Annotated in this window: 98 protein-coding genes, 1 other RNA gene and 2 riboswitches (1 of these 101 cut by a window edge); of the genes, 37 read left to right on the top strand and 62 right to left on the bottom strand. The window is 39.4% G+C overall.

Annotated elements, in window-relative coordinates:
• Window positions 1–636, top strand: a 636-nt coding sequence (locus BM266_RS04515; RefSeq protein WP_139220593.1) for an IS256 family transposase, incomplete at its 5' end; no start/stop codon positions are given.
• A 105-nt stretch (window positions 637–741) separates the two neighbouring features.
• Here BM266_RS04515 and BM266_RS04510 read toward each other — a convergent pair.
• Window positions 742–1227, bottom strand: coding sequence for a hypothetical protein (locus BM266_RS04510; RefSeq protein ID WP_093406391.1), 486 nt, complete (start codon window positions 1225–1227; stop codon window positions 742–744).
• Window positions 1228–1540: 313 nt separating this feature from the next.
• Here BM266_RS04510 and pdxH point away from each other — a divergent pair, with 313 nt between their 5' ends.
• From pdxH to BM266_RS04490, 4 genes are read left to right on the top strand one after another with little or no spacing between them, the layout of a single operon-like run.
• Window positions 1541–2188 carry a pyridoxamine 5'-phosphate oxidase gene (pdxH, locus tag BM266_RS04505; RefSeq protein ID WP_093406388.1) on the top strand — a complete coding sequence of 216 codons (648 nt, stop codon included), beginning with the start codon at window positions 1541–1543 and terminating at the stop codon, window positions 2186–2188.
• A 2-nt stretch (window positions 2189–2190) separates the two neighbouring features.
• Window positions 2191–2676 (top strand): SixA phosphatase family protein, encoded by a 486-nt coding sequence (locus BM266_RS04500; protein WP_093406386.1) that lies wholly within the window; start codon window positions 2191–2193, stop codon window positions 2674–2676.
• Between the two features lie 3 nt (window positions 2677–2679).
• Entirely contained in the window at window positions 2680–4782 is a 2103-nt protein-coding gene (gene ppk1, locus BM266_RS04495; RefSeq protein WP_093406383.1) for a polyphosphate kinase 1, read from the top strand.
• Window positions 4779–5675: a Ppx/GppA phosphatase family protein gene (locus BM266_RS04490; RefSeq protein ID WP_093406381.1), complete on the top strand. Its 897-nt coding sequence runs from the start codon at window positions 4779–4781 to the stop codon at window positions 5673–5675. The genes ppk1 and BM266_RS04490 overlap by 4 nt, the downstream gene beginning before the upstream one ends.
• Here the strand turns inward: BM266_RS04490 and miaE are convergent.
• Window positions 5672–6256: a MiaE family protein gene (gene miaE, locus BM266_RS04485; protein ID WP_093406378.1), complete on the bottom strand. Its 585-nt coding sequence runs from the start codon at window positions 6254–6256 to the stop codon at window positions 5672–5674. The two genes, BM266_RS04490 and miaE, sit on opposite strands and share 4 nt — an antisense overlap.
• A 2-nt stretch (window positions 6257–6258) precedes the next feature.
• The gene (locus BM266_RS04480; protein WP_093406448.1) at window positions 6259–8145 is read right to left on the bottom strand and encodes a DNA polymerase III subunit gamma/tau; all 1887 of its coding nucleotides are present in this window, start codon (window positions 8143–8145) and stop codon (window positions 6259–6261) included.
• A gap of 141 nt (window positions 8146–8286) precedes the next feature.
• On the opposite strand from BM266_RS04480, the gene rnpB reads away from it, so the two are divergent.
• An RNA gene (gene rnpB / locus BM266_RS04475) (RNase P RNA component class A) lies at window positions 8287–8624 on the top strand.
• Here rnpB and BM266_RS04470 read toward each other — a convergent pair.
• Genes BM266_RS04470 through BM266_RS04455 form a run of 4 tightly spaced genes read right to left on the bottom strand, consistent with a single transcriptional unit; the run spans window position 8619 to window position 10997 of the window.
• Window positions 8619–8999: a SpoIIAA family protein gene (locus BM266_RS04470; RefSeq protein WP_093406375.1), complete on the bottom strand. Its 381-nt coding sequence runs from the start codon at window positions 8997–8999 to the stop codon at window positions 8619–8621. The two genes, rnpB and BM266_RS04470, sit on opposite strands and share 6 nt — an antisense overlap.
• A 12-nt stretch (window positions 9000–9011) precedes the next feature.
• Window positions 9012–9545 carry an RsmD family RNA methyltransferase gene (locus BM266_RS04465; RefSeq protein WP_093406373.1) on the bottom strand — a complete coding sequence of 178 codons (534 nt, stop codon included), beginning with the start codon at window positions 9543–9545 and terminating at the stop codon, window positions 9012–9014.
• The gene (locus tag BM266_RS04460; RefSeq protein WP_093406370.1) at window positions 9545–10360 is read right to left on the bottom strand and encodes a DUF3822 family protein; all 816 of its coding nucleotides are present in this window, start codon (window positions 10358–10360) and stop codon (window positions 9545–9547) included. Before BM266_RS04460 ends, BM266_RS04465 begins: the two co-directional genes overlap by 1 nt.
• The gene (locus BM266_RS04455; RefSeq protein WP_093406368.1) at window positions 10347–10997 is read right to left on the bottom strand and encodes a hypothetical protein; all 651 of its coding nucleotides are present in this window, start codon (window positions 10995–10997) and stop codon (window positions 10347–10349) included. The genes BM266_RS04460 and BM266_RS04455 overlap by 14 nt, the downstream gene beginning before the upstream one ends.
• Before the next feature lie 117 nt (window positions 10998–11114).
• Here BM266_RS04455 and BM266_RS04450 point away from each other — a divergent pair, with 117 nt between their 5' ends.
• Both BM266_RS04450 and kdsB read left to right on the top strand, forming a co-directional pair.
• Window positions 11115–12551 (top strand): ATP-dependent DNA helicase, encoded by a 1437-nt coding sequence (locus BM266_RS04450; protein ID WP_093406365.1) that lies wholly within the window; start codon window positions 11115–11117, stop codon window positions 12549–12551.
• A gap of 39 nt (window positions 12552–12590) precedes the next feature.
• A complete protein-coding gene (kdsB, locus tag BM266_RS04445) occupies window positions 12591–13307 on the top strand; it encodes a 3-deoxy-manno-octulosonate cytidylyltransferase (RefSeq protein WP_093406363.1) in 717 nt (238 codons plus the stop codon).
• Here kdsB and BM266_RS04440 read toward each other — a convergent pair.
• The 3 genes from BM266_RS04440 to BM266_RS04430 are packed head-to-tail and all read right to left on the bottom strand — an operon-like array spanning window position 13304 to window position 15829.
• The gene (locus tag BM266_RS04440) at window positions 13304–14611 is read right to left on the bottom strand and encodes a cryptochrome/photolyase family protein (RefSeq protein ID WP_093406360.1); all 1308 of its coding nucleotides are present in this window, start codon (window positions 14609–14611) and stop codon (window positions 13304–13306) included. The two genes, kdsB and BM266_RS04440, sit on opposite strands and share 4 nt — an antisense overlap.
• Complete coding sequence (locus BM266_RS04435; protein WP_093406358.1) at window positions 14612–15307, bottom strand: SDR family NAD(P)-dependent oxidoreductase; 696 nt, start codon at window positions 15305–15307, stop codon at window positions 14612–14614.
• 12 nt (window positions 15308–15319) lie between these two features.
• Window positions 15320–15829 carry an SRPBCC family protein gene (locus tag BM266_RS04430; RefSeq protein WP_093406355.1) on the bottom strand — a complete coding sequence of 170 codons (510 nt, stop codon included), beginning with the start codon at window positions 15827–15829 and terminating at the stop codon, window positions 15320–15322.
• Window positions 15830–15975: 146 nt separating this feature from the next.
• Here BM266_RS04430 and BM266_RS04425 point away from each other — a divergent pair, with 146 nt between their 5' ends.
• The gene (locus tag BM266_RS04425; protein WP_093406353.1) at window positions 15976–16818 is read left to right on the top strand and encodes a DUF2911 domain-containing protein; all 843 of its coding nucleotides are present in this window, start codon (window positions 15976–15978) and stop codon (window positions 16816–16818) included.
• A 102-nt stretch (window positions 16819–16920) separates the two neighbouring features.
• On the opposite strand, the gene BM266_RS04420 is transcribed toward BM266_RS04425, so the two are convergent.
• From BM266_RS04420 to BM266_RS04405, 4 genes are all read right to left on the bottom strand, one after another.
• Complete coding sequence (locus BM266_RS04420; protein WP_093406350.1) at window positions 16921–18597, bottom strand: ribonucleoside-diphosphate reductase subunit alpha; 1677 nt, start codon at window positions 18595–18597, stop codon at window positions 16921–16923.
• Window positions 18598–18638: 41 nt separating this feature from the next.
• Window positions 18639–19613, bottom strand: a complete 975-nt coding sequence (locus BM266_RS04415) for a ribonucleotide-diphosphate reductase subunit beta (protein ID WP_093406446.1) — start codon at window positions 19611–19613, stop codon at window positions 18639–18641.
• A 116-nt stretch (window positions 19614–19729) separates the two neighbouring features.
• A riboswitch (cobalamin riboswitch) is annotated at window positions 19730–19863 on the bottom strand.
• A 228-nt stretch (window positions 19864–20091) separates the two neighbouring features.
• On the bottom strand, window positions 20092–20730 hold the full coding sequence (locus BM266_RS04410) for a hypothetical protein (protein ID WP_093406348.1): 639 nt from the start codon (window positions 20728–20730) through the stop codon (window positions 20092–20094).
• 6 nt (window positions 20731–20736) lie between these two features.
• A complete protein-coding gene (locus tag BM266_RS04405) occupies window positions 20737–21231 on the bottom strand; it encodes an RNA polymerase sigma factor (protein ID WP_093406345.1) in 495 nt (164 codons plus the stop codon).
• Window positions 21232–21362: 131 nt separating this feature from the next.
• Here BM266_RS04405 and BM266_RS04400 point away from each other — a divergent pair, with 131 nt between their 5' ends.
• Window positions 21363–22670 carry an NAD(P)/FAD-dependent oxidoreductase gene (locus tag BM266_RS04400; protein ID WP_093406343.1) on the top strand — a complete coding sequence of 436 codons (1308 nt, stop codon included), beginning with the start codon at window positions 21363–21365 and terminating at the stop codon, window positions 22668–22670.
• A gap of 52 nt (window positions 22671–22722) precedes the next feature.
• Here the strand turns inward: BM266_RS04400 and BM266_RS04395 are convergent, their stop codons facing one another.
• From BM266_RS04395 to BM266_RS04360, 8 genes are all read right to left on the bottom strand, one after another.
• Window positions 22723–23157 carry a hemerythrin domain-containing protein gene (locus BM266_RS04395; RefSeq protein ID WP_093406340.1) on the bottom strand — a complete coding sequence of 145 codons (435 nt, stop codon included), beginning with the start codon at window positions 23155–23157 and terminating at the stop codon, window positions 22723–22725.
• 67 nt (window positions 23158–23224) lie between these two features.
• On the bottom strand, window positions 23225–23818 hold the full coding sequence (locus BM266_RS04390) for a superoxide dismutase family protein (protein WP_093406338.1): 594 nt from the start codon (window positions 23816–23818) through the stop codon (window positions 23225–23227).
• Between the two features lie 126 nt (window positions 23819–23944).
• The gene (locus tag BM266_RS04385; protein WP_093406336.1) at window positions 23945–25156 is read right to left on the bottom strand and encodes a bifunctional alpha/beta hydrolase/OsmC family protein; all 1212 of its coding nucleotides are present in this window, start codon (window positions 25154–25156) and stop codon (window positions 23945–23947) included.
• A 102-nt stretch (window positions 25157–25258) separates the two neighbouring features.
• Entirely contained in the window at window positions 25259–26005 is a 747-nt protein-coding gene (locus BM266_RS04380) for a DUF1080 domain-containing protein (RefSeq protein WP_093406333.1), read from the bottom strand.
• Window positions 26006–26015: 10 nt separating this feature from the next.
• The gene (locus tag BM266_RS04375; RefSeq protein ID WP_093406443.1) at window positions 26016–27071 is read right to left on the bottom strand and encodes a sugar phosphate isomerase/epimerase family protein; all 1056 of its coding nucleotides are present in this window, start codon (window positions 27069–27071) and stop codon (window positions 26016–26018) included.
• 49 nt (window positions 27072–27120) lie between these two features.
• Window positions 27121–28260, bottom strand: coding sequence for a Gfo/Idh/MocA family protein (locus BM266_RS04370; protein ID WP_093406441.1), 1140 nt, complete (start codon window positions 28258–28260; stop codon window positions 27121–27123).
• Window positions 28261–28273: 13 nt separating this feature from the next.
• Entirely contained in the window at window positions 28274–29506 is a 1233-nt protein-coding gene (locus BM266_RS04365; RefSeq protein ID WP_093406331.1) for a nucleoside permease, read from the bottom strand.
• Window positions 29507–29525: 19 nt separating this feature from the next.
• Entirely contained in the window at window positions 29526–30533 is a 1008-nt protein-coding gene (locus tag BM266_RS04360; protein ID WP_093406328.1) for a sugar phosphate isomerase/epimerase family protein, read from the bottom strand.
• Between the two features lie 152 nt (window positions 30534–30685).
• Here BM266_RS04360 and BM266_RS04355 point away from each other — a divergent pair, with 152 nt between their 5' ends.
• Together BM266_RS04355 and BM266_RS04350 are read left to right on the top strand one after the other, a co-directional pair.
• Complete coding sequence (locus BM266_RS04355; protein ID WP_093406438.1) at window positions 30686–32389, top strand: GMC oxidoreductase; 1704 nt, start codon at window positions 30686–30688, stop codon at window positions 32387–32389.
• Window positions 32390–32398: 9 nt separating this feature from the next.
• Complete coding sequence (locus tag BM266_RS04350; protein ID WP_093406326.1) at window positions 32399–33043, top strand: gluconate 2-dehydrogenase subunit 3 family protein; 645 nt, start codon at window positions 32399–32401, stop codon at window positions 33041–33043.
• Between the two features lie 130 nt (window positions 33044–33173).
• On the opposite strand, the gene BM266_RS04345 is transcribed toward BM266_RS04350, so the two are convergent.
• Window positions 33174–34058 carry a diacylglycerol/lipid kinase family protein gene (locus tag BM266_RS04345; RefSeq protein ID WP_093406323.1) on the bottom strand — a complete coding sequence of 295 codons (885 nt, stop codon included), beginning with the start codon at window positions 34056–34058 and terminating at the stop codon, window positions 33174–33176.
• 67 nt (window positions 34059–34125) lie between these two features.
• Here BM266_RS04345 and BM266_RS04340 point away from each other — a divergent pair, with 67 nt between their 5' ends.
• Window positions 34126–35091 (top strand): App1 family protein, encoded by a 966-nt coding sequence (locus tag BM266_RS04340; RefSeq protein ID WP_093406321.1) that lies wholly within the window; start codon window positions 34126–34128, stop codon window positions 35089–35091.
• A 35-nt stretch (window positions 35092–35126) separates the two neighbouring features.
• Window positions 35127–37256 (top strand): Tex family protein, encoded by a 2130-nt coding sequence (locus BM266_RS04335; RefSeq protein ID WP_093406318.1) that lies wholly within the window; start codon window positions 35127–35129, stop codon window positions 37254–37256.
• Window positions 37257–37329: 73 nt separating this feature from the next.
• Here BM266_RS04335 and BM266_RS04330 read toward each other — a convergent pair whose 3' ends face one another.
• The 5 genes from BM266_RS04330 to BM266_RS04310 form a co-directional block, all read right to left on the bottom strand.
• Window positions 37330–37974, bottom strand: coding sequence for a PRC-barrel domain-containing protein (locus BM266_RS04330; protein WP_139220592.1), 645 nt, complete (start codon window positions 37972–37974; stop codon window positions 37330–37332).
• A 19-nt stretch (window positions 37975–37993) separates the two neighbouring features.
• Complete coding sequence (locus BM266_RS04325) at window positions 37994–38215, bottom strand: hypothetical protein (protein ID WP_093406315.1); 222 nt, start codon at window positions 38213–38215, stop codon at window positions 37994–37996.
• A 155-nt stretch (window positions 38216–38370) separates the two neighbouring features.
• A complete protein-coding gene (locus BM266_RS04320) occupies window positions 38371–39726 on the bottom strand; it encodes a M28 family metallopeptidase (protein WP_093406313.1) in 1356 nt (451 codons plus the stop codon).
• A gap of 120 nt (window positions 39727–39846) precedes the next feature.
• The gene (locus BM266_RS04315) at window positions 39847–40134 is read right to left on the bottom strand and encodes a YtxH domain-containing protein (protein ID WP_093406310.1); all 288 of its coding nucleotides are present in this window, start codon (window positions 40132–40134) and stop codon (window positions 39847–39849) included.
• Window positions 40135–40271: 137 nt separating this feature from the next.
• A complete protein-coding gene (locus BM266_RS04310) occupies window positions 40272–42485 on the bottom strand; it encodes a bifunctional alpha,alpha-trehalose-phosphate synthase (UDP-forming)/trehalose-phosphatase (RefSeq protein ID WP_093406308.1) in 2214 nt (737 codons plus the stop codon).
• Between the two features lie 96 nt (window positions 42486–42581).
• Here BM266_RS04310 and BM266_RS04305 point away from each other — a divergent pair, with 96 nt between their 5' ends.
• Window positions 42582–44381 carry a glycoside hydrolase family 15 protein gene (locus tag BM266_RS04305; RefSeq protein ID WP_093406305.1) on the top strand — a complete coding sequence of 600 codons (1800 nt, stop codon included), beginning with the start codon at window positions 42582–42584 and terminating at the stop codon, window positions 44379–44381.
• Window positions 44382–44491: 110 nt separating this feature from the next.
• Here the strand turns inward: BM266_RS04305 and BM266_RS04300 are convergent, their stop codons facing one another.
• The 9 genes from BM266_RS04300 to BM266_RS04255 all read right to left on the bottom strand — a co-directional run bounded on the left by BM266_RS04300 (window position 44492) and on the right by BM266_RS04255 (window position 58932).
• Window positions 44492–44674 carry a hypothetical protein gene (locus BM266_RS04300; RefSeq protein ID WP_093406303.1) on the bottom strand — a complete coding sequence of 61 codons (183 nt, stop codon included), beginning with the start codon at window positions 44672–44674 and terminating at the stop codon, window positions 44492–44494.
• A 111-nt stretch (window positions 44675–44785) separates the two neighbouring features.
• On the bottom strand, window positions 44786–46600 hold the full coding sequence (locus BM266_RS04295; protein ID WP_093406301.1) for an acyl-CoA dehydrogenase family protein: 1815 nt from the start codon (window positions 46598–46600) through the stop codon (window positions 44786–44788).
• Window positions 46601–46732: 132 nt separating this feature from the next.
• On the bottom strand, window positions 46733–47923 hold the full coding sequence (locus BM266_RS04290) for an acetyl-CoA C-acyltransferase (protein ID WP_093406298.1): 1191 nt from the start codon (window positions 47921–47923) through the stop codon (window positions 46733–46735).
• A gap of 101 nt (window positions 47924–48024) precedes the next feature.
• Complete coding sequence (locus tag BM266_RS04285; protein ID WP_093406296.1) at window positions 48025–50430, bottom strand: 3-hydroxyacyl-CoA dehydrogenase/enoyl-CoA hydratase family protein; 2406 nt, start codon at window positions 50428–50430, stop codon at window positions 48025–48027.
• 78 nt (window positions 50431–50508) lie between these two features.
• On the bottom strand, window positions 50509–50964 hold the full coding sequence (locus BM266_RS04280) for a MarR family winged helix-turn-helix transcriptional regulator (protein ID WP_093406293.1): 456 nt from the start codon (window positions 50962–50964) through the stop codon (window positions 50509–50511).
• A 164-nt stretch (window positions 50965–51128) separates the two neighbouring features.
• Complete coding sequence (locus BM266_RS04275) at window positions 51129–52910, bottom strand: AMP-dependent synthetase/ligase (protein WP_093406290.1); 1782 nt, start codon at window positions 52908–52910, stop codon at window positions 51129–51131.
• 257 nt (window positions 52911–53167) lie between these two features.
• Entirely contained in the window at window positions 53168–56824 is a 3657-nt protein-coding gene (gene purL / locus BM266_RS04270; protein ID WP_093406288.1) for a phosphoribosylformylglycinamidine synthase, read from the bottom strand.
• Between the two features lie 113 nt (window positions 56825–56937).
• Window positions 56938–57504 (bottom strand): hypothetical protein, encoded by a 567-nt coding sequence (locus tag BM266_RS04265; protein ID WP_093406285.1) that lies wholly within the window; start codon window positions 57502–57504, stop codon window positions 56938–56940.
• Between the two features lie 213 nt (window positions 57505–57717).
• Entirely contained in the window at window positions 57718–58932 is a 1215-nt protein-coding gene (locus tag BM266_RS04255; protein ID WP_093406280.1) for an RsmB/NOP family class I SAM-dependent RNA methyltransferase, read from the bottom strand.
• Window positions 58933–59130: 198 nt separating this feature from the next.
• On the opposite strand from BM266_RS04255, the gene BM266_RS04250 reads away from it, so the two are divergent.
• Window positions 59131–60186, top strand: a complete 1056-nt coding sequence (locus BM266_RS04250; RefSeq protein ID WP_093406436.1) for a WD40/YVTN/BNR-like repeat-containing protein — start codon at window positions 59131–59133, stop codon at window positions 60184–60186.
• Between the two features lie 66 nt (window positions 60187–60252).
• Here BM266_RS04250 and BM266_RS04245 read toward each other — a convergent pair whose 3' ends face one another.
• The 7 genes from BM266_RS04245 to BM266_RS04215 form a co-directional block, all read right to left on the bottom strand.
• Window positions 60253–60711, bottom strand: a complete 459-nt coding sequence (locus tag BM266_RS04245) for a hypothetical protein (RefSeq protein ID WP_093406433.1) — start codon at window positions 60709–60711, stop codon at window positions 60253–60255.
• A gap of 7 nt (window positions 60712–60718) precedes the next feature.
• On the bottom strand, window positions 60719–61240 hold the full coding sequence (locus BM266_RS04240; protein ID WP_093406277.1) for a hypothetical protein: 522 nt from the start codon (window positions 61238–61240) through the stop codon (window positions 60719–60721).
• A 32-nt stretch (window positions 61241–61272) separates the two neighbouring features.
• The gene (locus tag BM266_RS04235; RefSeq protein ID WP_093406275.1) at window positions 61273–61818 is read right to left on the bottom strand and encodes an RNA polymerase sigma factor; all 546 of its coding nucleotides are present in this window, start codon (window positions 61816–61818) and stop codon (window positions 61273–61275) included.
• Window positions 61819–62195: 377 nt separating this feature from the next.
• Window positions 62196–64019 (bottom strand): ABC transporter ATP-binding protein, encoded by a 1824-nt coding sequence (locus tag BM266_RS04230; protein WP_093406272.1) that lies wholly within the window; start codon window positions 64017–64019, stop codon window positions 62196–62198.
• A 12-nt stretch (window positions 64020–64031) separates the two neighbouring features.
• Window positions 64032–65762, bottom strand: coding sequence for a phospho-sugar mutase (locus tag BM266_RS04225; protein WP_093406270.1), 1731 nt, complete (start codon window positions 65760–65762; stop codon window positions 64032–64034).
• 48 nt (window positions 65763–65810) lie between these two features.
• A complete protein-coding gene (locus BM266_RS04220) occupies window positions 65811–66770 on the bottom strand; it encodes a glycosyltransferase family 2 protein (protein WP_093406268.1) in 960 nt (319 codons plus the stop codon).
• 3 nt (window positions 66771–66773) lie between these two features.
• On the bottom strand, window positions 66774–67304 hold the full coding sequence (locus BM266_RS04215) for a DUF4199 domain-containing protein (protein ID WP_093406266.1): 531 nt from the start codon (window positions 67302–67304) through the stop codon (window positions 66774–66776).
• A 152-nt stretch (window positions 67305–67456) separates the two neighbouring features.
• On the opposite strand from BM266_RS04215, the gene BM266_RS04210 reads away from it, so the two are divergent.
• The 3 genes from BM266_RS04210 (at window position 67457) to mtaB (ending at window position 70504) form a co-directional block, all read left to right on the top strand.
• On the top strand, window positions 67457–67708 hold the full coding sequence (locus BM266_RS04210; RefSeq protein ID WP_093406431.1) for a type B 50S ribosomal protein L31: 252 nt from the start codon (window positions 67457–67459) through the stop codon (window positions 67706–67708).
• Window positions 67709–67865: 157 nt separating this feature from the next.
• Window positions 67866–69038 carry a GlmU family protein gene (locus tag BM266_RS04205; RefSeq protein ID WP_093406263.1) on the top strand — a complete coding sequence of 391 codons (1173 nt, stop codon included), beginning with the start codon at window positions 67866–67868 and terminating at the stop codon, window positions 69036–69038.
• A gap of 134 nt (window positions 69039–69172) precedes the next feature.
• Window positions 69173–70504, top strand: coding sequence for a tRNA (N(6)-L-threonylcarbamoyladenosine(37)-C(2))-methylthiotransferase MtaB (gene mtaB / locus BM266_RS04200; RefSeq protein WP_093406261.1), 1332 nt, complete (start codon window positions 69173–69175; stop codon window positions 70502–70504).
• On the opposite strand, the gene BM266_RS04195 is transcribed toward mtaB, so the two are convergent.
• Window positions 70501–70803 (bottom strand): GNAT family N-acetyltransferase, encoded by a 303-nt coding sequence (locus tag BM266_RS04195; protein ID WP_093406258.1) that lies wholly within the window; start codon window positions 70801–70803, stop codon window positions 70501–70503. The two genes, mtaB and BM266_RS04195, sit on opposite strands and share 4 nt — an antisense overlap.
• 294 nt (window positions 70804–71097) lie before the next feature.
• Here BM266_RS04195 and BM266_RS04185 point away from each other — a divergent pair, with 294 nt between their 5' ends.
• Genes BM266_RS04185 through cls form a run of 3 tightly spaced genes read left to right on the top strand, consistent with a single transcriptional unit; the run spans window position 71098 to window position 74290 of the window.
• Window positions 71098–71805, top strand: coding sequence for an alpha/beta hydrolase (locus BM266_RS04185; protein WP_093406252.1), 708 nt, complete (start codon window positions 71098–71100; stop codon window positions 71803–71805).
• A 55-nt stretch (window positions 71806–71860) separates the two neighbouring features.
• Window positions 71861–72826: a lytic transglycosylase domain-containing protein gene (locus BM266_RS04180; RefSeq protein ID WP_093406249.1), complete on the top strand. Its 966-nt coding sequence runs from the start codon at window positions 71861–71863 to the stop codon at window positions 72824–72826.
• Window positions 72827–74290, top strand: coding sequence for a cardiolipin synthase (gene cls / locus BM266_RS04175; protein ID WP_093406247.1), 1464 nt, complete (start codon window positions 72827–72829; stop codon window positions 74288–74290).
• On the opposite strand, the gene BM266_RS04170 is transcribed toward cls, so the two are convergent.
• Both BM266_RS04170 and BM266_RS04165 read right to left on the bottom strand, forming a co-directional pair.
• A complete protein-coding gene (locus BM266_RS04170; protein ID WP_093406244.1) occupies window positions 74291–74995 on the bottom strand; it encodes a TlpA family protein disulfide reductase in 705 nt (234 codons plus the stop codon). It abuts the gene before it with no gap.
• Window positions 74996–75138: 143 nt separating this feature from the next.
• Complete coding sequence (locus BM266_RS04165) at window positions 75139–75654, bottom strand: hypothetical protein (protein ID WP_093406242.1); 516 nt, start codon at window positions 75652–75654, stop codon at window positions 75139–75141.
• A gap of 153 nt (window positions 75655–75807) precedes the next feature.
• On the opposite strand from BM266_RS04165, the gene rpmH reads away from it, so the two are divergent.
• From rpmH to BM266_RS04150, 3 genes are all read left to right on the top strand, one after another.
• The gene (gene rpmH, locus BM266_RS04160; RefSeq protein ID WP_011708966.1) at window positions 75808–75966 is read left to right on the top strand and encodes a 50S ribosomal protein L34; all 159 of its coding nucleotides are present in this window, start codon (window positions 75808–75810) and stop codon (window positions 75964–75966) included.
• 102 nt (window positions 75967–76068) lie between these two features.
• Window positions 76069–78921, top strand: a complete 2853-nt coding sequence (gene carB, locus BM266_RS04155; protein ID WP_093406239.1) for a carbamoyl-phosphate synthase large subunit — start codon at window positions 76069–76071, stop codon at window positions 78919–78921.
• Between the two features lie 163 nt (window positions 78922–79084).
• Window positions 79085–79477 (top strand): DUF423 domain-containing protein, encoded by a 393-nt coding sequence (locus tag BM266_RS04150; protein ID WP_093406236.1) that lies wholly within the window; start codon window positions 79085–79087, stop codon window positions 79475–79477.
• Here the strand turns inward: BM266_RS04150 and BM266_RS04145 are convergent.
• The 7 genes from BM266_RS04145 to BM266_RS04115 all read right to left on the bottom strand — a co-directional run bounded on the left by BM266_RS04145 (window position 79472) and on the right by BM266_RS04115 (window position 86687).
• Window positions 79472–80449, bottom strand: coding sequence for a bile acid:sodium symporter family protein (locus BM266_RS04145; protein ID WP_317040946.1), 978 nt, complete (start codon window positions 80447–80449; stop codon window positions 79472–79474). The genes BM266_RS04150 and BM266_RS04145 overlap by 6 nt on opposite strands.
• Window positions 80446–80991 carry an acyl-CoA thioesterase gene (locus BM266_RS04140; protein ID WP_093406426.1) on the bottom strand — a complete coding sequence of 182 codons (546 nt, stop codon included), beginning with the start codon at window positions 80989–80991 and terminating at the stop codon, window positions 80446–80448. Before BM266_RS04140 ends, BM266_RS04145 begins: the two co-directional genes overlap by 4 nt.
• Window positions 80981–82138 (bottom strand): serine hydrolase domain-containing protein, encoded by a 1158-nt coding sequence (locus BM266_RS04135; protein ID WP_093406234.1) that lies wholly within the window; start codon window positions 82136–82138, stop codon window positions 80981–80983. Before BM266_RS04135 ends, BM266_RS04140 begins: the two co-directional genes overlap by 11 nt.
• 1 nt (window position 82139) lies before the next feature.
• A complete protein-coding gene (locus BM266_RS04130; protein ID WP_093406231.1) occupies window positions 82140–83561 on the bottom strand; it encodes a DNA recombination protein RmuC in 1422 nt (473 codons plus the stop codon).
• Between the two features lie 84 nt (window positions 83562–83645).
• Entirely contained in the window at window positions 83646–84440 is a 795-nt protein-coding gene (locus tag BM266_RS04125; RefSeq protein ID WP_093406229.1) for an ABC transporter ATP-binding protein, read from the bottom strand.
• 1 nt (window position 84441) lies between these two features.
• A complete protein-coding gene (locus BM266_RS04120) occupies window positions 84442–85473 on the bottom strand; it encodes an iron ABC transporter permease (protein ID WP_093406226.1) in 1032 nt (343 codons plus the stop codon).
• Window positions 85470–86687 carry an ABC transporter substrate-binding protein gene (locus BM266_RS04115; RefSeq protein WP_317040945.1) on the bottom strand — a complete coding sequence of 406 codons (1218 nt, stop codon included), beginning with the start codon at window positions 86685–86687 and terminating at the stop codon, window positions 85470–85472. The genes BM266_RS04120 and BM266_RS04115 overlap by 4 nt, the downstream gene beginning before the upstream one ends.
• Window positions 86679–86904: riboswitch (cobalamin riboswitch) on the top strand. It overlaps the preceding gene by 9 nt.
• 35 nt (window positions 86905–86939) lie before the next feature.
• Here BM266_RS04115 and BM266_RS04110 point away from each other — a divergent pair.
• The gene (locus BM266_RS04110; RefSeq protein ID WP_093406222.1) at window positions 86940–88769 is read left to right on the top strand and encodes a TonB-dependent receptor plug domain-containing protein; all 1830 of its coding nucleotides are present in this window, start codon (window positions 86940–86942) and stop codon (window positions 88767–88769) included.
• 3 nt (window positions 88770–88772) lie between these two features.
• On the top strand, window positions 88773–89849 hold the full coding sequence (locus BM266_RS04105; protein ID WP_093406220.1) for a YncE family protein: 1077 nt from the start codon (window positions 88773–88775) through the stop codon (window positions 89847–89849).
• 58 nt (window positions 89850–89907) lie between these two features.
• Here BM266_RS04105 and BM266_RS04100 read toward each other — a convergent pair whose 3' ends face one another.
• Window positions 89908–91392: a S41 family peptidase gene (locus tag BM266_RS04100; protein ID WP_093406217.1), complete on the bottom strand. Its 1485-nt coding sequence runs from the start codon at window positions 91390–91392 to the stop codon at window positions 89908–89910.
• A gap of 240 nt (window positions 91393–91632) precedes the next feature.
• Here BM266_RS04100 and BM266_RS04090 point away from each other — a divergent pair, with 240 nt between their 5' ends.
• The 3 genes from BM266_RS04090 to BM266_RS04080 are packed head-to-tail and all read left to right on the top strand — an operon-like array spanning window position 91633 to window position 93173.
• On the top strand, window positions 91633–92073 hold the full coding sequence (locus BM266_RS04090; RefSeq protein WP_093406211.1) for a hypothetical protein: 441 nt from the start codon (window positions 91633–91635) through the stop codon (window positions 92071–92073).
• 4 nt (window positions 92074–92077) lie between these two features.
• Window positions 92078–92605 carry a DUF4252 domain-containing protein gene (locus BM266_RS04085; protein WP_093406209.1) on the top strand — a complete coding sequence of 176 codons (528 nt, stop codon included), beginning with the start codon at window positions 92078–92080 and terminating at the stop codon, window positions 92603–92605.
• A 1-nt stretch (window position 92606) separates the two neighbouring features.
• Window positions 92607–93173 (top strand): DUF4252 domain-containing protein, encoded by a 567-nt coding sequence (locus tag BM266_RS04080; RefSeq protein WP_093406207.1) that lies wholly within the window; start codon window positions 92607–92609, stop codon window positions 93171–93173.
• 61 nt (window positions 93174–93234) lie between these two features.
• Here the strand turns inward: BM266_RS04080 and purB are convergent, their stop codons facing one another.
• A complete protein-coding gene (purB, locus tag BM266_RS04075) occupies window positions 93235–94572 on the bottom strand; it encodes an adenylosuccinate lyase (RefSeq protein ID WP_093406204.1) in 1338 nt (445 codons plus the stop codon).
• An 87-nt stretch (window positions 94573–94659) separates the two neighbouring features.
• Window positions 94660–95346, bottom strand: coding sequence for an SIR2 family NAD-dependent protein deacylase (locus tag BM266_RS04070; RefSeq protein WP_093406202.1), 687 nt, complete (start codon window positions 95344–95346; stop codon window positions 94660–94662).
• A gap of 121 nt (window positions 95347–95467) precedes the next feature.
• Here BM266_RS04070 and BM266_RS04065 point away from each other — a divergent pair, with 121 nt between their 5' ends.
• The gene (locus BM266_RS04065) at window positions 95468–96124 is read left to right on the top strand and encodes a TrmH family RNA methyltransferase (protein ID WP_093406199.1); all 657 of its coding nucleotides are present in this window, start codon (window positions 95468–95470) and stop codon (window positions 96122–96124) included.
• Between the two features lie 33 nt (window positions 96125–96157).
• Window positions 96158–96691, top strand: a complete 534-nt coding sequence (locus BM266_RS04060) for an SRPBCC family protein (protein ID WP_093406197.1) — start codon at window positions 96158–96160, stop codon at window positions 96689–96691.
• Here the strand turns inward: BM266_RS04060 and BM266_RS04055 are convergent.
• The 4 genes from BM266_RS04055 to rlmH form a co-directional block, all read right to left on the bottom strand.
• Complete coding sequence (locus BM266_RS04055; RefSeq protein WP_093406194.1) at window positions 96688–97443, bottom strand: carboxypeptidase-like regulatory domain-containing protein; 756 nt, start codon at window positions 97441–97443, stop codon at window positions 96688–96690. The genes BM266_RS04060 and BM266_RS04055 overlap by 4 nt on opposite strands.
• A 76-nt stretch (window positions 97444–97519) precedes the next feature.
• Window positions 97520–99295 (bottom strand): DEAD/DEAH box helicase, encoded by a 1776-nt coding sequence (locus BM266_RS04050; RefSeq protein WP_093406190.1) that lies wholly within the window; start codon window positions 99293–99295, stop codon window positions 97520–97522.
• A 63-nt stretch (window positions 99296–99358) separates the two neighbouring features.
• A complete protein-coding gene (locus tag BM266_RS04045) occupies window positions 99359–99931 on the bottom strand; it encodes a non-canonical purine NTP diphosphatase (protein ID WP_093406188.1) in 573 nt (190 codons plus the stop codon).
• 6 nt (window positions 99932–99937) lie between these two features.
• Window positions 99938–100411 (bottom strand): 23S rRNA (pseudouridine(1915)-N(3))-methyltransferase RlmH, encoded by a 474-nt coding sequence (gene rlmH, locus BM266_RS04040; RefSeq protein WP_093406185.1) that lies wholly within the window; start codon window positions 100409–100411, stop codon window positions 99938–99940.
• A 51-nt stretch (window positions 100412–100462) separates the two neighbouring features.
• Here rlmH and nadC point away from each other — a divergent pair, with 51 nt between their 5' ends.
• The 5 genes from nadC (at window position 100463) to priA (ending at window position 105833) form a co-directional block, all read left to right on the top strand.
• Window positions 100463–101320 (top strand): carboxylating nicotinate-nucleotide diphosphorylase, encoded by an 858-nt coding sequence (gene nadC / locus BM266_RS04035; protein ID WP_093406183.1) that lies wholly within the window; start codon window positions 100463–100465, stop codon window positions 101318–101320.
• Between the two features lies 1 nt (window position 101321).
• Window positions 101322–102245: a YihY/virulence factor BrkB family protein gene (locus BM266_RS04030; protein ID WP_093406180.1), complete on the top strand. Its 924-nt coding sequence runs from the start codon at window positions 101322–101324 to the stop codon at window positions 102243–102245.
• Between the two features lie 23 nt (window positions 102246–102268).
• Entirely contained in the window at window positions 102269–102829 is a 561-nt protein-coding gene (locus tag BM266_RS04025; RefSeq protein ID WP_093406177.1) for a chalcone isomerase family protein, read from the top strand.
• A gap of 24 nt (window positions 102830–102853) precedes the next feature.
• On the top strand, window positions 102854–103288 hold the full coding sequence (locus BM266_RS04020) for a DUF2147 domain-containing protein (RefSeq protein WP_093406175.1): 435 nt from the start codon (window positions 102854–102856) through the stop codon (window positions 103286–103288).
• A 91-nt stretch (window positions 103289–103379) separates the two neighbouring features.
• Window positions 103380–105833 carry a replication restart helicase PriA gene (gene priA / locus BM266_RS04015; RefSeq protein WP_093406172.1) on the top strand — a complete coding sequence of 818 codons (2454 nt, stop codon included), beginning with the start codon at window positions 103380–103382 and terminating at the stop codon, window positions 105831–105833.
• A gap of 62 nt (window positions 105834–105895) precedes the next feature.
• On the opposite strand, the gene BM266_RS04010 is transcribed toward priA, so the two are convergent.
• Window positions 105896–105939, bottom strand: partial view of a LytR/AlgR family response regulator transcription factor gene (locus tag BM266_RS04010; protein WP_093406421.1) — the 3' end only. Its footprint extends 661 nt past the window's final position; 44 of the gene's 705 nt are visible here — the last part of the coding sequence; its start codon lies beyond the right edge, outside the window; its stop codon occupies window positions 105896–105898.

Below are 105939 nucleotides of genomic sequence, written 5' to 3'. Positions count from 1 at the left end.
GGGATGTATATCTCGGAGAGTGAAGGTGCCAACTTCTGGCTTCAGGTCCTGACCCATTTAAATAACCGTGGCTTAAAAGACATCCTGATTGCCTGTACAGACAATCTCACAGGCTTTAGCGAGGCTATTCATTCCGTTTATCCCAAGACCGATATTCAGCTATGTATTGTTCACCAAATCCGCAATAGCATGAAGTACGTTGCCAGTAAGGATCAAAAAGATTTTATGAAAGACCTTAAACTAGTGTACAAGGCAGATACCAAAGATCAGGCTGAAACGGCTTTACTGGATCTGGAAGAAAAATGGGGCAAGAAATATCCCATAGTGATCCGCTCCTGGAATGATAACTGGGACCGATTGAGTGCCTATTTTGAGTATACGGCGCCCATTAGGAAGCTCATATATACTACTAATGCCGTAGAGGGTTTTCACCGGCAGGTAAGAAAAGTAACCAAGACCAAAGGAGCTTTCACTAATGATATGGCGTTATTGAAGCTGGTTTATCTGGCTACCCAAAGAATTGAAAAGAAATGGAACGCTCCACTGCAGAATTGGGGCTTGGTAGTTCAACAATTAGCCATTAAATTTGAAGGCCGACTGGAGTTGGATTTAGCAACCAATAAAATGAAAAGCTAAATTTTCCTCCTCCGGGGGTACCCCCGGAGGAGGAAGGAGACAGAGTTGAGCTAACACTCCCGAGCCATCCGGTAGATGGCTCTTAAAATGGTATTTCAATTATAATTATTTCCGTTCATACATCAATAATCTGTGGTCTTCGGTATTTACCAAAGGATGTTTTTTAAGATCGATCTCGTAGATCCAACCTTCTTCTACGGTTTCAAAAATATCATATTTATCGTTTTGATCGTAACCGAATTGCTCCCTTGCATAATCCAACCAGGTCTTGTAGGATGGTACGTCCATAGGATTTTTATTAGTGGTTACTATTAGATAGTCTCCTTTTATCTCTACGTTATAACGGGCATTCGGACTGTTTTTAAAGCTACCTATCTCTACCCAGTTGCCTTCGTCCATTTTCGCAATGCTTAACTGGCTTAGATCATCAGGATTAAAATCTACAGCATAGACTTCATGAGATCGCCCATAATTATCTGCATTTGTAAGCGCGGGGACTGAACAGCTACCTAAACTTAAAAGGATTACAAGAAGTACAAGGTTTGTAAGAAAAGTTTTTTGAATTGACGTGACAATTGTAGGGTATGCCATTTTTGTAGGGATTTAAGAATATTTTTGTTAGTTAATGTCTTTTATAATTTTGCACAAAATTACGTGATAGCTTCCTTTCGTTGAATAAAAATCAATTATTTTAGTCATAAGGAGTATTTATTAGATAAAACTCAATGAACTCTTATAATTTGTGTTTTTTATCCGGGTAATGTGCATTTTGTAGATTAGAAAAATTCCACTGGATGTTTATTGTCAAAAATGTGGGATGATTTTTATAAGATTATCATAAGATCAGCTAAATTATCCTTCCTGCTTCTTGCTAAAACTTGTAAATTGCAGCAAAGCTTTTATTATGCAAAAGGACCTTAAACATTATCGCCAGTCTTATGAAAAGGATGAACTGGCTCATGACAATTTACCATCTGAACCTTTAGCTTTGTTTTCCGCCTGGTTTAAAGATGCAGAAGATCATCCTGAAATCGCAGAGCCCAATGCGATGAGCCTGGCCACAGTAGGGGAGGACATGGTTCCTAAATCCCGCGTAGTTCTTCTGAAATCCTTTAGTCTGGAAGGTTTTACCTTCTATACAAATTATAATTCTGAAAAAGGAAAAGATCTGGCCGCAAATCCAAAATTATGTGTGAGCTTTTTTTGGCCGGCACTGGAGCGTCAGGTGATTATTCGGGGTACAGCCACTAAAACCTCGGCTGAAAATTCTGATGAATATTTTAATGTACGGCCTCGCGGAAGCCAGTTAGGAGCCTGGGCTTCTCAGCAGAGCCAGGAAATCCCTTCTCATCAGTATCTAATCGATGAACTAAAGAAACTGGAAGAGAAATTTGGGGGTGGTGAAATCCCAAGGCCTGGCCATTGGGGTGGGTATCTGGTAGAGCCGTTTCATTTTGAATTCTGGCAAGGACGAAGAAATCGCCTTCATGACCGGGTTCAATATGAAAAAACTATTAATGGAGATTGGAAAATTAAACGCGTAGCACCATAATTATGAAAAGACTAACATTAGTTCGGCATGGGAAATCATCCTGGAAACACGATCTTCCGGATGATGAAAGACCTTTAAAAAAACGTGCTTATCGCGATGGTGATATTGTGAGTAGAACCTATAAAGAATTCTATACCCCGGATGCCCTGTTTTGGAGTAGCCCGGCAGTAAGAGCTTTGGAAACCGCAAAGATGTTTAAGGAACAACTCGGAGTGCCTGATGAAAATTTCAAAATAAAGGAGTCTCTGTATACATTTGATCAAGAAGATTTGCTGAAGATTATTAAATCCTGCGATGATAGTATAAAAAAACTGGTTGTCTTTGGCCACAACCCGGCAATGACTGGCCTTGTAAACCGACTTGGCGATAAAGGTCTTGACAATTTACCTACTACCGGCCTATGCGTTATAGATTTTGAAGTTGATTCCTGGAAAGACATTAAAAAAGGTAAAACCTTATTAACTTTAATTCCAAAGGAATTACGCTAATTTATGCCACAATACAAATATATAAACCGGGAACTTAGCTGGCTTCAATTTAATGCAAGGGTCCTCCAGGAAGCTGAAGATGAAACAGTCCCCTTGATTGAGCGTTTGCGTTTCCTCGGGATATTTTCTAATAATCTGGATGAATTCTTTAAGGTTAGATATGCTACTGTTAAGAGAATTGATCTTGCAGGCAAAGCCGGAAAAAGTGTTTTAGGGGGCATTAAGGCCAGTAAACTTCTGGAAAAAATCACGCAGATTGTTATTAAACAACAGGCTGAAAGTCTGGAGATCCTTGCCGATATCCAGCACCAGTTAAAAGCTCGTAATATTTACATCATTAATGAGAAACAGGTCTCACAGTCTCAGCAGAAGTTTCTCAAGGATTTTTTTCTTTCCAAAGTAAGTCCGGCCCTGGTTACTATTATTCTAAATGACCTTCCCGAAATTCCCAGTCTTAAAGATAGCGCTGCCTATCTTGCCGTGAAGATGGTGATGAAGGAAGAGAAATCGAATCAGAAAATATCGCAGTTGCTTGATCAACCGGTTCAGGAGAAAAAATATGTGCTCATCGAAATTCCAAGGAGTATAGAACGCTTCGTTGTGCTCCCGGAAGAAAATGGTAAACAGTATATCATTTTGTTGGATGATCTTATAAGGTTCAATTTGAATACTATATTCAACATTTTTGATTACGAGAGCATCTCAGCCCATATGATCAAAATTACCCGCGATGCTGAGCTTGATATTGACAGCGACCTTAGTAAGAGTTTTATAGAAAAGATTTCCAATAGCGTTAAGGATCGTATTAAAGGAGATCCCGTGCGTTTTGTGTATGATATGAATATTGCTGAAGATACGCTCACCTATCTTCTGAATAAAATGGGAATAGATTCTTCAGACAGTATAATTCCCGGTGGCCGATATCACAATCGGCGGGATTATATGAATTTCCCCAGCCTTGGAAGAAATGATCTTTTATATGAAATAATAGAAGCTTTACCTATTCCTGGTCTCCTCCTGCAAACAAGTCTATTTAGCGGAATTGCCAAAAAAGATTTTCTTCTATATACACCTTATCAAAGCTTTGCCTATACGGTAAAATTTCTTCGGGAAGCCGCACTGGATCCAAAGGTGAAAACCATTAAGATCACTATTTACCGACTGGCGAAGATCTCGCATATTGCCAGCTCTCTTATTAATGCCGTTAAAAATGGGAAGAAGGTCACCGTTCAAATTGAACTTAGGGCGAGATTTGATGAAGTTGCGAACATTCGCTATGCCGAACAAATGCAACAGGAAGGTGTGAATTTAATCTTTGGTGTTCCCGGCTTAAAAGTACACTGTAAAACCTGTGTAATAGAGCGGGAAGAAGAAGGAAAATTAAAAAGATACGGATTTATAAGCACCGGAAATTTCAATGAATCTACTTCCAGGCTGTACACCGATTATACATTATTTACCGCTCACCCCGAAATCCTGAAGGAAGTCAATAAGGTTTTCGAATTTTTTGAGATCAACTATAAGGTAAGTAAATACAGGCACCTGATTATATCACCACATTACACCCGAACTGCTTTGGTTAAATTGATTGATACCGAAATCGAAAATGCCCGGAACGGTAAAAATGCAGAGATAAAACTGAAGCTAAACAGCCTCTCAGATTACCCTATGATTAACAAGCTATACGATGCGAGCCAGGCAGGGGTAAAGATTAAACTGATAGTAAGGGGGATTTGCTGCCTTATCCCAGGAATTAAAGGTTTGAGTGAGAATATTGAAGCGATTAGCATTGTAGATAAATTTCTGGAGCATCCGCGTATTTTTATTTTTGAAAATGATGGAGACCCCAGGGTGTACCTTTCTTCAGCCGATCTTATGACCCGAAACCTGGACAACCGGGTTGAGATTTCCTGTCCGGTCTATGATCAAGATATCAGGAAGGAGATTATGGAAACCTTCGATATTAGCTGGCAGGATAATGTTAAGGCCCGGGTACATTCCGAAAATCAGGATAACGCCTATCGCAAAAATGAGAAACCGCGCCTGAGATCTCAATTTGCTTTATATGATTATTATTTTAAAAAAACACAAAACCCAGAGTCATGATAACCCAGAAAAATTATGCCGCTATAGATATTGGTTCCAATGCTGTGAGGTTATTGGTTTCTACTATTACTGAAAAAAAAGGAAAGGAAACCAGTTTCAGGAAAACTTCACTGGTAAGGGTGCCAATACGTCTTGGGGGCGATGTATTTGTTAGCCAAAAGATTTCTGATTCCAATATCAATAGGATGGAAGATACTATGCAGGCATTTAAACTGTTGATGAAATCCCACGGGGTAGAGAAGTATAAAGCCTTTGCGACTTCGGCGATGAGGGAGGCCAAGAATGGGAATGAAGTTGTAGAAAAGATAAAAGAGAGATCGGGGCTGGACATCGAGATCATTGACGGGAATCACGAAGCAGCGATTATTGCGGCAACCGATCTTCATAACCTTATTCAAAACAATAAGAATTACCTCTATGTAGACGTGGGTGGGGGGAGTACAGAGTATACTTTATATAGTAACGGGAAAAGCATCGCTGCAAAGTCCTTTAAAGTAGGGACGGTCCGTTTACTCAAAGACCTGGTGGAACATCAAACCTGGAATGAAATGGAAAATTGGGTAAAGGAAATCACTGCTAATTATGATGACATAGACCTTATTGGTTCCGGGGGAAACATCAACAATATTTTTAAGACCAGCGGAAAGAAAGAAGGTAAGCCATTAAGTCTTTCTTATTTGAAAAAATATAATGAGTTGCTTAATTCTTATACTTACGAGGAACGCATTACCGAACTAGACCTTAAAAATGATAGGGCCGATGTGATTATTCCTGCAGCCAGAATATATTTAAACGCTATGAAGTGGGCTCGCGCAAACCAAATATATGTGCCGAAAATAGGTTTGGCCGATGGCATTATAAAATCTCTGTACAATGAAGAGAAACGAAATTAACCGTGGATAGTCTCATCTTTGCCCAGGTCTTTCATTATCTGCGCTTCATATTCCAGTAATTCCTGCCATTTTCGATCTACTTCATTTCTATCTTCTCCGTATTGCCGGGCGAATTTGAGAAACATAGTATAATGATTGGCTTCGCTAACCATTAAATTCCGGTAAAATTCTGCTAGTTCTTTATCTTCCAGTTTTTCTGAAAGTAACCTGAACCGCTCGCAGCTTCGGGCCTCAATAAGGCCAGCGATGAGTAGCCGGTGTACCAGTTGGGTACTTCGGCTACCGCCTTTTGGAAAGAAACTACGCAATTTAATAACGTATTCATCTTTGCGTTCCCAACCAAGTTTCAGTCCGCGTTGCTGAAGTTTATCGTGAACCATCTTAAAATGCCCCATTTCTTCCCGGGCCAGCGCTGTCATTTCGTTTACAAGTTCCGGATGTTCTGGAAAAGTTACGATAAGGGAAATTGCCGTAGAAGCCGCTTTTTGTTCGCAATAGGCGTGATCTACAAGGATTTCCTCGATATTCTTTTCGGCGATATTTGCCCAGCGTGGGTCTGTGGGTAGTTTTAATCCTAACATAGCTATACGTCTAAATCAAATGTGCTTCTTAATTTATCGAGCAGTGGGTTTTTTTCTTTCAGCTTGTTGTATTTCTCCATCGGGGTAAAGGCAAAGGTTTTGGCCTTTGTTTCATTAACCTTAACGACCAGGCTAATTTCAGTGTTTTGAAGTTTCTTTTTCAAAAAACCCATTAATTTGTTTTTCTCTTTCTCAAGGTCAATCTTCATACCTTCATTAGGCATTTCCAGAACAATGTCTAGCCCTTCTAAACTCGGAAGGTCGGTTTCAAGGATGGAAGCCAGTATTTTTTCTCCGCGTTGCTTTAAGCGATGAACATACTCATCCCAGGCCGCGTGTAACTGCGTCTCGTTGAATTCCTGGGTTAGCTTTTCGGGTTCTTTAGGTGCATTTTCCTGTTGCTTGGCTTCCAGTTCTTTTTTCTTCCGAATACTTTTAAGAGAAAGTCCCGAAACCTTTTCTTTCTGTAAGCCATCATTATTTAGACCGGACTTAGGTTGAGCCGAAGTTTCGCCAGAACTGTCAGGTTCCTGGTTATTTCGCCCTGGGGAAGCTTCTTCAGAATTACTGAATTCTGGATTTTCTTCTGAAACGCCAGCTGCAGGGACATCCTCGGAATAATACTTTTTATTGTTGTCGCTCACACAATGCCCATCTATTCCATCGGTGTTTGCCTGGGGAGAGGGTAGTTGAGATTCCTGCGGCGCGGCCGGAGCTTCTTCCTGATGTTCATTTTCCCGAACCAGCTCTTTTTCTTCCGAAGAAAGCTTTACAGAGGCTTCTTCATAGTAAGTCGCCGGAATTATTGGCTGTTCAAACTTTTTTTTTTCTCCATCAAAAGTGATGGAGGCGAGCTGCATAAGACAAAGTTCCACCAGCAATCGCTGGTTCTGACTGTTCTTGTACTTTAAATCACAATCATTGGCAAGATCAATGGCCTTAATAAGAAAGGGATGACTGGTTTTATTAGCCTGTTCGAAATAACGGGATTTGGTTTGTTCTCCAACTTCCAGCAGTTGTATGGTTTTTTGATCTTTACAAACCAGTAAATTTCTGAAATGGGAAGCAAGGCCCATTATAAAATGATGACCGTCAAAGCCACTGGATAAGATCTCGTTGTAAGTTACCAACAGACCTGGAATATCGTTTTCCAGAATAAGATCGGTAACTTTCATATAGGTATCGTAATCTAAAACGTTCAGGTTTTCGGTTACGGCCTGCCGGGTAAGATCTTTCCCGCTAAAACTTACTACACGATCATAGATGGAAAGTGCATCCCGCATTGCGCCATCGGCTTTTTGTGCGATGATGTGAAGCGCATCCTCTTCGGCATTTACCCCTTCCTGTTCTGCGATATAGGCCAGGTAATTTTTAGCATCTGTAACGGTGATCCGTTTAAAATCGAAGATCTGGCAACGCGAAAGTATGGTGGGTATTATTTTATGCTTTTCGGTGGTGGCAAGAATAAATATGGCGTGTTTTGGTGGCTCCTCCAGGGTTTTTAAAAAAGCATTGAAGGCCGATTGAGAGAGCATGTGCACCTCATCAATAATATACACCTTATAATTTCCAACCTGTGGAGGAATACGAACCTGGTCGATAAGGTTTCTTATATCGTCTACAGAGTTATTGGAGGCGGCATCCAGCTCAAAAATATTGAATGCAAAATCTTCATCGGGACTTTGGGTGCCATCCTGATTGATCATCTTAGAAAGGATACGGGCACAGGTGGTTTTACCCACGCCACGAGGTCCTGTAAACAATAAAGCTTGCGCTAGATGATTGTTTTCAATGGCATTCTTTAAAGTATTAGTAATAGCCTGCTGGCCCACGACATCTCTAAAGCTTTGTGGCCTGTATTTTCTTGCCGATACTATAAAATGTTCCATCGAAATTATTTGAACAACAAATATAAAAATAGCCGGCTTAAGTCCTAGAAACATAGGCCTATATTTTTAATTTTCTGGCATAAAAAATGAATTAGTCTACCGAATCATAAAAGCAAGGAATTTAAATTATCTTTGCAGCTTAAAGCAGGCCGCCTTATCGCTGTTCCTTTAGAGGGATGGAGGAAAGTCCGGACACCACAGGGCAGCATAGTGGGTAACGCCCACCGGTTCCGTCCCGATAGCTATCGGGTTAGGGATTAGGACAAGTGCAGCAGAAAGGATGTACAGGTAATGCTGTAGTGAAATCAGGTAAACTCTATGCGGTGCAATGCCATGTAAACCGGTGCTTGCAGACGGCCCGTCTGCTACCGGAGGGTAGGCAGCTCAAGGTTTTTGGTAACAAAAACTTCAGATAAATGATAAGGGGAGTCTGATTTTTTCAGGCTTTACAGAATCCGGCTTACAGGCCTGCTTTATTTTTTATTCAATAAACTTTTCGACCAGGCTATAGCCTCTTCCATATTGGTGAAAATATCAAAAGGAATCGGAGAAAATTGCTTTTCAAAATGGGCGGTTTTTTGTCCCTTTGACTCATTGGTAACTATTGCTATTCCAACCAGATCATCGAGATTTTTTAAACCGAAATAAATAGTGGGATTTACATTGTAGGCCACCCTGCGGTTGGAAATATATACAAATGGTTGAAAATTAAAAACTACGTTGCATATCTTTAAAATCTGTTCCACGTGATGATCTTCAAAAATCACATCTTCTTTTACATTTGAGATCACATAATTACTATAAAACTCAAGGCTGGTATCCTTAAGCTCTATAGTTTTTAACAAAGATTCCATGTTGATAGGCTTTTACTCAAAAAAGCTAAAAACCGAACTTCCGTATTTTCTGGATTCTTTAAAATGTTCCAATTCAGAAAGATCAGTATGCTTTGAGTGTTCTAATATGAGAATTCCGCCTTCAAGGAGGAGCTCTTTTTCGAAAATAAGATAAGCAATTTTCTGAAAAGCATCAGGTTCAAAATCATAGGGTGGATCGGCAAAGATGATATCTGCTTTGATTGGCGCCTTTTCGAGATATTTATAAACATCGCTTTTTATCACATTAATGTTCATATCGAGTTCCGTAGAAGTCTTTTTTATGAACTTTACGCAATCAAAATTCTCGTCAACAGCGGTGATGGCAGAAGCGCCCCGGGAAGAAAACTCATAGGCGATATTTCCGGTGCCCGAAAACAGGTCAAGCACCTGAAGCCCGTTCAAATTAAAGCGATTATTCAGAATATTGAATAGGGCTTCCTTGGCCATATCTGTAGTGGGCCGCACGGGTAATTTTTTGGGAGCAATTAGTCGTCTCCCTTTGTGTTTTCCTGAAATGATTCGCATTAGAATGAATTTAAAAGAACAAATTCAGCTTCAGCTTGCTGCTTTTCTTCTGGTTTACTGAAAGTCTTTTTTGTGCTGTGTTCGGTAAGGCTTATATTTTTTATATAGGTGTAAGCAAGTTGATATAAGTCAGACTCTTCAGAAATCTTTCCGAAAATCTGTAGATCAAATTTTTCGGGATCAAGGTTCAGCTGTTCCGCAGTAAAAAGGAGATAATAAAGAAAGTCTTCCGGGGTTTCATACTGGAAGCTGTTACAGAAGAGAAGCTTGCCTTCTTCAATAACAACAAGATCGTAGCTGCCCGATTTATTATAAAGGTAAACGCGCGGGGAATTGTTTTTTTCTTTTTTCAGTAAATTTTCCAATAAAACTGAAATACTGTGTTTGTATTCAAATTCGCCATACTTGTCAAAGAAATAATTTATGATATTGGCGTAGGGAATATAAACACAAACAGCCCTGGCAGTGTTTATTTCATCGTGGGCTATAAAATCTGTTTTAAGTATCCTGGTATTGAATTTAAGATAATTTGAGGCCTGTTCTTCAATAAAAAGCTTTGAAGGAACAAGAGTATATAAGGGATTATCAAAGATCAAACTTATTTCGCCTATGTTTTGCTGAAGCGCCTTTTCATTTTGGTATTCCCGTTCTATCTTCTGAAGAATCTTCACTGGGTCTAGTTGCCGTTCAAAACTCAGCTTTTTAAAAAAGATGAATTCTTCCTGTTTAGTATCCAGAATACAAAAAGAAAGTCCATCCAGGCTAACCTGAATGGACAGTTTTAAGTTTGTTTGGGTTTGTTTATTCGTCACCATATACTTTTGGCCAGTTTCCAGTGGTTTTAATCTCTTCCATAGAGCCCACCCTGATGTAACGGCCGTTCACATCGTCTACCGATTGGATTTCGTTTTCCTGAAGAACAAGGTCTCTGTCCTGGTCTGCAAGAACAATGCTTTTAGCAACTTTGGCTTCAAACACAGGAATATCTCTGTCTCCTTTTTTCATGGTTCCTGCTTCAAGTTCAAATTTTGCATCTACACCTTCTATAGGCACATTGATCATTTCGGTATAACGCTCTCGGTCTCCTTTAAATAAGGAATCTTTAACGGGTACGAAGTCAAGAGTATCAATAATCACTTTTTCAATGTATTCATCAACCCCATAAGTCTTTTTGTATTCTTCGTCCAAAATAACAGTATCTCTTCTTTGAGTAATGGCAAATTCAGCAGTGTCAAGAAATTGCACCAATTTGTCAAAATCTCCCTGGAATTGTCCGGTAACCTCCATGTAGGCAAGTTCTGCCTCACGGATATCCTTTAGGTTTTCAATTACTTTGGCGTAGCGTTTTTGTTTAACCTTGTCGAATTGAATTGGTTGGTAAACTGCATCAAAGGTAAGGTAGGCCAGACCAATGATCACCACCCAAAGAAGTAATTGAATTGCAAGTCTCATGCTTTCGTATTTTTTAAGATAATATTAGTGTTTCACGACAAATCTACAATTTTTTTTTATTCGTAAAAGTTTCTTCCCTAAAAATCCATTCCTATCTTTGAATTTTGACAATTTCCTATGAAAGAACTCACTTCGGCTGGTTTTTATAAGCTTCTTTTAGACGACCTGGGTTTTCCCGCCAAGGCGAAGCAGGATATCGCCCTACAACAGCTTGCAGACTTTGTGAATTCCAATTCCACGGAATCTATTTTTATGCTAAAAGGCTTCGCCGGAACCGGTAAAACCACAATAATAAGTACCCTGGTAAAAAATCTTTGGAAGATCAAAAAATCAGGGATCTTGATGGCACCAACCGGAAGGGCCGCAAAAGTGATCGCCAATTATTCCAAAAAAGAAGCCTTTACAATACATAAGAAGATTTATTTTCCGAAAAAATCAAGAGGTTCGGGGGTGCAATTTGTACTTCAGCCTAATAAGCATAAGAACAGCATTTTTATAGTAGATGAGGCCTCGATGATCTCAGATACTCCCGGAGAGTCCAAGCTAATGGAAAACGGTAGTCTGCTGGATGATCTCATTCAGTATGTATATTCCGGGCATAATTGCAAATTAATTCTAATTGGGGACACCGCACAATTGCCACCCGTGAAGATGGAAATAAGCCCTGCGCTAGAAGCCGATAAACTTCAATTTGCCTATAACAAAGAGGTCCAGCATATTGAACTGGACGAAGTGGTGCGCCAGGCAGAGGAAAGCGATATTCTTCTGAATGCTACCCGAATTAGAGAATGTCTTCAGGATGGCTTTTATGAGAGTTTTAAATTTCAACTCAGCTCTAAAGCCGATGTGATAAGGCTTCGGGATGGATATGAGATTATGGATGCTATAGAGGAGTCTTACTCTAATCTTGGCCACGAGGAAACCAGTATTATTGTTAGATCGAACAAAAGAGCTAATCTTTATAATGAACAAATAAGGTCGCGCATTCTCTTCCAGGAAGAAGAGATTTCGGCGGGGGATTATCTTATGGTGGTGAAGAATAACTATTTCTGGATAAAACCCAGCTCAGAAGCAGGTTTTATAGCTAATGGCGATATCGTAAAGGTTCTCGAAATCTTCAGCATAAAGGAGCTCTATGGTTTTCGTTTTGCCGAGGTTAGGGTTCAAATGGTAGATTACCCCAATATGCGACCTTTTGAAACCGTGGTGATGCTGGATACCTTAACCAGTAATACGCCTTCGCTCACCTACGACGAATCCAACCAGCTTTACCAGGAGGTGATGAAAGATTATGCCGATGAAACTTCTAAATACAAGAAGTTTATGAAAGTGAAGAACAATAAATTCTTTAACGCTTTGCAGATCAAATTTTCTTATGCGATGACCTGTCATAAATCCCAGGGTGGGCAATGGCATACTATATTTATTGAGCAACCTTACCTGCCCGAAGGCGTTGGAAAAGAATATTTACGTTGGCTCTATACCGCCATTACCCGGGCCACCGATAAATTGTATCTTATCGGTTTTAAAGATGATTTTTTTACTGAAAATTAAAAATACTTAACCGTGAACAACCCACTTAGAATAATAGCTATGGTCCCCGCTCGTTATGAGGCTTCCCGTTTTCCGGGGAAGTTGATGCAGGATCTGGCCGGAAAGACTGTAATTAGAAGAACTTATGAAGCCGCCTTAAACACTAATTTGTTTGAGGAAGTTTATGTAGTGACCGATAGTGATGAGATCTTTGCAGAAATAAAGTCTTTTGGAGGAAAGGCGATAAAAAGCAAAAAGGAACACGAATGTGGCAGCGATCGTATCGCCGAAGCGGTAATGGATATGGACGTAGACATTGTGGTAAATGTGCAGGGTGACGAACCTTTTATCGACAAAGAAAGCCTGGTTAAACTTCTAAATGTTTTCCGGGAAGATGATGCCGGAATTATTGACCTAGCTTCATTAAAAACCGCCATGTCCGGAAGTGAAGAGATCACCAACCCAAACAATGTAAAGGTGATCACTAATAAAAATGATTTTGCACTTTATTTTTCAAGGTTTCCGATTCCTTACCCAAGAAATACCGAAGCAAGGGTTACCTATTTTAAACATGTAGGGATTTATGCTTTCAGAAAGCAGGCGCTTATAGATTTTTACAGCTTCCCGATGTTATCGCTGGAAGCCGCTGAAAAAATTGAAGCCATACGTTACCTGGAATACGCGAAGAATATTAAAATGGTGGAAACCTCACATCAAACCATTGGGATCGATACTCCAGAAGACCTGGAGAAGGCACGTAAGATGTTTAAGGATTAATTGTTCAGAGCTTGCTTGTAGGTGCTAAGCGCACGTTCCCTTGCTTCCTTATGGTCTATCATGGGTTGCGGGTAATCTTCGGTGTCGTATTCCTGAACCCATTTTTTGATATATTTCCTATCCTTATCAAATTTTTCAATTTGAGTGGTAGGATTAAAAATTCTAAAATATGGCACAGCATCTACGCCGCTGCCTGCAACCCATTGCCAGTTCCCCACGTTAGAAGCCATTTCGTAATCCAGAAGTTTTTCGGCAAAATAGGCCTCACCCCAGCGCCAGTCAATGAGCAAATGTTTGCAAAGAAAACTCCCAACCAGCATTCTCACTCTATTATGCATAAAACCAGATTCCTTTAGTTGACGCATTCCGGCGTCTACTAATGGATAGCCCGTTTTGCCGGTTTTCCACCTTTCATATTCATCTTCGTTATTTCGCCATTGAATGCGGTCGTACTTCTTTTTGAAAGCATTGGTTAGCGTTTCGGGATTGTGGTATAAAACCTGCATAAAAAATTCCCGCCAAATCAGTTCTTCAAGAAAAGTTTTATTGCTTTCGGCATTGGCCTTTTTTACCATTTTACGAACGCTAACTGTTCCGAAGCGCAGATGAGGACCAAGTCTGGAAGTACCATCTTTTCCCGGTATATTTCGAGTGTTTTCGTATTGCTGAATTAAAGTAGGCGTCACATCATATTCCGGGACTTTAATTTCTGAAGATTTAAAGCCAATATCCTTTAAACTTAGATTCGGTAATCTCGTATTTTTGACGATATTATCTAAATATTGGCTGGTATAATGAATTTTAAGATCAAGTGACTTAAACTGATCTTTCCAAACTTTCATGTATGGCGTATATACAATATACGGATCGCCATCTTTTTTAACTACTTCATTTTTTTCGAAAATAACCTGATCTTTAAAAGTGCTGAATTCAATATTATTTTCGGAAAGTAAATCGGCTATTTCTTTATCTCTTTTTTTGGCGTAGGGTTCGTAATCGTGATTAGTGAATACTTCAACAATTTCATACTCCTTAATTAACTGCTGAAAAATGTTTTTTGGTTTTCCGTGATACATCGCGATAGAACTGTTACAATCGTCCTGAAGTTCTTTTCGCATTTGCTGAAGCTGCTCGTGGATAAAAGTCACCCGGGCATCATCCTGAGGTAATTTACCAAGGATTTCAGTATCGAAAATAAAAATTGGCAATACCGGATTTCTGGATTTCAATGCTTCGAGAAAACCGACATTATCGTCTAACCTAAGATCACGTCTAAACCAAAAAATATTCACTTTTTTACTCATTTACGAAATATTTAATGTCGAAAGTCCGCCGTCTACGCCTATAACTTGTCCCGTAATCCAGCTGTTTTCTTTACTTAATAAAAAGATGGCTGCGTTAGCAATGTCTTTCTTTGTTCCAACTCTTTTTAAAGGATGCTTTTCGCTCATTTTTTCCTTTTTAGAGTCATTCGATAATAATTTTTCGGCTAGAGGCGTAGCGGTTAAAGATGGCGCAATCACATTCACGCGTATTTTAGGAGCATATTCAGCTGCCAGCGATTTCGCAAAACCTTCAATGGCACCTTTCGCTGCAGCAACGCTGGTATGAAAAGGCATGCCGACCTTTACGGCCACGGTGCTAAAAAACACCATACTTGGATTTTCAGCATTTTTTAATTTTGTGATTAAAGCCTGAACTACTTTTACCAAACCCAAGAAATTTAGGTTCATGTCATCCTCAAACTCCTTATATTTTAGCATTTTAAAAGGTTTCAGGTTAATGCTTCCGGGGCAATATACCAATCCGTGGATTTCTTCCGGTAATTCCAAATCTTGAATGTTATCTTTTAAAACATCAAATTCTAAATGTTCAACATTATCATTTAATTCACCTTTATTTCTAGAAGCGACAATCACCTTATTTTCTTTAGCGAGTTGGTTGGCGATTTCAAGGCCTATTCCTGTAGAACCGCCAATAAGTAAAATATTTCTTTTCATAATCTTTTCTATTTAGGCTAAAACATCCTGTTTCAGAGTATAATTTTTAGTCTTAGATTCATCATACTCACCAAAGAGTTCCACGAGTTTTTTCTGCCGGTAATCAAAGATTTCTTTGAGTTTTGGAGCAATCAGGATAGGATGAATGATTTGTCCCAAAGGGCCGAAGGGCAATTTGTAATCTACAATATCTTCCATCTCTACGCCACCCGGGATTTCCTTTAAAAAATGTTTGTGGTGCCAAAGAGAATAAGGCCCAAATCGCTGCTCATCTACAAAATACGCTTTGTCTTTAACATGCGTAATCTCGGTGACCCATTTGGTTTTAATTCCCGCCACCGGGGTCACTACATACTGAATAATTTGCCCCGGAAACATAGGGCGATCTGCGCCTGCGATAATATTAAATCCCATATAATCTGGCGTGATCGTCTTTAAATTACCCGGACTGGAGAGGAAATCCCAGGCTTTCTCCGGGCTTATAGGGATTTTTTGAACCGTTTTTAAGGTGTAGATTTTCATTCTAAAGATATTTACTTGCAAAATTAAGCCGAGTTTTGTTTGAAATAAAATAATTATAGTTAAACAAAATATAAATGAAACCTACCGGATTTTGATTTTATAATCATTTTCTCGGTATATTTGATTGAACTAAAAAACACTAAAAGATGAAAAAACTAATTCTATTCTTATGTACAGCCGGAGTTATGAGTGCTGCTCAAGCCCAGGTACAGGCACCACAACCCAGTCCGTTTACTAAAATTGAACAGAAAGTTGGTCTTACCGATGTCACTTTAGAATACTCCCGTCCCGGAATGAGAGATCGTGAAATTTTTGGAGACCTGGTTCCCTTCGGTGAAGTGTGGCGTACAGGAGCCAACGAGAATACCAAAATTACTTTTAGTGATGATATCACTATTCAGGGTAAAGAATTAAAAGCGGGAACTTATGCTATCTATACAATTCCAAAGGAAAACGAATGGGAAGTCCTGTTTTATTCCGATGCTTCTAACTGGGGAAATCCTGTGGAATGGAAGGAAGAAAAAGTAGCGTTAAAGGCCACAGCAGAATTAATGGAACTTCCTTTTGAAATGGAAACGTTCACCATTTTAATAGACGATCTTCAAAATAATTCTGCCTCTCTTAATTTTATATGGGATACTACATTGGCGAGTTTAACTTTCGATGTCCCTACCGAGGCTAAGGCTATGGCCAGTATTAAAAAAGTTATGAATGGACCGGGAGCCGGAGATTACTTTGCGGCTGCCAGTTATTATCATGATGAAAAGAAAGATCTTGAAAAGGCCTACGAATGGATCAATAAATCTGTAGAAATGGGAAACAACGCATATTGGGTGTTAAGAAGAAAATCTCTTATTGAAGCCGATCTAGGTAAAAAAGAAGAGGCCATAGCGACAGCGAAGAAATCCTTGGAAGCCGCAGAAAAAGCTGGAAATCAGGATTACGTAAAAATGAACAAAGACTCTCTAAAAGAATGGGGAGCTTTGTAATTTAAATTTTTGAAAAGAAAGCTGTTTGAAGGATTCAGTCTTCGTCAGGAGAGGCGATTTTGAAAACCTTTCGAACAGCTTTTCTTATTTTATCCTCTGAATTTAAGACTCACAACTAGAGCAATTCACCATATTGGCTATAAATTCTTTTGAAACACTTTGGCTTCTTTGGTAGTAAAGCGTTTTTACACCCAGTTGCCAGGCTTCTATCATTAATTTATTTACCTCCCGAACCGGAAGGTCTGAAGGAATATTAAGGTTTAAACTTTGTGCCTGATCGATATACTTTTGCCTAACGGAGGCTTGCTGAATAATTTCTAACTGACTTATTTCTTTGAAGGTTTTAAAAACCATACGCTCTTCATCATTTAACTCATTTAAATGTTGCACGCTCCCGTGATTAAGCATGATGCTTCGCCAGGTTTCTTCGGTATCCAATCCTCTTTCCTGGAGTAATTCTTTCAAATATTTATTCTTCCGCATAAAATTGCCTTTTGCAAGTCCTGCCTTATAGTAATTGCTGCTAAAAGGTTCGATTCCCGGTGACGCCTGCCCCAAAATAGCAGAAGAGGAGGTAGTAGGTGCCACGGCCATCAAAGTGGTATTTCTTAGACCATAATCTTTTAAAACTTCCGGTTCACCGTAAATATTCGCCAGCTCCTTACTCGCTTTAATAGCTTTTTCATTGATATCTTTGAAAATTGAATTCGTTAGGCCTTTGGCTTTTAATCCCTCAAAAGGAATTCTGTTCTTTTGGAGATAGGAATGCCAACCCATAACGCCAAGTCCTAAGGCTCTATGCCTTTTAGCGAAATTATTGGCAGAGGAGAGGTAGTAATTGTCTTCTGTTTTTGCGATAAATTCCTGTAAAACTGCGTCTAAAAAGTAAATAGCCAGTTTTACCGCTTCAGTGTCTTTCCATTCGTCGTAAAGTTCCAGATTCATTGAAGAAAGACAACAAATAAAGGATTCATTTTCAGTTGATGGCAGCGCGATTTCTGAACATAGATTGCTGGAATGGATTGTATAATTTTTATCTTTATAAACTTGGGGTTTAAACCGGTTAATATTGTCTTTAAAGAAAATATAAGGTAACCCTTTTTGTTGCCTGCTTTCCAGAACCTTCGCCCAGATTTCCCTCTTTTCCCGATCACCATCAATCATTTCCTGCATCCAGTAGTCGGGGACACTTACACCGTAAAATAAATTTTGAATAGGGTTTCCGATATTTTTTATTTCCAGGAATTCTTTAATATCGGGGTGATCTATATCCAGATAAGCTGCAAAAGCCCCGCGACGGACCCCGCCCTGGGAAATGGTATCCATCGCCGTGTCAAAAAGTTTCATAAAACTGGTGGCACCACTGCTTTTTCCGTTATCGGTTACTGCGCTTCCGCGGCCTCTTAATTCTCCAAAATAGCCGGAAGTACCGCCACCAATTTTTGTTTGCATAATCACCTCGCCCAGTTTGTGAGTAATGCCTTCAATATTATCTGGTACGTACACATTAAAGCAGGAAATGGGTAAGCCCCGCTCAGTGCCCATATTGGCCCAAATTGGCGAACTCAAACTCATCCAGCCACGTTCTATCATTTCAATAAATGCTTCAGCCAATTCTGGCTTGTAAAGTCTTTTAGCTGCTGCATTTGCTACGCGCTCTATAGCTGATTTTGCGGTTTCTCCTTTTAATAAATAACCACGGTTAAGTATTTGCTGGCTTTCTTCATTGAGCCACCAAAGGCGTTCCTGTTGTGTTTCTTTAATTATTGTTTCAGACATTTTGCTGGATTTTAAGGTGAAATAATTCTGCAGAAAATTCTTTAAAAAAGATCATCTGCGGTGATACTTTTATCGTGCTTGGTATAGTCTACCGGGCGTTTAGCGAAAAAATCGTCTAGACTGTTAGCGAAAACTTCTTCCTCAAACCACAGCATCGCTTTATAGTCGTATTCTGAAACGAAGTAGAGTTTTTCCAAACCAATTTTTTCAAGGCTATCGTCTACACGATATTTCATAAAATTTAGGAGGTCTTTCTTTTTGCATTGTTCTAAGGAGCCATCAGCAAAGATCCAATCAAGAATTTCAGATTCTACTTCCATAGAATGAGCTACGATCTCTCTAATTTTAGATTTGGTTTCTTCATTAAAGAATTCGGGAAATTCATTTTTGATCTGATTTACAATATAAATTCCTGCATTAGCGTGAATTTGTTCGTCTACCGAGGTCCAGGCGATAATATTGCTCACATTTTTCATCACTCCTTTAAATCGGCTAAAGGAAAGAATAATAGCAAACTGACTAAAAAGGGAAACATTTTCGATTAAAATTGAAAATAAAATAAGGGAAAACACGTATTTTTCGTCATCTGAAGATTTTGTATTCGATAAAGCTTCAGAGAGATATGCGACCCTTTTTTTGATAACCGGGGTTTCAATTAATTTTTCAAATTCATTATTATAGCCCAGCACTTCAAGCAAGCGGGAATAAGCTTCAGAATGTCTGAATTCACATTCGGCAAAGGTACTTCCCAGTCCGTTAAACTCTGGTTTTGGCAGGTGTTGGTAAAGGTCACCCCAAAACGATTTTACGGCTACTTCAATTTGGGCAATCGCAAGGAGACTTTTTTTAATCACCTGCTTTTCATTTTCGCTAAGATGCGAATGAAAATCCTGAACATCGGCAGTAAAATCTACTTCAGAATGCACCCAGAACGAACGGTTTATAGCTTCAGTAAATTGAAGGATTTCAGGATATTCGAAAGGTTTATAGTTTACCCGTTTTTGAAAAATACTCATATTACTTTTTTTTAGTTTCCAATTCAAAAGCATTAAAGCAAATTTGTGTCTAGGGGAAAGTGAAGATGCGGAGACCCGCAAAAATGTTATCCTGGACATTTACTTTTTATGCGAAAGCAAAAGTCAGCCCGTTGGGAAGGTAACCTGGCTTGTAGATAAATCTACTTTACAGTTGCGCAACAGCTCATGATTCTCACATGATTCCCCTTGTTTATTACAAAAAGTAATACCCGCTGGTATGATTTTACAAAAGTAAAGTTATCAGGAATAAGCTGTAATTTTAGAATTTGACTGGTGAGTTATAAACATAGTTTTTCACAACTTGGTTTTCTGGTAAGAATAAGACTTGGAATGGAAAACTTCTTGAAATATATTTCAATATAAATAAAATATGGGCCAGATAACGAGCTATTCCTGTTGGGAGTATCGAACAATTGACCTATAACTATTAGAAAATAGAGTGCCAAACGGCGCTTTTTTATTCCTCTAAATTCTTTAAATCCTTATAATTTTTATTTAGTCGGTTTAAAAGGATACCATATAAAAGGCGGTAGAAAAGCCATAATGCTCCTAAGAAAATAGCTAAGCCAAAAATTATAGCCGAGGTGAGAACAAGCCATTGGGTGATGCTGAAGCTATATTTTGCTGGGTCCGTCACTTCAGTAGTAGCCGCGTGGTGAAAAATTGTGAAATACGCGTACACTAAAGATGTCAGGGCTGTAGAGATAATTATAAAGCCCACGTAATACTTCACCGTTTTACGGGTGGTTAAAATGTTCTTCATTAAGGTAGCTGCATCATCGGTACTCGATATCTTTTTGTAATTCTGGTAAAACCGGTAAATGAAATAAAAGGTAACGGCGTAGCTTAGAACATAAACTCCCACGGTAAATTCTTTTAGGTGAATGATTTCCATTCTCTTCCAGAATTCCCCGTCTGAGAGTAAAATATTGAGCACTCCCCAGAACAGAAGTTCCAGAATACTGATAATAAAAATCCATTTCACAATAGAAGAAGATTTCTTCCATAGCATCTTATAGATCTCATTATAGGAAAGCTTAGGAAGCGATGCTTCCTGCTGTTTCCAATCTTTTTTTAATATATCAAGTTCATCCATATTCCGTTACGGATTTATTATGCTTTTTAACTTTGTCTTTACTCTATTCATCTTCACCCTGGCATTAACTTCAGTTATCCCTAAAGTTTCAGAAATTTCCCTGTAGTTCTTTTCCTCTAAATAAAGAAAAACCAGAGCTTTTTCAATATCATTGAGTTCCTTAATTGCGGCATACATCAGTTTTAAATTTTCTTCTACTTCCCCGTTATATTCTTCACTTTTTATCTTGAAATGTACCGTATCAAAATCCTGGGTCTTTATGCTTCTTTTTTTCTTCCGGTACAAAGTGATAGCAGTATTCAGCGCGACTCTGTACATCCAGGTACTGAATTTAGCTTCACCCCGAAATTTAGGATAGGCTTTCCAGAGCTGAATTGTTATCTCCTGGAATAAGTCATTGTGGGAATCCTGATCATTTGTATAAATGCGACAGATTTTGTGCGCAATATTCTGATGCTTCTCTAGATTGGTTATAAACTGATGTTCTAATTCTTTATCCACAGGAAATGCTTAGCGCATATAGGTAGTTAATTTAGGTACAATGTTACAAAAAACTATAAAGTATCGTTAAGGACAGGTTTATTTTTCAATTAAACTCATAGAAAAAGTAAATTTGATTAAAACCAGTATTTATGAATATACCCAGAACTGAGTTGCCCCGATTGGTTATTGTTGGCGGTGGATTTGCCGGAATGTCACTGGCAAGAATCCTACTTAAGGAAGATCTGCAGGTGGTTATCTTAGATCGGCATAATTATCACACCTTTCAACCATTGTTATACCAGGTTTCTACTTCGGGACTGGAGCCAGATTCTATCGCATATCCTCTTAGAAAAATCACCCGAAGTAGTAAAAAGGCGATTTTCCGGCTGGCTGAGGTAAATTCTATCAATGCTGAAGCGAATACAATCTCTACCAACATTGGAGATTTGGCCTACGATTATCTGGTAATCGCTACCGGCTCAAAAACCAATTTCTTCGGAAATAAGAGTATCGAAGAGCACGGGATGTGGATGAAAACAGTTCCCCAGGCCTTGAATATCCGTAGCTTGATCCTTGAAAATCTTGAGCAGGCTGTTATTACAGATGATCCTGAAAAGAGAAAAGCGCTTCTCAATTTCGTGCTGGTAGGAGCGGGGCCAACGGGAGTTGAATTAAGCGGTGCTATTGCAGAATTGCGTAACCATATTGTTCCTAATGATTATCCGGATATAGATCCCACCGAGATGCATATCCATCTCCTGGAAGGACTGGATAGGGTTTTGCCTCCAATGAGTGAACATGCTTCAAGGAAAGCTAACCAATTTTTAAAAGAACTGGGCGTAGATATTCATTTAAATACGATGGTGGAAAGTTATGATGGTCACCTGGTCACCACCAATACCGATCTTAAATTAAAAACCGAAACATTTATCTGGTCAGCCGGAGTAACTGGAGCACCTGTAAAGGGCTTAAATGCTTCTGCGATCAAAGAGAAAGCTAATAGGTATGAAGTAAACGCTTTTAACCAGGTAAAAGGTTATGAAAATGTTTTTGCAATTGGAGATATTGCCTTAATGCAAACCAAAGAATATCCTAAGGGTCACCCTATGGTAGCACAACCCGCAATTCAGCAGGGTAAACATCTGGCCAAAAATTTAAAAAGACTTATAAAAGGAGAGCAACTCGAAGCTTTTGAATATCGGGATAAGGGAACAATGGCTACCGTTGGTCGCAATAGGGCAGTAGTAGATTTGGGAAGGATGAGATTCTCAGGCTTTTCTGCCTGGTTTGTCTGGATGTTTGTTCACCTCTGGTTTTTAATTGGTTTCCGAAACCGCCTGATAACCTTCTTTAACTGGGTCTATAATTATATTAATTACGATAAAGCAGCCAGACTGATAATACGTCCATATAAGGGCTATGAAAGAAAGATGAAAATTGATAAAGAAGAAATTTAACCAAAAAAACCGGTCTGATTAAGACCGGCTTTCTTCCTTAGAATAATTCGCTTTAGCGAGTTTTTCTTATTTCCTTATTGTAATCTTCAGCAAGGGAGATCTTTTGCTTATCGGTGAGAGCTTTACCTGCCATTTGAAAAACTTCATGCTCCTCTTCATCCAGGTGATGAATTACAATATGTGCAAGCTCTTTTGCCAGCTTCAACCAGTTAGAAGCATCCATTTCGGTGTCTTCAAGCTTCTCGATAAGTTCATCCATTTCGTGATGCTCGGCAACGCTGTGTCGCGCTTTTCCCTGGGTTAGATCTTTCTTCATCAGTGGCACATAGAAATGTCTTTCTTCGGCATCTGCATGGATTTTGAGTTCATGTTTCAGTTGCTCGAAGATCTTTTTTCTTTCTTCGGTATCACCATGGGTCTTCGTGAGTTTGTCTACTAATTCACGTTGGATTTCGTGTTCTTGCCGCAGGGCTTCAAAAATATTCATAATATTTAGGTTTAGATTTAGAAAAAGCGGCAAAGGCCGCTTTTAAGTTTATTTATGTAGGAATGGGTTATTCTTCTATTACACCACATCCAACACGTGTACCGGCATTTCCAGCTGGCTGAGAGGTAAAATCATCAACTCCATCGTGCACAATAATCGATTTACCTAAAATATCTTTTTCTTCATCGCCACAACCAATACACCATTCATCGGTGGTCATAGTTATAGTCCCATTGCCATTAGAGTCGGTAGTGAAGTTACCGATATCACCTTTGTGGTAGCCTTCAGGGTCACCCCATTTTCCGTGTTTTTCATCGGTTGGATTCCAATGGCCACCGGCTGAGGAACCATCTTCCATAGAACAGTCTCCAAACTCGTGAATATGTATGGCATGTTCTCCCTCCGGAAGTCCGGTAATAAGAGCCGTCATACTAACTTCTCCGTTTTCTTGTGTAAAAACAACTTCTCCGCCAAGATTACTGTTGTTATTCGGACTCATAGTTGCAGTTGCTTTTCTGATCTCATTTTCCTCCTCCATGTCATCCATGGTTGAGTTCATTTCAGAGTCAGTTGTAGTCTTGTCTTCTTCTTTCTTATCGTTTTTACACCCGATAATTGCTATTGAAGCAAAAATTACTAATGATAAACTAATACGTTTCATAATCTATTGATTGGTTTTCAGATTTAACATAACTAAATTAGGTCTATTCATATTGTTCACCAAAGATTTAAGGAGAGCTTAACATTGGTCATGGTAGCGCTATGGCGGTTTTATATACCTTTCAGGTTAACTTTTTAGAAATGTAGGGATTTGATTTTTGCTGGTTAAACTTTTGTGTACCGGACATTTATCTGCTATTTCCAAAAGTCTTTTTTTCTGTTTTTCATCAAGATCACCTTTTATTTGGATTTCCCTTTTAAAGGTATCTAATTTTGCAGCTTTGTCTTCACAATTATCACAATCACTGGCGTGTTCCCGAGAATAAGAAACGTGAGTTTCCACATTTTCCAGCGGCCATTTTTTTCTCCTTGCATACATATGGAGAGTCATAGAGGTACAGGCAGCCAAACCTGCCGAAACTAACTGATAGGGGGTGGGCCCATAATCATTGCCTCCGGCTTTAACCGGTTCATCGGCGGTAAAATGATGTTTTCCGGCTTTCATTTGGGTAGTATAGCCTGTACTTCCAAGATTAGCTACAACATCACTCTGGGATTCAGGGAGAGTTTTTTCTTCAATTTGCAGATATTTTTGAGCCCAGGTCGCGATGGTATTTCCTGCGTAAACTGCATCTTCTTCTGCCTCCATTAAATGACTTGCGCCATCAAGGGAAATGAAACTTTTAGGATGCTTCGCCGCCACGTAGAGTTCTTCGGCATTTTTTATTCCTACAATTCTGTCTTGTGGTGAATGCAGGATGAGAAGGGCTCTTTTTAGGTCGCTTAAATAGGAACTTAGATCGTGTTCCCGAATATCATCCAGGAATTGCTTTTTCACCTCAAAAGGACGTCCGCCGATATTAACACTGGCTTTTCCGCTTTTTTCGATTTCGTCAATATTGCTGCGCAACAAACCTTCTACGTGTTTTATGGTAGAGGGAGCCGCAACGGTGGCAACTGCTTTTACAGAAGCTATTTGTTTTGCTGCATACAAAACGGCCGCGCCACCAAGGGAATGTCCTACCAGCAGACCGGGAGCCTGATGTTCTTCTTTTAAGAATTCGGCTGCAGCCACCAGGTCCTGAATATTACCTGAAAAATTGGTGTCTGAAAAATCCCCTTCGCTTTCTCCAAGTCCGGTAAAATCGAACCTTAAAACCCCATAACCGGCAGATGCAAGGGAACGACTAATATTTTTAGCCGCGAAGAAATTTTTATTACAGGTAAAACAATGTGCAAATAACACAAAGTTATGTGGATCCTGATTATGGGGTAGTTCCAGGTAACCCATTAATTCTTCGCCATTTTTATTTTTAAACTTTACCTTATTAGTTTTCATAGGTTAGATTTTACTTTAAATTTATGAATTTGGTTTTAACTGAAAACAAAAAACTGCAATCAGCCTGGACCGATTGCAGTTTTTTAACTAAGAATTATAGTTTTAATCCAGTTCCTTAATCTTAATATTCCGATACCAAACCTTATCTCCATGGTCCTGTAATGCGATATGGCCCTTATGGGTTTTTCCAAAATCCTCCCACTCCTTAAACTTTGAGTTGTTTACCATTTCGTCCCATTCTTCACCATGTAATGCAAATTCTGTAACCAGCGTGCCATTCATCTCTACAGAACCTTTATTCTCTTCATGATTTATTCTAATCACTGTAGTGTTCCATTCTCCCGCAGGTTTGGTAACGTCTTCAGATGGCGGAACCATGTCGTAAAGTGCCCCTGCCTGCCTGATTGGGCCGTTTTTGGCATCCGGATGCCCTTCGTTATCCAGCACCTGTATTTCGGGACCTGTAAGATATGGTTCGCTAAAGTCTTCCTGTACCCCCCACATTATCCCGCTGTTTCCGCCTTCTGAAATTTTCCATTCCAGGGAAAGTTCAAAATTTTCATATTGTTCTTCTGTGACCAGGTTCTCAGTTCCCTGACGCTCTCCTTCAGCAGGAGAAAAAGCAATTGTCCCTTCTTCAGCTTTCCATTGGTTAGAAATAGAATCGCTGTTAAAGGCTTTCCAGCCTTCAAGATCATTTCCGTTGAAAAGTTCTTCCCATTCTTTTTCCTGGTCTTCATTCATTGTGATATCTGGTTCAGATACGGTGTTTTCCTCGTTTTTGGAGTTATCCTTACACCCCACCATAAGCAAGGCGGTTGTGATTAATGCAAAACTTATTTTTTTCATATGGTTGGTTTTAGTCGATTCCTAATATTCGTTTTAATTTATCTTCATCGATTTCAGTCCCTGCAAAATCATCAAATTTCTTTTGAGTAGCTTCTATGATATGATTTTTTATGAATGGTGCTCCTTCCTGTGCTCCCTGTTCCGGAGACTTAATGCAACACTCCCATTCCATCACCGCCCAAACATCACAGCCGTATTCGGTGAGTTTCGAGAAAATAGTCTTAAAATCCACCTGCCCGTCCCCAGGGCTCCGGTATCTTCCAGCCCGGTCTTTCCAGTCTTCATAGCCGCCAAAAGTGCCTTTTTTTCCGGTGGGATTAAATTCTGCATCCTTAACGTGAAACATTTTTATGTACTCGTGATAGTGATCTATATACTCGATATAATCCAGTTGCTGAAGTACAAAATGGCTTGGGTCATACAAAAGGTTTACCCGATTATGATTGTTGGTGGCGTCAAGAAATCTTTCAAAAGTTACTCCATCGTGCAGGTCTTCTCCCGGGTGTACCTCGTAACAAACATCTACACCGTATTCGTCAAATTCGTTTAGAATTGGCAACCAACGATCAGCTAATTCTTTAAACCCCATTTCCACAAGGCCTTGTGGCCGTTGCGGCCATGGATGTGCGGTATGCCACAGCAAAGAGCCGCTGAATGTTCCGTGAACATCCAAACCAAGATTTCTACTGGCTTTGGCAGCATATTTAAGCTGTTGAATCGCCCATTCTGTTCGTTTCTTTGGATTATTTTTATAATCATCGGGAGCGAAATTATCAAACATTGTATCATAGGCAGGATGCACAGCTACAAGCTGTCCCTGTAGATGGGTAGAAAGCTCAGTGATCTCTAACCCGTACGAACCTATCTTTCCTTTTAATTCATCACAATAATCTTTGCTTTCCGCTGCTTTTTTCAGATCGATCAGGGCCGTTTCCCAGGTTGGGATCTGTATTCCTTTATAACCCAGTTCTGACGCCCATTTACATAGGCCATCCAGGCTATTGAAGGGGGCTTTGGAGTCCATGAACTGAGCAAGAAATACTGCCGGTCCTTTTATGGTTTTCATTTTCATCTTGTCAAAAAATTTAAGTTGAAAAGCCTCTTGGGCTTATATTTTATTCATCAATTTTTACCCAAACATTACCTTTGTTATGGGATTCCACGGCTTTTTCTATAAAATTCATTCCGCGGATGCCGTCTTTTATCGTCGGGAATTCTCCGGGGTGATAATCTTCTTTATTAATAGCTCTGGCCACTCCTTTATAGATATTTCCCATCGAATCAAAGATACCTTCGGGATGACCGGGAGGAAGTTTGGTGCCGTCTAAAGAAAGATCAGAATTATAAGGGTGCCCGGGTTTTAAAACTTTCATTGGTTCTCCATCTTCCATCAGGTACAAATAATTAGGATTTTCCTGTTCCCATTTCAAACCTGCTTTTTCTCCGTAGATACTAACAGTAAAGTTATTTTCTTCCCCGGTAGCGATCTGGCTGGACCTGATGATTCCTTTTACATATTCTGAAAAGCGCAACATAATCGTTCCGTCTATATCCATTTTGTTGTCTTTGTAGAGGTAATTAAGGTCCGCCAGGACCTTTTGTACTTCCAGACCGCTAACATATTCAATCATATCGAAAGCGTGGGTTCCAATATCTCCTACGCAACAGCTTATTCCGGATTTCTCCGGATCCAATCTCCAGGTATTTGCTCTTTTTTCTTCATCGTGAATGATAGGGTTTATCCAACCCTGATAATACTGCACGTCTATTTTCTGGATTTTCCCTATCCTTCCGGAAGCTATCATTTCTTTCATCTGCCTAATCATAGGATACCCCGTATAGGTGTAGGTCACGGCAAAAATGGCTCCTGATTGTTTTTGGGTTTCCTCCAGGATCCTAGCTTCCTTATAGGTGGTGGTCATAGGTTTTTCACAAATCACATTAAAACCGTTTTCCAACAACTGCTTGGCCATAGGGAAATGGAGAAAGTTCGGAGTAAGAATTGAAACCACCTGTATACGTTCTGTTTCAGGAAGTTTATTTTCTTCAGAAACCAACTCATCCAGATCCTTATAGATGCGATCTGTGCCTATACCAATCTTTTCAGCAAACTTGATGCTTTCAGATTTTTCAGGATTAAAAACACCGCCTACCAGTTCATATTTGTCATACATCGAAGAAGCCACCCGGTGCAGGATCCCAATGAGGGAATCGCCTCCTCCACCAAGAATGCCTAATTTTATCTTTTTACTCATAGTTTTTACTAAGTTATATTTCAATATCTTTTTTAGCGATTTTCTCATCTTTGAAGAAAATAGCAAATAAAATCATTACTACCAAGGCGAATCCTGCCGGTACAATCCAGATCTGTTCCCAGTCATGGGTGCCATCGGTATTAAGGTACATGTCACTTATTTGTCCGGCTACCCAGAAACCTATCAACATCCCAACCCCATAGGTGGCCAGGGTGATAAGGCCTTGCGCTGCACTTTTGATCTTTGGGCCCGCTTTAGAATCGGTATAGATCTGACCCGCTACGAAGAAAAAATCGTAACAAATCCCGTGCAGGGCGATCCCGATGATTAGCATGTAAGCCAGTTCACCGGCATCTCCGTAAGCGAAAAGTAAATATCTTAAAGTCCAGGCCAGCATACCTGCCAGCAAGGTGATCTTAAATCCGAATTTTTTAAAGAAAAAGGGGAGGAGTAAGAGGAAAAGCACCTCAGAAATCTGCCCGATGGTCATCATTGCAGTGGGGTCTTCCATCCCAACTTCTGCCAGGAATGGATTTGCATTCTGGTAATAAAAAGCCAGTGGAATACAGATTAAGACCGATGCTATAAAGAACATTAGGAAATTTTTCCCCTTTAATAAGGCAAGGGCTTCCAGGCCTAAAATTTCCGAAAGCGTCACTTTTTCTCCTTTACTGGTTGGTGGGGTTTTTGGCAGGGTAAAGCTGAAAATCCCCAACACAGCCGAAGCGACAGAAACCATAAGAAAGGTATTTCTAAGGAGTCCATCAGCTCTGCCTTCTGCGGAATCCCATGCAAGGTAACTGATCACCATTCCGGCAATTATCCATCCCAGAGTTCCGAAGACACGGATTCCTGAAAACTGCTTCGAGGGATCGGTCATTTGGTTAAAGGAAATAGAATTTACCAGGGCCAGGGTGGGCATATAAATAATCATATACCCCAAAACCAAAGGATAGAAGGTAGAGAAATCATCTGCGTTAAACATTAGATATAGCAATCCAGCGCCTAGCAGATGTAAAACTCCCAGAATTCTTTCGGCATTAAAAAATCGGTCGGCTATCAAACCGATTATAAAAGGGGCTATTATTGCCCCCCAGGATTGTGTTGAAAAAGCCATTCCGGTTTGTGCACCGGTGGCCTCTAAATTATTTCCCAGAAATGTTCCAAGGGTTACAAACCATCCCCCCCAGATAAAGAATTCCAGGAACATCATTGCTGATAATTGAAAGCGAACTAAATTTTTCATTCTTGCGTAATTGTATTTTTTACTGATTGTCGTTTAGTTTGCTTCCTTCTTTAATAAGCAGGTCCCTTGTCGCGATTATGCCTTCCTTTTCAGAGAGTCTTTCCCCTTCGTACTCAACACCAATAAATCCGGTATATCCGGCTTCTTTTATTATTTTAAGGATCCTCGCGTAATCTAATTTAGTTTCATTACCTTCTTCATCAAAATCGTAGGATTTAGCACTTACCGCTTTGGCATAAGGCATCATTTCTTCTATGCCCTGGTAGATGGGATACTCTTCTACGCATTCGGCTTCCCATTGTTCTCCATCTTTTCTTTTAAGACAAAAATTACCAAAATCAGGCAGGGTGCCACAGTTTTCCAAATTCACCTCTTCCATAACTTCAGCAAGCAAAGCGGCATTTGAAGATAGGTATCCGTGATTTTCTACCAGTACGTTCACATTTTTTTCTGATGCATATTCTGAAAGTTTTGTGAGGCCATCAACAGCTGCGCTTTTCCATTCCTCTTTGTCGTTGGTACCAAATAGATTAACCCGAATAGAGTGGCAGCCCAAAAATTCAGCGGCATCCACCCATTTCTTATGGTTTTCTACCGCAGTGTTTCTAGTATCTTCATCTGGACTGGCTAGTTCACCTTCGCCGTCAACCATTATTAAAACATTCTCTACATTATATTTTTCGCTTTTTGCCTTAAGAGTATCCAGGACGTCCTGCATAGCTTGTTTTGGATCATCGGCTTTTTTTATTCCTTCAGCATAAAAGCCGCTTACATATTCAATACCTTCAAATTCCAGTTCATTTGCTACGCGAGCAAATTCCATAGGATCAATATCTCCGGCGAAAATATGTTTATTCAAAGACCATTGGGCCAGGGAAAGTTTAAAAAACGGATCATTATTTTCATTTTGGGAAGTTTCAGCAACTTTCTGCTCTTTGTCTTTTTGACTGTCTTTACAGGAAATAATTCCAGCCATTAAAAACATGGCAATAAAGAAGTAGGTAAACCTGGTTTGATAGATTTTCATAGTTTGATTGTTTAAAATTGTTTTGAAGTTTTAGAATCGGTTGAATTTAGAATCCTAAAAGTATACTTTTTTTTAAAGAAGTAAAATTATAAGCATAAATTTATATATTTGACAAGATCCGATTAACTAAATTATTAATTAACTTGAGAATTGTGAGTAAACTTTATGAGAATGATACCTACGATGCCATTGTGGTAGGTACCGGGATTAGTGGTGGTTGGGCTGCCAAAGAATTATGTGAAAAGGGCTTTAAAACTTTGGTACTGGAAAGAGGACGTATGGTTAAACATGTGGAGGATTATCCAACAATGAATGATGACCCCTGGGATTATAAATATAAAGGCCAACAAACCAGAGAAGAAGTGAAACAACAGCAGAAACAAAGCCGTACCGGCTATACTACTAATAAAGCAAGTGCTCACTGGTTTGTAAATGATTTAAAGCATCCCTATAATGAAACCAAACGTTTTGACTGGATGCGTGGTTACCACGTTGGAGGAAGATCTATAATGTGGGGGCGCCACAGCTACAGGTTGAGCGATCTTGATTTTGAAGCAAATAAAAGGGACGGTATTGCTGTAGATTGGCCAATTAGATATAAGGATATCTCCCCTTGGTATGATTATGTTGAATCTTATATTGGGGTGAGCGGAGAAAACCTGGGATTAAGTCAGTTGCCGGATGGTAAATTCCAACCAGCTATGGAACTGAACTGTCTGGAAGATCACGTTAAAAAAAGTTTACTGGAAAATTTTGAGGGCAGACACCTTACATCGGGTCGTGTCGCTCATATTACCAGTGATTCAGGATTTGAAGGCCGTGCTAAATGTCAATACCGTAATCGCTGCATCAGAGGTTGTCCCTATGGTGCTTATTTCAGTAGTAATTCATCTACCCTGCCAGCAGCTGAACGTACAGGGAATATGACTCTCAGACCCAATTCTGTTGTACATCAGGTGGTTTATGACCCTGAAACAAAATTGGCCAGTGGAGTGAAGATCATTGATGCTGAAACCAAAGAAGAAATAGAATATAAAGCCAAAGTGATTTTTCTTTGTGCCTCTACCATTGCCTCTACAAGTATTTTGTTGCAATCCAGATCTGATCGGTTTCCAAATGGAATGGGTAACGACAGTGGAGAATTGGGCCATAATGTAATGGACCATCATTTTAGAGCAGGGGCTTCAGGAAAATTTGATGGTTTTGAAGATCAATATTATAAAGGAAGAAAACCCAATGGTATTTATCTGCCTCGCTTCAGAAATCTAAAAGAGAACGAAAATCTCGGGTTTAAACGAGGTTATGGTTACCAAGGAGGGGCTAGTAGAGGAAACTGGGCTGAAGCTATAGCAGAAGCCGGATATGGGAAAGAACTGAAAGAGGCAATTGTCAAACCCGGAGGCTGGACAATGGGCCTTATGGGCTTTGGAGAAACCTTACCGTATCACGAAAACAAAATGACCCTGGATTACGACAAAAAAGATGAATGGGGACTTCCTACCATTACCTTTGATGCCGAATTTAAAGAAAACGAACTCAAGATGCGCGAGGATATGGTTGCACAAGCCGTAGAGATGCTTGAAAAAGCCGGATTAAAGGATGTGAATGGCTACGATAACATTGGCGCGCCTGGACTCGGAATTCACGAAATGGGAACGGCTAGAATGGGCAGAGATCGCAAGACCTCTGTTTTAAATGCTAATAATCAGGTACACGATGTTCCTAATGTATATGTAACCGATGGATCCTTTATGACCTCTGCAGGTTGCCAGAATCCATCTTTAACCTATATGGCTATGACTGCCCGGGCGGCAGACCACGCCTCCAAAAATTTTGAAAAATCATCTAAAGTTTAATTCCTTATTATGAACAGAAGACAAGCATTAAAAAACATTGGATTAGGTGCCGGAGTAATGGTAGTTGGTCCTACAACTTTAAGTTTATTACAAAGCTGTAAGAATGAACCAGGCTATGACTGGGAACCGGCATTTTTAAGCGCTTCTAATGGTTTTGCACTTAAACAGATCCTGGAAGTGATTTTGCCGAAAACAGAGACTCCCGGAGCCAACGATCTAAATATCGCTCAGTTTATCGATTCTTATATGCAGGAAGTTGCTCCTGTAGAGCGCGGAGAAGATTTTAAACGTTCTGCTGATGCCTTTTCGGCAGCCTTCAAAACAGAATTTGACAAAGATCAGGAGAAGGGCAAAGCGGAAGAATATGAAGAGTTTGTAGCAAAATATCTTCGTGCTACCCCTGAGGATCGGGAGAGATATGCCAGAAGAAATACAGAAACCCAGGATCCTCAGGATAAAGATCCGGATCTCAACCTGGATAACGATGCTGGTGCATTTGCCTATTTGCAAAATGTTAGGGATATGGGAATTTGGGCTTATAAAACCAGTGAAGAAATTGGTGAAAATGTTATGTGGTATGATCCAGTCCCCGGGAAATACATTCCTTGTGGGCCAGTAGAAGAATTGGGTGGAGGAAAAGCGATGTCCTTATAGGAGACCCAAAAATTTAATTAAAGGGGCCTGCATCAGGCTCCTTTTTAGTTTTTAATAGGCATTAGATCTCAGCTTTCGAAGTAAGGGAGTTTGCTCCTAATTCCGGATTGGAATAATAAACAATTAGATATTAATTAGGGGGAGTGGCAATTTTTAACTTTTTCGGAATGATATTTACTTCGATTTCTTCCTTTTCCCCAATGTATTCCCCATCAATCTGAAAAGCAACCGGAGTATTACATCTCACCTTTGCATGGGTAGCCTGAATAATCTCGGCAAATTCGGGATCGAGGTCATCTTCATTTCTGAGGGTTTTAAAAATTTCGAGAATATCGAACTCCTTAAAAATAATTATTTCAAAAACACCATCATCGGGCTTCCCATGCGGATTAATATTGGCACCGGTGCCGTATTTTCCGAAGTTAGCAAAAGCGAGTAAAATTCCTTTTTTCTTAAAACAGGCATTTTCGGTATTTATTTCAAATTCGAATGGATATTTACTTCGAATTAGCGTAGGGATAGAATGTAATAAATACCCAAATTTGCCACGTATGTTGGAGAAATGGTAATTTTTAATTAATTCAGCATTAACCCCAAAATCACTTAGATGCAGACAGTATTCCCCGTTTATATCAAGTATATCTATCTGTTTGAAGTGATTTCCAAGCGCAATTTCGATCTGACGGGAAAGAGGTAAAATGGTAAGTCCCAGGTTAAAGGCCAGGCCATTGGCAGACCCTGCGGGAATTATTCCCAGGGGAAGATCAAAATCGGCTAGAATTTCTGCTGTCATTTTTATCGTACCGTCTCCACCGGCAACAATTATCCGGGATGGAGTTATTTTTGATATTAGGGAACTTATTTTAGCAGCATCTTCATCTCCACAAGTTTTATATAATTCACATTCTGAACCTGTCTTTGCAATGTTTTTTTTAACTTGAATTATAAGTTGATCTTTATTTAGATTCCCGGCTATAGGATTAACTATAAATAGGATCGGCTTATTTTCTTCCATACCTCTGATTAATAAATTTAAAATTAACTAATTTGGTTGAAACCAAATTTTATAAAAGACTAAAATTTTGAAGCTTGATCTTAAACTCTATCGTGGTTATGTTAATGAGCAGGAGCTCGTGGTTTTCGGGCACTTATTTAAATCTCTGGCCCCCGATCGTTACCGGATGGATCGCCGTGGGTTAAGACATGCGGTTTCGGTTTTCCAGATGTTTCGTATAAAGCCGCTTAAAAATATACAGATCAGGCTAAAATTTAAAAACAAAGAAGTAGTCACCAAGACCCTGGATGATGGATATTTTAGGTTTAACCTACCATTTAATGAAAAGCTGGATAGTGGCTGGCATACTTATGAAGTTAGTGCTGAATTTAGTGGGTATGGGATAGTTGAAACCGGGGAGATTTTAAAACCTTATGAAAGTAAACTCGCTATTATAACCGATATTGATGATACCTTTCTAATTTCTCATTCCAATAATTTCTTTAAAAAGCTTTATGTCCTGCTGCTTAGAAATATCAATAAGCGAAAGATATTTGATGATGTCGTTGAACACTACCAGTATTTAAGTCTCGCAGGGCAGGATGAGGCACAAGCTTCAAACTCGTTCTTCTACGTTTCCAGCAGCGAATGGAACTTATACGGGTTTATCCACGAATTTGCGGTCATGCACCAATTGCCTAAAGCGGTAATTAAATTGAAAAAAATTAAAACCGGAATTTCAGATTTTCTCCTAACAGGACGTGGCTCTCACGATCATAAGTTCGAAAAGGTAAAGGATATCATTTCATTTTATCCTAATTTGAAATATGTATTGCTGGGGGATGATTCTCAAAAAGATCCCGATATCTATGAAAGGATCTGCAAGATATTCCCTGAAAATATCAGAGCGGTTTATATCCGGCAAACTACGTCCCGAAAAAAGAATAAGGTGGTAGAGGTCCTTAAGAACCTTGAAAGTCTACACGTTTCTACCTGTTATTTCAAGGATAGCGAACGCGCGATAAGTCATTCCAAGGCTTTAGGCATCAATTAATTTCTATATTTACCAACATTTAAAACTTTCCGTTTTTGCAATTAAAAGAATTTTTAAGATCCCGGTTAAGTCTGCCGGAAAAAAGTATAGCTAATACTGTTGCTTTATTAGAAGAGGATGCCAGTATTCCCTTTATAGCCCGCTATCGTAAAGAGGCTACTGGAAACCTGGATGAGGTAGCCATAGAACAGATCGCCGATCTGTTTAAAAGCTTTAAAGATTTAGATGCAAAGAAACAAAGTGTACTCAAGGCCATAAAAGAGCAGGGCACACTAACAGTTGAGCTGGAAGAGCAAATTAAAAATGCTCGTACAGTTTCTGAAGTTGAAGACCTGTACCTGCCGTTTAGAAAGAAAAGACAAACCCGGGCAGATATAGCACGAAAAGCAGGCCTTGAAGTTCTGGCAAAAATGCTGATGGCGCAAAACCTTAATGAGCCCAGTAGAATTGTCTCAAGATTTATAACTGAAGATTATACAACTGAAGAGGAAGTCTTTTCTGGTGCAAGGGATATTATTGCTGAATGGATTAATGAAAATACCTTCCTCCGTCGTCGACTCCGACAAATGTATTCCCGACATGCAAGAATAATTGCAAAACCGGTTAAAAAGGAAATCGAAAATTTAGAGAATAGTAAATATTCCGGACTGAAAAACATTGATGAACCCCTCAACCGGATTCCGTCTCATAGATTTCTGGCCGTATACCGTGCCGAAAAGCAAGGACTGTTAAAGCTGAAGGCAGAAGTAAATAAAGAGCAGGCCCTTGAATTAATTCAAAAGACTATTTTAAAAGAGAATGCTTCAGATTTCTCGGCTAACCAAATAGAACTTGCTGGCGAGGATGCTTATAAGAGACTTTTAAAACCTTCATTTTCCACCGAATTCCTCAAGCTTGCAAAAGAAAAAGCAGACCGAGCTGCAATTGAGGTTTTTGCTTCCAACCTTGAACAGTTACTAATGGCTGCACCCTTGGGAGCTAAACGTGTTTTGGCTATTGACCCTGGGTTTAAATCGGGATGTAAAGTAGTTTGCCTGGATGAACAGGGCAGTTTGTTGCATAATGAGAATATCTATCCACACGCTCCTCAAAAACAAATCAGTCAGGCTTCAGCTAAGATAAGATCTTTAGCTAATGCTTATAAGATTGAGGCCATAGCCATAGGAAACGGTACGGCCGCCAGAGAAACCGAATTGTTTGTAAAGAAAGCCGGTTTAAACCGCGAAGTTTCAGTTTTTATGGTGAATGAAGCTGGAGCTTCAATTTATTCCGCTTCAAAGCTTGCAAGGGAGGAATTTCCCGGCTACGATATTACGGTGAGGGGATCTGTTTCCATAGGGAGGCGGCTTATGGACCCTTTAGCAGAACTTGTAAAAATAGAACCGCGTTCTATTGGCGTTGGGCAATATCAACATGAGGTTGATGAGAAAATGCTGAAAGAGAAACTGGACACGGTCGTGATGAGTTGTGTCAATAAGGTGGGGGTGAATGTTAATACGGCTAGCAAGGAATTGCTTTCTTATGTCTCGGGGATAGGACCGTCCCTGGCTAAGAATATTATTGCTCATAGAAATAAAATCGGTGCATTTAAAAGCCGAAAAGAATTGCTCAAAGTACAGAGGCTCGGAGAAAAAGCCTATGAACAATCGGCTGGATTTATAAGAATAAAAAACGGTGAGAACCCACTCGATGATTCTGCGGTTCATCCTGAGAGCTATTTTATTGTTGAAAGGATGGCCCGCGATCACCATTTAAAACCAGAAGAACTTATTGGAAACCATAAAATTCTTCAGGAAATAAATCCCGAACACTATATCTCCAGGGGTATTGGCCTGCCTACCTTAAAGGATATACTCTCTGAACTGGAAAAACCGGGTAGAGATCCCAGGCAGGGGCTTAGTGAATTTGAATTTGACGCATCGGTTAAAACTATAGATGATCTTTCTACAGGTATGAAACTCCCGGGAATCGTTAATAATATCACCAATTTTGGGTGTTTTGTGGATATTGGAATCAAAGAGAGTGGCCTTATTCATATTTCTAAACTGGCCAATGAATTTGTAAGCGATGTAAATGCTGTAGTGAAATTAAATCAACAAGTAGAAGTCACAATTTTGGATGTTGATAAGGAAAAAAAGCGTATCCAGCTTTCACTTATAGACTAAAAAACAGAAAAGAGGAAGATTAACAGACTTCCTCTTTTCAGATTTTCAGATTAATTTAATCAATTAACAGAGATCAACTATTTTTTCGGTAATTAACTCCATCAAATTCTTCGCGGTCATAGAAAAGATCATCAGGCTTTCTTTTACTTATTTCCCGGTCATAATTTTCATCTTCTACAACGTGCTCCTCATCCCACCGGTTCGCTATAGAATTATCTGCATATTCTTCTTCTTTTCTATGCTTCACATGGGAATCTTCAAGAGGTTCTTTATCCCGATTATAGGAACTTAAAACTGCTTTCTCGTAATCCCGGTTTAAGTGCGCTCCTTTTTCTATACGTTTAGTTTCGGCAAAGGTTTGATGGTTGATACGAGTGGTGAAAACAAACTTTTCGTCTTCCATAAGTTCAACCAATCCAACAGGAATGATCAAATGGTTTTGTCCTTCTTCATTCACGAATTCCTTTATTTCAGGATCTGCCGGGGTGCCGTAGGGATCGTGCCTGGCATCTATAATGGTTTGATCTACATCTATGTCAAGATAGACCACGCGATCAAGATTTCTGTTAATTAGCAAGTTATCTACTTTGCCAATAACGCGCTTGTCGGCATCTCTTACTTCCCAGCCCCGAATATCCGGATAACCACCGGCTACCTTATAATCCTTTAATTCGCTGAGATAATATAAATGTTTTTCTTTGGACTTATTCTTGGTCATAATTTTGATTTTTTCAGGGTTAAGAAATCAAACTTTGCGCTACGGAAAAGCTTATTTGCTTGTCCCGGTTATTGTGCATAGTACGGTTGTCATTGAGTTCTTCTATATCGTCGGTATTGTCTGTGTCTTCATTAAAAGTGTCAGTATATAGGAAGACATAGGCCAGAATTCCCAGGATGACTATTATCAGTATTATCCAGGGCCAGACCGGTCGTTTCTTTTCAATTTTAATTTCTGCCATTTTACAGGGGTTTATGGTTAGTTACTTTAAATTTAAGGAAATGAGCGGCTATACCATACTAAGATTTGCCCAAAGAATTGTTAATTCGCTATTAACAGCACAAAAAAAGGATGCCTGTAAAGACATCCTTTATAATCCCTAAGTTTAGGTTGATATTATCTAAAGGTTCCTGAAGGGAAAACAACCACGCTTTCGTGCCCGTCCTTCCCGACTGTGGCAACTCCAAAATAGAAATTGTCAATAACAATTCCTTCAAGAGTAAATTCATTAACATCACCTACAAATCTGGAATGCTGCCATTGGGGAGCGGTAGTATCCCGCCAATAGATTTTATAACCGGCAATATCACCGTCTACTTTTTCCCATCGCAATTTCGCAGAAGGAGCTACAATACCTCCAATTTCTACATTATTTGGTGCAGGAGGGGCCCAGGCCAGGGAAGCCATATTGATTGCATTTACTGCCGTAAGTTTTTTGGCATAATCAAAATTAACGCCTTCTACCACATCGCCGTAATCAATGCCGTCTTCGGTTCTTAAATCCTGATGTTGCCGATTATAGTTTTCATGTGCTTCCATAATTCGTATTCCCGGAAACCCAAGATCATTAAAAGGTCTGTGATGACCGCCACGACCAAACCGATCTAAGCGATAGATCATCATAGGGTTCATTTCTGGCATATAGGTTTGTGTTGTTTTATGCACATAACGAGCAAGTTGCCTTGAAATTCCATCGACTTCCCCACCATAGAACCTACGCATATTTCTTTCACGTTCGGTTTCTGTTGGAGGCACTGGTTCAGAAAAGATCCTGAAACTACGATTATCTATCACTCCATCTACTCCTTCAATATTTCCTATCATATCGTTATTTAAAACTCCTATGATCTCCCAATTATTATCTTTTGCATATTGTGCGAGCCCTTGCCCGCCAAATAAGCCCTGCTCTTCTCCGGAGAGTCCCACGTAAACAATGCTGCTTTCAAAATCGTACTTTGAGAGAACCCTTGCGGCTTCAATCGCACCCGCCATTCCACTGGCATTATCGTTCGCGCCAGGAGCATCGCCTTCAAAATCGCTTCCATCGGAATTACGTGAATCTATATCGCCGCTCATAAGAATATAGCGATTTGGATATTTCGAACCTTTTTGAATGGCGACTACATTTACCACCCAAGCATCGTGAGGTACACGGTCGCTATCTTCGGTGGTAACAAAATCTTTTTGATAAAAGACATCCAGGCAATTATCGCATTGGGAAGAAATACTATCAAATTCAGATTTTATCCACCTGCGGGCGGCGCCAATACCGCGAGTTTCTGAAACGGTATCGCTAAAAGTATTCCTGGTTCCGAAACCTGCCAGGGTTCTGATATCGCTTTCTATGCGTTCAGCCGATACATCTTCGATAATCTGGTAAATGCGGTCATCGGTCTGCTGGGCCTTAAGGTTTTGTAGTGTAAAGAATAGAGTAAAAAGGGACGCAATCCCCAGAGTAGTTTTGGAAATCATATGACATATAAATTTAGATCCCTAAAGTACAGAAAGTTTAGACTATTTTAAAAGTTTATGTTTAAAAACAAAAAAGCCCCGGAATACCGGAGCTTTATATACTTTGTTCAAAAAACCTAATTAACTGGCTTTCATCTCGTGAATTTCAGCCTTAGCTTCATTAACTTTTTTTTCGCTCTTAGAGTCGGAAAGACCAGCTTTGGTTTTAGCTTTTAAAGCATCAACCTTGTGGCTTAGAGAATCGGAAAATTCATTGAAATTCTTTCTTGCTCCTTCCAGATAGTCGTCTCCAGTTTTTGTAATCGCTTTACGGGTGTCAGTACCTTTTTTAGGGGCGAAAAGCAATCCTATAGCAGCACCAGCAGCCGCACCTGATAACAATCCTAATAACATTTTTCCTGATTTCATGGGTCTAAATTTTTATTTTTGATTTATAATTTTTCGTAGGGTAAAGCTACTTCAAATTAAAGCTATGCCCATATTTTACGAGTTAAGCTTGATATAAACTTTGTTTGCAAATGTCAAGGATTTTAACACTTACGGGATTAAGTATGATCAGCAAATAATTTAAGGATCTCTCTAACATTTTTGGTGTCTTCCACATAATACTGGGCACTGGTATTTTTGATTCCCACTTTTACGGTATAGGCATCTTCCGGTAGTTCCCTGAAAAGATATTCATCGGTCCAATCATCGCCAATAGCAAATATGAAATCATAGTCTTCCCCAACAAGTTTTTTGCCGGCCGCCTTGCCTTTACTCACATCGCTGCTTTTAATTTCGAGAACCTTATTTCCTTCAAGAACGCTAAGCCCATGATTAGAGATGAGCTCCTTTAAAACACTGGAGAGTTCGTTGGCTCTCATTTCCCCCAGCTCCGGATCGGCTTTACGGTAATGCCAGGCAAGAGAATAATTCTTGTCTTCAATAAAAGTTCCAGGGGTGCGGTCTACAAAGTTTTCTATTACCGGGCGCACAGCTTCCATCCAGTCGTTTTTTATATTTTCTGAAAGCTCCCATTCGCTGTTTTGTTTCCTTATCCAAACGCCGTGTTCAGAGATGAGTTCTACGCTGGTTTTCGCCCACCAGTAACCAAGGGTGTGTTTGTCTCTTCCGCTTATTAGGACAACATCAGTTTTGTTACCACTGTTCAATTTTGAAATTAACTCAATCAACTCTTTATCTGGTTTGGCATTTTCAGGTTTATCGGTGTAATTTACCAGGGTGCCATCATAATCCAGGAAGAGAATGCGACGTTTCGCATTTTTATAAGTATCTAATATCTCAGAAGATACTTTGGTAGATATCTTTATGGATTGGGAGTCGTTCCTGTTATCTTTAGTGTTTTTAAGAGCTTTTATAAAATCATTGGCCCACTTTTCTACGCTATATCGCTTCAGTCTTTTCTGAAGCATTTTATTGCGTTGTATCTGTTCTTCCTTCGGCATTTCCAAAGCTTGTTTTAATGCAGAAGAGATTTGTTCGAAATTGTTCGGGTTGATTAATATTGCTTCATTCATTTCGTGGGATGCGCCGGCCATTTCACTTAAAATAAGTACTCCCGTATGATACGTGCGGGTGGCAATAAATTCTTTGGCCACCAGATTCATTCCATCCCGAATTGGGGTGAGTAAAGCCACATCACAGGAGGTATAAAGGTCTATCAGATTTTCAAACGGCATAGAGCGATAAAAATACCAGATAGGAGTCCAGTTTACCGTAGAGAATTTTCCGTTGATACGGCCCACAAGTTCATCAATCTCGCGTTTCAGTCGCTGATATTGCGGAACATTGGAGCGGGAGGGAACCGCCAGCATCACTAACCGGACCTTCTCTACATATTCCGGATTTCTATCCAGAAAGTATTCAAAGGCTCTTATCCTGTTGGCAATTCCTTTAGTATAATCGAGCCTGTCGATACTCAGGATCAATTTAGCCTCGGGAGTTGTTTTAAGGTGATGATCCAGCCTGTTTTGCAGATCTGATTGTTCTTCGGAAGTATTCTTAAAATGGTTTAGGGCTGCCTGTTCAAATTTTTCGTAATCTATACCCATAGGAAAAGAATCTACCTTTACAATTCTATTCGGCAGGGTTACCTCATTAAAATCTACCTGCAACCTTAAGATTCTACTGACCGAACTTAAAAAATGGCGTTCATAATCATAGGTGTGAAATCCAATGAGGTCTGCACCAAGAACACCCTCCAAAACCTCTTCCCGCCAGGGAAGTGTTCTGAAAACTTCGTAGGAAGGAAAGGGGATATGGTTAAAAAAACCAATAATTGCTTCAGGGGCTTTTTCCCTAATCATATTAGGTACCAGCAAGAGTTGATAATCGTGCACCCAAATCTGGTCACCTTCCTGGTAATGCTTCAAGACTTCATTGGCATATTTCTGATTAACCTTTTTGTAGATCTCCCAGAAGCTTAGTTCAGCTTCGGTATATTCCATAAAATAATGAAAAAGCGGCCAGATGGTTCTGTTACTAAAACCATAATAAAAGCCTTCTATTTCTTCAGCTGTGAGATTTACTGAAACACAGGCTTCCTCCAAGGCCCTTTTCTTAACATCCTGAGCAAGGCTTTCAGGGATTTCCTCTTCGGTAAGTCCGGTCCAGCCTATCCAGATGCTGTCGCCATCACGGTGGAAGGATTTCAGGCCGGTGGCCAGTCCTCCTACGCTTGGGGTTACTTCAAGATTATTATCTTCAATGCTTATTTGTAATGGTAATCGGTTGGATATGATGATGGTTTTACTCATAATTATATGTGAATGCTGTTGCTGCGGAATTGATTTTTATTAAATTTCCGAAAATCAAAGCACACAACCATCCTTTTAAAAGAACTTTAGGATTATATGGATAATTTAGATTACGGAATTATAGGAAATTGTAAAAGTGCAGCCCTGGTATCTAAGACGGGATCCCTGGATTGGTGTTGCCTACCAAATTTTGACTCTGCCGGAGTGTTCGCCAAACTGCTGGATGAAGAGAAAGGAGGAAATTTTGAAATTCTTGTTTCTGAGGATTATAATATTGAGCAGGAATATCTTTGGGAAACCAATATCCTTAGTTCAGTTTTCGATAATGGCACTGATGCGTTTCAGCTCATAGATTTTATGCCACGCTACCCCAGGGAAGACGGTTCTTATTATGCTCCGCCAGATATTATCAGATTTTTTCGCCTGTTAAAAGGAAAGCCTGAATTCAGAATAAAATATGATCCTAAACTGGATTTTGCCCGGGAAAAGACTCATACCGAGAATAAAGGAGGTTATTTAAAAAGTTTTACCAAAGAAGGTAAATATGATTCTCTGTTTTTTTATTCCAATTTTGAACTGAAAGATATTGAGGAGCAAAATATGCTCACTTTAACCCAAAATGCTTATTGCCTGGTTGGTTATCACGAGAAACTTATTCCGCAGAATCTGGACAGGGCTTATCTTAAATTTCAGCGCACCAAGACCTACTGGATGAACTGGAGTTCTAAAACGGCCAGGTATACACATTATTCCGAAGAAATTATGCGCAGTGCCCTTGTTTTAAAGGCTCTGACCTATAAAAAATCGGGGGCAGTTCTGGCAGCTGCTACCACTTCACTTCCGGAGACCATAGGAGAGGAGCGAAACTGGGACTATCGTTTTTGCTGGATTCGGGATTCCTCTATGGTAATTAAAGTAATGGCTGGTTTAGGTCATATGGAGTCGGCACAAGAATTTCTTCAGTTTATAATTGATATTATCCCCAACAAAGATGAAAAGATCCAGATAATGTATGGCATTAACGGGGAGAAGGAGCTCACCGAACATATCCTGGACCATTTAAAGGGGTATAAGAACTCTCAGCCGGTTCGTACGGGGAATGCGGCCTACATTCAGAAGCAAAATGATATCTACGGAATTTTAATGGAGGTGATCTACCAGCAGTATCTTCAGTTTGAGACCTCTCTGGAAAATTCTGAAGAACTCTGGACGATAGTACGTGGTATTGTGAACATCGTGGAAGAGCACTGGCAACAACCCGATAAGGGAATCTGGGAATTGCGTACCGAAGACCGACATTTTGTGTTCTCAAAATTGCTTTGTTGGGTAGCAGTAGACCGGGCAATAAAAATAGGAGAAGTGCTGCGAATGGGTATTAACGATACCAGATGGAAGAGTCTCAGGGCAGAGATTTATACCGATATCTATAACAATGGTTGGAATGAAGAAATTCAGGCTTATACCCAGTCCTATGGCTCAACAGATCTGGACGCTTCTACCTTACTGATGGAATCCTACGGTTTTATAGAAGCGAAAGATCCACGGTTTATAAAAACGGTGGAGGCTACAGAAAGAGAACTCTGTAAAGACGGTTTAATGTATCGGTATAAGAATAAAGATGATTTTGGAGAACCCTCATCGTCATTTACTATTTGTACCTTTTGGTTGATAGACAGTTTATTTAAAATAGGCCAGAGAGAAAAATCGAAAAGACTATTTGATCAATTGCTTAGTTATAGTAATCATTTGGGACTTTTTAGCGAGGATATAGATTTTAAAACAAAAAGATTACTCGGTAATTTTCCTCAGGCTTATTCTCATTTAGCTCTTATTGAGACAGCAGCTAATTTTAGCAAAGGAATTAGTGCTGAAGAAAGCTGGTTAAGCGATTTTTAAATCTTTCAATTATTAAAGAGACTTAAACCTGGAACGAAATGCATTGGTTCCAGGTTTAAGTTTTTCTAGGCGGTTCATCTGTATCCCCATTAAATTTAGGTTCTTTTAGTTCAACGTGGGATTACTATTGCCAGCAAGATGTAATTGGAAGATTCAGGTTCATCTATTTTCTCTTCCGGTGGAAGTTCACTTTCAACAACAGTAGAATCCTGCTTCTGGTAGGCAAATGAAGGAGTTTCATGAAGTAAGAAACAGAAAAGAAGAAAGGATACCAATGTTAGACTGTTTTTCATACCTTATTTTTTGAATATCCCCGGAATTTTTATCAGCAATAACTTTAAAAATAAGCAATAAAAAAGACCGTCTAAATTTGACGGCCTTTTTAAAACAGATTTAATTGAAATTTAGAACATATACTTGTTTTCTGAAGTCAGTTTTTCTGCGATGCTATTTCTAAGCTCCACAATATTTGGCATATTTTCATATTTGGTGAAGCGTTTAAGGCCCATAAGCATCATTCGTTGTTCATCTCCCTCTGCGAAAGAGGCGATACCTTCTTTGGCTTTTTGGTTAACAGTATCTACTGCGTGGTAGAGGTAGAGCTTCGCCATTTGGATCTGTTCCTTTTGCTGATCTTCTCCAAAGCGCTTTGCATTTTTCTCTGCTCTAAGAATTCCTGATTCGGCCATATAGGTTTCTATCAGGATATCAGAAGCCGCCAAAAGCAATTGCTGATGTTCTTCGAGGTCTTCCCCAAATTTTTGAACAGCACTTCCGGCAACCATAAGAAATACTTTTTTAAGTTTTTTAACCATTTCCTTTTCTTCTGCAAACAATTCTGAATAATCAGGTTTGTCCATAGAAGGAATTCCTGTTAGTTCATCGCCGACAGCCTGGGCTGGTCCAAGAAGGTCTACGTGGCCTTTCATCGCTTTTTTAATCAACATTCCCACGGCCAGCATTCGGTTGATCTCATTGGTGCCTTCGTAGATCCTTGCGATCCTGGCATCTCTCCAGGCGGATTCCATAGGTGTATCGGCCGAAAAGCCCATACCTCCAAATATCTGTATACCCTCGTCGCTGCAATTCTGAATATCTTCTGAACAAGCAACCTTCAGGATAGAACATTCTATAGCGTACTCTTCAAAAGTTTTTAATTCAGCATCGGCGTGGGATTCCCCATTTTCCATGCGTAGGCTGATCCTGTTTTCTATCATCTTCGCAGCTCGGTAGGTGGCAGCTTCTCCAACCCAGGCGGAAGTGGCCATCTCTGCTAATTTTAGTTTGATAGCTCCGAATTTCGCAATTGGCGTCTTAAATTGAACCCTGTCATTGGCATATTTTATAGCTACATCGGTCACCCTTCTTTGAGCATCCAGAGTTGCTGAAGCCAATTTAATTCTACCAACATTCAACGCATTCATCGCTATTTTAAATCCGTTTCCACGCTCGGATAGCATATTTTCGGCAGGAATTGTTGTATCGTTGAAAAATACCTGTCGGGTAGAGGAGGAGTGAATTCCGAGTTTTTTCTCTTCTTCGCCAAAGGTAATTCCATTTGGATTTTCCTTATCGTATTCTACGATGAAACCGGTAATGTACTTATCATCCTCAATTCGAGCAAATACGATAAACACATCTGCAAAGCCCGCATTGGAGATCCACATCTTCTGCCCGTTTATCTTGTAATGTTTGCCGTCCTCGGTAAGCTCAGCTTTTGTTTTCCCTGAGTTGGCGTCACTTCCTGCACCGGGTTCTGTTAAACAATAGGCACCAAACCATTCTCCCGTAGATAACTTCGGAACATATTTCTTTCGTTGCTCTTCGGTTCCATAAAGTAGAATTGGCAAAGTGCCAATCCCCGTGTGCGCACCAAAAGCAGTAGCAATAGAACCTGTGGCTCCCGAAATATAATCGCAAACCAACATAGTAGAAACGAAGCCCATTCCAAGGCCATCATATTCTTCCGGTACTGCTACTCCAAGGAAACCAAGTTCCCCGGCTTTTTGCATTACTTCTTCGGTAAGCGCGTAATTTTTATTTTCAAATTCATCTTTTTTCGGCCAGATCTCGCGATCTACAAATTCCTTAACCGAATCGCGCATCATTTTTTGCTCTTCCGAAAAATCTTCCGGGGTAAATATGTCTTCTGCCTTGGTCTCCTTAACCAGGAATTGCCCACCGCGCAGAAGTTCTTTTTTATTTTCTGTTGTTTCCATTGTTTGGTATTGTTATTTTAATTTTTTGCTTTTGGATTAGAATAGAGAAAAGAGAAGAAAGAAAATAGACATTATAAGCCATTTTGAAACCCATTGTCATTTTTTGAAACTCTTCTATCTCTCTTCTTTTTTCTATGACAAGATTTCGTATATGCCCGCAGCTCCCTGTCCGGTTCCAACACACATTGTCACCATGGCGTATTTGTCTTTCAAGTTGCGTTTGCGCATTTCATCAAAGATTTGCACCGAAAGTTTTGCTCCGGTACAACCCAGCGGGTGCCCCATAGAAATTGCACCTCCGTTAGGGTTAACCTTGTCAGGATCTAAGCCCAGTTCCCTGATTACTGCCAGGGATTGTGATGCAAAAGCTTCATTAAGTTCAATGAGCTGCATGTCATCTTGTTTTAATCCGGCTTGTTTTAATGCTTTCGGAATTGCTTCTACTGGCCCGATTCCCATTATTCTTGGCGGAACTCCAACAGGAGTATAACTAACCAGTCGGGCGATAGGTTCCAGATTGAATTCCTTTACCATTTCTTCACTCATTACCATTACAAAGGCAGCGCCATCGCTCATTTGTGAAGAGTTACCTGCAGTTACGCTTCCACCTTCGGCAAAAACAGGTCTTAGTTTCCCTAAAACTTCCTTGGAAGTATCGGCTCTGGGACCTTCATCTTTGGTTACAGTATAAGATTTAGTTTGTTTCTTACCATCTTTCCCAACAAAAGTTTCTTCAACGTCAATGGGAACTATTTGATCCTGAAATCGGTTTTCTTCCTGTGCTTTTAGCGCTTTTTGGTGTGAGTTGAAGGCAAATTCATCCTGATCTTCACGGGAAACCTTGTATTTTTCAGCTACGGCTTCCGCAGTAAGTCCCATACCCCAGTAATAATCTTCATTTCCTTCTTTGGCAGTTTTATAATTAGGTACCGGTTTGTAACCTCCCATTGGGATATAGCTCATACTTTCGGCACCACCGGCGATAATACAATCGGCCATTCCGCTTTGGATCTTCGCAGAGGCAATTGCTATGGTCTCCAGCCCTGAGGCACAATAACGGTTAACCGTCATCCCCGGAACCTTATCGGTATCCAGGCTCATTAAAGAGATCAAACGGCCTACGTTTAAACCTTGTTCGGCTTCGGGCATTGCGTTTCCAACAATCACATCATCGATTCGGGTTTTGTCAAAATCGGGTAATTGTTTCATCATATATTCTATAGTTTCTGCTGCCAGATCATCAGGCCGCTTAAATCTGAACACGCCACGGGGAGCTTTCCCCACGGCTGTTCTGTATGCTTTTACTATGTATGCTGTCTTCATTGTATATTGTATTTTGTATAATGTGTATTGAATTTCTTAGTTATAATGTTGATTGTTATTTGATAATCATATCCTTACAATCTACATTATACACTATACGATTAATTACGTAGCGGTTTCCCTTTCTTCAACATATGCTGAAGTCTTTCCAGCGTTTTGCGCTCTCCGGTTAGGGAAAGGAATGCTTCGCGTTCCAGGTCGAGTAGATATTGCTCACTTACCATTTGCGGTTCAGAAAGATCTCCACCGGCCATTACATATGCCAGTTTGTTAGCAATCTTTTTATCGTGGTCGCTAATATATTTCCCGGCGTTCATCTGGTCTGTCCCTACTAAGAAAGCTCCTAAAGCCTGTTTCCCTAATACTTTTATATCGGTACGGAGAATAGGTTTCGTGTAACCATTTTCAGCCATTAACAGGGCATGTTTTTTAGCTATTGCCAATTGCCTGTTTGGATTGACCACCACGATATCTTTACCTTTTTGAAGGATATTAAGATCGTAAGCTTCATAAGCAGAGGTTGAAACCTTAGCCATCCCAATAGTTAGGAAGTGTTCTCTTAATCGGTTTAATTCTACATCGTCTTTTTCAAAAGTATCTGCAGCACGAACGGTCATTTCTTTAGAACCACCGCCGCCGGGAATTACCCCAACCCCAAATTCAACTAATCCAATGTAAGTTTCGGCTGCTGCCACTACTTTATCGGCATGCATGGAAAGTTCACAACCGCCTCCCAGAGTCATCGTGTGCGGTGCAGCCACGGTTGGGATGGAGGAGTAGCGCATACGCATCATTGTGTCCTGGAAATATTTCACAGCCATATTCAGCTCTTCATATTCCTGTTCCACAGCCATCATAAAGATCATCCCGATATTGGCACCAACAGAGAAATTCTTCCCATTATTGGCAACTACTAATCCCTGGTAATCTTTTTCAGCAATATCTATAGCCTTATTGATTCCATCAAGGACATCACCACCAATAGCATTCATTTTGCTTCGGAATTCAACATTTAGGATTCCGTCCCCAAGATCTTCAACCACAACTCCGCTATTTTTGAATACTTCTTTGGATTCCCGGATGTTGTCAAGAATGATAAAAGCATCCTGGCCAGGGATTTTTACGTGTTCCTTTTTAGGAATATCATAGAAATAGGTATTCCCTTCCTTAACGGTATAAAATGATTCCTTGCCGCTTTCCAGCATTTCATTTACCCAGGCGGCAGGTTTTTTGCCTTCGGCTTCAATAAGTTCGATTCCTTTTTTTACCCCAACGGCATCCCAGATCTGGAAGGGACCGTGTTCCCAGCCAAATCCAGCTTTCATCGCGTCATCTATTTTATAGAGCTCGTCAGTAATCTCCGGGATTCGATGGGAAACATAGGCGAAAAGCGCCCCGAAACTTTTTCGGTAAAATTCTCCGGCTTTATCTTTTCCGTTGATCAAAACCTCAAAACGGTCCTCTACATTGTCTATGCTTTTAGTTTCTTCCAGCGTAGCGAAAGAAGCTTTTTTCTGGTCGCGATATTCCAAAGAGTCCAGATCCAATGACTTTATGGTACTGGAACCATCCTCGTTTTTTATTTTCTTATAAAATCCTTGGCCGCTTTTGCTGCCGTACCATTCGTTGTCCACCATTGTCTGGATAAAATCCGGCAAGGCAAAAAGTTCATGTTCTTCATCTTCTGGTACTCCTTTATGCAGTCCGTTGGCCACGTGCACTAAAGTATCCAGTCCTACCACATCAACTGTTCTAAAGGTGGCAGATTTTTGGCGCCCAATTACGGGCCCGGTAAGTTTATCGACTTCCTCAATGGTCATTCCCATATCTTTAACCATATGGAAAAGGCTCATTATACTGAAAATTCCTACCCGGTTTCCAATAAATGCCGGGGTATCTTTAGCTACCACCGATTTTTTTCCGAGGAATTTTTCTCCATATTCATTAAGGAAATCAAGGACCTCTTCTGAAGTATCTGGCCCGGGAATAATTTCGAATAATCTAAGATAACGGGGCGGATTAAAGAAATGGGTTCCACAAAAATGCTTTTTAAAATCATCACTGCGGCCTTCATTCATTTGGTGAATTGGAATTCCCGAAGTATTTGAAGTAATAAGAGTTCCTGGTTTGCGGTGTTTTTCCAGGTCATCAAAGACCTTCTTTTTAATGTCCAGACGTTCTACAACAACCTCTATAATCCAGTCTGCTTCTGAAACTTTCGATATATCATCTTCCAGGTTTCCAGTTTCGATACGGTTGGCAAATTTTTGGTGATAGATTGGAGAAGGTTTAGATTTTAAAGCGCTTTGCAACGACTCGTTAACCAACCGGTTTCTAACTTCCTTATCCTCCAGAGTTAGCCCTTTTTTCTTTTCCTTTTCATTCAGTTCCCGGGGCACAATGTCCAGCAGGAGTACTTCTACGCCAATATTGGCAAAGTGACAGGCAATCCCGCTCCCCATAATTCCGGAGCCTATTACGGCCACTTTATTGATTCTTCTTTTCATGTTGTTAGTCAAATTTTACTATAAGGTTTTCGTTTCTTTATTTAATGTTTCAGCTTTTTCCAGCTGATAAGTTCTAAATCAATGTTTCAGTTTAATTTCTTCTTTATAGATCTTTTTTTCTGAAATCAGATCCATTATGGTATTGGCAACTTCAATAAAGGTTTTCAGATCCTCTTCAGAAACCGATTCCTTTACCGCCTCATCAAATCTTAACACGACCTTTTTGGAGTAATCACGCATCTCCCGACCAAAATCGGTTAAGTGAATAAGAACGCTCCTCCCGTCTTTTGGGTTCTTCCGGCGTAGAATAAGGCCTTTATCTTCCATGGTCTTTAATATCCTGGAAAGACTGGTAGCTTCCATTCCCATTTTGGGACCCAGTGAAGTAGAAGGGGTGCCGGTTTCCGGATCGATGCTTAAAAGAGCGAAACCGGTGGCCATCGTACTACCGGCCTTTCCGGCTTCTTCATTATACATCTTTGAAACTGCCATCCAGGTGGCACGCAAAACATAATCTATCGTTTTTTCCTTCATTTTTGATACTTGATTCCCAAAGTTAAGAAAAAATATTATGCACGCATAATAAATCAGCAAAAATCGAAAGGTAGAAGAGGGGAATCTTAAATTTAAGGGAATTACATAAAAAAACTCTCCTTTTAGGGAGAGTTTTAACTGGAATTTAATAAAAACTTTATCGATTAATCATAACCGTAAATCTTGTTGTACTTGTCTTTATAGATTTCTTTAATATTTCTACGTTTTAGTTTCATAGTAGGCGTGAGGTGGCCTTCATCTATTCCCCAGACCTCTGGAGTTAGCTCAATGACCTTTACTCTTTCCCATTTTCCGAATTTCTCGTTATAGAAATCTACCTCTTCCATAATTCTTTCTTTTACGCGGTCACTTTCGGCGATGACTTTATAGGAACCGTCTCCCAGGTCAATATTTTTCCTTTTCGCCCATTCCTGAATAAATTCGAAATTAGGCTGAACCAGTGCTGCCGGCATTTTTTCACCGTCGCCAATAACCATAATCTGCTCGATAAAACGGGATTGCTTCATCGTGTTTTCCAGCACTTGAGGTGCTACATATTTTCCGCCTGAAGTTTTGAACATTTCTTTTTTCCGATCGGTAATCTTCAGGAAACCATCTTTATCCAATTCTCCAATATCTCCGGTATGAAAGAAATTATCATCATTTATTACTTCCTTGGTTTTTTCGGGCTCTTTGTAATAGCCTAACATTACGTTTGGTCCTTTGCAGAGAATCTCCCCATCTTCGGCAATTTTTACCTCAACATTTTCAAGGGGTTTACCAACAGTACCAATCCTGAAGTTATAATTACGCTGGTCGTTAACCGCAATTACGGGCGAGGTTTCTGTTAGGCCGTAACCTTCCATTACCGGAATTCCTGCGGCGGCAAATACGCGTGCTAGTCTAGGTTGTAAAGCTGCCGATCCCGAAACTACGAGTTCAATATTACCACCTAAACCTTCTTTCCATTTAGAGAAAATTAATTTTCTGGCAAGTTTAAGGCGGGTTTCATACCACCAACCGTTTGCCTCATAAGGTTCATATTCTAAGCCCAGTTCTACAGCCCAGAAGAAAAGCTTTTGTTTGATTCCTCCTACGGTAGAGCCTTTTGCTATTATTTTATCATAAACTTTTTCCAGAACTCGAGGAACGGCAGAGATCACGTGAGGTTTCACTTCCTTAAGGTTATCGCTAATCTTCTCGATAGATTCTGCAAAGTGAATAGAAACTGAATAATACTGATATAAATACAGAATCATTCTCTCAAAAATATGGCATACGGGAAGAAAACTCAGTGAAACATAAGTTCCAACCTCGAAGGGAACACGTGTGGCACTCCCCAATACATTACTTGTAATATTATTATGTGAAAGCATAACCCCTTTTGGTCTTCCGGTGGTACCGGAAGTATATATAAGGGTAGCCAGATCATCTGGCTTAACAGCCTCCTTTAGTTTTTCAACTTCTTCCTGATTGCTTTTATCTTCACCCAGTTCCAGAACCTCTTTCCAGTTTTTACATCCCGAAATCTCATCGAAGCTATAAACTTCCTTGAGTCTTGTGTTTGACTGTATAGATCTTACTTTTTCAAGAACTTCAGTATCTGATACGAAACAATAAGTAGCCTCACTATGGTTAAGAACGTATTCATAATCTTCCTCAGAAATTGTAGGATAGATCGGTACGTTTTGGGCACCAAGTTGCAAAACACCAACGTCAAGTACATTCCATTCGCTTCTGTTTGTGGTAGAGATCACTGCTATCTTTTCATTGGGTAATACCCCCAATCTCAATAAACCACGGCTAATTTTATTTGCCTGATCTATGTATTGTTTGGTTGATAGGGACTTCCACTGTCCGTCGTATTTTGTTACCAGGGATTTTTCCAGAGGAAAGTTTTCCAGCTGATAATATGGAAAGTCAAAAAGTCTTTTGGGTTGGTTCATTTGTGTGGTATTAATAAATCCCTTGCAAAATAGGAAAATTGCAAGCTATTTCAAATTGAATTTTTAAAATAGACAAAGATATATTAAGAAGTATTGAAAAAACTTAATGAAAGAAGACCGATTAAATTAAATTCAAACATTATTATAATAGGCGTAAGCCTTTGTAATAAATTTAAAATCAATTCATTGTGTTTTTTATAAAAATAAAAAACCCCGTAGAGAATTTTTCTACGGGGTTCGTTTTAAAAAGAAATTAATCATTTCTTATCCAGCCATTTTCTGGCATTTACAAAAGCTTCCAGCCAGGGGGAAACTTTATCTTTTCTATCTTCAGGATAATACGCCCAGTTCCATGGGAAAGTAGAACGTTCCAGATGAGGCATCATCACAAGGTGTCTTCCTGTTTTATCGGTAAGCATGGCAGCATTGTAATGTGAACCATTCGGATTTGCAGGATAACCTTCATAGCCGTATTTCGCCGGAATATCATACTGCTCTTCTTCATAAGGGAAACTGAATTTTCCTTCTCCATGAGCGGCCCAAATTCCCAGTTTGCTACCTGCCATATTTGAAAGCATCACTGAATTGTTTTCCTGAATTTCTACGGAAGTGAAGTTGCATTCAAACTTATGGGATTCGTTATGGAGCATCTTTGGCTTTTGATCATGTTCGGCATTAATCAAGCCTAATTCAATAAATAACTGGCAGCCGTTACAAACACCCAGGGACAAAGTATCTTTTCTTCTGAAGAAATTCTCCAGTGCTTCTTTAGCCTTATCATTATAAAGGAAAGCCCCCGCCCATCCTTTTGCGCTTCCCAGCACATCAGAATTAGAGAATCCTCCCACAGTTGCGATAAATTGTATATCCTCAAGAGTTTCCCGACCCGAGATCAAATCGGTCATATGTACGTCCTTCACATCGAATCCTGCGAGGTACATTGCCCGCGCCATTTCCCGTTCAGAATTTGACCCTTTTTCTCTAAGGATGGCCGCTTTTATTCTGGTTCCTTCGAAGGAAGGGAGTTGGCCGCTGAAATTCTTCGGAAAATTGAATTCCAGTGGTTGCTTTTTATAATTGTCATAACGCTCGGTGGCTTTATCTATTCCGCTTTGTTTTCTGTCCAGAAGGAAGGAAGTCTTGTACCAGATATCTCTCAATTCCGGAATATTAAAGCTTAGCTTTTCTTCCCCGTTTATGATGGAAACCGTATCTCCTTCAATGACTTTTCCAATTTTAAAGAATTCGATGTTTTTTTCTTTCAGAATAGCTTCAGCAGAAGCATCTTTTGCTTGAAAAATAATTCCGCAGTTTTCACTGAAGAGCAGTTTAACCGAATCTTTTTCATTCAGGGATGAAAGATCAAATTCCGCTGCAAGATCTACATCTGCAAAACACATTTCCAAAAGACTGGTGATCAAACCTCCTGAAGCCACATCGTGGCCGGCAAGAATTTGGTCGTTTTTGACAAGACTTTGAATTGCATTAAAAGCTTCAGCGAATTTTTTATCGTCTTTGATAGTTGGGACTTCATTTCCCACTTTATTAAGAATCTGGGCAAAAGAAGATCCCCCAAGTTTGAAGGAATCCTGAGACAAATTGATATAATAGATAGCTCCACCGTTTTTCTGTAAAACAGGTTCCACAGTTTTGCTGATATCATCACAATGCCCCGCCGCTGAAATAATTACTGTTCCGGGAGATATAACTTCACCATCCTTATATTTTTGCTTCATAGAAAGCGAATCCTTCCCGGTAGGCACATTAATACCCAGGGAGATCGCGAAATCTGAAACTCCTTTTACCGCCTCATATAATCTAGCATCTTCGCCTTCATTGTTGCAGGGCCACATCCAGTTTGCAGAGAGAGAAATAGATTTTAAACTCTTCTCGAGCGGTGCCCAAACAATATTGGAAAGGGCCTCAGCGATAGAATTTTTTGAACCGGCAACAGGATCAACCAGTGCCGAAACAGGGGAGTGGCCAATGGAGGTGGCAACCCCTTCTTTTCCGTTGTAATCCAGGGCCATCACTCCACAATTATTTAGTGGAAGTTGCAAAGGACCGGCAGTTTGCTGCTTGGCCACACGGCCCGAAACACATCGATCTACCTTGTTGGTAAGCCAGTCTTTACAGGCTACAGCTTCCAGCTGAAGCACCTGTTCTAGATATTCGTATATTTTATCGGACGCATAATTTACTGCATCGTAATCTCTTTGAACGGTTTTATCGGTCATAACGGTTTGTGGCGAACTCCCGAACATGTCTCCAAGCTCAAGATCCATCGGTTTTTGCCCGGATTTTTTCCCTTCAAAGGTGAATCTATGATCGCCGGTTACATCTCCAACTTCGTATATTGGTGAGCGTTCCCGATCGGCAACTTTGTGAAGAATTTCCAGATTGCTTTCCCCAATTACCAGTCCCATGCGTTCCTGGGATTCATTTCCAATAATTTCTTTTGCTGAAAGGGTTGGATCTCCAATGGGTAAAGCATCCATGTCAATTTTGCCGCCTGTTTCTTCTACTAATTCGCTAAGACAGTTCAAATGTCCCCCGGCTCCGTGATCGTGGATAGAAACAATTGGATTTTCTTTACTTTCCACCATTCCGCGTATGGCATTGGCGGCGCGTTTTTGCATTTCAGGGTTGGCTCTTTGAATAGCGTTTAACTCTATGCCGCTGCCAAATTCGCCGGTATCGGCAGAGGACACTGCGGCACCCCCCATCCCAATGCGGTAATTTTCACCTCCCAGAACTACTATTTTATCGCCTTTTTTCGGAACGTCTTTTTGTGCCTGGTCTGCTTTTCCGTAGCCTATTCCACCAGCCAGCATAATTACTTTGTCGTAGCCCAGGCTTCGGTTATGCTCAGCATGTTCGAAGGTGAGTACAGAACCTGCGATAAGTGGCTGCCCGAATTTATTTCCAAAATCTGAAGCACCATTTGATGCCTTTATTAAAATATCCATAGGGGTTTGGTAGAGCCATTCCCGCTCGGCCATTCCTTTTTCCCAGGAACGATTTTCATCCATCCTGGAATAAGACGTCATATAAACAGCGGTTCCTGCAAGCGGTAAAGAGCCTTTTCCACCTGCAAGCCTGTCCCGAATTTCCCCACCACTTCCGGTTGCAGCGCCATTAAAAGGTTCTACGGTAGTTGGGAAGTTATGGGTTTCAGCTTTTATCGATATTACTGAATCGAAATCCTTGTTCTCATAATACTCTGGAACATCGGGTTTTTTTGGTGCAAATTGCTGCACGCGTGGACCTTTTACAAAGGCTACATTATCTTTATATGCCGAAACAATGTCGTTTGGATTTTCTTCTGATGTTTGCCTGATCATTTTGAAAAGGGAAATAGGTTTTTCTTCTCCATCAATCACGAAAGTGCCGTTGAAGATCTTATGACGACAGTGTTCTGAATTAACCTGAGAGAATCCGAAAACTTCAGAATCGGTTAGTTTTCTTCCTAATTTTTTAGCCAGATTTTCGAGGTAAGTTACCTCCTCCGGATTTAGAGCCAGTCCTTCTTTTTGGTTATAGGCTTCGATATTATCGATTTCCATGATTGGTTCAGGATTGATATGAATATCGAAAATATCCTGGTCCAGTTTTTCATATTTCTGAGAAAGCATAGGATCAAAATCGTGAAAATTCTTATCCACTTTCATAAACTCCTCGATGCGGATTATGCCTTTTATTCCCATATTCTGGGTAATCTCCACGGCATTGGTGCTCCAGGGCGTAATCATGGCGGCACGGGGCCCAACAAAAAAATCTGCCAGGGCAGATTTGTTGAGTTCTTGGGTATTTCCGAAAAGCCAGTTTAATTTAGTGATGTCTTGCGCCGAAAGGGTGGTATGCGTTTCTACCGCATAAACCTTGGCAGATTGGGTTCCGAAGAAAAGGATCATTCCAGGTTGTTTTGTGTTGTTTGAGAAAACACAAATTTAGGTTTTTTCAGGAGAATACATATGTGAATTATTGTGATTTTTAACTATCAATACAAAGCCTTAAATCCTGATAATTAATATTTCCCTAAATCATCGATGGTATTAAGTTCCAGGACTTCCCAATGCTGATTATTATAGGTTTTGGAAGGTTCGGTAATAGATTTTTTTCTTCGCAAAGTCTGGTCTTTCGCAAAATCATCAGCATTAGCAGTCTCGCCAATTACATCGATCAATTCTCCATCTTTGAAAAGCCCGATAGGGTCGTTGCCGTTAAAATCAAGTGGAGAACCGGTTTTTAGTTGATCGGCATTTTCGATTAATTCAGGAATATCAGCCGACTCATTTGAAATTACAAAGACATCGTTTTTAGTAATTTCTCCGGTAAGCATAAGTTCGCTCATCCAGTCGCCACTGCCATTTTGCTGTTTTTTAATGGAATAAGTTTCGGCTTCCAGGTCAATGGTTTCCCCGGTTAGGTTTACGATTTCCAGAGCTTTGTTGAAAGAGCTACCTTCAATATATTCTGAAAAGAAAATTTCATCAGAAAATTTCTCTTCTGCTTCGAGTGGAATTTCTAAAGCCGGATCTTCATCAGAACATGCAAATAATAACAGGAGAAAGGGAAGAAGTAGTTTTTTCATTTGTCTATAATTTTAATCCCAATTTGCCAATTAAGCACAAGCTCATAACCATCCGCCTGGTTGTTGCCATTTTTGGGTCCAGCAGCGTGCTGGTTTCATATTCTGAAATTAAAAAAATTCAAAACGAAAAAGAGTTTCCTATAAAAAACGGGTAAAATCACCCAAGGGTTTTTCCCCTGGGAGTATTTTTAAGGCAGCAAAAATGAACTGAGATTATTCCTTCTTTTCCAATAGGGCCATATAAAATCCGTCAAATCCTGTTTCTGAAGAAAGAAGCTTTTGGTCCTTTACCAACTTGAAGTCCTTACCTTCATCTGAAGCCAGGAAGAATTCTACCTGCTGCTGATTTTCAGAAGGGAGAATAGAACAGGTGGCATAGACCATTTTACCTCCTGGTTTCAGGATTTTGGAATATTTGGCGATAATTTCAGCCTGCGTCTTTTTAATATTATCTATAAACTCAGGTTGCAATTTCCATTTGGCATCAGGATTTCGGCTAAGGACTCCAAGTCCGCTACAAGGGGCATCAATTAAAACCCGATCTGCGGTGTTGTATAATTTCTTGATGACTTTGGTGCTATCAATTTCGCGGGGTTCGATGTTGTGAGCTCCGGCCCGTTTGGCACGACGTTTTAATTCCTTAAGTTTATTTCCGTAGATATCCGTAGCGATTATCTGGCCTTTATTTTCCATAAGTGCGGCCAGGTGAAGTGTTTTTCCTCCGGCACCGGCGCAGGTATCTACTACGCGCATTCCGGGTTTTACCTCCAGGAAATGAGCGACGAGTTGAGAAGAGGCATCCTGCACTTCAAAAAGTCCGTCTTTAAAGGCCTGAGTTTGGAAAACGTTGGCCCGCTCTTCTAACTGTAAAGCTTCAGGATAACCTTTTATTTTGTGGACAATGATTTCTTCTTCTTTTAATAATTGCTGAAGTTTTTCGGGTGTGGTTTTCAGGGTGTTTACCCGAAGTAGCACAGGCGCTTGTTGGTTTAATGCAGCGATTTCTTTTTCCCAGGTTTTTTCTCCCAGTTCGGCTACGCCTACTTCGTCTAACCAATCCGGAATAGACTCGCGCATTTTCCTGATTTTACTCAGGCTGTCAAATTTACCTTTAATTCGGCGGGTTGGTGTTCCTTCAAATTGTGGCCAATCGGGTAATTTTATTCCGCGAAGTGTGGCCCAAACGGTAAAAATTCTAAATAGGTTTTCGCGGTCAAAGGGTTCTTTAACCTCGGCTATTTCAGCATAAAGCCTTTTCCATCTCACGATTTCGTAAGTGGTTTCAGCAATAAAACCGCGATCCCGAGCTCCCCAGCGTTTATCGCGCTTTAGGGTTTTTGCTATCACTTTATCGGCATAAGCGCCTTCGTTGAAAATTTCTGAAAGGGCATCAAGGGTTGCAAAAACCAAATTTCTGTGTAAACGCATAATCAAATTTTAAGGCTGCAAAGGTAGGTTTTTTTACTCGATAATCGAGATTCAGAAAATCCAAGGTTTAGTTCTAAATTCAACTATTATCTCAATTTTGGTTATCTCGTGAGCTTGTTCTGTGGCAGTTTATCTTCAGAAAAATTTATCTTTGGTCAAAATCCCTTAAAGGGCACTATGACCGAAATTAAATTCCAAATGAAAAAAATACTTTTCCTTGCCTTATTGCTAAGCTTTTCCTGCAAATCTGATAAATCAGAAAAATATGAAACACCTGAAGCGAAGGAATTCAGCAGTGTTGAGATCGAAAATATTTTTGAAGACGATTCTTTAAGTATTCGTGCCATTGAGATCATAGGAAATAATCTGGCTTTTGCCGCAAATAAAGGAACTTTCGGACTTTTTAACAGTCAAACAGGAGAAATGAAAACCGGAGCTTTAAAAGACGGAGATTATATTCCTGAATTCAGAGCCGTGGCCAGCACTAGTAATGATGTATTTGTGTTAAGCGTAGGTAGCCCCGCTTTGCTTTATAAAACGGGAAATTCCGGGCAAATGGAACTTGTATATCGCGAAGACCATGAAAAAGCTTTTTATGATTCTATGATCTTCTGGAATGACCTTGAAGGTATTGCAATGGGAGATCCTACAGGAAATTGTTTATCTGTGATCATTACACGGGATGGGGGAGAGAGCTGGGAGAAAATACACTGTAGTGTGTTGCCGGAAGTTGCAGAAGGGGAAGCCGCTTTCGCTGCCAGTAATTCTAATATCGCTGTTGTTGGCGATAAAACCTGGATGCTTTCCGGAGGAAAAAAATCCAGGGTGTTTTATTCTCCGGATAAGGGGGAAAATTGGGAGGTGTTTGAGACCCCGCTTATTCAGGGAAAAGAAACCACAGGTGGATACAGCATAGATTTTTATGATGAAAATAAGGGAATAATCATAGGTGGAGATTATACCAATCCCGATGATAATTCGGCCAATAAAGCAATTACGATCGATGGCGGTAAAACCTGGAAATTAGTTGGAGAAGGACAGGAACCGGGCTATAAAAGCAGTGTAAGATATGTGCCAAACAGTGAAGGTAAATATGTACTGGCCACCGGATTTACAGGAATTTCGTATTCCACTGATGGGGGGGAGCACTGGGATCAGCTTTCAGACGAAAGCTTCTTTACGCTGAGGTTCCTGAATGATTCTACTGCTTATGCAGCAGGTAAAGGAAGAATATCTCGACTAAATTTCAAATAAAAAAGAACCCCGGAAGATTTCTCAACCGGGACTCTAACTACTAACTAACCAAAAAACTAAATATTTTTATTCTTCCTGGGTTTTATCGCGATCTTTTTTAGCGCGATATTCCTTAATTAGCTTTTTATGGAATTCATCTTCCAGTTTATGAAGTTTGATGATATCCTGAGCTGAAATAATTTTTCTAAGTTCCCGAAAAAGCTCCTTTTTTATTACGTATTCTTCTCTTTCTACATCAAGATATTCCTGAAGCATTCCATTTGCCTGATCTTCACTAATACATTCTGGATTACTTAAGTCCATATTTACGTGTTCCCGGCGGTGCAGATCTTTTCTCTTGGCTTCATAATCATTATAAATGGGCCAGAATTTTTCGGCTACTTTGGTACTTAAGTTAAGCTCCTGAGTAATATAGGCGGTTTTCAGGGCTTTAATTCGTTCCCGGTGAGCTTCCCTGTCTTCAGATTGCGCCTGCAATTGCATAAAGGCGGGAAACATTAGAAATAATACTATAATTTTTTTCATAATCTCTTTATTCAAGAATAAATGTGGGGTCTTCTACATTTTCTTCCAGATAATCCAACATCGCTTCTGAGTTAACTTCATTAAAATTAGAATCGTCCACTACAATTCCATCGTTAAAAAGGAACCCTGAAATTTCTGTAGTAGTAAGGTCTATATTATTATCGTCTATATAATTCTCCAGTACTGATAATTCTATGTTTTCCCAGGAATCTACAGGAGCCGGATTAATATAAAGCGATCCTGCAAGGGCAATAATTATAGCTGCTATACTTGCAGCATATAACATGTATTCCTTTTTAAATAGCGGAATAATTTTAGGTTCTCGTGAAGCATTCCCTGGTAATTTAACTTCAAAGCTTTCAAAATAGCCTTCCGGAACCTTAAAACCGGAACCTTCAATATTATTCAGAACTTTTTCAGATTCAGAATGTTGGACCATATCCAATAAATCCCTTTCCAGTTCCTCAAAATAATTTGAAGGAACTGAAAAACCCGGGTCATTACGATATGATAATTTCTTCTTCTTCATTTGTTTTTTAGACTCCAAATTTCATTAAAGGTTTAATTCTTTTTTAGATACTCTTCTATTTTCTTTACTGCAATATGGTATGAGGCTTTTAGGGCTCCTTCGCTGGTATCCAGAATCTCTGCTATTTCACGATATTTCAATTCCTCAAAATACTTCATATTAAACACCTGTTGTTGCTTTGGGGGTAGGCTTGCGATGGCTTTCTGAAGTTTCAACTGAATCTCATCTCCCTCAAAATAAACATCACTTTCCAGGTTGGAGATCAAATGGTCTTGTAGTTCCTGTGAACTTATTTGTGATCGTTTAGCTTTTTTATTAAGAAAGGTTATTGCCTCATTGGTGGCAATGCGGTACATCCAGGAGTATAACTGGCTTTCTCCTTTAAACTGATTTATGTTTTTGTAGATCTTTAGAAAGGTATTCTGAAGCACGTCATGGGTATCGTCGTGATCCTTGACCATATTCCTTATATGCCAGTAAAGTCTTTCTTTATATAGACTAACAAGCTCTTTAAAGGCGGTCTCGGCTGAAGCTTTTTCCTTTAAACGTTGTATTAACAAATTTTCGGAGTTTACCAATGGGTTTGGATTTAAGTTGGATTCCCATTTAAAAAGGCTAAAGGTATATAAATCTTTAAATTTGATGAATTATACTCAAAGTAAATATTATGTAGGATTTTACCGCTGATTATAAAGACACATATCGATTAAAAACAAAAAACATCGATTAAAGGTGAAAAAATATTTGGAATATTATTATATTGAATTATATTTACATTATCAAAATGATTTAATCTTTTTTGCCCCAATGAAAACGAATTAAATCTTTCTTTTATTTTCATTTGCCCCAAGATGAAAATAATTTCTGAAAAATGGATGAAGACCTACTTTCATCCATTTTTTATTGATTTAAGTTTAAGCTGAATTTATAGGTTTCAGAAAGTCAAACATTCTTATTAATCGAAGGACTGCATTTCCACAAGTTTTTGGTAAGTTCCTTTCTTTTGAAGTAATTCAAGGTGTTTACCTTCCTCAACGATCTCTCCCTTTTGCATCACTACAATCTTATCAGCATTTTGGATCGTAGATAGGCGGTGAGCTATAACAATAGAAGTTCTGTTCTTCATCATATTCTCCAGGGCCTTTTGTACCAGTTTTTCACTTTCGGTATCCAGGGCTGAAGTCGCCTCGTCGAGAATCATAATGGGCGGATTTTTAAGTACCGCCCGTGCGATAGAAAGTCTTTGTTTTTGTCCACCGCTTAGTTTATTTCCGGCATCGCCTATATTGGTTTCAAGGCCTTTTGGGAGATCCTTTACAAATTCCCAGGCATTGGCAATTTTAAGTGCATCAATTATTTCTTCGTCAGAAGCATCATCTTTACCAAGCCCAATATTATTTCTTACAGTATCATTGAATAGAATAGAGTCCTGGGTGACCAAGCCCATAAGATTTCTTAATGACTTCTTGGTCATATCTTTTATATTGATCCCATCAATGCTGATGCTACCCTCATTAACATCATAAAAACGCGTGATTAGGTTTGCGATTGTAGATTTTCCGCTGCCCGACTGCCCGACCAAAGCCACGGTTTCACCCTTGTTTACTTTTAAATTGAACTCCCTCAGGACATTTTCCTCTTCATATCTGAAGCTTATATTATCTATTTTAATATTGTCTTCAAAATCTTCTTTGATAACCGCGTTGGGTTTATCTGTAATTGTAGATGGAGTTTCCAGAACCTGCAGAATCCTTTCGGCTGCGGCATTTCCTTTTTTAACTGAGTAAGAAGCTTTAGAGATCTGCTTTGCCGGAGTTAATATATTATAGGCCAAACCTAAGAATGCGATAAAAGTAGCCGCATCCAGACTGCCTTCGACCAACACCATTTGGCCACCGAACCAAAGAATTATAACTATTACGAAGATTCCTAGAAATTCACTTGCAGGCGAGGCAAGGTTCTGACGGTTTATAAGTTTATTAAGAATATGGTTCAGGCGATTTGTAGAGGCCTGAAACCTGTTCTGCATTTTATCCTCGGCATTGAAACCTTTTATGATCTTCAGGCTGCTAAGGGTTTCTTCTACCACCGATAGAAAATAGCCGTTTTCCTCCTGGGCTTTATGCGATTGCTTTTTTAATTTCTTTCCAATCAGCGAAATAATGAAACCCGAGATAGGTAAAAACACGAAAACGAAGATGGTGAGTTTGGCACTCATCATCAACATTGCGATGATTGTGAAAATTATTGTAAGAGGTTCTCTTACAATGAGTTCTAAAATTGAAAGAAAAGAAGTTTGAACTTCATTTACATCGGCAGTAATCCGGGAGATGGTATCGCCCTTTCTTTTTTCAGAAAAATAGGAAACGGGTAGGGCAAGAATCTTTTTATAGAGCGCATCCCTAACATCTCTTAAAACACCATTTCTTAAAAAAGTAATGAAATATGCAGCCAGATAGCCAAAAATATTCTTCAGTAGAAATAAGAGCACCACTATCCCGCAAATAAAAAGAAGGGCCGAGATCTCATCTTCGGCCACCTTCTGTGTTACTTGATAATTAAAATATCCGGTTACATAATCTTTTATTCCTCCCAGGCCATCCCATACCGGTTTTGCAGTCACCCTTTTGGTTTTGTCAAATAGAACCTGGATTACGGGAATTAATGCGATAAAAGACAGGGTGCTGAAAACCGCATAAAAAATGTTGCAAATAATATTCAATATGGCGTACCTCTTATAAGGTATGGCATACTGAAGAATTTTTCGGAAATAACTCATATAGATCGGCGATTAGCCTAATTGTAATTCTTTCTTGATCCTTTCTATTTTTTCAGCCAGTTTTTGATTCTCTGCATCAAAATTTTCTATAGAATCCAATTGAGAATTTACGCTGATGTAAAATTTGATCTTTGGTTCTGTACCACTGGGACGGGCCGCTATCTTAGTGCCATTCTCAGTATAATAAATAAGCACATTAGATTTCGGGATTTTGATCTCATCTTCAGTATGATCCTGAAGGTTTTTAGCCCTGGAAGCCTGGAAATCTTCAATTAAAACAACTTTTTCTCCGTCAATTTCTTTCCAGGGATTTTCGCGAAGATCAATAAGCATTTGTTTGATTTCGGCTTCGCCTTCAATTCCCTTTTTCACCAAAGCGATAAGTTCTTCACGGTATAGACCATATTCGGTATAAAGTTTTAAAAGTTGTTCGTAAAATGAACTTCCATCAGCCTTCATTTGTGCTGCGATTTCGCAAGCCAGTAGGGTAGCGGTAGCCGCATCTTTATCACGAACAAAATCGCCAACCATATAGCCGAAGCTTTCCTCCCCACCACCAATAAAATCGAGAGATGGATTATCTTTTATAAGTTTTGCGATCCATTTAAAACCGGTTAAAACCTCGTGGTATTGAACGCCGTAATCTTCGGTGATATTCTTCAACATTGGCGTTGAAACTATGGTAGAAGCAACAAAAGAATTATCTGATAATTTTCCCTGTTTTTTATGTTGTTCCAGCAGGAACCAGGTCATTACCAGCATAGTCTGGTTTCCGTTAAGGAGTATCATTTTACCATTTAAATCACGTACGGCAACGCCCAAACGGTCGCCATCCGGGTCGGTCCCGATTACGATATCTGCATCTTTTTCTTCAGCGAGTTTAAGCGCCATTTCCAGGGCTTCCGGCTCTTCAGGATTTGGGGATTTTATCGTAGGAAATTGTCCGTCTGGTTTTTCCTGTTCTTTTACGATAAAAACATTTTTGTATCCTGCTTTTTCCAATACCTGCGGATTAACAGTGATGGCAGTTCCGTGTAGGGAAGTAAAAACAACCTTTAGAGCATCTTTTGCTGAAGCCGGAGTATCGAAGCTTCCGTTTTTAACTGAAGCATTTTGAAAAGCTTCATCAACTTCCTTATCGATACTATGTATTAATTCGGGCCTGGCCTTAAATTTTACTTCATCAAATTTCAGATTATTGATAATATCTATAAGTTTGGCGTCTTGTGGCGGCACCAATTGGCCACCATCCTGCCAGTAAACTTTGTAACCATTATATTCCGGCGGATTATGGCTTGCGGTAAGCACAATCCCGGCGTGGCAATCCAGGTATTTTACAGCAAATGAAAGTTCCGGAGTTGCCCGAAGCTCAGAAAAGAGATAAACTTCAATGTCATTGGCCGAAAATACTTCTGCAACCATTTGTGCTAGTTCCTTAGAATTATTGCGGCAATCATATGCAATTGCTACTTTAAGTGTTTCACCCTTGAATTCACTTTTCAGCAAATCTGAAAGGCCCTGAGTGTTTTTACCGAGGGTATATTTATTGATTCTATTGGTGCCGACGCCCATGACACCTCTCATTCCACCTGTTCCGAAGGCTGCGTTTTTATAAAAACTTTCTTCAAGTTCCCTGGGATTATTATCTATTAGATCGTTGATACGGGTTTTGGTGTCCTCGTCGAATATATCGGTGAGCCAGGCTTTAGCTTTGGCCAGGATTTCGGGTTTAATTTCAGACATGATTAATTATTTTGCTTAACAAAAATAAGAATTAATGCTCTAACAGAATTATAAATTAGGAGTGGTTTTATTAATAAGGTACTGCTCTTTTTCCCTTTTAGAACGCAGGATTAGTTCTCCCAGGAAGCCTGCAAGGAATAGTTGTGAGCCAATTATCATTACGGTTAAAGCGATATAGAACCAGGGGTTAAGGGCTACAAGAATATTCGGTTCGTCGTGGTACATCTTCCATAGTTTAGAAATCCCTATCCAACCGGCGGCAATAAACCCAAAGAGGAACATTAAAACTCCCAATGCGCCGAAAAGATGCATTGGGCGTCTCCCGAATTTAGAGAGGAACCAGATGCTTATCAGGTCTAAAAAACCATTAATAAACCTTTCAGCACCAAATTTGGTCGTGCCGTATTTTCTGGCCTGGTGTTTTACTTCCTTCTCGGTTATTTTAGAAAAACCGGAGTTTTTAGCCAAAACAGGAATATAGCGATGCATTTCTCCGTAAACATCTATGTTTTTTATAACCTCACGGCGATAGGCTTTCAATCCGCAGTTAAAGTCGTGAAGTTTTACTCCTGATGTCTTTCGGGCTGCTGCATTAAAAAGCTTTGAGGGAAGGTTTTTAGTAAGAACGTGATCGTAGCGTTTCTTTTTCCATCCTGAAACCAAATCGTACTTGCCTTCCTTAAGCTTTTTGTATAGCTCAGGGATCTCTTCAGGGTTGTCCTGGAGATCGGCATCCATAGTGATGACCACATCCCCCTGTGCACGCAAAAAACCAGCGTGTAAGGCCTGGGATTTTCCGTAGTTTCTATTGAATTTTATGCCTTTTACGGCAGCATCGTTTTCAGAAAGAGCTTCAATTGTCTTCCAGGAATTATCGGTACTTCCATCGTCAATGAAGATGATCTCGTGAGAAAAGGAATTGGATCGCATTACTTTTGCGATCCAATTATATAATTCTACCAGAGATTGTTCTTCGTTTAATAATGGTATAACGATAGATATTTGCATATTCTAAGCTTCGTAAGGATTCTTATTTTTCATTATTAATCCTGTTACCAGAGAAATAAGGAAACCAAAGAACAAACTTCCGATAATTGCAATTGCCATCATAATCCAGGGCGAAGAAAATTTTTCATTCATAGCCATTGCATCATCAATTTGAGCGTCAGTCATATTTGGAAAGCGCTCCAGCATTACCTCGCGTTGCATATCTGCCATTTGCATCATATAATCAGGTTCGATAACCATCATTAAAAGCAGCTGCCAGATCGCGCCAATAATTCCTCCTACAAGAGCGATTCCAAGTCCTAATTTTAAGGCTTCAGTAAGTGAGAGGTAACTTTGATTGGCTATTTTGTATGTTCTTATTCCAAGAACGATAACCACTACCATAATCAGGAAAGAAACTATACTAAAGTAAAAACTGGGATTTAAATAGGCGTTAGTGACATACATAATCACCCCCAGAACCACCGATAGGATTCCCAAAAGGACCCCGTAATTAATAATAATTCCTTTTGAATCTGTCTTTTGAATTTCCATAATTTATAAAGATTGGTTAGATAGCGGTTAGTAAACAAATATAGCAAAACGTTACATTCGCAGGTGAAATTAAAAATATTTTAGTCAATGCTATTGCATTTATAATTGAATTGCCTAAATTTGCACTTCCAAAAATAAAAAAGAACAAAGCGATGAAGCAGGGAATCCATCCGGAAAATTATAGATTAGTGGCCTTTAAAGACATGTCAAACGAAGATGTGTTTATCACTAAATCTACCGCCAATACCAAAGAAACCATTGAAGTTGATGGTACTGAATATCCTTTGGTGAAATTGGAAATTTCAAGAACCTCACACCCATACTACACCGGGCAAACCAAGTTGGTTGATAGTGCAGGTCGAATTGACAAGTTTAAAAACAAATACAAGAAATTTAAGAAATAAGTTTTTTGTTACCTATTATACAAAAGTCGTCTAAGCAATTAGGCGACTTTTTTTTATCATTTTATGTTCTGAAACCGCCAGTAATTAACGGCATTTTAAAAAAGGATACTTTTCAGTTTTAATTTTACTTGTAACTTTGAGCCCTAAATTTGTGCGGATGAATTATATATTATTTGACGGTTCCGCCAGGAACCGCTTACTCCCTTTTACATTTACAAGGCCCGTCGCCGATATTAGAGTTGGAATTCTCACTATTCGGGAAAAATGGGAACATGTATTACAGTCTACTACTTCTACAATTACTGAAGATTATTTAGCTGAAAAATGGCCAATGGTGGAACTGGAGGAAAATGTAATGATCAATGCTTCTTTTTTACCAACCCCTGAATTTATACTGCAGATAAAAAGCCTGAAACCCAATCAGGCGATTTTTCATGAAGAAGATATTGTGGCCTTTCACGCTTATGAAGATCAGGAGGTCGCTTTGGAGGATTATGAGCAATTAGAATTGGCTGAAGGAGTAATTCAGATAAATCATAGCTGGGATATTTTTTCCAAAAACGGACAGGCAATAGAAGCAGATTTTGAGCTTTTAACCAAAGACAGAAAATCCCAACCCATTCACAAATCGAATTATGTTAAGAATCCCGAACGAATATTTCTGGAAGAAGGGGCCGAGGTTGAGAACTGTTCGCTAAATGCCTCTTCAGGACCAATATATATAGGTAAAAACGCGAAAATCCTTGAAGGTAGTCTCATGAAAGGTGCTCTGGCAGTTTGCGAGGGGACTTTAGTAAAAATGGGCGCTAAGATCTACGGACCTACTACTTTAGGACCTTATTGCAGGGCCGGAGGAGAGATCAATAATGCCGTTCTTTTCGCTAATTCCAATAAAGGGCACGATGGATATTTAGGAAATTCCGTTCTCGGCGAATGGTGTAACCTTGGAGCCGACACCAATAACTCCAACCTGAAAAATAATTATGCTGAAGTTCGCATCTGGGATTATGAAACGGAAGGTTTTGCCAAAACCGGACTGCAATTTTGTGGTCTTCTAATGGGCGACCATAGTAAATGTGGAATAAATACCATGTTCAATACGGGAACTGTAGTTGGGGTAAGTGCCAATATCTTTGGAGCCGGATTTCCACGAAATTTTGTGCCTAGTTTCAGCTGGGGTGGCAGCGGAGGGATGACAACTTACAAAACCCAGAAGGCCTTTGAGGTTGCAGAGATCGTGATGCAACGCCGAAACGAAGAGTTTTCCGAAGAAGATAAAAAGATCCTGGAACACGTTTTTGAAGAAACCAGCAAGTGGAGGAGAGGCTAATAAGATTTTGAAATTCCACGATCATTTTCAATTATTCCTGATTCCAATCTCTTTACAGGTTTTCTTAAAAGGATTAAAGTTGGTATATTTGCAGCCCTTAAAATCGATTAACCCAAACAGAAACAGGCAGATGTATGGACAATAAGAAGGTGGCATTTTATACGTTGGGTTGCAAGCTCAATTTCTCAGAAACATCAACAATTGCCCGTTCCTTTAAAGATGAAGGATTCCAGCGCGTTGAATTTGATGAGAAGGCTGATATCTATGTAATCAATACCTGCTCGGTTACCGATAATGCCGATAAGCGTTTTAAAACCATTGTAAAACATGCTCAAAAGACAAATGAGGATGCTTTTGTTGTAGGTGTAGGATGTTACGCCCAGTTGAAACCAGAAGAACTTGCCGATGTAGATGGGGTAGATCTTGTTCTTGGAGCCACCGAGAAATTCAAGATTACCGATTATCTGAACGATCTAACCAAGAATGAGCACGGGGAAGTGCATTCCTGTGAGATCGATGAAGCCGATTTCTATGTGGGAGCCTACTCATTTGGAGACCGAACCCGTGCATTTTTGAAGGTACAGGATGGTTGTGATTATAAATGTACTTATTGCACTATTCCATTGGCTCGTGGCATCTCACGCAGCGATAAGCTCGAAAATGTGCTGAAAAATGCTGCTGAAATTTCAGCAAAAGGAATAAAGGAGATCGTTCTTACCGGTGTAAATATCGGAGACTACGGAAAGGGTGAATTCGGAAATAAAAAACATGAACACACCTTTCTCGACCTGGTAAAAGCCCTGGACGAAGTAGAAGGAATTAAGCGTCTAAGAATTTCTTCCATTGAGCCTAATTTGCTTAAGAATGAAACCATAGATTTTGTAGCTCAGAGCGAAACCTTTGTACCTCATTTTCACATTCCGCTGCAGAGTGGCAGTAATGAGATCCTGAGGCAAATGCGTCGCCGCTACATGAAGGAACTTTATGTAGACCGGGTTGCCCGAATAAAATATACAATGCCCGATGCCTGTATAGGCGTAGATGTTATTGTTGGCTTTCCTGGTGAAACAGATGAACATTTCCTGGAGACCTATAATTTCCTTAACGAATTGGATATTTCCTACCTGCACGTCTTTACTTATTCTGAAAGAGATAATACTCCTGCAGCTGAAATGCAGGAAGTTGTTCCCACTAAGGTCAGAAAGAAACGAAGCAAAATGTTAAGGGGTCTTTCAGCTAAAAAACGCAGGGCTTTTTATGAAAGTCAAATAGGCAACCAATTTACCGTTCTGTTTGAAGGTGAAAACAAAGAGGGCTATATCCATGGTTTCACCGAGAATTACGTGAAAATTAAAGCTCCCTGGGATCCAGAACTGGTAAATACTCTTCACCATGTCAAGCTGGAAAAGATCGATGAAGACGGTTTGGTTCGTGTGCAGTTTATTTCGGAACCGCTACCGGCTTAGATGTTAATTCCAACCGGGAGCAGGTCTTTGTAAAGTCTTTTGTTTTTTCGCATATATTTCGCAACCTCAGGGCTGGTAGGCATCACCCTGGTATTTCGTTCCTTGATTTCTTCCAGAACAGCCTTGATGAAAGGCTCCATATAGCCTTGCTCTTTAAGCACATCAGACATTTGCAATTTGGTCAGAAATATTTTTCTTTCTTGTTGGACGTATTCTATCGCGGCCAATTCGTTGTTTATGCTAACTTCAAATTGTCTTAGGAATTCATTATCAGTAATTTTCAAATCTTCAGCATTCATCACTTTAGGGATTTTAGTCCGGTCTTGCCTGCGCAGGAGGGGAGTGGAAACAATTCAGATGTTTCCAGGTTATCACAAAATTTTTAGATTGGTTGGTGGGTTTTTTTTCAGAATAAAATAAAAATAAAGCAGGTTTTCTCCGGAATTCAGAAGATCCCGGAATTGGGAGTGCGTTCTTCAGAAGAATCTTCATTATTTTTATTCTTTCGGTTGTGAAAGCCAATAAAATAGCAGTAATTTTGATTGATAAATTTACGGCTTTATACCTGCCTTTAGTGTTATATACTTGTTAAAATGGAAGACAATAAGGAGCTGATTCATGTTTATTTTATGCCCGGTCTTGCCGCGAATTCTTCAATTTTTGAGTTTATCGAACTTCCTAAAGATAAATTTAAGATGCATTTTCTGGAATGGATCATTCCACAGGAAGATGAAGCCCTAACCAGTTATGCTAAAAGACTGCTTAAATATATTAAGCATAAGGACCCTGTTTTAATTGGCGTTTCTTTTGGGGGTATTATAGTACAGGAAATGTGTAAATTTATTGAGGTAAGAAGACTTATTATTATATCCAGTGTGAAATGTAGAGCTGAATTACCTCGCAGAATGCGAATTGCGGCCGAAACCGGTTTGTTTAAGTTCTTGCCTGTTAGTTTGCTGGATTATGTAGACTATTTTGAGAAGTTAGCCGTAGGGGAATTCATTAAGAAACGAGCGAAATTGTATAGAAAATATCTTTCGGTCAGGAATCATCGCTATCTAAACTGGGCTATAAAAAATATGGTGTTATGGGATTGCGATAAACCCCGAAAAGACGTCATACATATCCACGGAGATAAAGACGAGGTATTTCCGGCAAAGTATATTAATGGTTTTATAGAAGTAAAAGGCGGAACCCACGTTATGGTAATCAACCGATATCGCTGGTTTAATAAACATCTGCCGGAAATTATTCTTACCGGAAAAATAAAAAAGAAAATTCATGAAGAAATTGGGAAATGATTTCTCTATTTTTTCGGAAATTAATAAGATTATTAAAAACTAAAAAAGAGAGAAGATGAAGTTAGTTAAAAACCTTTTGATGGGAGCCGGAATTATAGGAATAGCTGCCATTAGTATTAATGCTGTGCAGCAAACTCCCTATAAAGAGAGTCAGGAAAATCAACAAAATGAGAAACAGGGGGACAGGGATAATACAGCGGTAAAAGATTATAATGTTTACGCCTTGCCGGTGCCGGAGAAGATGGATTTTGCCGGGGAAGAGGTGCCATTGCATCTTCAGGATATCCACGAAAGAATGGACCGCGAATTACTTGTAAACACCTATTGGCAATCCAATGGCTTGCTGTTGCTGAAACGTGCCAATAAATATTTCCCTATCATTGAACCTATTCTCGCAGAAGAAGGTGTGCCCGATGATTTCAAATACCTTGCTGTAATAGAAAGCGGTCTTACGCAGGCTATCTCACCAGCTAGAGCTGTGGGATTCTGGCAAATAATGGAAGGTACCGGAAAAGATTATAAACTTGAGATAAATGATAATGTAGATGAACGCTATCACATTGAAAAATCTACCAGGGTTGCCAGTAAATATCTGAAAAAATCCAAAGAGAAATTCGGAACCTGGACCCTTGCGGCCGCCGCTTTTAATGCCGGAGATCGCGGAGTACAACGGCAGTTGAATAGACAAAAAGTAAACGATTATTATGATTTGTTGCTTGGCGAAGAAACGGGGCGCTATGTTTTTAGGATCCTTGCACTAAAGGAAATTATGAACGACCCCAAGAAATACGGATTTAATTTTGAAGACAAACATCTTTACAATCATGTACCAACGCGTAAAGTTAAGGTTGATACAGCAGTTTCAGATTTTGCTGATTTCGCTAAGGAGTTCAATATCAATTACAAAATTTTAAAATTGCATAATCCCTGGTTGCGTGAAGCCCATCTCAACAATGCCTCTCGTAAAACCTATTACATAGAAATCCCCAAAGAGAAGAAGGTTTATACCTCTGCCCAATAGATGAACTTCATACAGGATAATATCTGGTGGTTTATACTGGTTTTTTATTACCTGATTGTTTTTATTACTGCCGGATATGAAATTATGCATAACCGGGAGCCGGTAAAGACTATTTCTTTGCTGTTTGCCCTTGTTGTGCTTCCTGTTGTCGGGCTTATCATCTATTATTTCTTCGCACAGGAATACCGAAAGGATAAGATCTTCAATCGTAAAAAAGTCTACGATCACAAGATGATCAAAAGGTGGGAAGATTTACTTATCCTCCAGGATCGTGACCTCCAACACCTGGAGAAGTTTTTTGTAGATGATAAGATAAAGCTAGTAAGGCTGTTGCAAAACAATCAAACCAAGCCATTTACCTTCGGGAATAAGGTAGATATCCTGGTTAATGGAGAAAAGAAGTTTGAAACCCTTTTTGCCGATCTAAAAAGGGCAAGAAAACATATTCACCTCGAATATTATATTTTTAAAAGCGACAGAATAGGAACGAGGCTTATAGACATCCTTTGTGACAAAGCCGAAGAAGGAGTAGAAATACGAATTAGTTATGATTATGTGGGTAGTTCTATAAGTTCAAAAGCACTTAAGCGGATGAATTCCTGTGGAATTGAGATTTTTCCTTTTATGCCGGTTTGGTTTCCTAATCTAACCCGAAAACTCAATTATAGAGACCATAGAAAAATAGTAATAATTGATGGAAAAATAGGCTTTATTGGCGGAGTTAATATTTCTGATGAATATGTGAACTATAAAGAGCAGGAACTTACAAAGATGTACTGGAGGGACATGCATCTAAGAATTGAAGGTCACGGCGTAAAATCTATACAGGCACAGTTCCTCTTAAATTTCAACTTTATAACCAGTAAAGAAATTGAAATAAAAGATGATTTTTTCCCGGTTATTGAGCCTGCTGGAAAAAGCGCAATTCAAATTGCCGCCAGTGGTCCAGATACCGACTGGCAAAATATCATGGAGGCAATTTTTACCGCGATTAATACCGCTGCAGAATATGTGTATATAACCACCCCTTATTTTATCCCAAATAATGAAATATTAACTGCCTTGTGCACTGCTAGTAGGATTGGGATTGAAATTAAAATCATAATTCCTGAAATTGGAGACTCGGTTGTAGCCCGGCACGCAACTAATTCCTATATCGAAAAATTACTGGAATCGGGGGTGCAGGTTTTTCATTATGTTAAGGGTATGGTCCATGCAAAAACAATGGTGATTGATGGGGTGGTAAGCACTATTGGAACTTGTAACCTCGATAACCGTAGTTTTGATATTAACTTTGAAATAAACGCTTTTGTTTACGATAAATACATTGCCAGGGAAATGCTTGATATTTTCAATAACGATTTGTTGGAATGCGAGGAACTCAATCTCGAAGACTGGCGAAATCGTCATTATTCAGAAAAAATAAAAGAAGCACTCTCCAGGCTTTGGGCGCCTTTGTTGTAGTTATTCAGGCATAAGAGCTAAATCCATTCCTGATCTTTCCTGCATAAGCAGGTGGTTTGCTATTCCCTCTTCAATAGCTTCATAATTCATATCAAAAGATTCCTTTTCCGAAATCCCGTAGGGATGAAAAACACTTCTCTTAATCTTCATTATTTGCTTTTCTTCATTCAGTAGAAAGCAGGTGGGAAGCCCCAGGGAATGTTTGAGCTGTTGTACTACAAAAGCCCCTTCGTTTTCTGTTTCATCTACATAAAGCACTGAAATATGCTGATTGAATTTTTTCGACAGATCTTTCACAGTTTTTTTCTCATCCCAAAATACGACAACAAAATCTATCTCTTTGCTATATTTTTCTGCGAGTTTATTGAGTGCGGGAAGTTCTCCTTTTCCGGGGACGTGCCAGGAGGCATAGGTGAGGAGGTAAACTGGTTTTTTGAATTTAGATAAGTAAACTTCTTTGCCTTTAAGGTTTTTAAAACCAAAATCATCCATAAAACTCCCAGCTAATTTATAATTCACCAGGGAATCAAACAGAACTTTAGCTTCTTCAAAATTTCTTAATCGATAAGCTTTTTCGGCTTTCTGTTTATAGGAGGGCAAGTGGAGGGCAAGAGCTTCAGAGAAAGAAATTTTGTCGTTTTCTTTCTGCTGGGGCCAGCCTTTGATACTAAAAATAAGTAAGAAAACAAGTAATATTTTCTTCATGTATTCCAATTGGTGGGGTTTGGGAATACGAAGATATATGAAGCAGTATGTTTATTGAAAATTTATCGGTAAACTGCCCAAATACTTGTTAAAAGTATCGATTCTCTAAAGACTTGTAGAAATTAACGAAAATCATCCAAAAATTAGATTTTCTTCATTTGTTGTTTCATCATTTTTATCTGATCTTTCAGCATCCCGTGTTTATCGAGTTTTTTAGCTTCAGCAAGAAGATTGGTGGCTTCTCTTTTTCGACGTTTGGTCATTGCAATACCCGCAAGATTTAATTTTGCCATCGCCAGGTCCTGATCCATTGAAAGTCCGAGTTTAATAGCTCTCTTAAAGAATTTTTCGGCTTGGGTCATATTGGTTTGAGAAACCATAAGACCGTGGAGATACCAGTAATAACCTTGTTGTTTCTGGGTAAGGGCTTTTTCAGGATCTTTAATCCTGTCCAGCCATCTCTTAGCTCCGGGAAAATCCTGTTTTCTCAGTCTTAGAAACGCCAGTAATATCATTTCGTTTTTGAAGTATAGAAAAACAAAAATGAGGGATAAAAGAACCCACATTATTCCGTTTCCTATATTTCCTTCTATAAACTGCCAGATGGCCAGGGATAAAATTATCCCCGCTAAAACGATCTTGATATTCTTATTGAACATAAATACTGTATTTTTGCAGAGCGCAAAGGTAATAAAAACAATTAGAAATTATTTCAAATTAGTGTTTGGAGGAGTTAAAAAGCTTTGTATATTTGCACGCAGTTTTTAAGAGACTAAGAAAACGAATTATCAGAAGATTTAAAGATATTTAAAATGAAAAGAACCTTTCAACCATCTAAGAGAAAAAGAAAAAACAAGCACGGCTTTAGAGAGCGTATGGCAAGTGCTAACGGTAGAAAAGTCCTGGCCAGAAGAAGGGCTAAAGGAAGAAAGAAATTATCTGTATCTTCTGAAAACAGACATAAACACTAATGAAAATTTGGTTTTTTAAAAATAAAGGTGTTACTTTTTTAGTAACGCCTTTTTTTATATCCTGTCACTTCGTTATTTTTATCATCAACACAACTATATAAAATGCCCAAAAACGAGAATCTAAAAAGTATTTTGATCATAGGTTCAGGTCCTATCGTAATTGGACAGGCCTGTGAATTCGATTATGCCGGAACTCAATCATTGCGTTCCCTTAGGGAAGACGGAATTGAAACTATTCTAATCAATTCTAACCCGGCCACGATAATGACTGATCCCTCTATGGCAGATCACGTTTATCTGAAACCACTTACTACTAAATCAATAATTGAGATCCTTAAAAAGCATCCCAATATTGATGCCGTTCTTCCTACTATGGGAGGACAAACCGCCCTTAACCTTTGTATTGAAGCCGATGAAAAAGGAATCTGGGAGGATTTTGAAGTAAAGCTTATCGGGGTTGATATCGATGCGATTAATATCACTGAAGACCGCGAGAAGTTCAAGCAGTTAATGGGAAGGATTAATGTGCCGGTTGCTCCTGCTAAAACTGTAACCTCTTTTCTGCAGGGAAAAGAAGTAGCTCAGGAATTCGGATTTCCGCTGGTAATCCGTGCTTCCTTTACCTTAGGAGGAAGTGGTGCTGCCTTCGTGCATAGAGCAGAAGATTTTGATGAATTACTATCCCGTGGTCTTGAAGCCTCACCAATTCACGAAGTGCTTATCGATAAAGCGCTTTTAGGCTGGAAAGAATACGAGCTGGAACTCTTAAGAGATAAGAACGATAACGTAGTAATTATCTGTTCTATTGAAAATATGGATCCTATGGGAATCCATACCGGAGATTCTATTACCGTAGCTCCTGCGATGACTCTTAGTGATACCGCCTTCCAAAAAATGCGTGACCTGGCCATCAAGATGATGCGCAGTATTGGAGACTTCTCCGGAGGTTGTAACGTGCAATTTGCCGTGAGCCCCGATGAAAAAGAAGAAGTTTATGCCATTGAGATTAACCCAAGGGTTTCCAGATCTTCGGCCCTTGCTTCTAAAGCAACGGGATATCCAATTGCCAAGGTCGCTACAAAACTTGCTCTAGGTTATACGCTTGATGAACTGGATAACCAGATTACCAAATCTACTTCAGCGCTGTTCGAGCCTACCCTGGATTATGTGATTGTAAAAATACCACGCTGGAACTTTGATAAATTCGAAGGCTCAGACAGGACTCTCGGCCTTCAGATGAAGTCTGTTGGAGAAGTGATGGGGATAGGTCGTTCTTTTCAGGAAGCTCTACACAAGGCTACACAATCCCTCGAGATCAAAAGAAATGGTTTAGGTGCCGATGGGAAGGGTTACAAAGATTACGATTTAATCATTGATAAACTTACCAACCCAAGCTGGGACAGGGTTTTCGTGATCTACGATGCCATCCAGCTGGGAATTCCGCTAAGCCGCATTCACGAGATCACCAAGATTGATATGTGGTACCTGAGACAATATGAAGAACTTTATGGTCTGGAAGTAAAGATTTCAGAATATGATATAAACTCTCTTCCGAAGGATCTTCTCCTGGAAGCAAAACAAAAAGGTTTTGCGGATCGCCAGATAGCGCATATGCTTGATTGCTGGGAAAGTGAAGTCTATAAGAAACGAGAGGAACTTGGTGTGAACCGTGTGTTTAAACTGGTTGATACTTGTGCCGCCGAGTTTAAAGCTGAAACTCCTTACTATTATTCAACTTTTGAAGCCGATATTGAAACCCCCGATGGGAAAAGGTACGTATCCAACGAGAGTAAAGTAACCGATAAAAAGAAGATTGTAGTTCTTGGTTCAGGTCCAAACAGGATTGGGCAGGGAATAGAATTTGATTATTCCTGTGTGCACGGAGTGCTTGCTGCTTCTGAGTGTGGTTACGAAACCATAATGATCAACTGTAATCCCGAAACTGTTTCCACCGATTTCGATATTGCGGATAAACTTTATTTTGAACCGGTTTTCTGGGAGCATATCTATGATATAATTCAGCACGAGAAACCTGAAGGTGTAATCGTGCAGTTGGGCGGGCAAACCGCTCTTAAACTAGCCGAAAAGTTGGCTCGTTACGGAATAAAGATAATGGGAACCAGCTTTGAAGCGCTGGATCTTGCTGAAGACCGCGGAAGCTTTTCAAAACTACTGAAGGATAATGATATTCCATTCCCCGATTTTGGTGTAGCTGAAACTGCAGATGAAGCGCTTGCACTTGCCGATGAACTCGATTTCCCTATCCTGGTGAGACCGTCTTACGTTCTTGGAGGACAAGGGATGAAGATCGTTATCAATAAAGACGATCTGGAAGCTCACGTGGTAGACCTTCTTAGAAAAATACCTAACAATAAATTACTGCTGGATCACTACCTGGATGGCGCTATTGAAGCCGAAGCCGATGCTATTTGTGATGGGGAAGATGTTCACATTATTGGGATAATGGAACATATTGAGCCTTGCGGGATTCATTCGGGAGATTCTAATGCGGTACTTCCACCATTTAACCTGGGTGACCTGGTGATGCAACAAATAAAGGATCACACCAAAAAAATTGCACTGGCTCTAAATACGGTTGGGTTGATCAATATCCAGTTTGCGATAAAGGATGATATGGTTTATATCATTGAAGCAAATCCAAGGGCTTCGAGAACGGTGCCTTTTATCGCGAAAGCTTATGGAGAACCTTATGTGAATTATGCGACTAAGGTGATGTTGGGAGAGAAGAAGGTAAAAGACTTCGATTTCAATCCTAAGCTTGATGGTTATGCCATAAAACAACCGGTATTCTCCTTTAACAAGTTCCATAATGTGAACAAGCAACTGGGGCCGGAAATGAAAAGTACCGGAGAGAGTATTCTGTTTATCGATAGTTTAAAAGATGATGCTTTTTACGATCTTTATTCAAGAAGAAAAATGTACCTGAGTAAATAAGATCAGGAGTTTTTATAAATTTGACCCATTGTGAATGCTGAATTTCACAATGGGTTTTTTAATCCCTCATTGAGGGTTTAATATCCAGGGGCTTTCCTCGAACTTTTAATTTTTTTCCAACTCATACCTCCTGGACCTACCCTGAGGTTTTTGAATTTAAAATATGAAAGAACTGGTTCTTGTAATTGGCGGAATTTATGGCGCTTTAGCCGTTGTTTTCGGTGCATTTGGCGCTCATGCCTTAAAGAAAAGATTTAATGAAGATCAATTCAAAAGTTTTGAAACAGGAGTGAAGTACCAGATGTTTCACGCCTTAATTTTGATTATTTCCGGAATAAGTTTTCCGTTTATTGGGATCTCTCAGCAACTTACAGCCTGGTTCTTTATCCTCGGAACCTTTTTCTTCTCCTTTAGTATTTATGGACTTACCCTGGGTTCGGCATTTGCAAGAAAACCTCGTTTTCTAGGTCCTGTTACACCCCTTGGAGGATTATTCTTGATTCTGGGATGGATTCTTTTCACCATTAATATTGCTGAAATAGCAGTCTACTTATAACTTTTCAGTTTCAATCTCTATAATTCTCTGTTTCCGATATCTTTCTGCATACCAGGCAACCAGAAGTAATTGTAAAGAGTGATAAAGCATAATTGGCAATAAAAGTAAACCTGTACTGGCCGAACTTCCAAAGATCACTTTCACCATAACCGACCCGTGAACAAGAGATTTCTTTGTTCCGCAGAATTGAGCCGTGATCTTGTCGGGGGTATTGAATCCAAGTTTATTGCTCAAAAAGCCGAGGCCGTAATAGACCGCAAAAAATAACACGACAACCATAGCCCCCAGTTTTGTCATTTCAAGAATGCTTATTCTCTCGAATAAATTTGATAAAAAGGATGCGCTGAAACTGGAATAAACGATTAAAATAATGGTTGTTTTATCTAACAGGCTCAGCTGTTTACTATTCTTTCTGGCAAATTCCCCCCAGAAACGTTGCAGTATCAAACCAATGATCAGCGGTAAAATGATTTGAAGAAAAAGCTTCAGAATAATAGATCCAAAATCAAATTCCCCGGATTTTTTCATAAAGAAACTCAGCCATAGCGGAGTAGCGATTATTCCAATTAAGCCTGAAAGACTTGCGTTAAAAATTGCAGTGGGCAGATTTCCCTTAGCCAGGGAAACCATAACGATGGAAGATGATACAGTAGAGGGCAATGTGCCCAGGAAAAAAAGAGCGATCCAAAGATCGGAGCCTGTACCGGCTTCAAAAAAAGGCAATAAAATGATAGCCAGCAGCGGAAAAACGACAAAAGTGGTTAATTGAATTACAATATGAACTTTATAGTTTAGAAAACCCATCTTGAATTCGGCTGGAGAAAGCTTGAGCCCGTAGAAAAAGAAAATAAGACCAATCCCGATATCGGTGATGGTCTTTAAAGGAAAGATCTCAATGCCTTGTGGAAGAAAATAGGCGATAATTATGGCAGCGAATAAAGCTGCTATGAATCCGTTGAACTTCAAAATCACCTTTCGATTTTTACTTTGTATTTCTCCACGATATGCAGGTATTCTTCAGAATTAAAATCGGTAGCCTGAAATTCCTCATTGTCTTTAATCTTGATCTCTTTTCTTTTAATGCTCTGGGCAAACCTCCTGATATCATTATCGGTTTTAAGAATTAAACCCGGAACCTGGACAGCTTTTCCTTTTTCATCTTTGGCAACCATAGTAATGTGTGAAGAATTACAATGTTTTACCGCCCCGGTCTGGATATTTTCTGCTTCCACCCGAATCCCGATCACCATAGAACTCCTACCTACATAATTAACCGAAGCCTTCATCGTAACCAACTCCCCAATTTCGATTGGTTTTAAGAAATCTACCGTGTCTACGCTTGCTGTAACACAATATACCCCTGAGTGTTTTGAAGCGCAGGCAAAGGCGATCTGGTCCAATAAAGATAAAATGTAGCCTCCATGAATTTTTCCGTTAAAATTGGAGTGGGAGGGCAACATTAATTCAGAAATACGTACCTGGGATTCTTCTACGGTTTTATATTTATTTTGCATCATTGAGGCTTTTATTCACTATCTGCATAAATTCTTCAAGCTTAGATGGCTCTAACCATCGGGTTACGATCACCATATCATTGGTTTTATCTACAATTATGAAATTTCCACCGAAACCGGCTGCATAAAAGATATCCCGGTTAATATTTTTCCACTGAGGTTCTTCAGCACGATTAAGCCACCACATATACCCGTAATTTTTGTTGGCTTCTGAAGCTGTCATCGCTTCATTTATAAGTTCTGCCTGGAGTAATTGTTGGTCTCTCCATTTTCCATCATTCAAAAACAGATAACCGAATCTTGCCATATCTTCAGTATTGATAAACAATCCTCCACCGGAATGTCCTCCGCCGCTAACCGATTGCATTTTAAGGCCATCAATATCGACCCAGGAATTATCATATCCAAACCATCTCCAGGTCGGGGAAGCGCCAATAGGATCCATAATTTCCTCCTTTAAAATCTTAGGTAGTGGCTCCCGGAAAACCTGAAGCAGGGAATAAGCCAGGACGTTAACCCGAACATCGTTGTACTTAAAATGCGTCCCTGGTTCATTTAATTTCCGGGCTCTCCAATCGTCTATGCTGCCATCCCTGGAGGGTCTGTCTGCCCAATCATAAGTATCCCATAAGCTGCCACTCCAGTCTGAGTTTTGCTGAAGAAGATGTTTCCAGGTGATCTTAGAATTGTGCTTTCCTTCAAAAGTATCATCCCAAACCAGTTCTTTAACAGGTTGGTTAACAGATTCTATAAGGTTTTCTTCTAAAGCGATAAGTGCAGTGGTAGACAGGAAGCTTTTAGTGACGCTAAAGGTCATATCTACCCTTTTGGTATCTCCCCATTTGGCGATTAAATAGCCATTTTTAATAATCATCCCTGTCGGACCACCCCGGCGTTTTGTTGGTCCAAGGATCTCGTGATAGGGTTCGTGTTCGAATCCTTTTAAAATTGCCTGTCGAAGATCTTTTGGTCCAGTATATTCATTGTTTTTGGCAAATTTTACAACCTCAGTTAGATCTAAATTGTATGCCGAGGCCTGTTTCTCCTGCCATTCTCTTTCTTCAGGAAAATAGGTGGTTTGGGTAAATGCCTGCTGAAACAGGAGCAGGGAAAAAATAAAGGTAAAAATAGATGGTTTCCAGTTCATATTAGTTCAAATTTAGACGATCATTTTGGTCTTTTTCTTCTTCTTCGTTTTTAGCTTGTTCGAGAAGTTTTCCATCCAGCTGTTTGTTAGTTTTGGCACCGAGTTCCCTGAGGTATTCTACTTTGCCAATAAGGTTCCCCTTGCCGGTGAGTTTCTTCATTGCTCCTTCATAAGTATTCTGGACCGTTCCCAGCTGTTTTCCCACTTTTTCCAGTTCATTGGTGAGGTTTACAAAACTGTCATAGAGCGCTCCCGCTCGTGTAGCAATTTCGATTGCATTTTGTTTCTGTTTTTCATTTTGCCACATACTGTCTATGGTTTTTAAAACCGCGAGTAGGGTAGTAGGGGTAACAATAATGATGTTTTTTTCAAAAGCTTCAGAATACAGATTTGGGTTTTGGTTGGAGGCAATGGCGAAAGCAGCCTCTATGGGGATGAAAAGCAATACAAAATCAGGGCTTTCCATCTGGTAAAGGTTATGGTAATTCTTCGCGCTTAATTCCTCAACCCGTTTCTTAACCGAAATCAAGTGATTTTTTAGATGGCCGGGACGCTGTTTCTCTTCGTCTTCGTTGATGTAGCGTTCATAAGCATTGAGGGAAACCTTGGAATCGATGATCATTTTCTTCTCTCCCGGTAAATGGATCACCACATCTGGCATAGCGCGTTTGCCGTTTTCTGTATGGAAATTCTGCTGAACAAAATATTCGCTGTCCTTTTGCAGACCACTGCGTTCCAATACCCGTTCCAGCACCATTTCCCCCCAGTTTCCCTGCATTTTGGTGTCGCCTTTCAGGGCTTTAGTAAGATTGGTGGCTTCTTCGCTAATCTTGAGATTTTGCTCGTTTAGAAATTGAAGCTGCTTTCCAAGCTGGGCGTGACGTTCAATAAAATCGGTGCTGTTTTTATCTACTTTTTCTTCAAAAGTTTTGATTTTTTCCTGAAGCGGTTTTAATATATTCTGAATATTCTCTTTGTTGAGCGAAGTGAATTTTTCTGATTTTTGATCCAGGATCTTATTGGCCAGATTCTCAAATTCCTTGGTAAATTTCTCCTGAAGTTTTTCTACTTCGGCTTTTTGCTCTGTATTCTTTAACTGAAGATTTTCGAATTCTGAATTTCTCCGGGTTAATTCCGTGCTTAAAAAATCCTTTTCCCGGCGTATTTCTTCCCGCTCTTTCTCTGTCTTCTCCAACTGAAGGGCTCCGGATTGTTTTATTTCAAATATTTCCTCTTTATGATCTTTTATGATACTGGTTAATTGGTTTTTAAGATCATCAATTTGAAGTGATAGTTGATTATTCCTTTCTTCAATTTTACTGATATTTCCCTTGTATTTCAGTCCGGAAAAAAGTTTGCCCAGGATAAATCCCAGAACGATTGCGATGACAGGAAGGAGAATGAGTAATAAGGAATCGGCCATTGAGGAGGATGCTTTTTCCAAAGATACTTATTTGAAAAAAATATCACTCAAAAAGGACAAGGAATACTAAGACGGGAAATTATTTCAGGATTTTATTTTGAAAGAGGAACTGCTTTCATCAAAGAAAATAAGATCTGAAGGAAATATTCTGGACAGCTCTCCCGATTTTACAAGTTCCTTTGGGCTTCCCATTACAATTTCATTTTTCTGCATCAACAGAATTTTATCGCAAAGCTGCAGGGCAAGGTTTATTTCGTGAGATGCGAAAACAATTGCTTTATTTGTTTTTCTGGTGAGCTTTTTCAGAAGCTGAAGAATATAGGCCTTATGATACAAATCTAAATGCGTGGTGGGTTCATCAAGAATCACCAAAGGTGTATCCTGGGCCAGGGCACGGGCGATAAGAACTTTTTGCATTTGCCCATCACTCAGTTCATAGCATTTTTTATTCTCCAGATTCTCAATATCGACCAGGCGAAGTGATTTTTTTATGTGTCTCAGGTCGTTTGTAGTGAGCCGTCCTATCCAGTTGGTATAGGGCTGCCTCCCAAGCGCTACTAATTCAAAAACGCTCAGGTTTTTAGATACCGGCTGCCCGGTGAGTACAAGGCTTATAAGCGCGGCCTGCTCTAATGGAGGGAGATTTTTTAAATTCTTTTCGGCAATAAATATCTTTCCCGAAAGGCTTTCCTGCACACCACTAAGGCTTCGTAAAAGGGTTGACTTTCCAATACCATTAATTCCTATTACCGCCACAAGTTGACCGGGAAATATATCGATGTTGACTTTCTCGGCAATTATAGTGTCTGAATTCCTACCGCGATAACCAATATTCAGGTCTTCAGTTTTAAGGATGCTATGTGGTTTATTTTCAGTCATTTCAGAATAAAAATCGGCGTTTTCTCACCAATAACCAAATCACCACCGGCGCTCCGATAAGAGAGGTAATCGCATTGATGGGAAGTGTGAATTCACTGCCCGGCATTTGGGCCGCGATGTCGCAAACAAGCATTAAAATAGCTCCACCGAGAATTACTGCCGGAATAAGAATACTGTGATTATTCACCGGAATTACCTGCCGGATTAGATGTGGGACCGCAAGCCCTACAAAGGCTATGGGACCAGCGAATGCCGTGATACTACCAGCCAGAATGCTGGTGGCTAGAATTACCAGCAACCGGTTTCTCTGAATACTTACCCCAAGGCTTTTTGCATATTGTTCACCCAGTAACAGACTGTTTAGGTTTTTGATGCCTGCTACGGAAAGAAATATTCCGATAGTCCAAAACAAACCTAACACTGAAACTTCCTCCCATGAAAGATTACCCAAACTTCCAAATGACCAAAATACATACTGCTGAAGCTGTGAAGCCGGACTAAAATACGCAAGTACACTTACTACAGCTGCAGTTAAGCTGGCAAACATCAAACCTATGATGAGGATTGCCATCGTGTCTCGTAAGCGCAGAGAGGCCAGCATTACAGCTAATAATACAAGTAAGCTTCCCAGGCTGGAGGCGATAACGATGCTCCATTTGGAAAGTAGAAAAGCCGAGAAGGCTCCGCCAAATAATCCTGCACCCATAAAAACAATTGCGACTCCAAGGCTGGCACCACTGCTCAAACCTAGCACATAAGGTCCGGCCAATGGGTTTCTAAAGAGAGTTTGCATTAAAAGTCCGCTCACGGCAAGTCCGGAACCGGTAAGTATAGCTGTTATCGCTTTGGGTAGTCGGTATTCCAAAACTATGTACCTCCAGGATTCCCTGGATACTTCAAGGTTGAAAAGTGAAGCGATAATATCTTTTAAGGGAATTTTCACCGATCCAAGACCTATATTCAGAAATAACAGGCCAATTAAAGCCAATGTCAGTAAAGAAAAGGTCAATATGTATTTTCGTCTTAGGATCAATCCTTTAGGGCTTTGAAAAACACTTGTTCATAATCCGGTAGTAGATCTGGGTGGAAAATAGAAATCAGATCTTTTAGAATCAAGTCTGGTCGTTGTGGACCTAATTCGAAATATAAAACCCCGCCTGTTTCTCCTTTTTCCAGGCTAACACTAAAAACCTTCTTTTCCCGCACCGCTTTAAACTGCGAATAGTGCCGCGATTCATTTAAAAGTTGCGAGTAGGAGTTCACCTCACCGGAGCTTATCCAAAAATCGGCGTTTTGCGCCTTTTCAAGGACATTTTCAAAAGAAAGCGACAGGCTGCCACTTCCTTCGGTTTCTTTATACAGGTAATTAGCATTTGCTTCCTCGAAAAACCGGGCCTGCCAGGAATTGCCATAGGGCATATACCACTGGTCTTTGTACATCGATCCGCTAATAATATCAGGTTGATTTTCTGCAGTTTCAGCCAATTCTTTTGCTTCCAGATAATCATTTTCAATTTGATCAAAAATAGTTGATGCCTGGGCTGTTTTACCGAAAAATGCTGCCATAAATTTAATCCATTCGGCTTTACCAAGAGGGTTTTCTTCCACCCAATCGGCATTGAAAACCACGGGAATTCCTGTCTTCTGTATATTCTCAAAGGTTTTGTTGTTTCCGTCTATAGCGAAACCGATTACAACATCGGGCTGAAGATCGATGAGTACTTCGGTATTGATATTTTCATTTTTTCCGAGTTCTTTTATTTTCCCCGAATTAATTAACTCTCTGGTCTTTTCCGAAGAAATATAATCGAGACCGGGAAATCCTGTCAATTTGCTTTCAACCTTTAGGGCTTCCAGAGCCGGAATGTGGGTCGTGGAAGTGACCACCACTTCCTCAACGGGAATCTGAACTTTCTGATCATACCGTAAATCCTCAGGAATTTTAGCGTTTTCTTCAACTAAAAGATAGGTGAGGTCAAGGTCTGAACCGGGCCAGGGATTATTCACTTTCACAATGCTATAACCATTAAATTCTTCAATACTGAAGCCTTTGGCATATTTTATTTCTACCGGATTACTTTCGGAAATTCGGATTGTAGAAGCATTCTTTTCCTCGCTTTTACAGGAAAAGAGCAATAGTAATGAAAAAAGGGAAATGAGATATTTCAAGATTACAGATTTGACTTCAAAAGTAAGATTATTTAAAAATTTTAGTGCTTCGCAAACATAAATGTTTATTTTTGGCATTGAAATTTTGGTTTGACGCCGGAATGTACCGTCGTCGATTAAAAGGGAATCAGGTGATTTGAATCTTCAAAAATTCCTGAGCTGTTCCCGCAACTGTAAGCTAAGTTCCGTAACCGGAATGCCTGTTGTCACACTTCACACCACTGTCGCCTAGCGCGATGGGAAGGTAAACAACAAGGACGCGAGCCAGGAGACCTGCCAGAAGCATTACTAATTTAACTCTTAGACTTTCGGGATAAAAGTCGGTGTATAATGAAACTAAATCGTTATTACCTTTTATTTCTGGGATTGCTTCTAGCCCTTCCCGCATTATCACAAAACGAATCTGTGACCAGGTTGGAGGAAGTGGTCTTAAGCGATATATCTCTTAAAAGAGATTCGGGCGAACGTCGGGTAATGTTGCTGAATGATTCTATTTTAAGAGAAAATGAGCCTTCCCTTACTTCAGTATTGAAATTTAATAGTACTATCTTTTTCAGGGAAAACGGTTTAGGTGGAGTTTCTTCAGCCTCATTCCGGGGGACTTCGGCACAGCAAACCGCGGTGATCTGGAACGGGATCAATATCAATTCTCAGTTCACAGGCCAAACCGATTTTAATACCATTCCCACCGGGATAGTTAATGATATTTCCATTCGGCCGGGCGGAGGCAGTGTTCTCTATGGAAGCGGGGCCATTGGAGGTAGCGTTCATTTAAATAATCGCTTTAAATTCGATGAGAAATTCCATAACCAGTTAAAACTGGACTACGGAAGTTTTGAAACTTTTTCAGGCGTTTTCAAAACGGCTATTTCTTCTGAAAAAACCAGTTTTCAGTTAAATCTAACCCATCATACTTCTGAAAATGATTTTGAATATCCAAGGGAAAACCAATTCAATGAAAACGGAGATTTTGGCAATACTTCCCTGGGATTATCCGTAGCTCATCGCTTGAATAAAGATCATCTTCTAAAGTTTCACAGCAACTTCTACCAGGGGGAAAGAGGTTTTTCGGGTACTGTTACAGCCCCATCTAAAAGCAAGTTTGAAGATGTGAATAGTCGCAATCTTCTGGAGTGGAATGGCTTTTACGGCGACTTAAGCTCTTCGTTCAAATTAGCTTATTTAGATGAAACATTTCGGTATTATGAAAATAGACAAACCGGGGAACATAATTTCGGTCGGGCCAAAACCGGAATCGCGAAAACGGACCTTACTTATCTGTTTACCCGGAATCTTAAAGTGACCGGCATCCTGGAATACCAACAAATAAGAGGAGAGGGGACCAATACCGGCAGCAATCGTCGTGATATTGGGAGTTTTGCGCTATTGCTGAAACATAGCCTGGGCGATTTCAGTTACCAGTTAAGCGCCAGGAAAGAGGCGACAAGCAATTATGAATCTCCATTGTTGTTTGCTGCAAATGGGCTTTACAAATTTTCAGAAAATTACGAACTAAGGCTTGGAGCTTCAAAGAATTTCAGGATTCCCACATTTAACGATCTTTACTGGTATGCCGGTGGAAACTTAGACTTACAACCGGAGACTTCCCATCAGTTGGAGTTAGGTCATACATTCAGTTTGAGAAAATTCAAGTTTGATTTTGCCGGTTACCTTATAGATTCGAGAAATCTCTTGCGTTGGGTGCCCACAAGCAGCGGATTATGGCGACCTGAAAACACAGATGAAGTCAGGAATTATGGTTTGGAGGCCGGGTTAGACTGGAGCAATTCAATAGGTAGTCATATTTTTGATTTGAATGCCACTTACGCCTGGACCCATAGCCAAAATCAGGCGACCAAAAAACAGCTAATCTACGTGCCCGAGCATAAGGCGACAGCCTCTCTGGGCTACAATTATAAGCGATATTCCATCTTTTATCAATTTTTATATAATGGGAGCATATTTACTTCTTCAGATAATAATTACAGCCTGGAGGATTACCAAATTTCCAATCTGGGCATAGCCAGAAATTTTGGTCGAAATGATTTTATGAAGATCGGATTTCAGGTTAGAAATATCTTTGATGAAAAGTATATGAGTATGCCCGGGCGACCTATGCCGGGAAGATATTTTAATAGTTCAATCACCTTTAAATTATAAATTATGAAGTTCAGATTTTTTATGGCCACAGTGTTTAGCGCTGTTTTATTCGCCTCATGTGAGAGCGATAACGAGATTAATGAAATTCCGCAGGAGGAATTAGGTAATTATTCCGAAGGGATATTTATACTTAACGAGGGGAACTTCGGTTCCGGAAATAGTTCAGTTTCTTTTCTTGATCCTGATCTTCAGGAGATCAAAAACAACATTTATGCTGAAGAAAATGATGGGGAGTCGCCCGGAGATACGGGACAAAGTATAGGATTTTATGGAGATTATGCTTTTATTGTTTTGAATGTTTCAGGAAAAATTGAGGTAGTTGACCGCCATACCTTTGAAAACCTTGTGACCATTGAAAACGGATTGGATAACCCCAGGTTTATTGATTTTTCAAATGAGAAAGCTTTTGTAACCAACTGGGGAGACGGAATGGATCCCGATGATGATTTTGTTGCGGTATATGATCTGGAAAATCTGCAATTAGAGGAGATTATCCCTGTTGAGGAGGGGCCCGAAAGGATTATGACTGTGAATAACAAAGTATATGTTGCCCATAAAGGTGGTTTTGGATTTAACAATAAGATCTCTGTGGTGGATCCCAACATTTATGTAGTTGAGGAGATAATTGAAGTTGGAGATGTGCCGAACTCTATGGTGAGTAATGGTAATAGTTTGTGGGTTTTATCTTCAGGTTTGCCTGCTTATGCTGAAACAGAAACTCCAGGAAAGATCACAAAAATAGACCTGACTACTCAGGAGATAGTTCAGGAAATTAAGTTTAATGATCAGGAGCACCCTACAAACCTTAACCTTGATGAACAAAAGCTTTATTACACCTTGGAAGACGCTGTATATGTATTAGGACAGGGGGACGAAGCATTACCAGACTCTGCTTTAATGCAATTTAATAATGAAGGGGTATTGTATGGTTTTGAAGTAGCAAAAGATGAAATTTATATTGCTTTTGCCAATTACGATTTTACCGGAGATGGAAAACTTATAATCCTGGACCAGGCAGGAAATAAAATGAATGAATTTTCAACCGGTATTAATCCCAATGGAATTTACCTAACAGAATAAAAAAGCAAAGCCCCGGAGAAATTAATCTTCGGGGCTTTTATTTTTAGATCAGGATATATTAATAATCATTTCTTTCGAAAAGAACTGGTGGAATTTCATCGGTAAACATTTTCTGAAAGTCAGGAGCATCAGATCCGGCTTCATCAAGTACTTCAAGGTCGGGTGATTTAGAAAGATAAGATGCTTTTCTTATTCCCTGAATATCTTCTAAGGCTGCCTTCAATAATGGTTCAGATGGATCACCAAGAGGCTTGTATTCATTTATATATTCATCAACCGCAATATCCGGAACTAAACCATCTACATAATCGGAATTACCAAGGGCATTAGCCGATTTATAAACTAACGGTTGAATTGCATATTTATGATCCGGATTGGCATTTTGTTTACCAAAGTTGTCTGAATCATACAGTGTTACTGAGGCCTGGAACTTCCCTACGGTATTTTGACCTACGTGCACCACATTAATCCAGGCATCTAAGCCGTTTATTACAAGTTCACTTGCAGAAGCACTTGATCTTCCCGCAATAATATAGACCTTCTCCAAATTAAGGCTGTTTATCAGATCTCCATTACCTATTTTATTATTAAACCTGTCGACCAGTCTATCTGGATTATTATCTTTAAAATATTGCTGGTAAGATGGATTCCACTGCTGTTGATTAAAAATTTCTCCTTCAAACTGCCCTGTTATCATGCTGGAAAGATCTACTGCCGTTTCAACTCTTCCTCCTCCATTATAGCGGATATCCAGCACAAGTTCATCAATACCTTCAGCTTGAAAGTTTGCAAAAGCAGCATTAAGCTCGGGGTCAAAATCGGCGGTAAAACTGTTATACATCAGGTACCCCACCTTTTTACCATCAACATCAAGCGTTTTAGCAATAAATACTGGGTTGGCAGTATATTGAGCTTTAGAAAGATCATAAGTTTGGTCAAGGGCTATTACGTCATTATCCTCATTAAATTCAGCCTCATGAAGGGTGAAATTTTCCGGACTAACCAGAGAACCATAATTGGAAGGGGTCATAACCTGGCCATCAACTTTATCGAAGATCATTCCTCTTTCAATACCGGCATCGGCGGCAGAAGTATTTGGTTGTACATAACGCACGTACAGCAATACTTTAGTATTATCGTTGGGGTGATATGAGAACCCATAATTCATTCCGGTTGTTGTACTTGTACCTGCAAACCTTTCTTCAAGCGCGATATAATCATCTGTCATGAAGCTAAACTTGTCCTTTACACGATATTCATAAACTAAACCATCATAAAAAAGATCTTCAGGTGAATCAAAATCATCAAGGAAATCATTTAAATCGGCCTGAGTTGAAAAGTAGCTATCGGCGAGTTTAGGTACGTAAGTTTTATAGAGGTAAATATTGTTCATACCTTTATAAATAAAGTCTTCGACCTCCAGGTTTCTATCCGGACCGGTTTTTCCTACTTCATCATCAATTACATCATCGTCGTCCTTTGAACAGGATATTAGAAGACTGGAGGAAAAAAGGAAAAGAACTAATAATCGGTAAATTTTCATATATGTTAAGTTTTTGTCAAAAGGCTAAAATTACCCACAAAATCGTAAATTCAAAATTAATTATGACAATTTTTGAGTCATTTAAATATAATAGATTTAGTATTAAAAAAATCTTGAATTGTAAATTTACAATTCCTGAATTTCTATTTAATTTATGGGTATGTAAGAATATACAAGCTTTATACCAATATTATTAATTGCGTAAGAAATCATTTACAAAACGGACTAATACAAACAATTATGGAATCAAATAAACTTGAAGGATTACTTAAAAAGTTTGATGAGGGTAGAATTTCGTCTACTGAAGAAAAAGACTTAAGGAATTATTTTTCTCATAATGAGGTGCCACCACATTTAATGCATTACCAGGACCAGTTTCAAACCACAGTAAAAAATCAAAAGCCAGGCTATAAAAATGCTTCAGTTAAAAAGTTTTATGTTTGGGGTGGAGTTATGGCGATAATAATTCTTGCAATAGGAGTTTTTTTCCTTCAGCAGAGAAATTTAGGCAGTACTGAAAATAATGATTTAGGAACCATACAGGGTGAAGAATTAGCTCTTCAAAAAACCAGGGAAACCCTTCAAATGGTTTCAGAATTGATGAATGAAAGAAAAAAGAACCTGATTTATCTCAAAGAATTTAATAATACCAGGGAAAAAATAATTAAACACGAAAAGTAAAAAGATGAAGAAAATAGCGATACTTTTTATTATTGGTTTACTGCCAATGATAACCAATGCACAGGCCTTCGAAAAATATGAAAATATGAAGGAAGTTGATGCGATGATAATGACCAGTAAAATGTTTAAAATGCTGGCTAAAGTTGATTTTAGTGAGGGAGATGAAGAAGCACAACAATATATTAGATTGATTGAAAATCTGGATGAGATAAAAATGTTTACTTCATCCAATAGCCAGGTTCGTTCTGAAATGGCCCGGGATGTGGATACTTATCTTAAAAACGGTAGCCTGGAACAGCTAATGCGGGTAAACGAAGACGGGAAGAATATTAAATTTTATTCAAAGCCGGGGAAAAACGAAAATGTGGTAAGCGAACTCTTTATGTTCCTGGAAGGACAAGAGGATGGGGAACCAATCTCTGTTATTCTTAGTATTACCGGCGATATCGATCTCTCTCAACTTTCAAGATTAACCCGGGATTTAAAAGTGCCCGGTGCAGATGAATTAAACAATCTGGATAAAAAATCATAGTATGAAAAACTCCGGAACTTTTGGGTTTTTAGTGATACTGATGATTATGACGTCTTCTTGCGGTAATGAGCCTTCCATCCAGGAATACTATGTTGAAAATCTTGAAAATAGTAATTTTGTTGCTCTGGATATTCCTGCCAGTCTTTTGGCTAATAACCAGGACCTGGATAAAGATCAAAAGCAGACTTTGGAAAGTATACGCAAGGTAAATGTGCTGGCTTATCCTTTAAGGGATAATGAAGAGGTGTACCAGGAAGAAAAAGTCCAACTACAGGAAATTCTTAAGAATGATAAATATCAACTTCTTATGAGATATGGCTCCGGGTTTCGCAAAGCCGAAATCTATTTCACCGGTGATGAGGATGCCGTAGACGAATTTATTTTATTTGGTTTTGATGACAGTCGGGGGGTAGGCCTTGCGAGAATACTGGGAGAAGATATGCAACCACAAGGAATGTTAAACCTCCTGAGATCTATGGAAAAAGGTGATCTTAATCTGGATGGAATTAGAAATATAGCTCAAATTTTTAAAGGTGAGGTTGAGGTAGAAATCAAGGAAGAGTACTAGTGCATTTAAATTATAAAAAGATACCCCGCCTGGCTTTGTTATTACCGGCGGGATTTTTTATTTAAATCCCGGTGTAATTCTGAGGAGTTATTGCTTTAAGTTCGTCTTTTATATCATCGGAAACTTCCAGACTATCTATAAATTTTGAAATACTTTCTTTATTTATCTTCTCATTAGTACGGGTAAGACCTTTTAGTGCTTCATAAGGATTTTTATAACCTTCTCTTCTTAAGATGGTTTGAATAGCTTCAGCTACAACGGCCCAATTTGCCTCAAGATCGGCATTGAGTTTTTCCTTATTCAGCAATAATTTTCCTAACCCCTTTAAAGTAGATTTAAAACCGATTAGCGTGTGGCCTATTGGAACCCCGATATTACGCAACACCGTACTGTCGGTAAGATCACGTTGTAAACGGCTTATCGGTAGTTTTGCTGAAAGGTGTTCAAAAACTGCATTCGCGATCCCCAGATTTCCTTCGCTGTTCTCAAAATCTATAGGATTTACTTTATGGGGCATAGCAGAAGATCCTATTTCTCCTTTTGTGATCTTTTGTTTGAAATAATCCATAGAAACATAGGTCCAGATATCCCGATCCAGATCTATAAGAATATTATTGATGCGTTTTAAAGCATCAAATAGGGCAGCCATATGGTCGTAATGCTCTATTTGGGTTGTTGGGAAAGAATGGTGAAGACCCAGGGTTTCCTCAACGAAATTGGTTCCAAACTCTTTCCAATCTATATTAGGATAAGCAATCTTATGCGCATTGTAATTACCGGTAGCGCCTCCAAACTTAGCGGCGTGAGGAATGTAATGTAATTGGATAAGTTGTTCCTCCAACCGCACAGAGAATACGTCTATCTCTTTCCCAAGCCGGGTTGGAGAAGCGGGTTGGCCATGAGTTCTGGCCAGTAGTGGTACATTAGACCATTCCTGAGAAAGCTCCCGCAATTTAACACGAATTTCATCTAAAACAGGTAGGTATTCATCTTCTATAGCCTTTCTGAGGCTTAAAGGAACAGCAGTATTATTAATGTCCTGGGATGTTAAGCCGAAATGAATGAACTCCTTGAATTCCTGAAGCTCCAGTTTATCAAATTTCTCTTTCAGAAAATACTCTACGGCTTTTACATCGTGGTTGGTGGTTTTTTCTATTTCCTTAACCGCCTGAGCATCTATGGTAGTAAAATTGCCATAAATCTCCCGTAAATGCGAATATTTTTCCTTCGGAAAAGAACTGAGTTGAGGTAAGGGAAGCTCGCAAAGTGCTATAAAATATTCTACTTCAACCTTTACGCGGTATCTAATTAAGGCTTCTTCGCTAAAATAAGCCGAAAGACTTTTGGTTTTAGCATGGTATCTGCCGTCGATTGGCGAGATGGCGGTTAGCGGGGTCATTGTGTTGTGGGTGTTTGAATTATAAAGCCCCAAATATACTGCTTACAAACCATCTTTAAAACTACAGGCTTAATTCTTTTTAAAGCTTTATGCTGAAGATTTTATAAGCTTATCTACCAATTGAGGAACTCCTTTAGAAGCTCTTTCCGATATAATTTCCAATTGTTTTCCCGGCGCTACATTAGGCTTCGGATCTATGAAATACACAGGAATATCCCGAGGTGCAAATTCCATTAAACCCGCGGCAGGATATACCTGCATCGAGGTGCCTATTATGATAAGGATATCTGCCTTAGCCGTAATTTCGGCGGCCTTTTCAAACATTGGCACGGCTTCCCCAAACCAGACAACATGCGGTCGTAGTTGATAGTTATGCTCGCAAAAATCACCGATTTTAATATCTTTTTTCCAATCCATAACCAGATCTTCATTAAAAGTGCTCCTTGCTTTTAAAAGTTCGCCGTGCAAATGTGTGACTTTTGTGCTACCTGCACGTTCATGCAAATCATCTATATTTTGGGTTATAATCTCAACATCATAATATTTTTCCAGTTTAGCCAGGGCAAGATGTGCAGGATTGGGTTCTACTTCAAGTAACTGGCGGCGACGTTTATTATAAAACTCCAAAACCAGTTTCTGATTTCTTTCCCAGCCGGTAGGCGAAGCGATTTCCATAATGTCGTGGTTTTCCCAAAGCCCATCGGCATCTCTGAATGTGCTTATTCCGCTTTCTGCACTTACCCCGGCCCCGGTTAAGACAACAATTTTTTTCATAACCTTTTATTTATGACTATAAAAATAAGCACTTCTGAAAACCCGGAAGGCTAATATTGAAATAAGTACAGAAAATCTTAAGAAGGTCTTATAATTCGGCTTCAATTTTTAATTTTGGGGAATGGAAAAACAGCATTTATTGGAGCATCTCAAAAAATTCTTAACACCCCGTCGTAACAATCTTTTCGAGGAGGTTCTTTCAAAGCGTACCAATTTTTTTACGGTAGTTACCCAGGATGTTCATCAGTTACACAATACCAGTGCGGTAATACGTAGTTGTGATGTCTTTGGAATTCAGAATATACATGTGATCGAGGAACATCAACCCAGGAGAATCGATAAAGAAATAGCCATGGGAGCGCAAAAGTGGATAGATGTAAACCGGTATAATTCTACGAAGGAATGTATTGCCACCTTAAGGCAGAAAGGTTATCAAATTGTAGCAACCACCCCGCATGGTGAAGCGTGGGATCTTGAGGAATTTGAAATTTCAAAGCCTTCAGCTGTTTTCTTCGGAACGGAAAAAGACGGGCTTTCGGAAGAAGTTCTTAAAGAAGCCGATGTTCGATTAAAAATCCCCATGCAAGGCTTTACAGAAAGCCTGAATATATCGGTTTCCGCTTCGATAATTTTACAATCCTTAACCAGTAGACTTCGTCGTAGTGAGTTGCCATGGCAACTTACTCCTGAAGAAAAACTCGAAATTGAATTCAACTGGACTAAAAAGTGTATAAAAAATTCAGAACAACTTGTGGAAGACTATAAAGCATCCCAATAAATTTGCTATTTTTAGCACTTCAAGCCCCTACGTATGACCCTCTTTTTTTACCTAATTATAGCGATTATCACCTTTTTCGCTTTTTTGCATGCTTATGCAAAAAAGTCGTATGACCTAAGTCGTACTATGGTCATCAATTCTTCTAAAGAAGAGATTTTTAATTATGTTAGTCAATTAAAAAAACAACCTCATTGGGTGCCTTGGTTTAAAAGAGATCCGGATGCAGTCCTGAAATTTAAAGGGGAAGATGGTAAAGAAGGAGCTGGATTTTATTGGAAAGGAAATAAAAAGATTGGGGAAGGAACTCAGAAGATTGTCAAACTAAAACCTATGGCTATCATGGAGACGCGTCTGCTTTTTGTAAGACCCATAAAGCTAAATTCCTTAACCTATATTGGCCTTAAAGAATTGGAACATAAAAAATCGAAAATAGTATGGGGTGTTCGCGGGCTTTTACCTTTTCCCCTTAGTATCATTTCAATTTTTTACAGCGTAGATAAATTGCTGGGGAATGACCTGGAAAAAGGATTGATTAATCTAAAAACTATTTTAGAGAGTAGGGATTAATTGCGTTGAAGCACTTTAAATTCTTCGTAACATCCGCTTATTGCATCTAAAATCTGTAGATCGTTGGCTGTACGCATAAAATCTTTTGAATAATTACAGCGGCCTAAGATCTCATCGATTTCAACCTTATTGATTTGTAGTAAAGCCATAAGGGTTTCACGGTCAAATTTATTCCGCAGTAAATTCCTTATCTCGTCATCTTCTTTCATTTGCCTAAGCTTACGCATTTGTTGTGGTCTTTTTCCGAAGATATTATTGACAAGGTCTGCAGGGTTAAACAGGGAGCCTAAAACTTTTGATACTGCGCTGGGAGAATTAGTGCCGGCTTCGTAAGCGGTATTTAAGCCCGAGATGCTATAGCGCTGGTTCTCGTAAATAGGGATGTTCTTGGCGTCTATTTCAAGGTAGCCGGTTAATGTAACCGAACTTACTACAACCTCTTCCAGTGCAATGCCCAGTTCAGTCATTTTCACCTTAACATTTCCGTATTTCATCCAGTCGTTGGTAACGCGAACTTTTATGGATTTAAATCCGAGGTAGGTAAAATATAAGGTATCGTTTACCCTGGCGGGCAGCTCAAACTTACCGTCTTCGTCGCTCACAGCACCTTTAACCTGATTAAGATTTACAATATGAACCCGTTCTATTGGTTTATCATCGGCAGCATTCATAACTGTACCCGAAACCACGTTCTGTGCCGCAGCATAAAAACCAGTAAAGAGGAGTAAAAAGAGGAAAAAACTATACTTCATAATAATTGGCGCCTAAAATATAAAATACCAATAAAAAACAATGCCAGTTTTTATATTTTAAGCGCCTAAAATCTAATTATTTTTTAGAACGTCTCCTTTTTAGAGAACTTTCTATATTTCTGCCACGATCGCCGGATTTTTTATCCCCGCGCCCTTTTTTGTCAAATCCTTCAGAACGTCTTCCTCCTGATTTTCCACCTTTAAATGGTTTTCCAGAGCGTTCTTTACCGCCACCGCCTCTGCTTCTTCCTCCACGACCCGAATCAGTTGTAATTTCTACATCGATATGACGGCCATTATGTTTGAAGCTTTTAAAAGTTTCAATCACCTTATCGGCGTGCACTGCATCTGTATTAAAGAAAGAGAAGGTAGATTTAACATCAACTTTATAAACGTCATCGCGCCCTAGGTCAAGAGTTGCTTTAAGGAAATCCTTAAGACTCATCCAGTCGAAATCATCTTTTGCACCAATATTGATAAAAAATCTGGTAGACTCTTCTCCACCCGAGGATCTCTCTGAAGCACCTCCTGTAGAGCTTAGATCTGATGAATTCTTGTAATAATTAAAGAAACGGGTGAATTCTACTGAGAAGAATTTCTTGATCAATTCCTCACGGCTAAAACCTTCCAAAACCTCGTTAATACTCGGCAAGTAAGGATCTATCTCGTGATTGATTTTTGTTTCTTTAATATCGTTCGCCAGGTGAAATAACTGAACTCTGCAAATCTCCATTCCATCAGGAATATCTTTTTGCTCGAATTTCTGCTGAATTATGCGTTCAATACTTTTGATTTTACGCACTTCACTTTTTGAAACGATAACGATAGAAACTCCACTTTTTCCCGCTCTACCGGTTCTACCGCTTCGGTGGGTATAAGTTTCAATTTCGTCTGGTAACTGGTAGTTGATCACGTGGGTGATATCTTCTACGTCAATTCCACGAGCGGCAACATCAGTTGCCACAAGCATCTGGATTTGTTTGGTTCTGAAACTCTTCATCACCAGGTCACGCTGGTTCTGACTTAAATCTCCGTGAAGCGCTGCAGCGCTGTAACCGTCTTCTATTAGTTTTTCAGCAACTTTTTGAGTGTCTCTTTTTGTTCGGCAAAAGATTACCGAGAAAATATCTGGATTTGCATCTGCCAGCCTTTTTAGAGCCTCATAACGTTGTCTTGAGTTAACCAGGTAGTATTCGTGCGAAACGTTACTGGTTCCCTGATTTTTGGTTCCCACAGTAATTTCTATGGGAGTCTTCATGAATTTCTTGGCGATGGTAGCTACTTGCTTAGGCATTGTAGCAGAAAAAAGCCAGGTGTTTTTACTTTTTGGAGTATCTGCAAGAATGGTGGTGATGTCTTCATAGAAGCCCATATTCAACATTTCATCGGCCTCATCTAAAACACAGTAATCTATTTTAGTGATATCTACCATTCTACGGTTCATCATATCCTGCATACGACCTGGAGTAGCTACAATAATTTGCGCTCCGCGCTCAATCTGGCGCGCCTGGTCTGTAATGCTTGCACCACCATAAATGGCAACCGCATTAAGATTTTTTTCGAATTTAGAATAGTTCTTTAATTCGTTGGTGATCTGTAGGCAAAGCTCACGGGTAGGTGAGAGAATTAATGCCTGCGTATGTTTTGCGCTAGAATTGATTTTCTGGATAAGCGGAAATCCAAAAGCAGCTGTTTTACCTGTTCCGGTTTGGGCCAGGGCCACCATATCGGTGTCTTCATTTAACAAGACAGGAATAGCTTTTTCCTGAATTTCACTTGGGCTTTCAAAACCCATTTCTTCGACTGCTTTAAGAATTGAAGGGTTTAAACCTAATTGTTCAAATTTGTTCATATAAAAATTAAAATAAGCGGCAAAGGTACGGCTTCGTGCGCAATAAATCCTTTCTGAAGGCTTTTATTTTGAAAGATAGGAGATTAGCGCTCTAAATGCCTTGCCTCGATGACTCAATTCTGATTTTTCAGACAGGCTCATTTCAGCAAATGTTTTATCATATCCTTCTGGTTGAAAAATGGGGTCGTATCCAAAACCCTGATCTCCACGAGCCTGGTCTATTATAGTGCCTGTACAAGTGCCGACAAAGAGATTTTGCCGGTCGTTTAAATTTAGGGCTATTACGGTTTTAAATCTGGCGTTGCGGTTATCCTTATCTTTCAATTCCTGAAGAAGTTTTTCCATATTGGCCTGGTCACTTTTGGTTTCTCCGGCATAACGTGCAGATAATACTCCCGGTGCGCCATCCAGCGCTTCCACTTCCAAACCCGTATCATCGGCAAAAACATCATAGCCATACCGATGCTTTACATATTCAGCCTTTATAACAGCATTTCCTTCTATGGTGGCACTGGTTTCAGGGATTTCCTCATTACAACCAATGTCGTCCAGGGAAAGCAAATTGATATAGTGTGGAAGGAGCGCTTTTATCTCCTTCATCTTATTCTTGTTATGAGTGGCAAATACTAGATCCATAGTGATTTATTGATGGTGATAAGGTTCGTTTTTTAAGATGGTGAAGGCACGATATAGTTGCTCTGTAAAGAATAATCGTACCATTTGATGAGAAAAGGTAAGTTTAGAAAGTGCCAGTTTTGAATCGGCTCTTTTGTAAAGGTCTTCAGAAAAACCATAGGGACCACCAATCACAAAGATCAATTGTTTCATCCCGCTATTCAATCTTTTCTGAATATATTCTGAAAATCCTACTGAGGTGAATTCTTTCCCTTTTTCGTCAAGTAACACCACAAAATCTGAAGCTTGTACCTTAGACAAAATAAGCTCTCTCTCTTTAGTCTTTTGCTGGTTTTCATCGAGATTCTTAGCTTTTTTGAGATCGGGAATTACCTCAATTTCAAATTTTATATAGAACTGAAGCCGCTTTTTATACATTTCTATGAGTTGTTTTAACTCTGTACTATCGGTCTTGCCTATACATACTAATTTTATGGTCATATCCTTTATTTAACGCAGACTTTCCTACTTTTACAAAAATAAGTATTGCAAATGATCTCAAAAGACCAATTTGAAAAAGAAATAGATTTAATTATCACCAATGCTGTAAGGGAAGACATTGGTGATGGAGATCACAGTTCGCTGGCCTGTATTCCTGCTAATGCAACCGGGAAAGCAAAACTTTTGGTAAAGGACACCGGTATTTTAGCCGGAGTAGATTTTGCCCTTATGGTTTTCGAAAAGGTAGACCCCTATTTAAAAACTGAAGTTCTTATAAAGGATGGTAGCCAGATGAACCCTAGGGATGTTGCATTTTATGTGGAAGGGAATTCTCAATCAATTTTAAAAGCTGAAAGGCTTGTGCTTAATGCCATGCAACGCATGAGTGCTATTGCAACAAAAACTAAGCAGTTTGCTGATAAATTGGAAGGCACAAAAACAAAAATCCTTGATACCCGAAAAACCACTCCCGGGATAAGAGCCCTGGAAAAATGGGCTGTAAAGATAGGGGGAGGAGAGAACCATAGATTTGGACTTTACGATATGATAATGCTGAAGGATAACCATATAGATTTTGCCGGCGGAGTTACCAAAGCGATTCAGAAAACGAAAGAATACCTAAGAATAAATGATCTGGATCTTAAGATTATAGTAGAAGCAAGAGACCTTAATGAAATCAAGGAGATATTGGAGTCGGAGGGAGTTTACCGTATCTTAATAGATAATTTCAATTACGAAGACACCAGGACGGCTGTAGAATTGATCAACGGAAAATGTCAAACCGAATCCAGCGGTGGTATTACCCTGGAAACTGCTAGGCAATACGCAGAATGCGGGGTAGATTATATCTCGAGCGGCGCATTAACACATTCGGTTCACAACAAAGATCTTAGTTTAAAAGCTATATAATATGGCTCTTTATAAAGCATTTGAATCTAAACTGGAGCAATTTTCAAATTGGTGGGAAAATAAGACCAAGAGCATCATTTTGCCGGGTTTGGAAGGTTTATCGCTTTATGATCTTTGGGAGATTTATTCAGGAGGAATAATAAAGGGTACATTTTCTACCCGTGCCAGTGCCATTGCCTTTAGCTTTTTTATGGCCTTGTTTCCTTTTTTACTTTTTATGCTTAATTTGATACCTTATGTACAGTTTATCGATGATTTTCAGCTTCAGTTTCTAATTTTTATGGATTCGCTTTTGCCGCCGCAAACATCAGTGTTTTTCAATGATATTTTTTTGGATATCGCCAATACGCCTCGTGGGGGTCTTCTGTCAGTAGCATTTATTTTATCTATATTTTTAATGACAAATGGGGTGAATGCGATATTTACCGGTTTTGAATTTTCTTACCATACCAATGCAAACCGATCTATCATCAGGCAGTATATTATAGCTGTAGGAGTTTCTCTTATCATGGCACTGTTGTTGCTCATTACAGTTATACTCGGTGTTTATTTAACTTATGCTTTAGATGATCTTAATGAGATGGGCTTGGTGCCTAAAGATGGGGTAGGAGCTAAATTGATAAAATACAGTGCTTTTGTATTATTGATTTATATTGGGGTAGCCACTTTGTATTTTTTCGGAACCAAAGAAGCAAGGAAGGCGACGTTCTTTTCCATAGGAGCATTTTTCACCACAATTCTTATTTTGTTAACCACTTATCTTTTTGAATTGTATATTGAAAATTTCTCCTCTTATAACGAATTATACGGTTCCATTGGAGCCCTCTTAATTCTAATGGTATATATTTGGATAAATTCAAATATATTGTTACTGGGTTTTGAACTTAACGCCTCTTTAATAAAACTGAAAAAGAATTTCAAATAATTTTAACTAATAAACCACACAAAATGAAAAATGTAATCCTTTTATTGTTCGCTGTTTTCAGCATCTCTATTGCAGGGGCTCAAACCGAAATTGGTGGGATCAGCCTTCCAAATACTCTTGAATATGGCTCAGAAGAATTAATGCTGAATGGGGCCGGGGTGCGGGAAAAATTTTGGATGGATATGTATGTAGGCGGGCTTTATCTTAATGCTAAATCTTCTAATGCTGCTGAAATTATGAAAGCCGATAAGCCAATGGCTATCAAACTGCACATGGTTTCAAAAATGATTACCAGTAAAAGAATGATTGATGCGGTAAATGAGGGATTTGAAAATGCCACAAATGGTAATACAGCTCCAATTTCTTCGGAAATAGCTAAATTCAAAAGCTTCTTCGATGAACAGATTAATCAAGAAGATGTTTTTGATATCGTTTATATTCCTGAGGATGGAGTAACTGTCTATAAAAACGGGAATGAATCTGGTAATATTAAGGGACTGGATTTTAAACGGGCCCTTTTCGGAATTTGGTTATCAGATAAACCTGCCGACAAAGACCTTAAAAAAGGAATGCTGGGAAAATAATTTTCCGGATAAAAGAAAATTGCTATGAAAATTAATGTGAACCTGCTACTGCTTTCCTTTTGCACTTTATTTGCCTGTTTTGGGATGCAAGCCCAAAGCATTTTCGGAAAATGGCAGGTGACCAATGATGCCGGGAAAGTAAACTCTATCATAGAGATTTACGAACACGGCGGAGAGGTTGCAGGAAAAGTAATACGGATAATGAAAGAAGAGGATCGCGATCAAACCTGCAATAAATGCAGCGGAGAACTTAAAGATAAACCTATTGAAGGTCTTGAGGTGATAAGTGGTTTTGAAAAAGAAGGTGAAGAATATACAGGTGGAACTTTAATTGACCCAAAATCGGGGAAAGAATATAAAGGTAAGATCTGGCTTGATGAAAATGATCCCAATAAGCTAAATGTAAGAGGTTATGTAGCCTTTTTCTATAAGACCAAAATCTGGGAACGAGCAAAATAGCCTTCCGATAACAAAATGATAAAAAACCATTCTATTTTAGGATGGTTTTTTACTTTTATAATTCCTTATAATCTATCAAAACCAGGTGTAAATGCCCTACTTTGTTGACGTAATCCTTCCTCTGCCTTTAGATAAGCGCTTTACTTATGAGGTTTCAGAGGAAGAAGCTACATTCCTTTATCCCGGAATGCGGGTTGCAGTTCCTTTCGGGAAATCCAAGATTTATACTGGTATAGCGGCAAATATTCACCAAAGGCCACCTGAGGTCTATGAGGCGAAACCTATCCATCAGATTCTCGATAAAGAAGCCTTAATCACCAACAATCAATTAAAATTCTGGCAATGGATCTCTACATATTATATGTGTGCTGAAGGAGATGTGCTTCGTGCTGCGCTTCCCGGCGCTTTTTTGCTTGAGAGTGAGGGAGTGATTCAATTAAAAAATAAAGAACATTTATCCGAAACAGAATTAAACGACGATGAATTTCTTCTGGTGGAAGCACTGCAAGGACAATCTTCCTTAAAGATTCAGGAAGTAATGAAGTTACTGGATAAAAAGACCGTATTACCCATAATAAACAGGCTTATTGAAAAAGAGGTGTTGGTGCTTAATCAGGAGATCTACGAACAGTATAAACCTAAGAAAACCCGCTTTGTAAAACTGAGTGAAAATTACCGCGATGAGGCTTCAATGCACGAACTGTTGGATTCTTTAAGCAGGGCACCCAGCCAACGGGATATTATATTAACCTATTTCAGCTTAACGGCAAAGAGCAATAAACCGCTGAAATTAAAAAACCTGCTTAAAGAAAGCAAAGCTTCGCCGGGGACTTTAAAAGCCTTGATTGATAAAGGTATCCTGGAAGAATTTTACCAGGAGATAGATAGGGTCAGTTTTTCAGGGGAAACCACCTCGAAAGAGATTGTTTTTAGCAAATTTCAGCAAAAAGCTTTTTCAGAAATAAAAGAACATTTTGCGGGAAACAAGGTGGGACTGCTGCATGGCATCACATCTTCAGGAAAGACAGAGATTTATATTCAGCTTATAAAAGAGGTGCTGGCCGCAGGCAAACAGGCGCTTTACCTGCTTCCGGAAATCGCTCTTACCACCCAGCTCATCCACAGATTACAGCATTATTTTGGAGATAAAGTCCTGATTTACCACAGTAAGTATTCGGTTAATGAACGAGTAGAGGTTTATCGTAAAATTCTCTATAATCCAGGTTCCGGACAGGTGATTATTGGTGCCCGGTCATCTATTTTTCTTCCTTTCACCAATCTGGGATTAGTGGTTGTAGATGAAGAACACGAAAGCTCGTTCAAGCAGTATGACCCTGCGCCAAGATACCATGCCAGGGACGCGGCAGTAGTTTTAGGTTCATACTTTAAGGCGAATATTCTATTAGGATCAGCTACGCCCTCATTAGAGTCTTATTCTAATGCGCAGCATCATAAATACGGTCTTGTGGAACTTAACAGAAGGTTTGGGGATGTGCTGGTCCCGGAAATTGAAATTGTTGATATTAAGACCAAGCATAAAAAGAAACGAATGACCGGTCATTTTTCAGATCGGCTGCTTGAAGAGATAAAAAGGACATTAAAGGAAGATGAGCAAGTGATCCTGTTTCAAAACCGGCGTGGTTTTTCGCCAATATTGGAATGCAATACCTGCGGTCATTCTCCGCAATGCCCCAACTGTGATGTGAGTCTAACCTACCACGCTAATAACAACCAGTTGCGTTGTCACTACTGCGGATATCATATCGCGATGCAACAAAAATGCATGGCCTGTCATAGTACAGATATTTCAACTAAAGGTTTTGGAACAGAACAGATAGAAACCGAACTCAAGGCTTTATTTCCGGACCATAAAATAGCAAGAATGGATCAAGATACGACCCGTGGCAAATATGCTTTTGATAAAATTATTGGCGCCTTTGAGCAACAGGAGATAGATATACTTGTGGGCACCCAAATGGTTACCAAAGGTCTCGATTTCCGACACGTTAATCTGGTGGGTATCATGAATGCAGATAACCTGTTAAACTTCCCCGATTTCAGAGCTCATGAGCGTAGTTTTCAATTGATGCTACAGGTCGCAGGAAGAGCAGGAAGAACAAAAAAGCGGGGGAAAGTTTTGATCCAGAGTTATAATCCAAACCATCAGATAATTCAACAGGTCTCCACAGGAGATTACGCAGCAATGTATAAAGAACAACTTGAAGAGCGCTATAATTACAAATATCCGCCATATTATAGGATTATTCGGTTTACCTTAAAGAGCAGGGATTATTCTACTAATAATACTGCCGCCGATTGGTTGGCGAAATCGCTTACAAATGTCTTTGGGGAATATGTATTAGGCCCGGAATATCCTCCTGTAGCACGTATACGAAATGAATATTATAAAAATATTCTGCTGAAAATCCCACAGCAACAGAGTCTTGAGAAAACTAAAGAGGTAGCAAATAAAATTCTGCTGAGTTTTAAGTCAATTGGAGCTTTCAGAAGTATAAGAGTGGTGGTAAATGTAGACCCGGTATAATCAGGACTGAATTTTAGAACTGTTTTCTAAAGATGAGAGTAAAAAACCTACTGTCTAATAACTTAATGGATTTGGCTTAACGCTTCAACAAGGTCACTTTTTTTAT

It is taken from the genome of Salegentibacter flavus (genome assembly GCF_900115145.1).
GTDB classification, from domain to species: domain Bacteria; phylum Bacteroidota; class Bacteroidia; order Flavobacteriales; family Flavobacteriaceae; genus Salegentibacter; species Salegentibacter flavus.
The sequence above is the reverse complement of the archived record's forward strand: the minus strand, read 5'-3'. Positions and strand labels throughout refer to the sequence as shown.

Excerpts from the sequence above, each read along its gene's own strand:
- BM266_RS04435 (WP_093406358.1), bottom strand. The coding sequence starts at position 15,307 with ATGAAAAGAAATATTTTACTTATTGGCGGTTCTACAGGAATAGGCCTT.
- ppk1 (WP_093406383.1), top strand. The coding sequence starts at position 2,680 with ATGCCACAATACAAATATATAAACCGGGAACTTAGCTGGCTTCAATTT.
- BM266_RS04115 (WP_317040945.1), bottom strand. The coding sequence starts at position 86,687 with ATGCCAAAAATAAACATTTATGTTTGCGAAGCACTAAAATTTTTAAAT.
- BM266_RS04345 (WP_093406323.1), bottom strand. The coding sequence starts at position 34,058 with ATGGAAGAAAATAAGCCGATCCTATTTATAGTTAATCCTATAGCCGGG.
- BM266_RS04395 (WP_093406340.1), bottom strand. The coding sequence starts at position 23,157 with ATGAATATTTTTGAAGCCCTGCGGCAAGAACACGAAATCCAACGTGAA.
- BM266_RS04385 (WP_093406336.1), bottom strand. The coding sequence starts at position 25,156 with ATGAAAACTAATAAGGTAAAGTTTAAAAATAAAAATGGCGAAGAATTA.
- BM266_RS04305 (WP_093406305.1), top strand. The coding sequence starts at position 42,582 with ATGGATAATTTAGATTACGGAATTATAGGAAATTGTAAAAGTGCAGCC.
- BM266_RS04350 (WP_093406326.1), top strand. The coding sequence starts at position 32,399 with ATGAACAGAAGACAAGCATTAAAAAACATTGGATTAGGTGCCGGAGTA.
- rpmH (WP_011708966.1), top strand. The coding sequence starts at position 75,808 with ATGAAAAGAACCTTTCAACCATCTAAGAGAAAAAGAAAAAACAAGCAC.
- BM266_RS04185 (WP_093406252.1), top strand. The coding sequence starts at position 71,098 with ATGGAAGACAATAAGGAGCTGATTCATGTTTATTTTATGCCCGGTCTT.
- BM266_RS04230 (WP_093406272.1), bottom strand. The coding sequence starts at position 64,019 with ATGAGTTATTTCCGAAAAATTCTTCAGTATGCCATACCTTATAAGAGG.
- BM266_RS04300 (WP_093406303.1), bottom strand. The coding sequence starts at position 44,674 with ATGAAAAACAGTCTAACATTGGTATCCTTTCTTCTTTTCTGTTTCTTA.
- BM266_RS04150 (WP_093406236.1), top strand. The coding sequence starts at position 79,085 with ATGAAAGAACTGGTTCTTGTAATTGGCGGAATTTATGGCGCTTTAGCC.
- BM266_RS04465 (WP_093406373.1), bottom strand. The coding sequence starts at position 9,545 with ATGCGAATCATTTCAGGAAAACACAAAGGGAGACGACTAATTGCTCCC.
- BM266_RS04360 (WP_093406328.1), bottom strand. The coding sequence starts at position 30,533 with ATGAAAATCTATCAAACCAGGTTTACCTACTTCTTTATTGCCATGTTT.
- purB (WP_093406204.1), bottom strand. The coding sequence starts at position 94,572 with ATGACCCCGCTAACCGCCATCTCGCCAATCGACGGCAGATACCATGCT.
- BM266_RS04110 (WP_093406222.1), top strand. The coding sequence starts at position 86,940 with ATGAAACTAAATCGTTATTACCTTTTATTTCTGGGATTGCTTCTAGCC.
- BM266_RS04425 (WP_093406353.1), top strand. The coding sequence starts at position 15,976 with ATGAAAAAACTAATTCTATTCTTATGTACAGCCGGAGTTATGAGTGCT.
- BM266_RS04070 (WP_093406202.1), bottom strand. The coding sequence starts at position 95,346 with ATGAAAAAAATTGTTGTCTTAACCGGGGCCGGGGTAAGTGCAGAAAGC.
- BM266_RS04130 (WP_093406231.1), bottom strand. The coding sequence starts at position 83,561 with ATGGCCGATTCCTTATTACTCATTCTCCTTCCTGTCATCGCAATCGTT.
- BM266_RS04470 (WP_093406375.1), bottom strand. The coding sequence starts at position 8,999 with ATGGAATCTTTGTTAAAAACTATAGAGCTTAAGGATACCAGCCTTGAG.
- priA (WP_093406172.1), top strand. The coding sequence starts at position 103,380 with ATGCCCTACTTTGTTGACGTAATCCTTCCTCTGCCTTTAGATAAGCGC.
- BM266_RS04100 (WP_093406217.1), bottom strand. The coding sequence starts at position 91,392 with ATGAAAATTTACCGATTATTAGTTCTTTTCCTTTTTTCCTCCAGTCTT.
- carB (WP_093406239.1), top strand. The coding sequence starts at position 76,069 with ATGCCCAAAAACGAGAATCTAAAAAGTATTTTGATCATAGGTTCAGGT.
- BM266_RS04320 (WP_093406313.1), bottom strand. The coding sequence starts at position 39,726 with ATGATTTCCAAAACTACTCTGGGGATTGCGTCCCTTTTTACTCTATTC.
- rlmH (WP_093406185.1), bottom strand. The coding sequence starts at position 100,411 with ATGACCATAAAATTAGTATGTATAGGCAAGACCGATAGTACAGAGTTA.
- BM266_RS04325 (WP_093406315.1), bottom strand. The coding sequence starts at position 38,215 with ATGGCAGAAATTAAAATTGAAAAGAAACGACCGGTCTGGCCCTGGATA.
- BM266_RS04135 (WP_093406234.1), bottom strand. The coding sequence starts at position 82,138 with ATGAACTGGAAACCATCTATTTTTACCTTTATTTTTTCCCTGCTCCTG.
- BM266_RS04310 (WP_093406308.1), bottom strand. The coding sequence starts at position 42,485 with ATGAGTAAAACCATCATCATATCCAACCGATTACCATTACAAATAAGC.
- BM266_RS04480 (WP_093406448.1), bottom strand. The coding sequence starts at position 8,145 with ATGGAACATTTTATAGTATCGGCAAGAAAATACAGGCCACAAAGCTTT.
- BM266_RS04060 (WP_093406197.1), top strand. The coding sequence starts at position 96,158 with ATGACCCTCTTTTTTTACCTAATTATAGCGATTATCACCTTTTTCGCT.
- BM266_RS04430 (WP_093406355.1), bottom strand. The coding sequence starts at position 15,829 with ATGAAAATCTACACCTTAAAAACGGTTCAAAAAATCCCTATAAGCCCG.
- BM266_RS04080 (WP_093406207.1), top strand. The coding sequence starts at position 92,607 with ATGAAAAACTCCGGAACTTTTGGGTTTTTAGTGATACTGATGATTATG.
- BM266_RS04460 (WP_093406370.1), bottom strand. The coding sequence starts at position 10,360 with ATGGTGACGAATAAACAAACCCAAACAAACTTAAAACTGTCCATTCAG.
- BM266_RS04205 (WP_093406263.1), top strand. The coding sequence starts at position 67,866 with ATGAATTATATATTATTTGACGGTTCCGCCAGGAACCGCTTACTCCCT.
- BM266_RS04030 (WP_093406180.1), top strand. The coding sequence starts at position 101,322 with ATGGCTCTTTATAAAGCATTTGAATCTAAACTGGAGCAATTTTCAAAT.
- BM266_RS04290 (WP_093406298.1), bottom strand. The coding sequence starts at position 47,923 with ATGAAGACAGCATACATAGTAAAAGCATACAGAACAGCCGTGGGGAAA.
- BM266_RS04055 (WP_093406194.1), bottom strand. The coding sequence starts at position 97,443 with ATGAAGTATAGTTTTTTCCTCTTTTTACTCCTCTTTACTGGTTTTTAT.
- BM266_RS04165 (WP_093406242.1), bottom strand. The coding sequence starts at position 75,654 with ATGTTCAATAAGAATATCAAGATCGTTTTAGCGGGGATAATTTTATCC.
- BM266_RS04090 (WP_093406211.1), top strand. The coding sequence starts at position 91,633 with ATGGAATCAAATAAACTTGAAGGATTACTTAAAAAGTTTGATGAGGGT.
- BM266_RS04415 (WP_093406446.1), bottom strand. The coding sequence starts at position 19,613 with ATGAGTATTTTTCAAAAACGGGTAAACTATAAACCTTTCGAATATCCT.
- BM266_RS04180 (WP_093406249.1), top strand. The coding sequence starts at position 71,861 with ATGAAGTTAGTTAAAAACCTTTTGATGGGAGCCGGAATTATAGGAATA.
- BM266_RS04410 (WP_093406348.1), bottom strand. The coding sequence starts at position 20,730 with ATGGATGAACTTGATATATTAAAAAAAGATTGGAAACAGCAGGAAGCA.
- kdsB (WP_093406363.1), top strand. The coding sequence starts at position 12,591 with ATGGTCCCCGCTCGTTATGAGGCTTCCCGTTTTCCGGGGAAGTTGATG.
- BM266_RS04295 (WP_093406301.1), bottom strand. The coding sequence starts at position 46,600 with ATGGAAACAACAGAAAATAAAAAAGAACTTCTGCGCGGTGGGCAATTC.
- BM266_RS04365 (WP_093406331.1), bottom strand. The coding sequence starts at position 29,506 with ATGAAAAATTTAGTTCGCTTTCAATTATCAGCAATGATGTTCCTGGAA.
- BM266_RS04500 (WP_093406386.1), top strand. The coding sequence starts at position 2,191 with ATGAAAAGACTAACATTAGTTCGGCATGGGAAATCATCCTGGAAACAC.
- miaE (WP_093406378.1), bottom strand. The coding sequence starts at position 6,256 with ATGTTAGGATTAAAACTACCCACAGACCCACGCTGGGCAAATATCGCC.
- BM266_RS04255 (WP_093406280.1), bottom strand. The coding sequence starts at position 58,932 with ATGCGTTTACACAGAAATTTGGTTTTTGCAACCCTTGATGCCCTTTCA.
- BM266_RS04210 (WP_093406431.1), top strand. The coding sequence starts at position 67,457 with ATGAAGCAGGGAATCCATCCGGAAAATTATAGATTAGTGGCCTTTAAA.
- BM266_RS04220 (WP_093406268.1), bottom strand. The coding sequence starts at position 66,770 with ATGCAAATATCTATCGTTATACCATTATTAAACGAAGAACAATCTCTG.
- BM266_RS04050 (WP_093406190.1), bottom strand. The coding sequence starts at position 99,295 with ATGAACAAATTTGAACAATTAGGTTTAAACCCTTCAATTCTTAAAGCA.
- BM266_RS04490 (WP_093406381.1), top strand. The coding sequence starts at position 4,779 with ATGATAACCCAGAAAAATTATGCCGCTATAGATATTGGTTCCAATGCT.
- BM266_RS04440 (WP_093406360.1), bottom strand. The coding sequence starts at position 14,611 with ATGAGTAAAAAAGTGAATATTTTTTGGTTTAGACGTGATCTTAGGTTA.
- BM266_RS04045 (WP_093406188.1), bottom strand. The coding sequence starts at position 99,931 with ATGGATCTAGTATTTGCCACTCATAACAAGAATAAGATGAAGGAGATA.
- BM266_RS04195 (WP_093406258.1), bottom strand. The coding sequence starts at position 70,803 with ATGAATGCTGAAGATTTGAAAATTACTGATAATGAATTCCTAAGACAA.
- BM266_RS04370 (WP_093406441.1), bottom strand. The coding sequence starts at position 28,260 with ATGAGTAAAAAGATAAAATTAGGCATTCTTGGTGGAGGAGGCGATTCC.
- BM266_RS04390 (WP_093406338.1), bottom strand. The coding sequence starts at position 23,818 with ATGAAACGTATTAGTTTATCATTAGTAATTTTTGCTTCAATAGCAATT.
- BM266_RS04085 (WP_093406209.1), top strand. The coding sequence starts at position 92,078 with ATGAAGAAAATAGCGATACTTTTTATTATTGGTTTACTGCCAATGATA.
- BM266_RS04065 (WP_093406199.1), top strand. The coding sequence starts at position 95,468 with ATGGAAAAACAGCATTTATTGGAGCATCTCAAAAAATTCTTAACACCC.
- BM266_RS04250 (WP_093406436.1), top strand. The coding sequence starts at position 59,131 with ATGAAAAAAATACTTTTCCTTGCCTTATTGCTAAGCTTTTCCTGCAAA.
- BM266_RS04225 (WP_093406270.1), bottom strand. The coding sequence starts at position 65,762 with ATGTCTGAAATTAAACCCGAAATCCTGGCCAAAGCTAAAGCCTGGCTC.
- purL (WP_093406288.1), bottom strand. The coding sequence starts at position 56,824 with ATGATCCTTTTCTTCGGAACCCAATCTGCCAAGGTTTATGCGGTAGAA.
- BM266_RS04245 (WP_093406433.1), bottom strand. The coding sequence starts at position 60,711 with ATGAAAAAAATTATAGTATTATTTCTAATGTTTCCCGCCTTTATGCAA.
- pdxH (WP_093406388.1), top strand. The coding sequence starts at position 1,541 with ATGCAAAAGGACCTTAAACATTATCGCCAGTCTTATGAAAAGGATGAA.
- BM266_RS04105 (WP_093406220.1), top strand. The coding sequence starts at position 88,773 with ATGAAGTTCAGATTTTTTATGGCCACAGTGTTTAGCGCTGTTTTATTC.
- BM266_RS04400 (WP_093406343.1), top strand. The coding sequence starts at position 21,363 with ATGAATATACCCAGAACTGAGTTGCCCCGATTGGTTATTGTTGGCGGT.
- BM266_RS04240 (WP_093406277.1), bottom strand. The coding sequence starts at position 61,240 with ATGAAGAAGAAGAAATTATCATATCGTAATGACCCGGGTTTTTCAGTT.
- BM266_RS04265 (WP_093406285.1), bottom strand. The coding sequence starts at position 57,504 with ATGAAAAAACTACTTCTTCCCTTTCTCCTGTTATTATTTGCATGTTCT.
- BM266_RS04285 (WP_093406296.1), bottom strand. The coding sequence starts at position 50,430 with ATGAAAAGAAGAATCAATAAAGTGGCCGTAATAGGCTCCGGAATTATG.
- BM266_RS04380 (WP_093406333.1), bottom strand. The coding sequence starts at position 26,005 with ATGAAAAAAATAAGTTTTGCATTAATCACAACCGCCTTGCTTATGGTG.
- BM266_RS04025 (WP_093406177.1), top strand. The coding sequence starts at position 102,269 with ATGAAAAATGTAATCCTTTTATTGTTCGCTGTTTTCAGCATCTCTATT.
- BM266_RS04280 (WP_093406293.1), bottom strand. The coding sequence starts at position 50,964 with ATGAAGGAAAAAACGATAGATTATGTTTTGCGTGCCACCTGGATGGCA.
- BM266_RS04170 (WP_093406244.1), bottom strand. The coding sequence starts at position 74,995 with ATGAAGAAAATATTACTTGTTTTCTTACTTATTTTTAGTATCAAAGGC.
- nadC (WP_093406183.1), top strand. The coding sequence starts at position 100,463 with ATGATCTCAAAAGACCAATTTGAAAAAGAAATAGATTTAATTATCACC.
- BM266_RS04315 (WP_093406310.1), bottom strand. The coding sequence starts at position 40,134 with ATGAAATCAGGAAAAATGTTATTAGGATTGTTATCAGGTGCGGCTGCT.
- BM266_RS04125 (WP_093406229.1), bottom strand. The coding sequence starts at position 84,440 with ATGACTGAAAATAAACCACATAGCATCCTTAAAACTGAAGACCTGAAT.
- BM266_RS04330 (WP_139220592.1), bottom strand. The coding sequence starts at position 37,974 with ATGACCAAGAATAAGTCCAAAGAAAAACATTTATATTATCTCAGCGAA.
- BM266_RS04455 (WP_093406368.1), bottom strand. The coding sequence starts at position 10,997 with ATGAGACTTGCAATTCAATTACTTCTTTGGGTGGTGATCATTGGTCTG.
- cls (WP_093406247.1), top strand. The coding sequence starts at position 72,827 with ATGAACTTCATACAGGATAATATCTGGTGGTTTATACTGGTTTTTTAT.
- BM266_RS04020 (WP_093406175.1), top strand. The coding sequence starts at position 102,854 with ATGAAAATTAATGTGAACCTGCTACTGCTTTCCTTTTGCACTTTATTT.
- BM266_RS04510 (WP_093406391.1), bottom strand. The coding sequence starts at position 1,227 with ATGGCATACCCTACAATTGTCACGTCAATTCAAAAAACTTTTCTTACA.
- mtaB (WP_093406261.1), top strand. The coding sequence starts at position 69,173 with ATGGACAATAAGAAGGTGGCATTTTATACGTTGGGTTGCAAGCTCAAT.
- BM266_RS04275 (WP_093406290.1), bottom strand. The coding sequence starts at position 52,910 with ATGAACCAACCCAAAAGACTTTTTGACTTTCCATATTATCAGCTGGAA.
- BM266_RS04375 (WP_093406443.1), bottom strand. The coding sequence starts at position 27,071 with ATGAAAACCATAAAAGGACCGGCAGTATTTCTTGCTCAGTTCATGGAC.
- BM266_RS04140 (WP_093406426.1), bottom strand. The coding sequence starts at position 80,991 with ATGCAAAATAAATATAAAACCGTAGAAGAATCCCAGGTACGTATTTCT.
- BM266_RS04215 (WP_093406266.1), bottom strand. The coding sequence starts at position 67,304 with ATGGAAATTCAAAAGACAGATTCAAAAGGAATTATTATTAATTACGGG.
- BM266_RS04450 (WP_093406365.1), top strand. The coding sequence starts at position 11,115 with ATGAAAGAACTCACTTCGGCTGGTTTTTATAAGCTTCTTTTAGACGAC.
- BM266_RS04420 (WP_093406350.1), bottom strand. The coding sequence starts at position 18,597 with ATGTCTGAAACAATAATTAAAGAAACACAACAGGAACGCCTTTGGTGG.